At 52.5% G+C, this 115,343-nt stretch carries 91 protein-coding genes and 1 tRNA gene (1 of these 92 cut by a window edge); 49 read left to right on the top strand and 43 right to left on the bottom strand.

Features of this window, described 5'->3' with window-relative positions; all coding sequences use genetic code 11:
• Positions 1-698, top strand: the 3' portion of a protein-coding gene (locus Q399_RS0112065) for a glycine C-acetyltransferase (protein WP_031568785.1). It extends 499 nt beyond the left edge of the window; only the last 698 of its 1,197 coding nucleotides appear in the window; the start codon falls outside the window, past its left edge; the stop codon is at positions 696-698.
• 9 nt (positions 699-707) lie between these two features.
• On the top strand, positions 708-1,733 hold the full coding sequence (gene tdh, locus Q399_RS0112060; protein ID WP_031568784.1) for an L-threonine 3-dehydrogenase: 1,026 nt from the start codon (positions 708-710) through the stop codon (positions 1,731-1,733).
• Between the two features lie 79 nt (positions 1,734-1,812).
• Here tdh and Q399_RS0112055 read toward each other — a convergent pair whose 3' ends face one another.
• Entirely contained in the window at positions 1,813-2,550 is a 738-nt protein-coding gene (locus Q399_RS0112055; protein ID WP_031568782.1) for an outer membrane protein OmpK, read from the bottom strand.
• A 106-nt stretch (positions 2,551-2,656) separates the two neighbouring features.
• On the opposite strand from Q399_RS0112055, the gene Q399_RS0112050 reads away from it, so the two are divergent.
• Positions 2,657-3,424 carry a substrate-binding periplasmic protein gene (locus Q399_RS0112050; protein WP_051685937.1) on the top strand — a complete coding sequence of 256 codons (768 nt, stop codon included), beginning with the start codon at positions 2,657-2,659 and terminating at the stop codon, positions 3,422-3,424.
• A gap of 13 nt (positions 3,425-3,437) precedes the next feature.
• Here Q399_RS0112050 and Q399_RS21580 read toward each other — a convergent pair whose 3' ends face one another.
• Positions 3,438-5,480: a tetratricopeptide repeat-containing diguanylate cyclase gene (locus tag Q399_RS21580; protein ID WP_051685936.1), complete on the bottom strand. Its 2,043-nt coding sequence runs from the start codon at positions 5,478-5,480 to the stop codon at positions 3,438-3,440.
• Between the two features lie 221 nt (positions 5,481-5,701).
• Between Q399_RS21580 and Q399_RS21575 the strand changes: the two genes are divergently transcribed.
• Positions 5,702-7,012, top strand: coding sequence for a YfiM family lipoprotein (locus Q399_RS21575; protein WP_051685935.1), 1,311 nt, complete (start codon positions 5,702-5,704; stop codon positions 7,010-7,012).
• Positions 7,013-7,020: 8 nt separating this feature from the next.
• Here the strand turns inward: Q399_RS21575 and Q399_RS0112035 are convergent, their stop codons facing one another.
• The 5 genes from Q399_RS0112035 to Q399_RS0112010 form a co-directional block, all read right to left on the bottom strand.
• The gene (locus Q399_RS0112035) at positions 7,021-7,248 is read right to left on the bottom strand and encodes a DUF2789 family protein (protein WP_031568774.1); all 228 of its coding nucleotides are present in this window, start codon (positions 7,246-7,248) and stop codon (positions 7,021-7,023) included.
• Between the two features lie 85 nt (positions 7,249-7,333).
• Positions 7,334-8,062, bottom strand: coding sequence for a PepSY domain-containing protein (locus tag Q399_RS0112030; protein ID WP_031568773.1), 729 nt, complete (start codon positions 8,060-8,062; stop codon positions 7,334-7,336).
• Positions 8,063-8,168: 106 nt separating this feature from the next.
• The gene (locus Q399_RS0112025; RefSeq protein ID WP_031568770.1) at positions 8,169-9,668 is read right to left on the bottom strand and encodes a leucyl aminopeptidase; all 1,500 of its coding nucleotides are present in this window, start codon (positions 9,666-9,668) and stop codon (positions 8,169-8,171) included.
• A 150-nt stretch (positions 9,669-9,818) separates the two neighbouring features.
• The gene (locus Q399_RS0112020) at positions 9,819-13,133 is read right to left on the bottom strand and encodes an NPCBM/NEW2 domain-containing protein (protein WP_211253307.1); all 3,315 of its coding nucleotides are present in this window, start codon (positions 13,131-13,133) and stop codon (positions 9,819-9,821) included.
• A gap of 231 nt (positions 13,134-13,364) precedes the next feature.
• A complete protein-coding gene (locus Q399_RS0112010; RefSeq protein ID WP_031568767.1) occupies positions 13,365-16,181 on the bottom strand; it encodes a TonB-dependent receptor in 2,817 nt (938 codons plus the stop codon).
• Positions 16,182-16,636: 455 nt separating this feature from the next.
• On the opposite strand from Q399_RS0112010, the gene agaR reads away from it, so the two are divergent.
• Genes agaR through Q399_RS0111990 form a run of 4 tightly spaced genes read left to right on the top strand, consistent with a single transcriptional unit; the run spans position 16,637 to position 20,847 of the window.
• Complete coding sequence (gene agaR / locus Q399_RS0112005; protein ID WP_031568764.1) at positions 16,637-17,413, top strand: transcriptional repressor AgaR; 777 nt, start codon at positions 16,637-16,639, stop codon at positions 17,411-17,413.
• A gap of 8 nt (positions 17,414-17,421) precedes the next feature.
• A complete protein-coding gene (locus Q399_RS0112000) occupies positions 17,422-18,750 on the top strand; it encodes a D-tagatose-bisphosphate aldolase, class II, non-catalytic subunit (RefSeq protein ID WP_031568762.1) in 1,329 nt (442 codons plus the stop codon).
• Positions 18,695-19,936, top strand: a complete 1,242-nt coding sequence (locus tag Q399_RS0111995) for an AgaS family sugar isomerase (RefSeq protein ID WP_084164286.1) — start codon at positions 18,695-18,697, stop codon at positions 19,934-19,936. The genes Q399_RS0112000 and Q399_RS0111995 overlap by 56 nt, the downstream gene beginning before the upstream one ends.
• Complete coding sequence (locus Q399_RS0111990; RefSeq protein WP_031568759.1) at positions 19,936-20,847, top strand: ROK family protein; 912 nt, start codon at positions 19,936-19,938, stop codon at positions 20,845-20,847. Before Q399_RS0111995 ends, Q399_RS0111990 begins: the two co-directional genes overlap by 1 nt.
• Here the strand turns inward: Q399_RS0111990 and Q399_RS0111985 are convergent.
• Positions 20,833-21,870 (bottom strand): alpha/beta fold hydrolase, encoded by a 1,038-nt coding sequence (locus Q399_RS0111985; protein ID WP_031568758.1) that lies wholly within the window; start codon positions 21,868-21,870, stop codon positions 20,833-20,835. The two genes, Q399_RS0111990 and Q399_RS0111985, sit on opposite strands and share 15 nt — an antisense overlap.
• Before the next feature lie 88 nt (positions 21,871-21,958).
• Positions 21,959-22,708, bottom strand: a complete 750-nt coding sequence (locus Q399_RS0111980) for a hypothetical protein (RefSeq protein ID WP_031568756.1) — start codon at positions 22,706-22,708, stop codon at positions 21,959-21,961.
• Positions 22,709-22,902: 194 nt separating this feature from the next.
• Between Q399_RS0111980 and Q399_RS0111975 the strand changes: the two genes are divergently transcribed.
• The 5 genes from Q399_RS0111975 to Q399_RS0111955 all read left to right on the top strand — a co-directional run bounded on the left by Q399_RS0111975 (position 22,903) and on the right by Q399_RS0111955 (position 26,576).
• Positions 22,903-23,769 (top strand): substrate-binding periplasmic protein, encoded by an 867-nt coding sequence (locus Q399_RS0111975; protein ID WP_031568753.1) that lies wholly within the window; start codon positions 22,903-22,905, stop codon positions 23,767-23,769.
• Positions 23,770-23,839: 70 nt separating this feature from the next.
• A complete protein-coding gene (locus Q399_RS0111970) occupies positions 23,840-24,217 on the top strand; it encodes a DUF6694 family lipoprotein (protein WP_031568752.1) in 378 nt (125 codons plus the stop codon).
• 40 nt (positions 24,218-24,257) lie between these two features.
• On the top strand, positions 24,258-25,271 hold the full coding sequence (locus tag Q399_RS0111965) for an HDOD domain-containing protein (protein WP_031568750.1): 1,014 nt from the start codon (positions 24,258-24,260) through the stop codon (positions 25,269-25,271).
• 8 nt (positions 25,272-25,279) lie between these two features.
• Positions 25,280-25,948, top strand: coding sequence for a Crp/Fnr family transcriptional regulator (locus tag Q399_RS0111960; protein WP_031568749.1), 669 nt, complete (start codon positions 25,280-25,282; stop codon positions 25,946-25,948).
• A gap of 130 nt (positions 25,949-26,078) precedes the next feature.
• A complete protein-coding gene (locus Q399_RS0111955; protein ID WP_031568747.1) occupies positions 26,079-26,576 on the top strand; it encodes an Mpo1 family 2-hydroxy fatty acid dioxygenase in 498 nt (165 codons plus the stop codon).
• A gap of 57 nt (positions 26,577-26,633) precedes the next feature.
• Here Q399_RS0111955 and Q399_RS0111950 read toward each other — a convergent pair whose 3' ends face one another.
• The gene (locus Q399_RS0111950) at positions 26,634-28,106 is read right to left on the bottom strand and encodes a M20 family peptidase (RefSeq protein ID WP_031568746.1); all 1,473 of its coding nucleotides are present in this window, start codon (positions 28,104-28,106) and stop codon (positions 26,634-26,636) included.
• A gap of 273 nt (positions 28,107-28,379) precedes the next feature.
• Here Q399_RS0111950 and Q399_RS0111940 point away from each other — a divergent pair, with 273 nt between their 5' ends.
• From Q399_RS0111940 to Q399_RS0111920, 5 genes are all read left to right on the top strand, one after another.
• Positions 28,380-33,197 carry a PAS domain S-box protein gene (locus Q399_RS0111940; protein ID WP_031568744.1) on the top strand — a complete coding sequence of 1,606 codons (4,818 nt, stop codon included), beginning with the start codon at positions 28,380-28,382 and terminating at the stop codon, positions 33,195-33,197.
• Complete coding sequence (locus Q399_RS0111935; RefSeq protein ID WP_031568742.1) at positions 33,197-34,135, top strand: diguanylate cyclase domain-containing protein; 939 nt, start codon at positions 33,197-33,199, stop codon at positions 34,133-34,135. Before Q399_RS0111940 ends, Q399_RS0111935 begins: the two co-directional genes overlap by 1 nt.
• 58 nt (positions 34,136-34,193) lie before the next feature.
• Positions 34,194-36,629 (top strand): putative bifunctional diguanylate cyclase/phosphodiesterase, encoded by a 2,436-nt coding sequence (locus Q399_RS21570; protein WP_051685934.1) that lies wholly within the window; start codon positions 34,194-34,196, stop codon positions 36,627-36,629.
• 78 nt (positions 36,630-36,707) lie between these two features.
• Positions 36,708-36,935 (top strand): hypothetical protein, encoded by a 228-nt coding sequence (locus tag Q399_RS22125; RefSeq protein WP_157836286.1) that lies wholly within the window; start codon positions 36,708-36,710, stop codon positions 36,933-36,935.
• Between the two features lies 1 nt (position 36,936).
• Positions 36,937-38,634 (top strand): alkaline phosphatase D family protein, encoded by a 1,698-nt coding sequence (locus Q399_RS0111920; protein WP_031568738.1) that lies wholly within the window; start codon positions 36,937-36,939, stop codon positions 38,632-38,634.
• A 58-nt stretch (positions 38,635-38,692) separates the two neighbouring features.
• On the opposite strand, the gene Q399_RS0111915 is transcribed toward Q399_RS0111920, so the two are convergent.
• The 3 genes from Q399_RS0111915 to Q399_RS0111905 form a co-directional block, all read right to left on the bottom strand.
• Positions 38,693-39,061, bottom strand: coding sequence for a potassium channel family protein (locus tag Q399_RS0111915; protein ID WP_031568736.1), 369 nt, complete (start codon positions 39,059-39,061; stop codon positions 38,693-38,695).
• 18 nt (positions 39,062-39,079) lie between these two features.
• Positions 39,080-40,243, bottom strand: a complete 1,164-nt coding sequence (locus tag Q399_RS21565; RefSeq protein WP_051685933.1) for a GGDEF domain-containing protein — start codon at positions 40,241-40,243, stop codon at positions 39,080-39,082.
• Between the two features lie 89 nt (positions 40,244-40,332).
• On the bottom strand, positions 40,333-41,274 hold the full coding sequence (locus Q399_RS0111905; protein WP_051685932.1) for a PfkB family carbohydrate kinase: 942 nt from the start codon (positions 41,272-41,274) through the stop codon (positions 40,333-40,335).
• Positions 41,275-41,530: 256 nt separating this feature from the next.
• On the opposite strand from Q399_RS0111905, the gene Q399_RS0111900 reads away from it, so the two are divergent.
• Together Q399_RS0111900 and Q399_RS21560 are read left to right on the top strand one after the other, a co-directional pair.
• Positions 41,531-41,872 (top strand): hypothetical protein, encoded by a 342-nt coding sequence (locus Q399_RS0111900; RefSeq protein ID WP_051685931.1) that lies wholly within the window; start codon positions 41,531-41,533, stop codon positions 41,870-41,872.
• 58 nt (positions 41,873-41,930) lie between these two features.
• Positions 41,931-42,701: a substrate-binding periplasmic protein gene (locus Q399_RS21560; protein ID WP_157836285.1), complete on the top strand. Its 771-nt coding sequence runs from the start codon at positions 41,931-41,933 to the stop codon at positions 42,699-42,701.
• Here Q399_RS21560 and Q399_RS0111890 read toward each other — a convergent pair.
• From Q399_RS0111890 to Q399_RS0111880, 3 genes are read right to left on the bottom strand one after another with little or no spacing between them, the layout of a single operon-like run.
• Entirely contained in the window at positions 42,696-44,048 is a 1,353-nt protein-coding gene (locus Q399_RS0111890) for a TolC family protein (RefSeq protein WP_031568729.1), read from the bottom strand. The genes Q399_RS21560 and Q399_RS0111890 overlap by 6 nt on opposite strands.
• Positions 44,041-47,217 (bottom strand): efflux RND transporter permease subunit, encoded by a 3,177-nt coding sequence (locus Q399_RS0111885; RefSeq protein ID WP_031568727.1) that lies wholly within the window; start codon positions 47,215-47,217, stop codon positions 44,041-44,043. The genes Q399_RS0111890 and Q399_RS0111885 overlap by 8 nt, the downstream gene beginning before the upstream one ends.
• A 14-nt stretch (positions 47,218-47,231) precedes the next feature.
• A complete protein-coding gene (locus Q399_RS0111880; RefSeq protein ID WP_051685930.1) occupies positions 47,232-48,482 on the bottom strand; it encodes an efflux RND transporter periplasmic adaptor subunit in 1,251 nt (416 codons plus the stop codon).
• 359 nt (positions 48,483-48,841) lie between these two features.
• Between Q399_RS0111880 and Q399_RS0111875 the strand changes: the two genes are divergently transcribed.
• Entirely contained in the window at positions 48,842-49,480 is a 639-nt protein-coding gene (locus tag Q399_RS0111875; protein WP_031568723.1) for a TetR/AcrR family transcriptional regulator, read from the top strand.
• Between the two features lie 374 nt (positions 49,481-49,854).
• Entirely contained in the window at positions 49,855-51,654 is a 1,800-nt protein-coding gene (locus Q399_RS0111865; RefSeq protein ID WP_051685929.1) for a diguanylate cyclase, read from the top strand.
• Positions 51,655-51,711: 57 nt separating this feature from the next.
• Here Q399_RS0111865 and Q399_RS0111860 read toward each other — a convergent pair whose 3' ends face one another.
• Positions 51,712-52,419 (bottom strand): SapC family protein, encoded by a 708-nt coding sequence (locus tag Q399_RS0111860; protein ID WP_031568716.1) that lies wholly within the window; start codon positions 52,417-52,419, stop codon positions 51,712-51,714.
• 254 nt (positions 52,420-52,673) lie between these two features.
• On the opposite strand from Q399_RS0111860, the gene Q399_RS0111855 reads away from it, so the two are divergent.
• Positions 52,674-54,410, top strand: coding sequence for a phosphoethanolamine transferase (locus Q399_RS0111855; protein ID WP_051685928.1), 1,737 nt, complete (start codon positions 52,674-52,676; stop codon positions 54,408-54,410).
• A gap of 237 nt (positions 54,411-54,647) precedes the next feature.
• Entirely contained in the window at positions 54,648-55,553 is a 906-nt protein-coding gene (locus tag Q399_RS0111850) for a porin (RefSeq protein ID WP_031568714.1), read from the top strand.
• 47 nt (positions 55,554-55,600) lie between these two features.
• Here Q399_RS0111850 and corA read toward each other — a convergent pair whose 3' ends face one another.
• The 3 genes from corA to Q399_RS0111835 all read right to left on the bottom strand — a co-directional run bounded on the left by corA (position 55,601) and on the right by Q399_RS0111835 (position 62,431).
• Positions 55,601-56,545, bottom strand: coding sequence for a magnesium/cobalt transporter CorA (corA, locus tag Q399_RS0111845; RefSeq protein ID WP_031568712.1), 945 nt, complete (start codon positions 56,543-56,545; stop codon positions 55,601-55,603).
• Positions 56,546-56,887: 342 nt separating this feature from the next.
• The gene (locus Q399_RS0111840) at positions 56,888-59,599 is read right to left on the bottom strand and encodes a TonB-dependent receptor domain-containing protein (protein WP_031568711.1); all 2,712 of its coding nucleotides are present in this window, start codon (positions 59,597-59,599) and stop codon (positions 56,888-56,890) included.
• A 132-nt stretch (positions 59,600-59,731) separates the two neighbouring features.
• Positions 59,732-62,431, bottom strand: coding sequence for a hypothetical protein (locus Q399_RS0111835; RefSeq protein WP_031568710.1), 2,700 nt, complete (start codon positions 62,429-62,431; stop codon positions 59,732-59,734).
• A gap of 371 nt (positions 62,432-62,802) precedes the next feature.
• Here Q399_RS0111835 and phoB point away from each other — a divergent pair, with 371 nt between their 5' ends.
• The gene (gene phoB, locus Q399_RS0111825; protein ID WP_031568707.1) at positions 62,803-63,489 is read left to right on the top strand and encodes a phosphate regulon transcriptional regulator PhoB; all 687 of its coding nucleotides are present in this window, start codon (positions 62,803-62,805) and stop codon (positions 63,487-63,489) included.
• Between the two features lie 55 nt (positions 63,490-63,544).
• Positions 63,545-64,885 (top strand): phosphate regulon sensor histidine kinase PhoR, encoded by a 1,341-nt coding sequence (gene phoR, locus Q399_RS0111820; RefSeq protein WP_051685927.1) that lies wholly within the window; start codon positions 63,545-63,547, stop codon positions 64,883-64,885.
• Between the two features lie 46 nt (positions 64,886-64,931).
• Here the strand turns inward: phoR and Q399_RS0111815 are convergent, their stop codons facing one another.
• On the bottom strand, positions 64,932-66,230 hold the full coding sequence (locus tag Q399_RS0111815; RefSeq protein ID WP_031568703.1) for an amidohydrolase: 1,299 nt from the start codon (positions 66,228-66,230) through the stop codon (positions 64,932-64,934).
• 229 nt (positions 66,231-66,459) lie between these two features.
• Here Q399_RS0111815 and Q399_RS0111810 point away from each other — a divergent pair, with 229 nt between their 5' ends.
• Together Q399_RS0111810 and Q399_RS0111805 are read left to right on the top strand one after the other, a co-directional pair.
• Positions 66,460-67,656: a DUF547 domain-containing protein gene (locus Q399_RS0111810; RefSeq protein WP_031568702.1), complete on the top strand. Its 1,197-nt coding sequence runs from the start codon at positions 66,460-66,462 to the stop codon at positions 67,654-67,656.
• Positions 67,657-67,731: 75 nt separating this feature from the next.
• Positions 67,732-68,877, top strand: a complete 1,146-nt coding sequence (locus Q399_RS0111805) for a DUF547 domain-containing protein (RefSeq protein ID WP_031568700.1) — start codon at positions 67,732-67,734, stop codon at positions 68,875-68,877.
• 51 nt (positions 68,878-68,928) lie between these two features.
• Here the strand turns inward: Q399_RS0111805 and ppx are convergent, their stop codons facing one another.
• The 3 genes from ppx to Q399_RS0111790 form a co-directional block, all read right to left on the bottom strand.
• A complete protein-coding gene (gene ppx / locus Q399_RS0111800; RefSeq protein ID WP_031568698.1) occupies positions 68,929-70,464 on the bottom strand; it encodes an exopolyphosphatase in 1,536 nt (511 codons plus the stop codon).
• Positions 70,461-72,581 carry a polyphosphate kinase 1 gene (gene ppk1 / locus Q399_RS0111795; protein ID WP_031568696.1) on the bottom strand — a complete coding sequence of 707 codons (2,121 nt, stop codon included), beginning with the start codon at positions 72,579-72,581 and terminating at the stop codon, positions 70,461-70,463. The genes ppx and ppk1 overlap by 4 nt, the downstream gene beginning before the upstream one ends.
• Positions 72,582-72,702: 121 nt before the next feature.
• On the bottom strand, positions 72,703-73,209 hold the full coding sequence (locus Q399_RS0111790) for a glycine cleavage system transcriptional repressor (protein WP_031568694.1): 507 nt from the start codon (positions 73,207-73,209) through the stop codon (positions 72,703-72,705).
• A 298-nt stretch (positions 73,210-73,507) separates the two neighbouring features.
• Between Q399_RS0111790 and Q399_RS0111785 the strand changes: the two genes are divergently transcribed.
• The 8 genes from Q399_RS0111785 to Q399_RS0111750 all read left to right on the top strand — a co-directional run bounded on the left by Q399_RS0111785 (position 73,508) and on the right by Q399_RS0111750 (position 83,546).
• Positions 73,508-74,485: a PstS family phosphate ABC transporter substrate-binding protein gene (locus Q399_RS0111785; RefSeq protein WP_031568692.1), complete on the top strand. Its 978-nt coding sequence runs from the start codon at positions 73,508-73,510 to the stop codon at positions 74,483-74,485.
• A gap of 187 nt (positions 74,486-74,672) precedes the next feature.
• On the top strand, positions 74,673-76,952 hold the full coding sequence (locus Q399_RS0111780; protein ID WP_031568690.1) for an ABC transporter permease subunit: 2,280 nt from the start codon (positions 74,673-74,675) through the stop codon (positions 76,950-76,952).
• 14 nt (positions 76,953-76,966) lie between these two features.
• Positions 76,967-78,628 (top strand): phosphate ABC transporter permease PstA, encoded by a 1,662-nt coding sequence (gene pstA / locus Q399_RS0111775; protein WP_031568688.1) that lies wholly within the window; start codon positions 76,967-76,969, stop codon positions 78,626-78,628.
• Between the two features lie 96 nt (positions 78,629-78,724).
• Complete coding sequence (pstB, locus tag Q399_RS0111770) at positions 78,725-79,531, top strand: phosphate ABC transporter ATP-binding protein PstB (RefSeq protein ID WP_031568687.1); 807 nt, start codon at positions 78,725-78,727, stop codon at positions 79,529-79,531.
• 25 nt (positions 79,532-79,556) lie between these two features.
• On the top strand, positions 79,557-80,267 hold the full coding sequence (phoU, locus tag Q399_RS0111765; RefSeq protein ID WP_031568685.1) for a phosphate signaling complex protein PhoU: 711 nt from the start codon (positions 79,557-79,559) through the stop codon (positions 80,265-80,267).
• Between the two features lie 163 nt (positions 80,268-80,430).
• Entirely contained in the window at positions 80,431-81,105 is a 675-nt protein-coding gene (locus Q399_RS0111760) for a TIGR00153 family protein (protein ID WP_031568683.1), read from the top strand.
• Between the two features lie 19 nt (positions 81,106-81,124).
• Positions 81,125-82,396: an inorganic phosphate transporter gene (locus tag Q399_RS0111755; protein ID WP_031568681.1), complete on the top strand. Its 1,272-nt coding sequence runs from the start codon at positions 81,125-81,127 to the stop codon at positions 82,394-82,396.
• A gap of 226 nt (positions 82,397-82,622) precedes the next feature.
• Positions 82,623-83,546: a hydrogen peroxide-inducible genes activator gene (locus Q399_RS0111750; RefSeq protein WP_031568679.1), complete on the top strand. Its 924-nt coding sequence runs from the start codon at positions 82,623-82,625 to the stop codon at positions 83,544-83,546.
• 12 nt (positions 83,547-83,558) lie between these two features.
• Here the strand turns inward: Q399_RS0111750 and Q399_RS0111745 are convergent, their stop codons facing one another.
• Positions 83,559-83,783, bottom strand: coding sequence for a hypothetical protein (locus Q399_RS0111745; RefSeq protein ID WP_031568677.1), 225 nt, complete (start codon positions 83,781-83,783; stop codon positions 83,559-83,561).
• Between the two features lie 223 nt (positions 83,784-84,006).
• Here Q399_RS0111745 and queA point away from each other — a divergent pair, with 223 nt between their 5' ends.
• The 6 genes from queA (at position 84,007) to Q399_RS0111710 (ending at position 90,007) form a co-directional block, all read left to right on the top strand.
• Positions 84,007-85,041 (top strand): tRNA preQ1(34) S-adenosylmethionine ribosyltransferase-isomerase QueA, encoded by a 1,035-nt coding sequence (gene queA / locus Q399_RS0111735; RefSeq protein WP_031568675.1) that lies wholly within the window; start codon positions 84,007-84,009, stop codon positions 85,039-85,041.
• A 97-nt stretch (positions 85,042-85,138) separates the two neighbouring features.
• Positions 85,139-86,296: a tRNA guanosine(34) transglycosylase Tgt gene (gene tgt, locus Q399_RS0111730; RefSeq protein ID WP_051685926.1), complete on the top strand. Its 1,158-nt coding sequence runs from the start codon at positions 85,139-85,141 to the stop codon at positions 86,294-86,296.
• Between the two features lie 37 nt (positions 86,297-86,333).
• Positions 86,334-86,672: a preprotein translocase subunit YajC gene (yajC, locus tag Q399_RS0111725; RefSeq protein ID WP_031568672.1), complete on the top strand. Its 339-nt coding sequence runs from the start codon at positions 86,334-86,336 to the stop codon at positions 86,670-86,672.
• 21 nt (positions 86,673-86,693) lie between these two features.
• Positions 86,694-88,544 (top strand): protein translocase subunit SecD, encoded by a 1,851-nt coding sequence (gene secD, locus Q399_RS0111720; RefSeq protein WP_031568671.1) that lies wholly within the window; start codon positions 86,694-86,696, stop codon positions 88,542-88,544.
• Positions 88,545-88,555: 11 nt separating this feature from the next.
• Positions 88,556-89,497, top strand: a complete 942-nt coding sequence (secF, locus tag Q399_RS0111715) for a protein translocase subunit SecF (RefSeq protein WP_031568668.1) — start codon at positions 88,556-88,558, stop codon at positions 89,495-89,497.
• 141 nt (positions 89,498-89,638) lie between these two features.
• Positions 89,639-90,007, top strand: coding sequence for a rhodanese-like domain-containing protein (locus Q399_RS0111710; protein WP_031568665.1), 369 nt, complete (start codon positions 89,639-89,641; stop codon positions 90,005-90,007).
• A gap of 53 nt (positions 90,008-90,060) precedes the next feature.
• On the opposite strand, the gene suhB is transcribed toward Q399_RS0111710, so the two are convergent.
• The 12 genes from suhB to cutA form a co-directional block, all read right to left on the bottom strand.
• A complete protein-coding gene (suhB, locus tag Q399_RS0111705; RefSeq protein WP_031568663.1) occupies positions 90,061-90,864 on the bottom strand; it encodes an inositol-1-monophosphatase in 804 nt (267 codons plus the stop codon).
• Positions 90,865-90,976: 112 nt separating this feature from the next.
• Positions 90,977-92,701, bottom strand: coding sequence for a potassium/proton antiporter (locus Q399_RS0111700; protein ID WP_031568660.1), 1,725 nt, complete (start codon positions 92,699-92,701; stop codon positions 90,977-90,979).
• A gap of 255 nt (positions 92,702-92,956) precedes the next feature.
• Positions 92,957-93,292 (bottom strand): DUF4144 family protein, encoded by a 336-nt coding sequence (locus Q399_RS0111695; protein ID WP_157836284.1) that lies wholly within the window; start codon positions 93,290-93,292, stop codon positions 92,957-92,959.
• A 162-nt stretch (positions 93,293-93,454) separates the two neighbouring features.
• On the bottom strand, positions 93,455-95,041 hold the full coding sequence (gene purH / locus Q399_RS0111690; RefSeq protein ID WP_031568656.1) for a bifunctional phosphoribosylaminoimidazolecarboxamide formyltransferase/IMP cyclohydrolase: 1,587 nt from the start codon (positions 95,039-95,041) through the stop codon (positions 93,455-93,457).
• 172 nt (positions 95,042-95,213) lie between these two features.
• Positions 95,214-95,504: a DNA-binding transcriptional regulator Fis gene (fis, locus tag Q399_RS0111685; protein WP_031568655.1), complete on the bottom strand. Its 291-nt coding sequence runs from the start codon at positions 95,502-95,504 to the stop codon at positions 95,214-95,216.
• 18 nt (positions 95,505-95,522) lie between these two features.
• The gene (gene dusB / locus Q399_RS0111680) at positions 95,523-96,494 is read right to left on the bottom strand and encodes a tRNA dihydrouridine synthase DusB (RefSeq protein WP_031568654.1); all 972 of its coding nucleotides are present in this window, start codon (positions 96,492-96,494) and stop codon (positions 95,523-95,525) included.
• Positions 96,495-96,989: 495 nt separating this feature from the next.
• Positions 96,990-97,883 (bottom strand): 50S ribosomal protein L11 methyltransferase, encoded by an 894-nt coding sequence (gene prmA / locus Q399_RS0111675; protein ID WP_031568653.1) that lies wholly within the window; start codon positions 97,881-97,883, stop codon positions 96,990-96,992.
• A gap of 188 nt (positions 97,884-98,071) precedes the next feature.
• Positions 98,072-99,415, bottom strand: a complete 1,344-nt coding sequence (accC, locus tag Q399_RS0111670; protein WP_031568652.1) for an acetyl-CoA carboxylase biotin carboxylase subunit — start codon at positions 99,413-99,415, stop codon at positions 98,072-98,074.
• A 16-nt stretch (positions 99,416-99,431) separates the two neighbouring features.
• Positions 99,432-99,887 (bottom strand): acetyl-CoA carboxylase biotin carboxyl carrier protein, encoded by a 456-nt coding sequence (gene accB / locus Q399_RS0111665; protein WP_031568651.1) that lies wholly within the window; start codon positions 99,885-99,887, stop codon positions 99,432-99,434.
• 27 nt (positions 99,888-99,914) lie between these two features.
• On the bottom strand, positions 99,915-100,376 hold the full coding sequence (gene aroQ / locus Q399_RS0111660; protein ID WP_031568650.1) for a type II 3-dehydroquinate dehydratase: 462 nt from the start codon (positions 100,374-100,376) through the stop codon (positions 99,915-99,917).
• Positions 100,377-100,637: 261 nt separating this feature from the next.
• The gene (locus Q399_RS0111650) at positions 100,638-102,482 is read right to left on the bottom strand and encodes a protein-disulfide reductase DsbD (RefSeq protein ID WP_031568648.1); all 1,845 of its coding nucleotides are present in this window, start codon (positions 102,480-102,482) and stop codon (positions 100,638-100,640) included.
• Positions 102,475-102,804, bottom strand: a complete 330-nt coding sequence (gene cutA, locus Q399_RS0111645) for a divalent-cation tolerance protein CutA (RefSeq protein ID WP_031568646.1) — start codon at positions 102,802-102,804, stop codon at positions 102,475-102,477. Before cutA ends, Q399_RS0111650 begins: the two co-directional genes overlap by 8 nt.
• Before the next feature lie 287 nt (positions 102,805-103,091).
• Here cutA and Q399_RS0111635 point away from each other — a divergent pair, with 287 nt between their 5' ends.
• Both Q399_RS0111635 and groL read left to right on the top strand, forming a co-directional pair.
• Positions 103,092-103,382 (top strand): co-chaperone GroES, encoded by a 291-nt coding sequence (locus Q399_RS0111635; RefSeq protein WP_031568643.1) that lies wholly within the window; start codon positions 103,092-103,094, stop codon positions 103,380-103,382.
• Between the two features lie 53 nt (positions 103,383-103,435).
• On the top strand, positions 103,436-105,073 hold the full coding sequence (gene groL, locus Q399_RS0111630; RefSeq protein WP_031568641.1) for a chaperonin GroEL: 1,638 nt from the start codon (positions 103,436-103,438) through the stop codon (positions 105,071-105,073).
• Between the two features lie 191 nt (positions 105,074-105,264).
• Here the strand turns inward: groL and Q399_RS0111625 are convergent, their stop codons facing one another.
• Positions 105,265-109,269 carry a rhombosortase-dependent M36 family metallopeptidase gene (locus tag Q399_RS0111625; RefSeq protein ID WP_031568638.1) on the bottom strand — a complete coding sequence of 1,335 codons (4,005 nt, stop codon included), beginning with the start codon at positions 109,267-109,269 and terminating at the stop codon, positions 105,265-105,267.
• A gap of 157 nt (positions 109,270-109,426) precedes the next feature.
• Between Q399_RS0111625 and Q399_RS0111620 the strand changes: the two genes are divergently transcribed.
• Positions 109,427-109,876: a hypothetical protein gene (locus tag Q399_RS0111620; protein ID WP_031568636.1), complete on the top strand. Its 450-nt coding sequence runs from the start codon at positions 109,427-109,429 to the stop codon at positions 109,874-109,876.
• 166 nt (positions 109,877-110,042) lie between these two features.
• Positions 110,043-110,558: a DUF3016 domain-containing protein gene (locus Q399_RS0111615; protein ID WP_031568633.1), complete on the top strand. Its 516-nt coding sequence runs from the start codon at positions 110,043-110,045 to the stop codon at positions 110,556-110,558.
• Between the two features lie 92 nt (positions 110,559-110,650).
• Here the strand turns inward: Q399_RS0111615 and Q399_RS0111610 are convergent, their stop codons facing one another.
• Together Q399_RS0111610 and Q399_RS0111605 are read right to left on the bottom strand one after the other, a co-directional pair.
• Positions 110,651-110,944 (bottom strand): hypothetical protein, encoded by a 294-nt coding sequence (locus tag Q399_RS0111610; protein WP_031568631.1) that lies wholly within the window; start codon positions 110,942-110,944, stop codon positions 110,651-110,653.
• Between the two features lie 53 nt (positions 110,945-110,997).
• Positions 110,998-111,303 (bottom strand): primosomal replication protein PriC, encoded by a 306-nt coding sequence (locus Q399_RS0111605; RefSeq protein ID WP_031568628.1) that lies wholly within the window; start codon positions 111,301-111,303, stop codon positions 110,998-111,000.
• 137 nt (positions 111,304-111,440) lie between these two features.
• On the opposite strand from Q399_RS0111605, the gene Q399_RS0111600 reads away from it, so the two are divergent.
• On the top strand, positions 111,441-111,830 hold the full coding sequence (locus tag Q399_RS0111600) for a MerC domain-containing protein (protein ID WP_031568626.1): 390 nt from the start codon (positions 111,441-111,443) through the stop codon (positions 111,828-111,830).
• 25 nt (positions 111,831-111,855) lie between these two features.
• Here the strand turns inward: Q399_RS0111600 and Q399_RS0111595 are convergent, their stop codons facing one another.
• Genes Q399_RS0111595 through rsgA form a run of 3 tightly spaced genes read right to left on the bottom strand, consistent with a single transcriptional unit; the run spans position 111,856 to position 114,499 of the window.
• Positions 111,856-112,545, bottom strand: coding sequence for a glycerophosphodiester phosphodiesterase (locus Q399_RS0111595; protein ID WP_031568624.1), 690 nt, complete (start codon positions 112,543-112,545; stop codon positions 111,856-111,858).
• Positions 112,546-112,573: 28 nt separating this feature from the next.
• Positions 112,574-113,434: an archaetidylserine decarboxylase gene (gene asd / locus Q399_RS0111590; RefSeq protein ID WP_031568622.1), complete on the bottom strand. Its 861-nt coding sequence runs from the start codon at positions 113,432-113,434 to the stop codon at positions 112,574-112,576.
• Between the two features lie 21 nt (positions 113,435-113,455).
• Positions 113,456-114,499, bottom strand: a complete 1,044-nt coding sequence (gene rsgA / locus Q399_RS0111585) for a small ribosomal subunit biogenesis GTPase RsgA (protein WP_031568619.1) — start codon at positions 114,497-114,499, stop codon at positions 113,456-113,458.
• A gap of 123 nt (positions 114,500-114,622) precedes the next feature.
• Between rsgA and orn the strand changes: the two genes are divergently transcribed.
• Together orn and Q399_RS0111575 are read left to right on the top strand one after the other, a co-directional pair.
• Positions 114,623-115,174, top strand: a complete 552-nt coding sequence (gene orn / locus Q399_RS0111580; RefSeq protein ID WP_031568617.1) for an oligoribonuclease — start codon at positions 114,623-114,625, stop codon at positions 115,172-115,174.
• A 91-nt stretch (positions 115,175-115,265) separates the two neighbouring features.
• Positions 115,266-115,341: transfer RNA gene (locus Q399_RS0111575), tRNA-Gly, on the top strand.
• The last annotated feature ends 2 nt before the right edge of the window (positions 115,342-115,343 follow it).

Genomic DNA, 115,343 nt, shown 5'->3' with positions numbered 1-115,343 from the left:
AAGCCGATGCTGATGGCGCGCGCTTTAAGTTGATTGCCACCGACGGTGTGTTCTCGATGGACGGCGTCATTGCTGATCTCAAATCCATTTGTGATTTAGCCGACAAATACAATGCCTTAGTGATGGTCGATGACAGCCATGCCGTCGGTTTTGTTGGTAAAAACGGTCGCGGCACTCATGAATACTGCAACGTGTTAGACCGTGTAGATATCATCACAGGCACGCTCGGCAAAGCCTTAGGTGGCGCCTCCGGCGGTTACACTTCAGGCAAAAAAGAAATCATCGAGTGGCTACGACAGCGCTCACGGCCGTATCTGTTTTCGAACAGTCTGGCGCCATCTATTGTCACCGCGTCGATTAAAGTACTCGACATGCTAGCGCAAGGCGACGCGCTCAGAGCTAAACTCTGGGACAACGCGGCCTATTTCCGTGAACAGATGACCGCAGCAGGTTTCACGCTGGCTGGTAAAGACCATGCGATTATTCCGGTGATGCTGGGCGATGCCAAAGTTGCCGGTGAATTTGCCCGCCGTATGCTGGAGCAAGGCGTTTATGTAGTCGGCTTCTCGTTCCCGGTGGTGCCAAAAGGCCAGGCGCGTATTCGCACGCAAATTTCGGCGGCACACAGTAAAGCGCAGCTGGATAAAGCCATTGCCGCTTTTATCCGCACCGGTAAAGACATGGGCGTGATTTCTTAAGGTAACAACATGAAAGCATTAGCGAAATTAAAAGCAGAACCGGGCATTTGGCAAACCGAAGTGCCAATGCCGGAAGTCGGGCCAAACGACGTTTTAATCAAAATCAAAAAGACCGCCATTTGTGGCACTGACGTCCATATCTACAAGTGGGATGACTGGGCGCAAAAAACTATTCCACATGGCATGGTGGTTGGTCATGAATATGTTGGTGTGGTGGTGGGCATGGGCTCGGAAGTACGTGGTTTTGCCGTCGGCGATCGCGTGTCCGGCGAAGGACATTTAGTCTGTGGCCATTGCCGCAACTGTCGCGCAGGTCGGGTACATTTGTGCCGCAACACTATTGGTGTGGGCGTGAACCGTCAGGGTTCTTTTGCAGAATACCTGGTGATCCCGGCTTTTAACGCTTTTAAAATTCCGGACAGTATCCCGGATAACATCGCAGCGATTTTTGACCCGTTCGGTAATGCTGTGCACACCACGCTGTCGTTTGATTTGGTCGGTGAAGACGTGCTGATCACCGGCGCCGGCCCAATCGGCATCATGGCAGTGGCGGTGGCGCGCCATGTTGGCGCCCGCCATATTGTTATCACCGACGTCAATCCATTCCGGCTTGAGCTTGCCATGAAAATGGGCGCGACGCGCGCAGTGGACGTCAGCAAACAAAATTTGACGGATGTCATGGCCGAATTAGGCATGACGGAAGGGTTTGATGTTGGTTTAGAGATGTCCGGCGTGCCGTCGGCCTTCCGCTCTATGCTCGATACCATCAACCACGGAGGCAAGATTGCGATGCTGGGTATTCCGCCGTCTGATATGGCGGTTGACTGGAACAAAGTGATTTTTAAAGGCCTGGTGATTAAAGGCATTTACGGCCGCGAAATGTTCGAGACCTGGTACAAAATGGCCAGCCTGATTCAATCCGGTTTGGATTTAACGCCTATCGTCACCCACGAAATGCCGGTTGCTGAATTCCAACAAGGCTTTGACATTATGTGCTCTGGCCAGAGCGGCAAAGTGGTGCTGAACTGGGAATAATTCCCGTTCGAACCACATTTAAAACGCCGGGGCTCACCCGGCGTTTTTGTCTTGCTCACCAAACATCAGCAGCCCCTGGTTAAAAATGCCATTTCAGTAGCAGATTGACGTTGTTCTCGTGGCTTCGAAGCGTTGGGCTGTCACTGACCCCAAACTTATGCCGCCACCAGACATACTCCACACCGAGCCAGACCTGGCTCTTGCCCTGCCACAGTGAACTTGCCAGCCATTTGAACTGCGAGGTCCAGTTAAAATTGGCATGTTGATCGACGCTGCCACTGGCCCAGTCGATAAAACCGTCATACAAAAACGGTTGACCGCCAAGCTGAAAAGGCGCACCCCAGGCCAAAGTGGCTTGCCAGTTATCGGCGATGTGTTCGTTGTTACGCCGGTAAAAATTCAGCTGGGTAAACTTCATGCCGGGGACCGCCAAATCAAGCCCGACGCCGTAGAGCAAATTGGTGCGTTGGGACGACATTTCGATATGGCTTGCCAGTAAAACATCTTTAATCAAACCGCCGGGCTGAAGCTGCCAGCCGTTTTTCCAGAGGCTAAAGCGTGGCTGTAATTCTGCGTAGTTTGTGTGTTGGCCGTTGGCGGATTTCATATGGTCGAGGAAGAAAAAGCTGTCGCCCCAGCTGGTGGCGGCGGCATGTTCAATGGTCAGCACCTGACGGTTTGGGTCACCAAGCCGGTAATGACTGCCGTTTAAATAGGTGAGTCGAAAGTCTTGCCACAGCACGTCAGCGCGAAGAGGCAGCGCAAAAAAACTCAGCAGCAAGATCGCTGGGGCAGACAATAGCTGGTGTGTATTCATGAGGCGTTCCGTGACAACCTGATAGTTGCAGTATAGTCAGCACGGTTGTGCCTGCCATTTGCTCCGCTATGCTTCTGTTATCGCCGCTTTAAAAGTGAGGTCTGGCATGCGTCTGTGGCTGACAGGGCTTTGGTTATTGTCTGGCATCTGGGCTGGCGTGGCACGGGCAGATAAACCGCTGCAAGTATTGGTTGGCATGAACAAACCGCCTTATATTCAGGTGGATAGTTCGGATGGCTATGAAATTGAATTGCTGCGTGAAGTGGCCCGGGTGATGCAGTTGCCGGCAGAATTCACTTATGTACCGAACAAACGCATTTTCACATTGTTGCAGCAGGGTATTGGCGACATTGCCACGCTGCAAATAAAAGCCGAAGGCAATCCAAAAATTTTTTACAGTTGCCCTTATATCCGTTACCAGAATGTCGCCGTCACGCTGGCGGCGAATCAAATCAGCTTAAATGATGTGGCAGATCTGGCGCCTTTGTCTGTTCTGGCTTTTCAGAATGCGGTGCAGGTGTTGCCTGAAGCTTTTCAGCGCATTGCCCTGACATCTCCGAGCTACCGTGAAACTGTCGACCAGCGCACTCAGGTGGAGATGCTACAGAAACAGCGGGTGCAGGTGGTGGTGATGGATATGAACATCTTTTTTTATTACAACAGCAAAGCAGAGCAAAGCGCTCAGGTGCAAATCCATCCGTTGTTTGCGCCGACTTTTTATCGTGCCGCGTTTCGCAGTAAAGAGCTGGCCAGCGCCTTTAATCAGGCGTTGCAGCAGGTACAAAAGTCTTCGGCTTATACCTTGCTGCAGGAACGTTATTTTGGCAATGCAACAGCGGCTGCGCCGCCACCTTGTAACCCGAACGAGCTTTAGCTTTGTAACAGGTTTAACTTTGTGGCGGGCCCAGTACCAGGGTAATTTCCAGATGACCTTGTTCAATGGGTAAACTTAAGTCGGTTTCCAGCTGGGCTTTTAGTTCTTCATAAGGCCGGTGCAGCGCCACCAGACCATAACCGCGGTTACGGCCGTGCACTTTGCCCATATACAACGCCATATCAGCCAGTTTCAGCGCCTTTTCCCAGTTCAGCTGGGTTTCGTCAACACCGGCAAATGGCAAGGTCAGAAAACCGGCAGATGCCGTGACCGGAATGCTGCTGTTTTGATAAGGCACCGGGGTACTGCCGATGACCTGTAAGGCCCGGTTGGTGAAATTGGTCAGGGCGGTTTGATTCAGATTGCGCAGTACTATTAGAAACTCTTCGCCGCCCCAGCGCAGTACCATATCGCCCTGACGGGTGAGCTGTTTCAACCGCTGACCGATTTCGACTAACACAGCGTCACCGGCGGCGTGGCCATGATGGTCATTGATATGTTTGAAGTAATCGATATCGAGCAGGATAAAACCATCGGTAGCCGCGGTCGGTAACTGCCGGCGTTCGCCTTGTTCTGTACGTTTTTGCATAAATTCGTGCAAAGAGCGGCGATTCAACAAGCCGGTCAGCGGGTCGTGCAACGAGTTATAAGCCAGCTGGTCATTGGCCTGACGCAGTTGCAGGTTGGCATTGCGTACTTTGCGATACAGCAAATACAACAAAGCTGTGGCTAACAGCACCACCAGTCCGAACAATAGCATCACCCGTTGCTGCAGTTGTTTTTGCGCCAGTTCTGCCGTGTTGAGTTTGTTTTGTTGCTCCAGACTTTCAATTTGTTTGGCCTTTTCTTTGGCAGAAAAGGCTTCCTGTAGCGCGCTGATCTCCTGGTCGCGGTCAGTTTTAAAAATATTCTGGCTCAGCACATTGTATTCGCGCAGCAAACGGGCCTCGTCGGCATGGGCTTTGGCGATGCCATAGGCATCGGCCAGCTCGCCGACATAACTCAACAGCTCTGTGTCGGCCAGTTGCAGCTCGCGCGCTTTTGCCACCATAGCCGCCATTTGCGCCAGACCTTCCTGCTGTTTGCCCTGCAAGACCTGGATGTAACCCAAATTAAATTCTGCAGTCAGCACCATGGCGGAATAATTCAGCTGCTCAGCCAATTGTCTGGATTCGGTAAAGAGCTGCACTGCCTCGGCATACTGCCCCTGTTTTAATCTTAAATCGCCAAGATTATTCAATAATGTGGCAATCGACAGTTTGTTATTGAGCCTGCGCGCCCATTGCAACCCTTGCTGATTTGCCTGTTCTGCCGAGCTGTTTTGCTGCTGCGATGCATAGTTGACCCCCAGCTGCAGATACAAGTCAGGTAGCATAAAATTCAGCCCGGCGTCGCTTTGCGCTTGTTTGATCGCGGTTTGCAGCAATTCGTCGGCTTTTTGATATTGCGCAAGCACTGTATTCAGACCGGCAATGGCGCCCTGCAAGTAAATTCTGCGCACTGCTGTGCGCGGGTGGCTGGAATTTTCGATGGCATGAAAGGCCTGATAATACGCCTGCAGGGCATCTTCATAGCGGTCTTCTGATTGCAAGAAACTACCCAGCGTATTGGCGGCGTAGTAGCGCACCCGCTCCAGATTAGCGCCGGAGAGCGCTTCCTGCAGCTGAGAGACCAGTGCTCTGGCTTTGCCAGGTTGATTTTGTGCCAGATGTAACGCCAGTTGGTCGGTCAGCGCTTCAGTGCGAATATCCTCACTTTGGCTTTTTTCGGCAAGCTCCAGATTCAGATCGATATAGTGTTGCGCTTTGGCAAAATCGCGGTGTTCACGATAGTCACTGCCGAGATATGACCACAATCTGGCCCGGGCGATGGCAGGGGTGGAAGGAGTTAACTGTGCCTCTAAAGACCGGATAAAAGCGGATGCCTGCGCCGGTTGTTCGTTGGTCAGTTGCAGGTATTTGTCCAGTTCAGCGTCCAGTGGCTCAGCTATCGCAACAGAAAGCAGCTGGCTGCACAGAAATAAACAAATACCAAACAGTGATAACAATGGGTTCAAACGAACTCCTCAGCGATTTCTTTTAATAGTAGTAGTTCCGGGAACCGGCACTTCGCATCTGCGGCTTTGTTGGTATCTTAGCTAGAAAAAGCAGCAAAGCGGTAGTGCCAAGCTATTGTTTACGAAAAATTTAGTTACAAATTTTGCCCGGCCGGAAATCTTCGCCCAGTAGCAAATGCTTCTGGTAAGATGAAGCCCTTTACGCCTCAAGAGGTTTTTTGATGCAGGCCGTTCAGCATCTGTTTCGCCAGCTCCTGACTTTATTCGTGTTACTCAGCACAGTGGTGCTGTGTGTTGCCTGGCTATTGCTGGACAGTACGCCTGTATTAAACGAAACCGGTCAGTTAAATGCTGCGGCGGTGCGCAACAGTCAGCAGTTGCTGAATAATCTGAACCAGTCGATGCGGGACCCCGGTCAGCAGCTGGTGATCCAGACTAATGCTGATGAACTCAATGCGGCGTTTACCATCGCGAGCCGCAGTTTGCCCGGATTTCAGGGCAAAACTCAGATCAATGACAGTGGTTTAACTATCCTGATGACGATGCCTTTGCAGCTGTTTACCTGGCATTGGTATGTCAACGCACATTTACAGATTGAACCTTCCGTTGGTCCTTTGCAGTTGAAAAAAGTACAAATTGGCAGCCTGACGCTACCGGGCGGTATGGCGCTTGGTTTGTTAGGCTGGGTCGCCGATCAGGTGTGGGGGCCGGGACAAGGCGCTGAATTACTGGCAAAAGTTCGTTCTGTCACAGTGCAACAGGATGCGGTGAAGGTGGAGCTGAACAAATCTGCCGATTTCAGCTTCAGTGCTCTGAAGCATTCAGGGCTGAATTTATATAAACAATGGTTTCGCGATGAAAGCCAGAAAGAGCTGATTGAGCATTATTATGCGCTGGCGCTGCAACATAGCCAGCAGTCTGCGGCGTCACAAAGCCTGATTAGCTATTTGCAGCTATTGCTGCGTGAAGCAGATAAGCGCAGCGAGGCCAAACCTGAACTCGCCGTGCAGGAAAACCAGGCAGTGATCCTGGCGTTGGCGCAGTTGTTGGGGGGACGTAATCTGCAGCTGCTGGTCAATGAAGTTAAGGCCAATCCGCAGGGCAAAACCCCGCGGGTGACACTGGCACGCCGGCCTGATTTACAACAGCATTTTATCTATTCCGCAACTATCCATGTGCTGGGTAATCAACGGTTATCTTCAGCGGTCGGCGAGGCGAAAGAACTGCTCGATTCGTTAAAGGGCGGCAGTGGTTTCAGTTTTGTCGATTTGCTGGCGGACCGTGCCGGTATCCGCTTCGCCCGGCTGGCGGTGGCGACACCGGAGTCGGCGCGGGCATTGCAGCAGTTTTTTGCTGCGGCAGAGCGCACCGAACAAGAACTGTTCCCGAGTAAAAGCCGGCTGCCAGAAGGTTTACCGCAGGAAATGTTCGAGCAGCAATATCAGTCGATCGATTCGGCCGTTTATCAACAAATGGTGGCAGAAATCGACCGACGTTTAAACGCCTTACCGCTGTATCAGCTGGGGCGCTGACCTTCAAGTCAGCGCATCAGGCCGTTCAGCTGGTCCAGCGCGTCTGACCACTCTGCATCCTGCTGATAGGCATCTTTGAGAAAGCTGGCCTGCGCCGGCGTCCAGAACTCCGCCTGATACAGATACTGGCCCTCGTTGAGGCGATAATGCCGGGCAAAGCGTTCAATGCTGGCATCATCGCTGGGCAGCCCCAACTGGTCAAACAGGGTATACAGATTGTGTTTGCTGGTATCCATGTCGCACCCCACTGTCTTTGGTTGAAAAATGTACAGATAACTTCTGACAGTATAGAGGTCTATCGGTTCCTGCGCTGCGGACGGGTTAAGTGGTGGGCAAGCCGGGGCGACGAAGCCGTGCCAGCCGAAATCCAAGTAGCACAAAACCCCCCAGGGTAAACCCCAGCGCACTGCCGGCGCTGATGATCAGGAGCGGATGATTAAAGTCACTGCGATCCTGGTAATCCATGATGTGCAGCATCCAGAAGAAATCGTACAGACGCCAGGTATCTGTTCTCACCCGCAATAATTGTCCGGTGATCGGGTGGAAATAAAATGCGGTTTGTTCAGCGTCGGCAAATTGCACCTGCCACAATGGCGCTGTTAATCCACGCACTTCAGCAGGCGTTTGCGTTAACCATTCGGCGCTGCGTAATGCCCCAGTGCCTTTGTAGCGTTGCTGTGCCAAGATCTGCACTTCATTGGCAGCCAAAGGCTGCAAAATCTGACCAGACGAGGCGCTGATAAACAGCTGTTGGTCATCTTGTTGTAACTGATATACCGGCTCAGTGCCGCGTTGGCTGAGACTTAACTGCGCTTGTCGGAATTGCGCCGGCGCTTGCGCTACGGCAGCGGCCGGCGTGACCAGCGCTTCGCTCCAGCGCGCCGCCGGCGCCGGGGATTGCAAATGTTCGCCACGCACTTGCTCAATTTCAAACCAGCTCATCACTACACCACTGGCAAACCAGGCGACCAGTTGTAAAGACAGCACCAGACCCAGATAGAAATGCAGCTGACGCCAGAAACGCTCGCGGCGCAGATTTGGAAAGGCCATAGCTAAGTCTCAGATTTTAATTAGAAAACACTTTAGCAGTGGCGTCAGAATAAAAAAGCCCCCTGCGACAATAAGTCGCAGGGGGCTTTCAGGTAAACGCTTCGATTTATGGCTGTTGCAGCGACCACTGGGTTAACAGACGAACACCAAAACCGGTGGCACCAGTGGGATGCACGCCTTTGTCGCTGCTGGCGAGCGCATTGCCGGCGATATCCAGATGGGCCCAGGGCGTGTCACCGGCGAATTGTTTCAGGAACCAGGCAGCGGTCGAGGCGCCGGTGGTTTTGCCGGTGTTGCGTAAATCCGCAATGTCACTTTTCAGTTCGCCGGCAAATTCATCGCTGAGCGGTAAACGCCACAGCGGCTCGCCACTCTGTTTCGCGGCTTGTAACAAAGCGCCGGTCAAGGCTTCATCTTCACTGAAAAGCCCGGCGTAGTAACTGCCCAGCGCGCCGACTTTACTGCCGGTTAAAGTGGCAATGTCCACCATGGCGCGCGGTTGGTATTCTTTGCGGGCGTACCACATCGCATCGGCCATCACCAAACGGCCTTCGGCGTCTGTCGAGGTGATTTGCACTGTCAGGCCCTGCGCGGTTTTTAATACATCACCGGGTAAATACGCGTTGGAGGAAATCATGTTTTCCGCCATCGCCATCAGGCCGACCACATTCACTTTGGCTTTTTGCAGCGCCAGCGCTTTGATAGTACCAAGCACAGCTGCCGCACCCGCCATGTCGCTGGTCATCCGCACTATGGATTCGCCATCAGTTTTCAGGTTGTAACCGCCGGTATCAAAGGTGATGCCTTTACCGACGATCGCCAGCGGCGCTTTATTATCGCCCTGCCACTGTGCGATCACGAGGCGTGGCGGGCGCTCACTGCCGCGACCGACAGCCGCCAAAGCACCCATGCCGAGCTTGTCGATGGCTTTTTCATCCAGTACCGTGACTTTGACACCGAGCTTTTGTAGCGCCAAAGCAGCTTCAGCGAAGCTTTGTGGTGTTAAATCAGCGGCCGGTAGATTGGTCAGATCACGCGCCAGATAGACGCCCTCGGCCACGGCTTGTAGCTGCTGATGCTGTTGCTCAGCATTTTTGACATCTGCCACTACCACATTCACCGCAACTTTGCGTGGCGCTTCTGCTTTGGATTTCAGCTGGTCAAAGCGATAGGCCCGCAGCTCCAGGCCATGGATCAGCTGTGGCATCGCGGCCAGATAACGGCCATCAATGGTGACCTGCTGCGCACTGCTTTTATCCAGCGCTACCGCTAAATCGCCGCCATAAGCGGCCAGCTTGTCATCGGCGATCACCGGCTTATCACCCAGGCCCAATAGCAATACCCGTTGATAACCCGCGACCTGATAAAGCTGGCTGATGGTACCCGCTTTGCCGGTAAAACCGGCGGCAGCTATTTGCTGTTTTAGCTGTGGGTCGGTGAGCAGGCTGTGCTTGCCGTCTTTGACATCGTTGCTGCGCAGTGGCAGCACCAGCGTATCCTGTGGGGCCGGCAGGGCGTTCAGGTACTGATATTGTGGATCTATGGCGGCCTGAGTCAGGCCGCTGATGCTCAAAGCCAACAAGGCAAATGAATAACGTAAGCGCATAAATGCTCCCAGAGTGATAAAAGCTCATTGATACGTCAGAACCTTGCATTGGTGCAGCGGAATGCGGCTGATGGCCGGATCATGTCGATGAGTTGTGATACTGTTACAAAAAAGCCGGCGCTATGGCCGGCTTGCTTTCCTATTTGCTCATTACAACTTGCTATTTTTCGCCGGGTATCCCAGCACTGAGGCATTGGCCCAGTTGGCACAAACACCTGCCTTGCCGCCGGTAGTCCGCAGGCTTAACAGGCGGATGCCGCGGATATCAAGCTCCGGTTTCACCACCGCCGGCGCTTGGACCAGGCCTGAGTCGTACAGTAGCTTATCGTCGCCATAAATCTGGAACTGCACACCGCCTTTATCGCGGCAGCTGTCGTCAATACCGACATCGGCACGTAGCAACCGCCATTGGCCGGTCAGCTGATAATCAATCCGGCTTTGCGCCGCCACGCCAAGGCCTTTACGGAATTTCAGCCCATTCATCGACATCACAGCGCCATCATTAGCTTTGTTGCCGCCGTTGCTTTGATTCAGCTCGACCGGTCCGCTTGCGTTATCGCTTCGCAGCGGTTTTTGCTCTGCCAAAAACAGCTGGACCGGCTCCGTTTCAGGTTCCGGTTGTTGCAGCACACGGAACTCAGAAATCGCAATCGGGCTCACCACTTTTGGCAATAAAGCGTTATAGGCTTTGGCGCTGCCTTGGGCCGCAGCTGTTACCATTGGGTCTGCCTCTGCTTGATCTTGTGTGCTTAAGATCCGGAAGCGGAATAAACTGCCGGGGCGAGCTTCAAACTCGACCTTTTGTTTTTGCTGCAGTTTTTGCAAACGGCCGCGCGCGACCGGCTCACCCCATTCGCCATTGTTCTCGCCCAGATAAACCTCATAATCGGCGACCTGACCATATTGCCAATGCTGGTCGTTGCGCGGTGCGATTTCAAAGCCATTCACCATGCGTCGCTCGCCGAGTGCCAGCGTAAATTCATGGGCACCGGTTTTCAGCGACTGGTCGCGTTTGGTGCGAAACCAGGTACCGGGTTTGCCGTCAAAAGCGTTTTCCAGCACATGACCGGATTCTTCCGCCGGCCGGTTCAGCACCAGAATGCTATCGGCGGCGATTTCATTGCCAAGATCCGGTGCTTTGGCATAACCGGCGGTGGCGGCAAGGCTTTGCCCGCCATTGATTTGCACGGTGAAACTAAGCGCCTGACGGATATCGGTTTTGGCGGTTTTAACATGCACCACACCGTATTTTTCAATGCTGAAATACCAGCCGGCACTGGCCTTGGCAAAAGCGGTGGCGTCCGGCAGGGTCGGCAGCGGCTTGCCGTTCAGCTGCACCGCATCGGGTTTGACCCGACTGTGTAGTTGCAGCTGATACACCCGTGCTGGTTCCTGGCCCTGATACTGGCCGCTGACCGGCGCGATCTCGACCTGAATGTCACCGGCTTTGCCGCTGGCAAAAGATGGCGCTTTGACACTGAATTGCTGGGTACTGAACGCCCCTTGCTGATACTGTCGCGTGTTGCCGTCATCCTCGTACAGGCTTAATGCGCTGTCGCCATGAGGGTAGATATCCAGCGTCAGCACATCTTTGGGTTTTTCACCGTCATACAACATGGCGTCATACATCGGGATAATGGCGCCGGCGCGGACAAACAGCGGGATGGTTTTTAAATCGACCTGATAATCCAGCAGCTGGCCGGCTGCAGACGCATCAACGACGCGGCCATCCCAATAATCTATCCATTGGCCTTGCGGTAAAAACACGTTTTTGCGCCAGCCCTGACTGGCGGTTTGTGAGCGATACACCGGCGCCACCAGTAAATCGCGGCCGAGTAAAAACTGATATTTATGCGCTTCGGTTAAGGCTTTGGGCGTCTGCGGATAATCCCACATCAGGCCGCGCACTATCGGCGCGCCGGTTTGTTCCGTCTCATGTGCCAGTGTGTACATATAAGGTGTCAGGCGCATTTTCAGTTTCAGGTAATCGCGGTTAATGCTGCGGTAGGGCTCGTCATACCACCAGGGGTGCTTGCGCGCCGCTTTCGACCAGCCGGACATGCCCATTAACACGGGCGTAAAGGCCTTCCATTGTAAATCGCGGGTATAAGTCTCAGGGCTGCCACCAAAAATCGCATCGACATCGCCGGTGGCATAGGCCTGACCGGACAAGCCTGAGCCAATCAGTGTTGGAATATGCCAGCGGATATAGTCCCAGCTGGCCGACTGGTCGCCGGTCCAGGTCACGGCGTAGCGTTGCATGCCTGCCCAGCCCATCACTGTCCATAAAAATGGCCGGGAGTCGGAGTTATCTAAAATGCCATCTGCCGCGGCTTTATTGGCATCTAAAGCAAACTGATAACCCTGGCCGGTCCAGGCCACGTCAAGTTTTTGTGCTCGGCTGCCGGCAGTGCCGACTTCCCAGGCGATTTTATCGACGCCGTTTTCGGTCCAAAGCCCGGTTCTGAAACCGTATTTAGCGAGGCCTTTGACTACTTTGGGTAAATCGGTGTAACCACAGCCGTAGCCGTCGTTGGGGAGAATCCAGCCGCCCGGCATGTCGTGTTCGCGGTATTTTTTGGCAACGGTTTCAATCACATCCGGTGTAGTGCCGGTTGGGCCGTCAGTCCAGCCATCCGGTACTGTGCCGGGTTTTTTCCCGTTGTCGCCGTCGTTGTAACAATCGGCGTCGCCATATTCAAAGGCCCAGCGCGGGATCAGCCTGGCGCGGCCAGTCAGTTCGGTGTAGTCCGCTAAGACGTCCTGAATCGAACCGCCCGCAAAGAAATAAACATCAAAACGGCCTTCCTGATGCGATAAATTCAGGTATTCAGCCGAGCGGAAGTCGTAGCTGCCATTGGCCCAGGTATTTCTGAGCACGCCATAACCCTTACTCGATAAATAAAACGGTGCCGGGCTTGGTCGGTCGCCTTCTTCCCAGCCGCCGGAATAGGAAATCTCCATACTTTTGCCTTTAAATTCAAAGGCACCATTTTGCTGACCACCGCCGTAAAAGCGCTCGTCCGGCGTGGTACTTAAGGTCTGCACGCTTTGCGCACTGCCTTTGCTGTCATTCAGTTCAAGCGGCTGCAGCTCTTGCACTATCAGCGTCTGGTTGTCGGCTTTATACAGGGCAAAAGTCAGTGGTGTTTTGTAGATCCGAAGCGCCATTGCTTCGGTGCTGACCAGCTGATAATCGCCCATATCTTTAAGCTGATAAGGCACAGGCGCATAGTCGGTTTTGATCACAATAGGCGCAGCTTTGCTGCCTTCGTCGCTCAGCGTGCCGTTCAGGCCGGCTCGGATGCGCAGTAAATCGGGTTTTAACAGCTGGACTGTCACGGCGACTTTGGCGTCGGTGGAGATTTGGATCATCCCGGCTTGCTGTTGCAGCGCACTTAGATTGCCGACCGGCGCCGCGTGGACGGTGTGGCTGAGTGGTACCGACAGCAGCAAAACAGACACAGAAACAGCCAGCGGGCGTTTAGGGAACTTTCTATCCAACAGTAACTTAGCAGCCGACATCAGCATTTTCAGGATTCCTCAGATAAAGCAGTGCCGCCTGGGACGGCGGCATTGGAAGATGCTGCCCGAAAGCCGGGCAGCGTACAACTTGTTTACAACTGGCCAAGCCAGCTGGGTTGTTTACAACTGGCCATGCCAGCGCAGTCGTTTACAGCTCGTTTGGTCCGCAGCTTAGAAGTTACCGCGCACACCAACCGCAATCTGGGTACCAAAGCGTTCCAGATAATTGACCTGATCCGGTTGTTTGACATAACCCCAATAACGTTCATTGGTCAGGTTCGACGCTTCGACAAACACTGTCAGGTGTTCGTTAAAGTCGTAGCTGGCGCTGGCATCCAGCTGGCCATAAGCGGCAGTCCAGCTGTCACCACCCCAGTCACCCGGGTAGCTGAGGAACTTGCTGCGCCAGTTGTAGGCCAGTCGCGCCTGCACGCCATATTTTTCGTAATACACCACGGCGTTGTAGGAGTCTTTTGACATGCCGGTGTAGGACAAGTCTTTTAATGCCGGGTCGTCAAACTTGCTGTCAACATAGGTATAGTTCAGCTGAATACCCAAACCATCAAAAGGTGACGGTAACCATTGTTCCATCGATTGTTGCCAGGCTGCTTCCAGGCCATTAATTTTCGCGCCATATTCACCAACTGCCGGATAGGTGGCCCAATAATCAATAGTACCAAAGGTCACTTTGCCTTTTTTTGTATCAATGAAGGACTTGATGTCTTTGACAAAATAGCCCAACGCCAGCTGCGAACTGTCAGCCAGATACCATTCCAGTGTCACGTCATATTGATTGGCCAGCTCTGGAGGCAGATCCGGAAAACGGATATCCAGCTCCGGCAAGCCATTGACCTTGCTGGTGTAATTGGGCGATACCCAAGGTTTTAACTGATCGAGGCTTGGCCTTGCCATCACTTCTGCAGCCGAGACCCTCAGTTGTAAATCATCCTGCAAACTCAGTTTAAAGTTCATGCTTGGCAATAACTTACTGTAGCTGCCGTCATAGCTGACGCGGACAATCTTGCGCCAGTCACTGTTCGATGGTAACCCTGCGCTATCAAGGGTAATTTTGCTGAAATCATAGGAATAACCTTCACTGGTGACTTCAGTTTTGCTTTGACGTAGACCGAGGTTTAACGAATACGGCAGACCAAATACCGTATCTTCAATATTGGCCTGAATAAAAGCAGCGGTCACAGCTTCGCTGACTTCAAATGCACCGGCCTGATTTAAGCTCGCGACAATGCTTTTGTCCGCCGCTTCGGCATTAATGGAACGGTAAAACGCCAGCAGTTTGTCATAGTCAAAGCTTGGCCATGGATTGGGCTGGATACTGTTTTCGCCGTCGAGGAAATTGTCGAAATTCGGTGCAACGAACACGTCTTTGGGGATGCGGAACAGTTCAAATTCACCTTGTTTAAACACCGAACTGGCATCAAAGGTGTATTTATCCCGCGCCAGATAAAAACCGCCGCGACTGAACTGGCTGGGGTTTTTCGACGAATATTCACTGCGGCCTTTGCTTTGTTTGCCGTAGGTCAGACCAAAATCGACCTGCGTCAGCACTGAATCGTCAATTTTATACTGGCCAATCAGCTTGGCTTCGTCGACTTTATCAGTGACGCCGGTGCCGCTGTTGTAGCTGTAGTGCGCGCCGTAGGTTTGGTCGGCATTCAGCGCCGGAGCTATGGTCACGTCCGGCAGTTTATTGTCTTTGCTGTAGTCGATTTTGATTGAGTCGACAAAACCGCGCGCCACAATAAAGCGGTTATCACCGTTGTTTTGATCTTTGGCTTCTGAACTGGATGCATCGGCTGTCAGGCTGAACGACTCACTGATTTGGAATTTGGCATTGGCACCAACTTGCCAGGTGTCAGTTTTGCGCGGTGTCGTTAAGTTTAAAAGCTCCACCATCGGATTGGCGGTTTGTGTTACCGCAGTCACCCGGCCATCCGGGCCAAAACTGGCGTTGTTAAACAGCGGTGTGCCCGGCGTCCAACTCTCGTCATAGTTGACGAAACCAATCTGGTAGCGGTTACCTTTGGTGGTATAACGTGAATAAATAGTATCGAGGCTCAGGTCAATCCAGTCGTTCGGCTGATATTGCAGTGACAGCGTGCCGCCCATCCGTTCCCGCACGTCCTGCGCGTTGGCGTAATACATGTAAGCCGGGATTTTGGATGGAAATAATTCGCTGGCTTCGTCGATTTTGCCATCGTTGTTTTTGTCGATCGGTAAGGTCGCTTCGGTCACGCCTTCCTGCTCGTCATAAAAACCTGAGGCTGAATAAGTGTCATTACGGATGGTGCGTTCTGAATATGCACCGGTGAAAATCACGCCGAGTTTGCCATCTTCGAATAAATCGCCAACTAGAAAAGACGCATGCGGCTGGGTGTCGCCGGTACGGTTTTCATAGACGCCTTTGGCCGAACCTGTCAGGGTAAAACCTTTTAAATCTAGCGGTTTGCGGGTCTGAATGTCGACCACAGCGCCAATGCCGCCTTCCTGCAAGCGCGCTTCCGGCGATTTGTATACAGCGATAGAGTTGACCAGTTCTGAGGCGATAGTATCGTAGTTAAAATCACGGCCGCTGTTTTCGGAAGCAACGCGCCGGCCGTTGACAGTCGTCACGTTGTAGCCATCACCCATACCACGGACTATGACTTTCTGGCCTTCACCGCCGTTACGGGTGATAGTGATGCCAGGCACCCGTTGCAGCGCCTCTGCCAGATTTTCGTCGGGAAATTTGCCGATATCCTCAGCCACGACCACATCGATCACCGACACCGCATTTTGTTTTAAAAATAGCGATTCTTTAATACTGCTGCGAATACCAGTAACCTGAATTTTTTCGACTTGTTCGGTTTTGGCTTTCTTCTGCTTTTGTTTGTCGCTGTCGGCATCTGCTGCGAAAGCTTGCTGCGGTGCCAGTATGGCCAGCATCACCAGCTGCGCCAGCTTGTGATATCGAAATGTACCCTGTGACATAGTCCCTCCACGCTGTGGTTATTTTTTGTTTTGAATATTTCGAAAGCTGATATCGTCAGAACGTCAGTTGGCGTAAACTGCAGTGAAAGCACAGCTTGACGACAGTTAGACGATTACGACAGCGATCAAAACCTTTCGAGATTCTTTATAAATCTGAGCCGAAAGTGATCGCAATGTTTATTTTGTTTTCGATTAGAAGATTTGGCGCTAAAATTGGCTTCGAATAGATCTGAAAGTTATGCTGAGGTGTTGATTAAAATGCCTCTTGATTGGCTAAAGTATTGATGTGTATATGATATTAGTGTTTATTTTATTTCACTTTAATAAAGTAGACTTTTGAATATCAGCAGTCATTAATGGAAATGCAGCAAAAGAAATAAAACGAAAGATATTGAAAGTTTTATTTTAGCTGGTAAGGTACAACGCAACAGCCCGGTAACGGGCAGGGAGACAAGGTGGAAACCTTAAATACCATTGAACGGCAGCAGGAAATAGTCCGGTTGACCAATGCCCGGGGCAAAGTGTCGGTGGCGGAATTGTCGCAGCGCTTTGGCGTATCTGAAGTGACGATCCGCAGTGATTTGGCTGTGCTTGATAGCAAACGACTGCTGGTGCGCTCGCGTGGTGGCGCCATGGTTAACGATGATCTAAGTCGCGAGTTGTCGTTAAAAGAAAAACGGCAGAAGCATTCGGAACTCAAGCAGCGGCTGGGTCGCGCAGTGGCTGCGCTGATTAAAGATGATGAACGCATCATCCTCGATTCCGGCACCACCACTGAAGAAGTGGCAGCGAATTTACGTGAACATAAAAACCTGATTGTGATGACCAACGGTCTGAACATCGCGCTGGAATTGTCGCAGGTCGACAAAGTCGAAGTGATGATGACCGGCGGCACGCTCAGGAAAAAATCGATGTCGTTTTATGGTGCTCAGGCCGAGCAGGCGCTGAAAAACTATCAGTTCGACAAAGTTGTGTTAGGGGTGGATGGCTTTGATTTAAAAACCGGCCTGTCGACCCACTTTGAAGCCGAGGCGACGTTGAACCGGCTGATGTGTGAAGTGGCGCGCGAAGTGATAGTGGTCACTGATTCATCCAAGTTTGACCGTCGTGGTTTTCATCTGATTTGTAATGTGATGCAAGTGCATACGCTGGTGACAGATGCCGGAATTCCGCCGGCTTATGTTGAAGAGCTGACCCGGATGGGGGTGCAAGTGCATGTGATCAGTCCATAAGGAGGGGTATGAACGCTTTGCTTGAACTGCTTTGCGCCAACAAAAAGGGCCAAAGCAAGGGAATCTACGCAGTCTGCTCGGCGCACCCGATGGTGCTGAGGGCAGCCATCCAACAGGCCAAAGCGGATCAATCGCTGCTTTTGATTGAAGCTACTGCCAATCAGGTCAATCAGGACGGTGGTTACACCGGCATGCAACCGGCTGATTTTATTGCCTTCGTCAAAGAGCTGGCGGCGGAGCAGGGCCTGTGCATGAACCAACTGTGTTTTGGTGGTGATCACTTAGGCCCGGTGTGCTGGACGGCAGAGCCTGCGGCAGTGGCGATGGCCAAAGCTGAAACCTTAATCGTGGCTTTCGTCCGCGCCGGTTTTCATAAAATCCATTTGGACACCAGCATGCCTTGTGCTGATGACCCAAAACCACTGCCGGATGCGGTGATCGCAGCGCGTGCGGCGCGGTTGTGCCAGGTTGCCGAGCAAACGCTGGCTGAACAAATCGCAGCGGGCCAGCAGTCCCTGGTTCAGCTTTGTTACGTGATTGGCACTGAAGTGCCGGCGCCCGGCGGCGTCAGCAGCCTTGAGCAACATCTTGAGCCTACTCCGGTTGCTAATGTCGCGGCCACTATCGCGGTGCATCAGCAGGCCTTTGCCAGTTTGGGTTTAGGCGATGATGTCTGGCAAAAAGTCATTGCCGTAGTGGTACAGCCTGGCGTTGAGTTTGATAATACCCAGGTGCATGCATTTGATGCGGTGGCGAGCGTACAACTTGCTGATTTTATTAGTAAAGACCCAGCGCTAGTCTTTGAGGCCCATTCCACAGATTACCAGCCACAAAGCCGCTATCAGCAGCTGGTGCAACAGCATTTTGCCATTCTTAAAGTCGGGCCTCAGCTGACTTTTGCGCTGCGCGAAGCGTTGTTTGCGCTCTGTTACATCGAACAACAACTGGTGCCGGTGGAGCAGCAGTCGCACCTTATCGCCGTGTGCGAGCGGGTGATGCAGTTGCAGCCTGGCTATTGGCAGAAATTTTATCCCGGCAATATGTTGGAGCAGCAGTTGCTGCGCCAATACAGTTACAGCGACCGCATTCGTTACTACTGGCAACAGCCGGCCTTACAGCAGGCGGTGAGCCGGCTTGTCGGCAACCTGAGCCAAAACCAAATTCCGCTGCCGTTATTAAGCCAGTTTATGCCACAGCAGTATCAGGCCGTGCTGAATGGTCTGCTGGTAGCTGAGCCTGTGGCGTTGGTGGAACATCATATCCGCCTGGTGCTACAAATGTATGCCAGTGCCTGCGGTCTGGCGGCTGTACCGTCTTTACCTGCGCAAGCAGCCTGAAACCGGGTCCGGGAGTTTTATTGTGGTCGCTTACTCTTTATCAAATTCAACAACACTGGGCCTGACTGCAGCTTGCTTATCTGAAGCCGCCGCAGAATGGACGGCGCGCGAAATTGCTCAGCAGCCAAGCATCTGGCAGCAAATTGTCAGCCAAATCAATGCTGACACTGAACTCAGCCAGTGGTTCAGGGTACAACTGGCTGAACCCGGCCTGCGCATTATTCTGACCGGCGCCGGCACTTCGGCTTACATTGGCCAGGCGTTATTGCCGGCGCTCTCGGTAGGACTACCACACCCGACGCAGCGACTGGAGGCTATCAGTACTACAGATTTGGTCAGTAATCCGGCGCAATATCTGCAGGCGCAATATCCGACATTGCTGATCAGTTACGGCCGCTCCGGCAACAGCCCGGAAAGCCTGAAAACCACCGAGCTGGCTGATCAGTTAGTACCGGATTGCCGGCATCTGATCATCACCTGCAATGCCGCCGGGCGACTGGCGCAATATGGCCAGAACCATCGCCAGAGTAAGGTGCTGCAATTGCCGGACGCTTGCCACGACCGCAGTTTTGCCATGACCAGCAGTTTTACCGGTATGTATCTGGCGACTTTATGGCTGTTTCAGCCAGAGCAGTCACAGCTCAGCAAGACTATTGACGTGACAAAACAGCTACTGTCGCAAAGTGCGGCGGTCCGCGCCGAGGCCGAATTACCAGCTGAGCGTGTGGTTTTTGTCGGCAGTGGCGGCCTGGCCGGCATCGCCCGCGAAGCGGCACTGAAATATCTGGAACTGACCGCAGGCCAAATCAGCAGTTTTTATGAAAGCAGCCTTGGTTTTCGCCATGGCCCGAAGTCGGTAGTGAATGCGCAGACTCAAGTGTTTATTTTGCGTTCGAACGACCCCTATACCGCAAAGTACGATGTTGATTTATATGAAGAAGTGCACCGTGACCGCCGGGCTGCCTATACCCGGCTGGTAAAGTTCGACAGCTGTTGTGGTGCTGATTCGCTGGCAGATGCCTGGTTGGCTTTGCCACTGATTGTGTATTGCCAGACGCTGGCATTTTTTAAAGCGCTGCAGCTTCAGATCTCACCAGATAATCCGTGTCCGACCGGCGAAGTCAACCGGGTGGTGCAGGGCGTAACTTTATATCCGTTCGCCCCGACACTTACGGAGAGAGCCTGATGATTTATGGTCTGGATATTGGCGGCACCAAAATTGAAATGGCGGTATTTCGGCCCGATTTTAGCCTGGTCGAGCGCTGGCGCGTACCGACGCCAACTGATGATTATGCCGTGTTTTTGCAAACTGTCAGTGCGCAGGTGGCGCTGGCGGACCAGAAATTTGGCCACAAAGCAGCGGTGGGTATTGCTTTGCCTGGCGTGGTGGCGCCACAGGGGCTGGTGACCTCATCCAATGTGGCTTGCCTGAATCAGCAGTTGGTCGGCACTGATTTAACCGCACGTTTGCAGCGTCCGGTGGCGATTGGTAATGACTGCAGGCTGTTTGTGTTGTCAGAAGCTTTGCTTGGCGCTGGCCGCGGTTATCGCCGGGTATTTGGCGTGATCCTGGGCACCGGTGCCGGCGGTGGTCTTTGTGTTGATGGTGAACTCTATCAGGGCCGGCATCAGCTGGCCGGCGAGCTGGGCCATCAGTCGATTGCGGCCCGGGTGCTGGCCAAATATCAGTTGCCGCTGTATCGCTGTGGTTGTGGCCTGGATGGTTGTGCGGAGACTTATATTTCCGGTACTGGATTGGCCCGGCTTTACACGCATTTCAGTCAGCGACAAGTGACCACTTACGACTGGTTGCAGGCGCTGCGTGCCGGTGATGCAGTGGCGCAACATTGTTTTGCCTGTTATCTGGACGCCTTGGGGGCGGCCTTAGCGGCGCAGGTGCTGGCTTATGATCCGGACGTGCTGGTGCTTGGCGGCGGTTTGTCTGACATTGATGAAATCTTCGCGGCGTTACCGGCCGCAATCAGCCGCCATCTGTTTGCCGGTGTCGAAGTGCCACCGCTGCGCCGCGCTGAGTTTGGCGCCGCCAGTGGCGAGCGCGGTGCGGCGATTCTGGGCGCACGTTTAGCGGCGGGCTGAGTTGCCAGATGCTGCACCGGCGGGTGCAGCGATTAGTTCGTCAATTAGCTGTGTCAGCTCAGCGCTATGGCTGAACATCAGCAAATGGTTCTGTGCCGGCAAGGCGACAAAACGGCCGCCACTGTTTTTCGCCAAAGTAGCAGCGAATTCGAGCCCATCCTGCCGCCAGCGTGCAAGGCGGGCTTTGTCTTCTTTGGCTTCTGCGATCAAAGGCGCTTCAAAATCACCGTCCACCACTGACACTGGTACCGCACTCTGTTGCCAGGGGGTTTGGCTATAAGCGGCTAAATCGGCCTGATACTGGGCAATTTCTATCGCTCTGGCCTGTTGACGGTTCACTGGCAAACGGCTCGCCTGCAGTTGCTGCAGGTAATCCCAGTCAGTCAATTGCTGCTGTGCCGTCGGCACTAACTGGCGGATTTGCGTCAGTTCTGCACTGATTTTTTTGGCAGTTCTGTCATTCCACACGCCTTTGGCCAGTTCCGGCAGGAGTTCAAGCAGATGCGCCCGATACCAGTCGGCCGGTGCACCATTATAAAGCTCGAGTGCGGCTGGCGTGGGAACGTCCGGGTCCAGCAGCAACAAACCGTGCAGACGGGGCGCTATAGCCGGATCATCGGCCAGCAGACGGGCTGTGATACTGCCACTGGCGAAGCTGACCAGCAGAAATTTTTTCGCCTGTAACTGCGGTAACACCTGCGCTAAATCTTTGGCGAACCTGCGATAAGACGGTGTGGCGGTGTCTGAACTGAAGCCACTGCTTTGCCGGTCTACTGCATAAGTGCGGTGATGCTTTGCTAACACCGGCTGCAATAAGGCAAAAAAACCGCTATCGGCAAAAAAGTATTCATTAGGGCCGGCGATCAGCACTATTGCCGTATCAACCTGCTGTGTTTTTTGGCTGTCAGGCTGCATCAGCCTGACATGCAACGCACCATCGGGCAGCGGGTATAAGGTCGAGCCCTTGGGCAATGCCTGCAGTGCTGCACTGAACAGCAAGGCAAAAAACAGCAGTGATTTCATGGTGATGTCCTGGTTACTCTTTACTACAGCATGCCGGTTATCAGACGCGGAAGTGTCGTAAAAGGGATAAGCAGGGGCAGAATTCATCTCAGCGGTGCTGACCTACTTTGGACATCACCTGCTCAAAGTGGGCATCAATCCGGTCCTGTTCACTGCGCCCGCCGGCACCACAGCCGACCACTTTCATACTGTGAATATCTTTTCGAAGGTCTGCGCCCGGTGTCGCCAGTACACAACCTTTGCCAACCCGTACCAGCTGCGATCCATCGGGCAAGGTTTCCAGCACGTCTGCGGCCGGGCCTGTGCCGGGTTTGACGGCTGGCCGGCGGATGGTTGTTTCAGGTTTGGCTGTAGTTTCAGTTTTGGGCGTGGTCAAGGCTACGAGTTCTTCTGCTGACAGTTCACGTTGCGCCGTTCGCGACGCAACTGAATCCAGCAAAGTTGAGAATTCGACGGGTGCCGTAGCTGACTCCGGCGGTGGTGCTTTTTGGCGAGGCGCTGCTACTACCGCTGCCGCTGGTCTGTTGTCGGGTTTGCGTTGACGGGCCGTTTTTGTGGTTTTGACCGCCACCGCGACAGTGGGTTTAGGTTGCCTTGGCGCTAATGGCTGCAGCTTTTCTGGTTTCATCGTTTCAGCGGTCACCGCCCCGGCTTTAACAGGCTCAGTCGGGGCGGTCGGTTTCGGCTTGCTGATAGCAAACACAGTGATTGGGACGGCTCTTGGCTGCGTTACTGCAGCTTTCGGTTGTTGCAGCAATACCAATGCAGCGATGGCCAGATGGACCAGCAACGACAGCAACAACCAGCGATAAAACGAGAAAACCTTGTGCTCTGACAATACCTTGCCTGCCAATCATCGAATCAGTCAGCTGCTATGACCCGGATGAAACGCCGAGGTTCCGGGCGGCGAACAGCCAATTTCCAGTTGTTTGTCTCCGAAACCGGAGCAACACTACTGGTACAGCCGTTAGGGCTGTTGTAAGGTAATGGGAGCCACAGAATGCGAACACACATAACCAGGGAGCCGGTGAATTGCGTGCAGTTTTGTTGATAGCTGTGTTGCTGCCTTTTATTGTCAGCGCCGATGCCGAGCCCGCTATGCGGGTGATTTATGGCAGTCCGGAGCGCCAACCCGTCTCGGTTGAACAGAGTTATCCGTTGCGGCTACTCACAGAGGCGTTGCAGGCGTCCGGTGAAACTTATTTGTTGCAACCCTCAGGGCAGGACATGGTGCAAAGCCGGGTGCTGAAAGAAATCGCTGCCGGTCAGGTCGATGTGTACTGGAGTATGACTTCAGCAGCACGCGAACAACAATTGCTACCGGTGCGGATCCCACTGGATCGAGGCCTGAACGGCTGGCGATTATTGCTGATCCGTCAGGGCGAACAGGCAAAATTTCAGCAGCTTCAGAGATTATCTCAGTTAAAAAAACTCACGTTTATTCAGGGGCATGACTGGCCGGATACAGAAATTTTGCAGCATAACGGCTTATCAGTGTTGACTAGTACTCATCCGCCGCAGCTGTTTGACATGCTGCAAAAAGGACGGGGAGACGCATTTCCCAGAGCCGTATTTGAAGCTTATGACGATGTACTGCTTCAGCCAGGGCAGTTCATGGTAGAACCTCAGCTGGTGCTGGTATATCCGTCTGCGGTGTATTTTTTTGTCAATCGCAATAATCAACGGCTGGCCAATGCTATCGAACGTGGTTTACACCGGCTGATCGCCAGCGGCAGGTTTGAAAGGTTATTTCAGCAACGATATGGCGTGGCGATTGCCCGGGCTGGTCTGGCGAAGCGCCGGCAGATCCGAATGGAAAATCCATTGGCGCCAGTTAATTTCCCTTTACCAGACAGTTCGTTATGGTTTCAGCCTGTCGCAGCAGCACCGGCAGATTAATCTGGTCAGTTCCGATATTTTTTGTTAAAACTATACATGCTGTTAACACTTACCGACAGGAGTCGACACCATGCTTACCGAATTGTTTCACAACCGGGTTATTTGTGCGTCCAGCCGCAGTGGCAAAAGCCTCATTTGCGCATTACTGTTACTGGCGGTACAAGGCTGCGCGGCACCGCAGTCATACCGCACATTGACTATCGATGGCAGTAACTCAGAAACTACGCAGCAAAGTGTGCAGCGGGTGGTACGCAGTATGCCGGAATCACAACAAGCTGAATTTTTGCTGGCCTTAGTGAAAATTCAGGTGCACGCCGGACAAATGCAGGCGGCCGCATTGCTGCAGAGTGACACCGCAATACAGCATGTGAATTATCAGTTTTTGGGACAACAAACACATGGTTTGACCGCACAGCAAGTCATTGCAAAAGCTGCAGCATTACCATAACTGCGGCATTGCCGCGGTTTAACTCTTACTGGTGGAGGTCATGATGGCCGGGCATTTACTCTGGATCTCAGACCCTGCAACTGCTATTCAGGCAGTATTACCGCAAGGCTGGCAACTGAGCGGAACAGATCCCGCCGGCGCACTGCAATTAACAGATTCGCCCGCACTGGTCATCACGGATTTGACGCAATCGCCACTGGTTGACGACATAGCACGACATTTTGCTCATAGTATCCGGGTATTGGCGGTGCCGGATTGTCAGGACGAGCAGCTGCTGCCTTATCTGCAGCATTATCATTTATTTTGTTTACAGCCTGTGCCGGCAGAGAGCCTGCCCGGGCTTATCGATGTCGCAACTGCTTTAGACGCGCTGGGACTGAGCGAACGCTGTCGCAATCAGTTACTAGCCTGCTCCCATCTGCCTCTGATCCCGCCCTTAGTGAGCCAGTTGCAACAACTGTTGCTGGACCCCGATGTGCGTATTGACAAACTGGCAGAACTAATTGAGCAGGATGCTGTGCTGAGTGCGCGCCTGCTGCAACTGGCCAATTCGGCCTATATGGGTTTTAACCAGGAAACCTATTCGATTCAGATGGCGATCAGCCGGCTGGGGCTCAGTTTGTTATATGGCGTGGTGCTGGCGCTGAGCGTGTCACAGGACCGCGACTCGGGCGATGGCTTAGCCGGAGTCCGTTTAGCCGGACATTGCCGGCAGGTTGGCCAGTGGTTGGGGCTGGATCAGGCCGCAATGGAACAGATGATGCTGGCTGCGCTGTTTTATCAGCTGGGTCAGGCGTTGCTGCAAAGCGCCGACGGCGAAGTCAGTGCGCTTACAGCGGCGCAGGCCGGCGCTTTTATGCTGACGTTGTGGGGTTTTGCCGCTCCGGTGGCGAAGCTGTTGCTGGCGCAGCAATCGTTGCAACAAGCCGCTAAGCAACCAGCGGCGCTTGGACTTTATCTGGCGCGTTCGCGACAGCCGCTGCGGGTACCGGAGCCAGCGCTGGAAAAAGTGTTGCAAAAACTGGGACTGCTCCAGCACTGGCCGGCGACATGAGCACTGCTATGGCATTGACCAGGCAGGAGCTGGCGGTGCTTGATGCCGATCCCTGGTTTGCTGCGCTGAGCAGCCAACAACAGCAACAACTGCTGAGCTTTGGGCGTAAACGTCTGCTGCAAGGCGGGCAACCGCTGTTTAGCCGCGGCGACGCTTTTTGTGGCATCTACGTGCTGCTAGACGGCCAGTTGCTGATCTCGGGTTTGCATCAGTCGGGGCGACAGGCACTGCTGACGCTGCTGACGCCGGGCCAATGGCTGGGTGAGATAGCCTTGTTTGACCATAAGCCGCGTACTCATGATGCCGCTGCGCTGCAAGATACCGTGCTGTGGCAGATACCTAAGACGGCGCTGCAGCAACTGGTCAATACAGATCCGCTGTGGTGGCAGGCTTTTGGTCAGCTGCTGACCAGTAAACTGCGTCAGGTGTTTATCGAATTAGAAGACCGGGCAGTGCTGAGTGCAGAGCAGCGGCTGGTCCGCCGGCTTTGCCAGCTTAGTCTGCAACAGGCTGCAGTACCGCTGCAACAAGAGCAACTGGGCCAGCTATTGTCGTTATCCCGCCAGACCACCAATCAGCTACTACGCCAGCTTGTTGCGCAAGGCCTGATCCAGACGCAATACGGTGGAATTACAGTATTGAACCGGCCGGCTTTATTAAAGCTGGCGCAGGGGTAGCGCCGGTTCAAGTTGCTCTGCTGTTCGCTGATTCAACAAGATGGCACTCTTAAATGTCAGGTATCTGACAGAGTTTAACTGCAACCAGATTTAGATTGAATCGCAAAGCCTCTGACAATAAGGAAAAACAATGCGGACTTTACGTGAACAATTAAGCCAATATGCACTGTATCACCGCGATCAGCGGAATATTCTGACCCATTTTGCCGGCATTCCGCTGATTGTGATCAGCGTGTTTGGCATGTTGTCGTTCCCGCTGTTTGGTAGCCCCATCAGTGCAGCGTTGGTGCTGCTGGTGCTGAGCTGCCTGTATTATTTGCTGCTTGATGTGAAATTCGGTGTGCTGATGCTGTTATTCAGCGGCGGCTGTTTTGCCTTGTCGCAACAGCTGGTGCAGCTGTTTGCTGAACAGTGGTTGTGGGGCTCGGTCGGGGTGTTCGTCGTTGGCTGGGTGCTGCAGTTTATTGGTCATTATTTTGAGGGCAAAAAGCCGGCTTTTGTCGACGACCTGATGGGGCTCCTAATCGGGCCTTTGTTTATCGTCGCCGAGTGGGTGTTTATCGCCGGCTTTGCCAGCGAACTAAAACAACAAATTGAAGCAGACGCCGGCCCGGTGCGTCAGGGCTAAAACGCACTTGCAGTGCGTTTTAGCGGGCGCAAAAAAGCCAGCGTGAACTCCGGGTTGTCAAAGCGCACTGAGCAGGCTGTAGTAAAACTGTACGGCTTTGACCAGATTGTCCTGGCTGATCCGCTCATTATTACCATGAAAGCCACCGAGTTCGGCCGAAGTCAGCACCATTGGATTAAACCGGTAACTGGCACCGGCCACTTCTTCATAAAAGCGGCTGTCGGTGCCGCCGATGGTCAGTCCGGAAACGACCACCAGCGGAGCATGTTGCGCGCCAGGCACCGCGTAGGTACTTTGTGCCGCGTTGCTGATACGCCGGAAACCATCGGCGTCTTTTGATGCGACTTTAGAAGCAGCCATACCCTGCAACACGTTGAGTTCAACCCTTGGGTCATTGATCACGGTTGTGGCATGCGCCAGGATCGCATCGACACTGTCGCGCGGATGCAGGCGAAAGTTCACGATAGCCGTCGCCTGTTGCGGCAATACATTGGCTTTGATACTGCCGGTGAGCATAGTCGGCGCCGTGGTGGTCCTGAGCATGGCATTGGCGGTCGGCATTTTGCTCAGTTCATGTTCCAGCAAAGCGCCGAACAACCAGCGGTTAGCCAATAACATCCGTTGCAGCAGGGCCATATGCGGGCCAAGCTGGTCATAAAAATCGGCAGTCAGGCCGTCGATGCCGCCGGGTACCTGCTGGTCGGTCAGGCGGGTCAAAGCACGGGCCAGAATACTGACGGCTGTTTCGGCCGGCGGCATCGAGCTGTGGCCACCCGGGCTTTGCACTGTCAGCTGCAGATTCAGAAAACCTTTTTCTGCGACATTGATACTGGCGATATCAGCCGTCACGCCCGGCACCATCTCCCGCAGCACAAAAGAGCCTTCGTCCAGCGACCAGGCCAATTTTACTTCCCGTTGTTGCAGCAGCGCTGTGACTGCCGCGGCGCCTTCTTTGCTGCCGATCTCTTCGTCGTGCGTCAACGCCAGATACACATCATGCGGCGGCTGATAACCTTGCTGCAGTAGCAGGCTGATGGCTTCGAGCATGGCAACTGCCGCGCCTTTATCGTCCATCGCACCACGTCCCCAGACATAACCGTCGGCAATGGCGCCGGAAAACGGGCTGTGTTGCCACAATTTTTCGGTGCCCGGCGTGACTGGTACCACGTCGTAGTGGGCTGATAGCAGCATCGCTGCACGCTGGCTGTCTTTGCCTTTCCAGCGATAGAGTAAAGTCAGCTCATTGACCGGCGTCAGCTCCAGCTGCTGCAGCTGCGGATAGGTCTGACCGACCCACTGCGTGAATTCAACAAACCGGCTTTTATTGCGTCTGGCGCTGTTGTCATAAGAAATGGTCTGGAATTGGATCGCGGCTGAAAGATGCTGGCTGACCTTCTCGACATCGACTGTCAAAGCGACGGGTTCAACCGCTGCAACTGGCTGCGGGCTAAAGCTGAGAGTCCGGACGACAATGATGCTAATGAGCAACAGTAACACGCCGGCGCTGTATTTAATGATGGTTTTAGCCACTAATGGTCCTCACTGTAACTGAGTTATTGTTATTTTTCTGCTTTTCGCCGCCAATGCCTGGTAATTGCCGGCAATTGTTGCCTGATTGACTCTAAAGTTTTGCCACAGATCTGACCAGAAGTTTTTGTTAAATTACCGCCGGTTGTTGCGAAAAAGTGGACGTCGGGCCGCGCTGTGCTAATTTCAAAAGTCAGGAGCTGCATGAGCAGCGGTCAGTGATCAAGCCACAGTGCTGTTCACTTCTTTTACTGATCGCGTCAGGGATTATTGAGCATGACACAGCAACCTCATTGGACTGATCAGCAGAATGCAACCCCAACCCGGTGGCCGCTATGGCTGGCTGTGGTGATTTTATTGTCAGGGATTGCCGCGGTACTGCTGTATGCCCGGTCGCTGGAGCAGCGCAACCATCAGCGCACACTGCAGGCTTTAACCGATGTGGCCGGGCAGATAGTGCGGCAAAGCAAAGATCGTCTGCAGCGTTATCAATACGGCCTGCGCGGTGTGCGTGGCCATGTGCTGACTGCGGGAAGCGCACTGAACGCAGCGACTTTCCATGCTTACAACCAAAGCCGGGATATTGCGCTGGAGTTTCCCGGTGCCCATGGTTTTGGTTACATCCATCGGGTCGCTCCGGCACAGTTGTCGCAGTTTTTACAGCAGGCGCAGCAGACTGGTCCGGCCGATTTTAAGCTGACCGTGCTGGCGCCTCATCCGCATGAGCATTTCATCATTCAATATATCGAACCGCTGGCGCGTAATCAGGCGGCCATCGGTCTGGATATCAGCTCGGAACCCAATCGCTATGCGGCAGCGGTCGCCGCGATGCAAAGTGGTGAAGCCAGACTGACCGGGCCGATCACGCTGGTGCAAGCTGGCGGTAAACCCTTGCAGGCGTTTCTGATGTTATTGCCGGTCTATCAGGGCTGGGTCACGCCGGCGACTGTGGCGCAGCGGCAACAGCTGTTACAGGGCTGGAGCTATGCGCCGCTGATCGCCGGTGAAGTGTTGCATGATTTATTACCGCAAGCCGGTGGCATCGGTTTGGAAATGCGCGATGTCACCGGCGAACCCAGCGTGTTTTATCAGTCTGGTTTGGCCCCTTTGCCGTCCGGGTTACAGGGCGATGTTGTGCTGGACAGTGAAGTGTTCGGCCGGCACTGGCAATGGCATTTTCATGCAGATCAGCAGTTCAGTCAGCAGCTCGGCCTGCCATCCGTGCAGCAGCAGTCGGCATTGGGGCTGCTGCTGACGTTGTTATTGGCGCTGACCGCCAGTATGAGCATGCGGATTTATCTGTCGCGTCAGCAGTTTCATGAGCATAAAAGCCGACTGGCGGCCATAGTGCGCAGCTCCTCTGATGCCATTATCAGCCAGGATTTGCAGGGGGCGGTCACCAGCTGGAACCAGGGTGCAGAGCTGATGTTTGGTTACAGTACGTGCGAGGCGATTGACCGGCCGCTGACTGACCTGATCATTCCGCCTGAGCTGAAATCGCAGGAAGAACAAATCCTGCAGCAAATCCGTCGTGGTGACAGCGTGAAGCAATTTGTCACGCAGCGCCGGCATCAATCCGGTACTTTGCTGGATGTGCTGGTGAATGTCTCGCCGGTTTATGATGAAAAAGGCCGCATTATCGCGGCAGCAAAAACGCTGCGGGATATCGGCGAGCTGGTCGCCAGCCGGCGTCAGCTCGATCAGGCGCTGCGCCAGCATCAAACCTTACTGGCGACTATTAATGCGCAGTTTCTATATGTCGAAACCGACCCGTCGGGCCGGATCCTTGATGTCAATCCGGTGTTTTGTCAAAGCCTCGGCTACAGCCGGGTCGAGTTGGTTGGGCAGACGCATCAGCACGTCAACTCCGGCGTACACCCGGTGCTGTTCTGGCAGCAGCTCTGGGGGCAGATTAGCCAGCAAAAGGCCTGGCGCGGTGAGATTTGTAACAGGCATCAAAATGGCAGTTTGCGCTGGTACGACACTGTGATTATGCCGCTGCTCAATGCCACCGGACTGACCGAACGTTACATTGCATTGTCCAGCGACATCACTGACCGTAAACAGGCCGAATCACATCGTGCCGAACTGCATCAACTGATTGATACCGTGCTGCGGGCCGCTTCGGAAGTCGCCATTATCAGTCTCGACAAACACGGCGTGGTGCAACTGTTTAACCGCGGCGCCGAGCTGATGCTGGGCTATCAGGCGACGGAGATGGCCGGGCAGGCTCAGCTGACGGCGTTACTCAATAGCAGCGAGCTTATCAGCCGTAGCCGGGAAATGGGTTTATCTGGTGAAACTCAGACCGATTTACTGGCGCATCTGGCACAAACCGGAGCACCGGAAACCTGGCGTAGTCAGCTGACGTGTCAGGACGGCAGTAGTTTACCGGCGCTACTGACCTTAACCGCAATCCGCGATACCAGCTGCGAACTGCTGGGTTATCTGCTGATTGCGCTGGATTTCAGCGAACAGCTGCAATCCGAGCTGGATTTAACTATGTTGCGCGACCAGCTCAGTATTGCTGCTGAAGTTGCGCACATGGGCGTTTGGACCTGGCAGCCGGAAAATAACGAATTATGGTGGAATGGCCGGATGTTTGATATTTACCGGCAAGATCCGGCTCTGGCGCAGTCCGGCCTGCGTTATCAGCACTGGCAGGAGCGGGTGCATCCGGAGGATTTGGCGGTAACCGAAGCTGCGCTGCAGCATGCGCTCGCCGGTACCGGCCAGTATGAGCCGATTTTCCGCATCGTTACGCCGGACCGCGGTGTGCGTTACATTCAGGGCGCGGCCACGGTCGAACGCAAAGCCGACGGCACGCCCTGGCGCATGACCGGGATTAACCTCGATATCACCGCCCAGCGTGAACTGGAGATGCAATTACGGCAGGCCAAAGAACAGGCCGACAGCGCCAATCAGGCCAAGTCGCAATTTCTGGCGAACATGAGCCACGAGATCCGCACGCCGCTGAATGCAGTGCTCGGTATGTTACAGCTGCTGCAACAAACAGCTCTCAGTGATTTGCAGACCGACTATGTCGGCAAAACCCAGATAGCCGCGACTGCGCTGTTAGGGCTGCTGAACAATATTCTCGATTTCTCCAAAATTGACGCTGGCCGGCTGGAGCTGGACCCGGCACCACTGGATCTGGCCAGCTTCTTTCAGGACGTCGCTGTATTGCTTGGTGCGACCCACCAGAACCCACACGTGGAATTACTGTTTGATTTGGCAGCAGATTTACCGGCCAGCATTTTGGCTGACCGGCTGCGTTTGCAGCAGGTACTGGTCAATTTGGCCGGCAATGCACTGAAATTTACCCAGCAAGGTTATGTCCGGCTTTGTGTCAGCCGGCAAACGGCAGCACCGGGTAAAGTGCGACTGTTGTTTCAGGTGGAAGACAGCGGCATTGGCATTTCAGCCGAACAGCAGCAACGCTTGTTTAATGCCTTCAGTCAGGCGGAAACGTCGATCAGCCGCCGCTTTGGCGGCACTGGCCTTGGCCTCGTCATTTGTCAGCGTCTGCTGGCTTTAATGGCGGCGAAACTGCAGTTGGACAGCACACCGGGGCAAGGCAGCTGTTTTAGCTTCAGCGTGGAATTTCCGCTGGTTGCAGAGCAGGCACCGGCATTGTTGCCGCAGTCGCTGAAAGTGTTGGTAGCGGATGACCAGGTGCTGGTGCGCCAGAGTCTGAGCGCCAGTTTGCAACAGTTCGGCTGTGACGTCACCGCCGTATCTGATGGGGAAGCTGCGGTACAGGCTGTACGCCTGGCGGCAGAGGCTGACTGTCCGTTCCAGCTGGTGTTGCTGGACTGGCGGATGCCCGGGCTTGATGGCCTTGCGGCTGCACAGCAAATGCTGCAGCAAAACCAGGGCCGCATTGCGGCGCATACCACGCCAAATCCGATGCCGATGTTGATGATGGTCACCGCTTTTGAAAGCGAGGTGTTGCAGCAACTGGCGCGCCAGCAAGATCAGCCGATCTGTGACGTGCTGATTAAACCCGTCACGCCGCAGCAACTGGCTAGCCGCATTCAGCAAGCCCTGCGACCAGCCACGCCCAGAGTGCAGGCTCCAGTCAGGTTGGCGGATAAACCACTGGCTGGCTTGTCTTTGCTGGTGGTGGAGGATAATGCGCTGAACCGTGAAGTCGCTGAGCAGTTGCTGTTGTCGGCGGGCGCCCGCGTCACGCTGGCGGTCGATGGTTTTATTGCGGTGGCATTGGTGCAGCAGCAATATTTTGATTTGGTGCTGATGGATTTGCAGATGCCTGGGATGGATGGACTGACCGCCACCAGACAAATCCGCCAGCTTTATACGCCGGCACAGTTACCTGTTGTGGCGATGACCGCCAACGCCACCGCCGATGACCAGATCGCCTGTCAGGCAGCCGGCATGAACGCGCATATTGCCAAACCGATTGATTTAAAAACTTTGTGCCCGCAATTGCTGGCGCTGTGTGGCCGCGAAATTCCGGCGCAGCAAGCTGACAGCCAGATCCACTGCCAGGAGTCGGCCAGCGGCGGTCTTTTACAGCCGTTGCCGCAGTTGTTGTCGCGCTTTGGTGGTAACAGCCAGTTGTTATACCAGGCCTGGCAGCGCCTGCCGCAGGAATGGCAGCAGCAAAGTGAGATGTACACAGCAGCTGTTGACAATAACGCCCGCCGTGCCGTGTTACATACCTTGCAGGGTGTCGTTGCGACACTTGGCGCCGCGCAACTGGCGCAGGCATTGCGGGTGGCCGGTAAACAGCTACAGCAGGGGGGGCCGGCGGATATTCAGGCATTAGAACCGCTGCTGGAGCAAAGCCTGCAGCAATTCAGGCTATGCTGGACCGAGTTTGCCGCGCAGCAACCGGCGCTGCCCACACTGAACCCACAGGCGCTATCGGAGTCTGAACCTCCGGGAGAAACTGAACTGTTGCGGCAGTTGGAGCTGGCGTTGCAACAACAACATTTATCGGCGTTGGATTTGACTGCCAGATTACTGGCAGCGGATCCACGTTATCAACAACTTAGCGCGCAGGTCGAGCAACTGGATTTTTGCGCTGCGCTGAATACGCTCAGACAATTGGCAAGGAAGGTAATTTGATGTCGCATGATACCCAGTGGTATGCCACACCCGGTGCGCAACCGCGTTTGTTACTGGTGGACGATCACCAGCTGAATATCCGGGTGATGTATGAGATTTTCCGCCATGAGTTTGATGTGTTTATTGCATTGAATGGCGAACAGGCTCTGGAGAAATGCGCTGAACTGCATCCGGATCTGATCTTGCTCGACGTCGTGATGCCGCGGCTGGACGGCTTTGAAGTCTGCCGCCGGTTAAAAGCCGATCCGGAACTGGCGGCTATTCCGGTGATTTTTATCACTTCCCATTTTGATGAAGCCGATGAGGTACGCGGCTTCGAACTGGGCGCAGTAGATTTTATTCATAAGCCGGTCAATCCGATTATCACCAAAGCCCGGGTTAAAACCCAGCTACAGCTCAAACAACAAGCTGATTTATTAAGAGCTATTTCGCAGATAGATGGCCTGACCGGTATTGCCAACCGCCGGCGCTTTGACCAGCAACTGGAACTGGAATGGCGCAGCTGCTGCAGGGCAAATGAGCCGTTGTCGCTGCTGATGCTGGATATTGATTATTTTAAACAATATAACGATGAGTTTGGGCATCTGGCCGGCGATGAATGTCTGCGCCGGGTCGCCATGGCGATGCAACAGGCGATTGGCCGGCCTTATGACTTGTTGGCGCGCTTTGGCGGTGAGGAATTTGCCGTATTGTTGCCTCGTACTAATAGTCATGGCGCGCAGTTTCTGGCGCAGAATATCCTGCTGAAAATCCAGCACCTGGCCTTGCCGCACCCATATTCGCCCGGCGGCATCGTCACGCTCAGCGCCGGCCTCGCGACTGTGGTGCCGCAGGAACACACCCAGGCCCGCCAACTGCTGCAACGCGCTGATGAAATGCTCTACAAAGCCAAACAACAGGGCCGCAACCGGCTGTTAGTGGACGAGAGCCTGATCTGAAATGTCTTAATACTGTCATATTGCCTGCATAGACTGCGAAGATTGTTTGGAGAAGTCTATGCAGCGTCGTCCCGCTTTAGTCGCCAGTCTGGCCAGTTTGTTTATTTTTTCCATCATTCTGCTGATCGCATTCTATCTTGGGCTTAGCAACCAAAAAACCAGCGAAATCAAAGCCAGAACTGTGGCGCAGCAAGTCAGCAATGCGCTGGAAATTATGGCGGCGGACCGGGTACGGGCGCTGGATGATTTAGTCGGACACTGGCCGGTTGCGGCCGCCAATGAAATAGACTGGTTTAATGTCCGGGCCGTGACCTTAGCGAAGATGCTGCCGGGATTGCGCGATTTGGCGCTGCTCGATCAGCAGGGGCGGGTGGCCTGGTCGATTGACCCGCTGCGGCGCAAACAGCTGTTGCAGCTGCATTTACCAACCTTACTCGGCACGCCACTACTCGAAAATAGCGCCGTGCTGCACCCGCCACAACAGCCACAGAGCCTGGTGGTCAGCCGCGCTATCAGTATGCAGGGTAAACCCCATGGTTATGTATCCGCATTCTTTGATATCACCACCATTATCGGGGTTTATACCAGTGAGCTGGAAGCGGGCGGGTTGAGTTTTCGCATGCAGGATGGCGCCCGGGTGTTGCTGCAAAGCGGTAGTTTTACTACTTCGGCACCGGAAGTCACTCAACCTCTGGTTTTTGCCGGCCGGCAATGGCATTTTACCGTGCAGAGCCAGACCGATATCTGGCAAAGCGCCTGCTGGATGGCCGGGCTTGGTTTTGTTATCTCTTGCGGCATCGGCCTGTTGTTGTATCGCCAGTTTGCCAAAGACGCACAAGTGCGGCGTTTCCAGCAACTATATCAGTCAGCAGCCGATGCGTCTTTGGATGCGATGTTATTGTGGTCGCGCCAGACCGATGCTGCGACCGGTGATTTTTTACTGCAACAAAGTAACAAAGTTGCCGCCCAGCTGTGTGATGCAGCTTTGTTATTGCCCGGCCAATCGCTGGCGCTGCTTTGCCAGCAGTTGGATGCAGCATGGTTATTGCGCCGCTGTTTGAAAGTGGACCAGACTGGCCAGCCGTATGAAGCGGTATTGGCGCAGCCGTCCACGCTGATTCACGCGCGCTGGCTGCGCTTGCAGGTGGTGAAATCGGCACAGGGGCTGGCCATGACTTTTCGCGACGTCAGTCAGGAGCAGGCGCTGCAACAGCAAATCCGCTACCAGGCTGAACATGACCAGCTGACCGGTTTATTAAACCGCTACGCCTTTGAGCAACGCCTCGCGGGCCTGCTGCAATCACCGCAGGCCGGGGCTTTGTGTTACATCGACATGGACCAGTTTAAACAAATCAATGACAGTTGCGGTCATCTGGCCGGCGATGAGCTGTTGCGCCGGGTCGCCAGTTTACTCAGCACCGATTTAACTGCAGCTGACGTGCTGGCCCGGGTCGGCGGTGACGAGTTTTGTCTGGTGTTAACTGGCCGAGATCTGGCCGAAGTCAGCCAGCATTTACAGCAGTTATTGCGGCAAATCGCCGCTTTTCGCTTTGACTGGCAACAACAGATTTTTACCATTGGCGCCAGTGTCGGTGTCGTGGCGCTGGATGGTTATCAGGGCAGCCTGACAGACTTAATCAAAGCTGCCGACAGTGGCTGTTATCTGGCGAAACATCAGGGTCGCAACCGCTATTTTATTGTTGATACCAACGGGCCAGAACTGAATCATCTGGCTCAGCAGCGCCAGCTTTTATCCTTGTTGCACAAAGCGTTGGATGAAGATTTGTTTGAACTCTATGCCCAGCCGATAGTGCCGCTGTCGGTAGCAGGGCAGGGCACACACCTGGAAGTGCTGCTGCGGCTGCGCGACAGCGACGGGCAGATGGTGAGTCCTGCGTTGTTTATTCCGCTGGCAGAACAGCAGGGCTTGATGGGTTTGATTGACCGCCGGGTGATCCGCAGTGTGCTGCAACTGCTGGCTCAAAGCCCGCAGCAGCTGCAGCTGCTGGATAAAATCGCTATCAATCTTTCCGGGCCGTCGCTCAGTGACCCGGATCTGTTGCCTTATATTCAGCAGCAGCTTGCGCTGTACCGTGTTCCGGCTGGCAAAATCTGCTTTGAGATCACCGAAACTGCGGCTATCACGAACATGGCGGCCGCCCGGCGTTTTATTGATAGTCTGCGCCAAATCGGCTGCAAATTTGCGTTGGATGATTTTGGTGTTGGCATGTCATCTTTTGCTTATCTGAAACATCTGCCGGTGGATTACCTGAAAATTGACGGCTCTTTTGTTAAAGCCATGACGCAAAACGCCACTGATGCGGTGATGGTAAGGGCGATGGCCGATATCGCCCGCAGTCTGCAAATTCAGACCATTGCCGAATTTGTGCCGGATGAAGCCACTTGTGTGCTGCTGCGCAGTATCGGTGTGCATTATGGTCAGGGGTATGGTTTGGGTCATCCGGCACCCTGGTCAGATTTTTTCCCGCATTAGCCGTGCATGAATTCACCACCGTGATGAAGCGCCGGTGACGCCGGCGTTGTGATTCGCCAATAAAAAAGGTGACGTCAGATGACGTCACCATTCAGGCCCCAAAAAATCGGCAAGGACCAAGGACAAGGATACACAACAACCCAAAACGGGGTGGCCACAGGAAGAAGCCGCGAGCATCTTGCCTGCGCGATGCGGCAAATTTCTGACAATTCCGTGAAAGATTTATGGCGCAGCATTGTGTGGTGTCAACGTCATCAACCGGTCATTTTCTTCACGCAGACTGGCGCAAATACAGCCGGAGTCTGATATGAAGCAGTGGAGTCGTCGTGAGTTTTTGAGGTTGTCCGCCATAGTGGCTGCAGCCGGTGGTTTTAGTACTGTCAGTGGTTGTGTCAGCGCGCCAGGTGCAACGTTGGGGGGCGCAGAGCCTGAGTTTCCGGTTAATTTTCTGCATGGTGTCGCCAGCGGCGACCCGCTGCATGACCGGGTGGTGTTATGGACGCGGGTGACGCCCGCCGGCCCGCTGGCTCAGGTGCAGATGCTACTGGAAGTCGCCACAGATGCGGCGTTTCGCAACTTAGTGGTCGCCGCCAATTGTGTGGCGCATGCTGACCAGGATTATTGCGCTAAAGTCGATGCCGCCGGTTTAAGCGCCGGCCAGTCCTATTTTTATCGTTTTCGGGCCGGTTCGGTGTCCTCACCGGTGGGGCAGACCCGCACGCTGCCGCAAGGCGCTTTAACTGCCGCCCGTTTTGCTGTGGTCAGCTGCAGTAATTATCCAGCCGGTTATTTTCATGTTTATCAGCAACTGGCAGAACGCAGCGATTTAGACGCGGTGATCCACCTTGGTGATTATCTGTATGAATATGCCGCCGATGGTTATGCCACAGAGCGCGCCGCCGAGTTTGGCCGTTTGTATGCGCCGGATAACCGCTGTGAATTGTTAACTTTGCAAGACTATCGCCGGCGCTACGCTTGCTATCGCGCCGATGCTGCGCTGGCGCAACTGCATGGTCGTCATCCGTTTTTACTGGTCTGGGACGACCATGAAATCGCCAACGATACCTGGACTGGCGGTGCCGAAAACCACAGCCCGGGCGAGGGCGATTTTCAGGCGCGTAAACTGGCGGCGCTGCAGGCGTATTACGAGTGGCTGCCGATCCGGCCACAGGTGCAGCAAGGTGAACCTTTGTACCGCAGTCTGGCTTATGGCGACTTAGTCCAGCTGTATCTGCTGGATACCCGGGTTTGTGCCCGCAGCCAATGGCTGGATTTCCCGCAGTTTCAGCGCGATGGCAAACTCGATGTCGCGGCAATGATCAAAGCGGTGCAGGACCCGGCGCGGACTTTGTTGGGGCCGGCGCAGTTGGACTGGCTGAGCCAGGGCCTGAGTCAATCCGCTTGCCACTGGCAGGTGCTGGCGCAGCAGGTGCTGATGGCGCGGATGGAACTACCGGGGGAAGCTTTGGCCGCGCTAGGTAAACCCGGCGCGGAGTTATTACCACAATTACAACAACTGGCTGATTTAAAAGCGCAACCGCTGGCGAAACTGACTGCTGCTGAACAACAGCGGCTGCAAGGCGTGTTGCCTTATAATCTCGACGCCTGGGACGGGTTCCCGGCCGAACGTGAACACTTGTATCAGCGCTTGCAACAGAGTGGTCGCCAAGTGCTGGTACTGGCGGGCGATACTCACAATGCCTGGCACAGCGAACTGAAAAACGCGGCAGGTGAGCCTGTGGCGACTGAGCTGGCCACGGCTTCAGTGTCATCGCCTGGTATTGAAGAGTATCTGAAACTGGATGGTGCGCAGGCGGCGCAGTTAGCGCATTTGTTACCACAGCTGATTGACGAATTAGCCTGGTGTGAATTGTCGCGGCGCGGGTATTTATTGGTGGAGTTCAGTCATCAAGAATGTCGTGCTCAATGGCATCAAATCGCCTCAGTTCATAGCGCTACCGCGCAGTGGCTGGCGCCGCATCAACTAGTGATCCCCAAGCGTTGATATGCTCTGACAAGCGCAGCCGACGTGAATCCAAAGCGGCTGCGCTTGGTGATATGACTTAGTCTTTGCTTTGTTCCAAACGTGCTTCTATGCGTTTGAGGCGCTGCATCAGTTCACGTTGTTCTTCGTCACTGAACAGATGTTTATCTTCGACCAGATGCATAATGATGTTGGCGACAATCATCGGGATCACGACAAAAATCCAGAAATGGCCAAACAGAATGCCGACAAAACGCCCGATGGGAGTCACGGGGGTTAAATCACCGTAGCCAATGGTCAGCGACGTGACTGTGGCCCACCATATGCCGTCAGCCAGCGATTTTTGTTCAATCACGGCAAAGCTAATCGCGCCGAAAATCAAACTGCCGGCATAAATTGCCAGAATGAGCCAAAGACGATTTGCTATGTAAATCAATAATTTTTTCATTAAAAACGGACCGAAAACCTAACAGTTGGTTTCAGCATAACAAAGCGTCTGATTCCGGCCAAGATGCTTGGCCTGGTATAAAGCGCTATCGGCTTGTTTGAGTAATTCAGTCCAGGGCCTGGTGTTGGTAAACCCGGCACTGACGCCCAGGCTGATACTGATCCGGCAATCTGGCTGCTGCGATAGTTTCAGCGCCAGCGCCCGCTGTCGCAGACGTTCGGCGATCTGGCTGGCGACGTGCAGCTGAGTATTTGGCAGTGCCACGGCAAATTCTTCGCCGCCTAAACGAAACAGTAAATCAGTGCTGCGCAGCTCCTGCTGGATGCTCAGGCAAAGCTCAGCCAGCACCTGATCGCCGCAGGCATGGCCAAAATTGTCATTGATGTGTTTAAAGTGATCGACGTCAAAAATAATCAGGCTCAGAGGCTGTGGTTGGGGGGGCCGGCGCTGTTCTATCTGGTCCAGCAGCCGCTGCAGGGCACGGCGATTGTAACAACCCGTCAGCGGGTCTTTGTCAGAATGTTCGCGCAGGACCAGTTCCTGTCGTCGGATCACCAGTAAAGCGCAGGCAAAAGTAGCCATCAGGACAAAGACAAACATCGCCAGCCGGCCCAGCGTCTGTACCAGCTGGCTGCCGAGGAAGGTCAGACCCGGTGTATCGTCGACCAGCAAATAACACCAGCGCGCTGCCATCTGCGCTGCATTCAGGATGAAAACCAGCGCGAGTGCGGTATAGGCCTTTTTTAGTTGTGGCTGGCGATGGCGGAATAATAACAGCACTATTATCGTCTGCAGACCAAACAAAATCGGGAAGTTTAACAAGATGCGATGGCTGACATCGATTTGAGTCCAGGGTAGCAGATTGACAGCATAAGTCAGCGTTGCCAGCAGGGGCAGCCAGTACAACTGAATGGCCAGCCTGAGATATAGCCGCAGCCCCAGTAACAAAAACAGATAACCAAGTACAGTGCAGGTGTTGGCAAAGCCGGGAGCCAGCAGATAGGGTAACTGCACATGAAATGCGATACAGGCCAACACACTGTTACACAAAAACATCAGGCCGGCACAGCCCCACATGATCAGGTAAGTTTCACGCCGGCTGGCAGCGGCCAGACCAAAAAATGTCAATGCCATGGTCGCTGCCGTCAGGCAGGTGGTGATCATCAGGGTATAACTGTCCATGTCCTGCAATCCGTTAATAGATATCCATATAAAAACTACGGATATCTATAACTGATATTAGGTAAAATGGGAACAGGTTAAATTAGTTTTTATGCAAGTTTCAGTAAGGCTGCATCGAGCGTGGCTTTATCCGGCGGCTGACAGCCAGCTTTGGCAATATTCAGACTGGCGGCGAGGCAGGCGCGCTGCAGTGCGCTTTGGCACAAGGCTAAATCTAAATCGGTAAGTGATTGATTCGCTTGATGTAACTGCAGCAACTGCACCAGCAAATTAGCAAAAAAGGTATCGCCGGCACCGACGGTGTCAACAAAAACCGTCGGTTGAATCACCGGCTGTGAAATGACTTGGCTGCCCAGATACAGGCTCGCACCTTCGGCCCCACACGTCAGCGCCAACAGCGCCTCTGGTGCCAGAGCGCGGATTTTTCCGACCGCGCTTTGCAAGCTGAGCGCCGGATAAAGTGCCGCTAAATCTTCATCACTGGCTTTGATATAGTCGGCCATTGTCAGCACCTGCTCAATCACAGCACGGTACGCTGCAACATCGCTGACAAACTGCAACCGCACATTGATATCGATGCTGAGCCTGATCCCGCGCTGTTTGGCGGCCTGTAACACCGGGATTAATTTCCCGGCATCTTGCGGTTCCAGCGCCAGCGACCCGGTGTGCAGGACACGGCAGTCCGCCGGCAACGCTGCAATCAGCTGCTCGGCGCTGTAATCCCGATCGGCAATACCTTGACGATACAAGCTGTAGCTGGGTTGACCATTCGCATCAATGCGGACAAAAGCCAAAGAACTGGGTGCCGTGGATGGCTGCGGAAAGCCGGCGCTGACTCCACGGCTTTGCAACAGCTGACGAAAAGCATCACCAAAAGCATCTGACGACAACGGTGACATATAGCTGACCGGCACCTGCTGCAAAGCACAGGCGATGGCCAGATTTAATGGCGAACCGCCGGTTTTCGCCACAAAACGGCCGTCTGCTTCGCTGAAAATATCGATAACGTTCTCGCCAATCACTGCAATCATGTTGTTCTCCACTGGCTTGTTGAACTCGAAGCTTAATTAATCACATGATGTTATTAAAGGGGCTGGCGCAAATATTTTTACTGTCTGGCTGCGCTGATCGTTACTGCTGTGTATTCCCCGGTTTTTTATAAACGCTAACTAACTGAATAATAGTAACTTCGACAAGTTCTCGCCTGAGAGGGCCGCGTTTTGCATTCAAGTTTAGCGGTCTCACTCCGATACAGCAGTATCAGCAGTATCAGTAAGGACCGACATCATGACCGAGCATCTTCGTTTACAACGCATCCGCGACATCGGTTTCCGCTTACAGGAGCTGCAATTAATCCGGGTGCAGGCTGGTGCTTCTTATGCTGTGTCCACACTGAATTTTCTGTTTCAACTCTATCGTTTACCCAAACCAACCGGACTGACACTGGAGCAGGCGCTGAGCCAGCTCGGCAGCGCCGTGATCGCCAGACATCAATTACCTTATGCCCGCCTCAGTGTCGATGGCGTGCTGCAATTTTTCAGTCAACGCTTTCAGGTCAGCCACAGCGCAAGGCAGCATCCCAGCTATCGCCGCCGCGAGCGCTCGTCCGCTATGTTGGCACAAATCTGACTGGTCAGCAGACGCCTGAAGGCGTAGACTGCTGAAAAAAACAACAGGGAAGTATGCAGTGAGCAGTTTCAGGATGCAGCGGAGCCTGACCTTGATTGGGCTGTTTATCGTCACAACAACCGCAAGTGCCACAGAGCAGGTCCTGACCGCCGTCGATGGCGCTTTTATTACGCCTCCGGCTATTATCCGCGCCAAAGATCCGCAACAGCATTCCGGTTACCTCATTGATATTTATCGCGAACTGAGCCAGCAACTGGGTATGCAGCTGCAGCTAAAATCTTTTGAACGCGCCGCCATCGCCGGCGCGCTGCTGAAAAGCGAAGCCGATATCTATTGCCGTGCCAATCCGGCCTGGTATCCGGAACCCTTATTACGTTGGAGTCCGCCACTATTTGCTTATGCCGATGTGGTGCTCAGTGAAAAGCCCTTGCCGGACTTAACGGCGCTGAGCGATCAAGTTCGTGTTATCGCGACAGTTACCGGTTATAAGTACCCGCAATTAGAATCGTTGTTTCGTAATAACAGCCTGAAACGAGACGATTATTTGTCACCGGAAGAAGCAGCAGCAGCTTTTTTGGCTGGCAAAGTGGATGCGGTGGTGATGTCAGAAGTGGAAGCTCATTATCTATTGCCGGTGAACCGGTTGCAGCAACTGGAGCTGGCGCATTATCAGGTGCATTGTGTGTATTCACCACGCTTAAGACCGCTGCAGCGCCAGCTGCTGGATAACTATATCAATGCCCGTGCCAGCCAGGGCCAGTTTAAGGCATTGCTGCAAAAATACAGCTGGCAGCTCAGTGTGAAACAGCCGGCGAAAACCGGCTTATAACACGATACCCGCAGCAAACTGCTGATATAAACCAACCATCTGTTGATAGTTCGCCAGACTGAGGCGAGCCGCCTGATCCCGCGCACTCAGTAGTTCACGCTCGGCATCCAGCAACTGCAGGAAATCCGCCATACCACTCTGGTAGCGTAATTGCGTCAACCGCACCGCCTCGCTGCTCGCCGCGAGCTGTTGCTGCTGCAGTAACTGGGCGCGCCGACCCTGGTTGTAAGCATCCAGACTGCCTTTGAGGTCGCGTACGACATCAAACACCTGAGCGCGGTATTGCTGCAACGCCACTTCGGCGCCGGCAGTGCTGGCGTCTATGCGGTCGGCCACAGACCAGGGATCTGTCGCCGGCAAGCTTAAACTCGGTGCCAGGCTCCAGCTTTGCTGCTCAGTGCCGGTTTTGACGCTACCCAGTGAGACAAACCCAAGAAAGCCCTGCAGCGACAACTGCGGATACCAGGCGGCTTTATCAATCGCGAGCTGGGTATGCACTTTGGCCAGCTGCCGCTCGGCAATCGCCAAATCGGGCCGTTTTGCCAATACATCCTGCCACTGCGCCAGCGCCAGTGGCTGACTGAATTGCGGCAGGCTGCGTTTGGTCAGCCTCACTTCCGTTTGCGCGGTCAACGCAGCCAAAGCCAGCTGCGCCTGTGATTGCTGCAGATAGAGCGCCGGCAATCCGGCCTCCACTTGATAAATCTGCGCCTGCAAGCGGGTCAGTTCCAGTGCCGACGCACTACCGGCATCGAGCTGCGCCTGCACTATGCTGCGGGTTTTCGCCAGATTGGCGAGGTTGGCCTGCGCCACTTCAATTTGCAGCTGCGCACCCAGCCAGTCGCCATAATGCCGCGCGACCTGGGTCAGCACCGCCAGTTGCAGTTCCTGCAGACGCAACACGGCGATGTCGCGGTCTTGCTCTGCTGCCTGTGCTGCCAGCGCGACTGCGCCGGATAAGTCCAGTTGCCAGCTGACGCTGACACCTTGTTGATAGCGACTGGATACCACAGCGTCTTTACCTTGCTGCGAACGTTCCATGCCTGCCGTTGCGGTAGGCTTTGGCAAATCATTGTCAGCGGCATCACTTTGCAGCGCGGCATAACGTTTTACATTGGCACTGGCTGCCAGCAAGCTGGCGTTTTGTGCGCCGGCCTTCTGTAACAGCGTCATCAGTTGCGGGTCGTGCAGTTGTTGCCACCAGTCAGCTGGCTTTGCTACCAGCTGATATTGCGCTGGCAACGGCTGCTCAGCAGTCAGCTGCACCGGGGCCTGATACTGGCTGCTGACACAGCCACCGAGGCTCAGCAGCAAGGCAAGGGCCGATGGACGAAACAGCTTAGTCATGAGTCACTCCAACATGGTTTGGCAGGTTGATCTGCTCAGAAGTTTGTTGCGGCTTCTTGCCGGCCAGCATGGTGTAGAACAGTGGCGTCAGCAGCAGACCAAACAAGGTCACACCAATCATGCCGGCGAATACCGCCACGCCCATGGCCTGGCGCATTTCCGCGCCGGCACCGCTACTAAACACCAGCGGCACCACGCCCATCACAAAGGCAATCGACGTCATTAAAATTGGCCGTAAACGTAACCGGGCTGCTTCCTGCACCGCTTGCAGCGCGGTCATACCGTGCTGTTGTTTTTCGCGGGCGAATTCGACAATCAGGATGGCGTTTTTGGTCGCCAAACCAACCAGCACAATCAAGCCGATTTGGGTGAAGATGTTGTTGTCACCACCGAAAATCCACACGCCAATCATTGCGGAGAGCAGCGTCATCGGCACAATCAGCAGGATTGCGAGCGGCAAACGAAGGCTTTCATACAAGGCGGCCAGCACCATAAACACCAGCAGCAACACCAGAGGGAACACCAGATATTCCGCATGACCGGCCAGAATTTGCTGATAGGTCAGTTCAGTCCATTCATAGCTGATGCCCGGTGGCAAAGTTTCAGCCAGAATTTTTTCAATCGCCGCACGTGCTTCACCGCTGCTGTAGCCTGGTGCCGGGCCACCATTGATTTCAGCGGTGGTAAAGCCGTTGTAATGCATCACGCGGTCCGGGCCTGCGCTGTAATTCACATTCACAAAGCTGCCAATCGGCACCAACGCGCCTTGTTGATTGTTCACTTTCAGGTTGGCTATTTGCGCCGGGTCCTGCCGGAAGGCTTCATCCGCCTGCACATTGACCTGATAAGTGCGGCCAAACTGGTTAAAGTCGTTGGCATAAGTGCCGCCCAAATAACCCTGCAAGGTTGCAAACAAATCATCTAAGGACACGCCCTGCGCTTTGGCTTTGACGCGGTCGACGTCTAAATCCAGCTGCGGTACATTGACCTGATAACCCGAGAACACGCCGGCAAGCTCTGGCGTTTGCCAGGCTTTCATCTGCACCGCCATCGTCACTTTGTACAGCTCTTCGTAGCCGAGGTTGGCTTTGTCTTCCAGCTGCAGGCGGAAACCGCCGATAGTGCCCAACCCCTGTACCGGGGGCGGCGGGAAGATAGCGATAAAGGCGTCCTGAATCCCGGCAAACTGAGCGTTTAAGTCAGCAGCGATAGCACCGGCAGACAACGACGGATCTTGGCGTTCACTGAAGTCTTTCAGCGGCGTAAACACAATGCCGGCGTTCGGGCTATTGGTAAAACCGTTGATTGACAGGCCAGGGAAGGCGACTGAGTGCGCCACACCAGGATGTTTCAGCGCAATTTCGGACATCTGCTTAATTACAGCTTCTGTCCGTTCCAGTGACGCGGCGTCCGGCAACTGAGCAAAAGCCACCAGATATTGTTTGTCTTGCTGTGGTACATACCCTGTCGGTGTATTGGCAAAAATACCGCCGGTAAGACCCAGCAAACCTAAATACAACACGCCGGTCAGGCCACCAAAACGGATGATTTTAGTCACCGCTTTGCCATAACGTTCGCTGCCTCGGGCAAACAGCCGGTTAAAAGGCTGAAACACCAGACGGCCGAATAATTTATCCAGCAGGACTGTCAGTTTATCCGGTGCGGCGCCATGAGGTTTTAATAGCAGTGCTGCCAACGCCGGGCTTAACGTCAGCGAGTTCAGCGCGGAAATGACCGTTGAAATAGTGATAGTCAGGGCAAACTGTTTATAGAACTGGCCGGTAAGGCCGGTCATAAACGCGGTCGGCACAAACACAGCCGCCAGCACCAGTGTAGTGGCGATGATAGGGCCTGTGACTTCTTTCATCGCCTGTTGCGTTGCTGCAAGTGGTGACAAGCCGGCTTCGATATTGCGTTCAACGTTTTCCACCACGACGATGGCGTCGTCGACGACAATACCAATCGCCAGCACCAGACCAAATAAGCTCAGCGCGTTCAGTGAAAAACCAAACAGGTGCATAAAGGCAAAAGTACCAATCAGCGACACCGGCACTGCCACCAACGGAATAATGGACGCGCGCCAGGTTTGCAGGAACAGCACAACAACTAGCACCACCAGCAAAATGGCTTCAAACAGCGTTTTCACCACAGCTTCAATCGAACCGCGCACAAAGACTGTCGGGTCGTAGACGATGTCGTAGCTCAGCCCTTGCGGGAAATTCTGCGAAAGTTCTGCCATGCGCGCACGCACATCGTCCGAGATTTGAATCGCATTCGAACCCGAGGCTTGAAACACCGGAATAGCGATGGCGTCTTTGTTATCCAGCAAGGATCGCAGCGCATAAGAGCTGGCACCAAGCTCGAGCCTTGCCACGTCTTTGAGGTAACTCAGCTCGCCGTTTACGCCGGTTTTGATAATGATATTGCCGAATTCTTCGGTGGAGGTCAGCCGGCCTTTGACGTTAATCAACAGCTGAAATTCACTGCTGCCAGACGGTTGCGCGCCTAAGCTACCTGCCGCGGCTTGTTGGTTTTGCTCACGAATCGCGTTGACAATTTGCGGTGGCGTCAAGCCCAGCGCCGCGACTTTATTTGGATCTAACCAGACGCGCATGCTGTATTCGCTGGCACCAAATAACCGTACAGCACCGACACCTTCAATCCGCGCCAGTTCATCTTTGATGTTTTGCGCGGCATAGTTCGACAGATACAGCATGTCATAGCGGTTATCCGGCGAGGTTAAGTGCACCACCATGGTTAAATCCGGCGAGGACTTTTCGGTGACAATACCAAGGCGCTGCACTTCCTGCGGCAGGCGTGGTTTGGCACGGTCAACGCGGGCCTGCACCTGCGACTGCGCTTTGTCGACATCGCTGCCGATGGCAAAAGTGATGGTCAGTGTCATGCGGCCATCACTGGTTGCCTGCGAGGACATATACAGCATGTTCTCGACGCCGTTGATTTCCTGCTCGAGCGGGCTTGCGACGGTGTCAGCGATGACTTTCGGGTTAGCGCCCGGATAGCTGGCGGTGACCACCACAGTTGGCGGCACTACTTCCGGATATTCCGTGATCGGCAATTGCCAGACTGCAATGGCGCCGCTGATGACAAACAGCAACGACAACACAGCGGCAAATATGGGCCGGCGTAAAAAGTAATTCGATAACATAGATGATGCCTCTGCTATTGGCCGGCGCCACTCACGCTACCACTGCCTGAGCTGGCGGCAGGTTGCTGTGCGATGCGAAAGGGTTGTTGTTCACTGGCAAGCGCGGCCAGCTGCTGAGGTGTTGCCATCTCTACGCGGTTCGGTTCGATCACGACACCAGGGCGTACTCGTTGCAGACCATTCACCACTACTTGTTCGGCCGGTTTCAGACCGGTTTTGATGATGCGCAGGCCACCGGTTTTTTCACCCAGCGTGACCGGGCGATATTGCAAAGTCCCTTTCGGGTCGACTACCAGCACAAAACGACTGGCTAGATCGGTGCCAATGGCTTTATCGTCGACCAGTACCGCCTGATAGGGGGCTCTGCCGGTCAGTTTCAGCCGGGCGAACAAGCCGGGTAACAGGCTGTTGTCGGCGTTATCAAAACTGGCGCGGATGCGGATGGTGCCGGTCGCGGCATTTAACTGGTTGTCGATAAAGTCGATAGTGCCCTGGTGGCGGAACTCGGTGCTACCGCTTAATGCCAACAGCACTGGTCGCTGTTGTTGCTGCAGCTGGCTGGCGGTGCCAGTGGCACTGTCGAGGCCCAAGTAACGCAGAAGGCTTTGCTCGTCGGCATCAAACCAGGCGTAAATGCGACCACTGGAGACCAGACTGGTCAGCACCGATTGACCGGCATGCACATAGTTACCGGCGGTGATAAAGGCGTTCGACACCACGCCGGCGATTGGCGCGCGAATTTCGGTGTAGGACAAATCTAGCTCAGCTTTTTTCAGCGCAGCTGTGGTCGCAGCGAGTTGCGCTTTGGCTTGTTCAAACCGGCTGAAGCGGCTGTCGAGCAATTCGGTGGCAATTGCATTTTGCTTTTTCAGGCTCAGTGCACGCTGATACTCGCGCTCGGCTAAGGCTAAAGCACTTTTGGCTTCGCTCTGGCTGGCACTGAGGCGCGCCACTTCGGCGGCAAAAGGTGCGTTGTCGAGGCTGAATAACAAATCACCGGCAGCAACCTTTGCACCTTCGCTGAAATGCACCTTGGCGAGGTAACCGGACACCCGCGGCATCAGGCTGACTGATTCCGGCGCCTGGAGCCGGCCGGTGTATTCGTCGGTTTCGCTGATTTGCTGACTGAGTACGGTCGCCACATCCACTTTGACCGCAGCAGGGCCGCTGGCAGCAGGTGCTGCGGGTTGGCAGGCAGCGAGTACAAGGGTCGCCAGGCTGGTCAGCAGCAGGCGACGGGGCAGTTTTAACTGGGGTCTGGCCATGGTCAAAAATTCCTCTTACTTAGGGTCGGTGGCTGGAAGGTTTTGGCATTACACCGGGTTAAGGTCGGTATTTGTTGACTTCTGTACTGATTGGTATAATGTACTGACCGGTAAATATATAGGAAAGCACTGCAGAGTCAATTTAATTTTGTACTGACTGGTAAAATACTTTGGAACTTTTTCGCAGGGCAGCGATGCTGTTGGTTATAAGCAGAAATTAAGCTGTCAGTGCATGCGCAGTGTTGCGAGATGACGCCGGGTGCTTCGGTGTTTACCGCAGCGGGCTGCTGCGTTATTCTCTGGCCCATGCAGATAAAGGGCGCTCTTGTTCACGCTAACGGACCGCCACTGAGGTAGAAATGAGTGCAAACACCCTAAACAGCACAACATGCAATAACAGCGCGCCGGTTGGCCGGCCACGCGCTTTTGATTTGGAAACTGCGCTGCAAAAAGCGCTCGAAGTGTTCTGGCAGAAAGGTTATGAAGGCGCATCTCTGCCTGACTTAACTGAAGCCATGGGCATCAACAAACCCAGCCTCTATGCCGCTTTTGGCAATAAAGAACAGTTATTTCTCAAAGCGATAGAGCGCTATGAAAACCGGCCCAGCGCGTTTTTTTATCCGTCGATGGCCGAGCCCACGGCTTATCGGGTCGCAGAGCGGATCCTGCTTGGCGCAGCGGCCGAACACAGTAATCCGCAGCATCCGCCGGGATGTCTGATGGTGCAGGGCGCTTTGGCCTGCAGTGACAGCGGTCAGTCGGTGAAAGATGCTTTGATTGCACGGCGTAAAGCTGGTTTTGAACAGTTGGTGCAGCGGTTTGAACAGGCCAAAGCGGCTGGCGATTTGCCTGCGGATGCTGACCCGCAGGGGCTGGCTGGTTTTATTATCACGGTGTTACAGGGACTATCAGTACAGGCGACTAATGGTGCTTGTGCTGAGCAGTTGCACAATATCGCCCGTACGGCATTGAAAGCATTTCCGCAGCCGCAAGCGTAAACGCGGACTGCGCCGCAGATTGCGCTTTTTCCGGTGGTGGTTGCTTTAACACACGACAACCGCCGTCCAGATAAGGCCCGCTGTGTTTGACCCAGCCTGGCCCCGGCCCGGTTTGTTTGCAGATATATTTGCCGGTTTTGACACTTTGCCAGCGATACCAGAACGCGGGCTCTGCACTAAGCCCGAACGGCTGCAGCATCAGCAGCGCCAGCCAACCCGACCAGAGACTCAATTTTTTCGGCTTCATATCTTTCCGGCAGCTTTGCGTTCGATTGTAGGCCCTGGCGCTCAGTGTGCCGGATTGACCGGTCAGTTGTCGACGGGTACAGTCATCAGGTTGATGTCTAATCATCAGACCCTCGGAGATCTTATTGATGCGCGCTGTCTGGCTGAGCCTGATTGTTTTCCTCTGGTCATGGACCGCTCAGGCTGAGCCTTTGCTGCTGCAAGGCGAGGGTTGTTGTGATCCACATCAGGATATCCGCGTGCTGTCTGACCCCACCGGTGAACTGAGCTTCAGTCAGGTACGCAATTTACAGGCTGATTTTCAGATGCCGCTGCGGGAAGATCTCAGTTACGGCTATCGTAGCGGCGCTATCTGGCTGTATTTACAGGTAAAATCAACTGAGCGCGCCCGCTGGTGGTGGTTGTTTACCTATCCGTCGCTGGACCATCTGACCTTATATATTGAGAACAGCCAGGGCATCCGCCAGTTTGAAAGCGGCGATATGGCCCCGTTGGCATCCCGGGCTTTGGTACACCGGCAAGCGGTGTTTCCGCTCGATTTAGCCGCTGATGATGTCACAACGATGTGGCTGCGGGTGGAAAGTCAGGGCAGCATGACGCTGCAGAATCAACTGCTCAGCAACGACGAATTTATCGGTCTGACGGCGGATGCTTATCTGGCGCCAGCCTTGTACTTTGGTGCTTTGCTGGCACTAGCTGGTTATAACTTACTGTTATTTCTGGTGCTTCGGGAAAGAGTCTTTTTGTGGTATGTCATGTTTGTGCTCTGGTTCGGCGTCGGCAGTGCTTCGCTAAACGGCCTTGGTGCCATTTATTTGTGGCCGGGTGCGCTTGAGTTGTCGAACCGGTTGTTACCGATTGGCTTTACCGTTGCAGCTCTGATGGCGGTGTTATTTACCCGGGCATTTCTTGATACAGCGCAGTTTAGTCCGGCATGGGACAAATTATTGCGCCCACTCAGTTGGCTAATGGCGGTTGCTGTTGGTTTTGCCGCTTGGATGCCGGTGCAGCAAGCGCTTATTGTGATGTCGCTGATTGGCATTGTTGCGGTGTTAGCGCTGACTTTGTGCGCTATTCAGAGTGTACTGAACCGGGCTCCGGGTGCGCGCTTGTTTGCGCTGGCCTGGGCTATGTTGTTGCTTGGCACTATTGTGATGTCGTTGCGTAATCTTGGCCTGCTGCCATCAAACTTCTTTACAATCAATGCGATGCAACTTGGCTCTGCGCTGGAAATGCTGCTGGTGTCCTTTGGTTTGGCCGCCCGCTTTAACCAGCTGAAATTGCAGCACAGTCAGGCCCAGCAGCAGGCGCTCGATGCCCAGCAGCAGCTGGTCCAACAATTGCGTGAACATGAAAACCAACTGGCGCAAAAGGTGGCTGAGCGCACCGCTGAGCTGGAACAGATGAATGATAAACTGCAGCGGCTGGCCACTACAGATCCGCTGACCGGTCTTGCCAACCGCAATGCCATGTACCAGCAACTCAGTCAGGCGATGGCGCGGGCGAAGCGGCAAGGCTCCAGTATGGCTTTGTTGTATCTGGACCTTGATGGTTTTAAAACAGTCAACGACCAGTTTGGGCATCTGGCTGGCGACAAAGTGCTGTTTGAGGTCAGTGAACGACTACGAGATGCAGTACGGGAAACGGATCTGATTTGCCGGATTGGCGGTGACGAATTTTTGCTGATCTGTGAAGGCCTGACCCAGGGCGCTGTGTTGGTACAGCTGACAGAGCGCATCTTACATCATGTGCAGCAACCGTTTTATCATGGCAGTACACAAATCCAGCTTGGGGTCAGTATCGGCGTGGCAATCAGCCGAGCCGGCGAAACTGCCGCTGAAGCGCTGATAGATGCCGCAGATCGGGCTATGTACGACGCCAAGACTGCCGGTAAAAATTGTGTGCAGCTTGCCAGTGATTTTGCCTGAACCTTTGGATAATAAAAAAGCGGCAAAAGCCGCTTTTTTTATTGCAAAAACATTAGCTTATGCAGTCGCGGCTGGTAAGCGCGCGATCAGTGCACCAATACGTTCCAGTGAAGTGAAATGCGCATAAATTGCCGGTAAAACACCAAATTTGCGTAATTGCAGGAATTGTTCGTCGCTTAATGCGTCGAATTTTTCCCGGTCAATCACATGGAAGCCGTTCAGGCGGCGCTCGTTACCGGCCAGGTCGCGATACTGCAGACCATCGGCTTTAAACAGACCCATCTCAGTGATTTGGTTCAGGATGTTGCGGCTTACTGTATTGGCATCGATGTAATCTTTGAAGAAAGAATTGATGCCGTCGAAGAATTCAGTGGCTTTGCCTTCCGCATCAAACAGCGCCTGACCTTCAGTGCGGCTGACGTTGTCAGCTTGTTCGTTGACACACAGCACTAACTGCTCGTCATTGGCCTGAGCCAGCGTGAACGGGTAAGCACGGATGCCGGCTGGCACATATTCACCTTTCCACTCGCCATCTTGCAGGAACAGGTTTTGTGCTTCCTGCAGACCAAACACGGCCACCGGGTTGTAGACTTCGGCGTCGCCGGCTTTTAAGAAGAAAATCGGATAAAACGGCGCAGCAGCAGTGAATTCCTGCAGCATTAATGGCGCGACGTGACGGTTTTCAAGGATTTCAACGGAGAATTTTGGCAGGATACGCAGATCTTTGTGTTGGTCCTGGGTCAGGGCGACTGGTTGAGCGAGCATGTTACTACTTCCTTTGGATCTTGTCTGAGGCCTGCATTGACGGGCATCCGCCGGCGGCCGGTTTTTTAAAGTCGCAAGCACCATACTATAAAAATATGACAGAATGCCAGCGCCGTTCTGCAGAAAAATGTTAGCAATTTAGCAACGCCAGACCCGCCTGGTAGCGACTGGTTGAGTAACAGCCTGAATTTATGAATAATGCCGCCGTTTTCTGCGAATTTCGCTGCTGAGCTGTGACGAGGACTTCATCCCGCATGATAAAAAAACTGCCGCAGAGCCAGTTACTGGCCGTTGTTTTGCTGCTGAGTGTGCTGCTGCTGGTGTTATCACCTCAGTGGTTAGTGCTGCAGCGCGGGCAGGACCTGAGCCAGTGGCTGCGCCTGGGCCTGCTGCCGGCCGCCCTACTGCTGCTGCTGCTGCTGTCACTGCAGCGCTCGCCCGGCCGTTCGGTGTGGTTATGGTTGCCACTGGCGCTGCTGGTACCGCAGGAGTGGTTTTATCAGCTGACCTATGGCAAAGCCACAGACGCGCATGCAATGGCGATTATTTTTGAAACCGATTTGGCTGAAGCGGCGGGTTATCTGTCCGGCATTGGCTGGTTGTTGTTCGCGGCGATTCTCGGGATTTTGTTGCTATTTAGCCTGACCAGCAGTTTGTTACTGGCGGCGCAGCTGCACTGGCCACGTTTCTGCCGGCCACTGATTTGGAGCTGCACGCTGGCAGGGCTGGGCTGGGTGGCGCTACAAGAACGCCAATACGCCATCGACTATCCGGTCGATGCACAGGCCGACGCCACGCAGACTGCGTTAAGCCGGCGGCCATTGCCGCAAAGTCACAATCTGTTTTATCAAAGTTTTCCGCTCAATCTGCTGCTGGCCGGCAATGAATACCGCGTGCAGCAACAGGCGCTGAGCGCAGTCGCGGCGAAAAGCCGGGATTTTCAGTTTGGCGCGGCGCAGCCGGAAGTGCTGGGCGAGCGGCAAATTTATGTGCTGGTAATTGGCGAAACCTTGCGGCCGGACCGGCTGCAGCTCAACGGTTATGCGCGCGCGACGACGCCGGAACTAGCCAGTATTCCCGGCGTTATCAGCTTTCAGGATATGGTCAGTCCCTGGGCCTGGACGCGGATGTCGGTGCCGGTGATTATTTCGCGTAAAACCGCCGCCAATCACAGTTATTTCTTTGACGAAAAATCGGTTGTTGCCGCTTTTGCCGAAGCCGGCTTTCGCACTTATTGGTTGTCGACGCAAAGCCCGCTCGGCGTACATGACTCTTCGGTCGCCTTACATGCCAGCGAAGCAGACGAAGTGCAGTACTTAAATCCGATCGGCTACAAAAAAGAAGGTTTTTATGACGAAGTGTTGCTGGACGCCTTTAAACGGGTGCTGGCAAAACAAGAGCAAAAGCAGTTGATCGTGCTGCATACGCTTGGCAGTCATTTCAGCTATACCGACCGTTATCCGCCAGCCTTTGACCGCTTTTTGCCTTCAGGCAAAGGCCAGAAGATTGGCATGCACGACAAAGCTAACCGCGAGCTGTTGAGTAACGCTTACGACAACACAGTGCTGTACACCGATTTTATTGTTGCCGGTCTTATCCGGCAGCTGCAGCAACAGCAGGCTGTCGCCAGTTTGTTATTGGTGTCTGATCATGGCGAAAACATCTTTGATGGTGATTGTGATAAAAGCGGTCATGGCCACAATACTGAATTTGATTATCGGGTCGGTGCTTTGTGGTGGGGATCTGAACTGTTCAGCCAGCAATTTCCAGAAAAAATTCAACAGCTGAATCTTTCCGCCCGCCAACCGTTACTGACCAGCCAGACGTTTCATACCATGCTGCAGCTGGCAGATATTCATTATCCGACACAGCAAAGTGCACTGAGTTTTGCCAGTCCGGCATTTAAGCCGCAGCCGCGCTTACTCTGGACCGGTGTTGATTTTGATCAGGCTGAAAAAACCGGCCAGTGCCGGCAATTGCCGCAAGGATAGCCTGCTTCCGCCGTCAATCGCTGACTGTCATAATCCTGTCATAAATAAGCCATAAAATAGCCATCCAACCGACATGACAATGCCATGGAAATTACTGAAAAAGTTCATGAAACTGTCATTGCGCCATAAAAATACCTGTTTTTACCTCTTCAATCCTTGCAATTGGCTGGTACTGTTTATACTGAAGCCACAGTGTTGCAAAGAAAGATGTTCTTCATAAAAAAGAAGGATTTAACCATGTTCGCAAAAAAAGCTGTGGTCGTTGCCATGTTGTTGGGTCTGGTGGGTGCAGTTCAGGCTGACCCACTGACGGTGTACGGTAAAATCAACGTATCGGCGCAAAGCTCAGATGATGGCGCCGGCCGTTTCTCCGAATTAAAAAGCAATGCATCCCGGTTTGGCGTCAAAGGGGACTATAAACTGGAAGATGACCTGACGCTGATTTATCAGCTGGAATGGGAAGTCGACCTGACCGACGAAGCCAACGAAAAAAATATCAAAGGACGCGACCAGTTTATTGGTCTGACTGGGAGCTGGGGTACTATCAAAGCAGGGCGCAATGACACCGCGCTGAAATTATCGCAAGGTAAAATGGACTTGTTCAACGACTACGAGGCCGATATCAAGACCTTGTGGAAAGGCGAAAACCGGATGAACAACTCGCTGGTTTATATCACGCCGAAGTTTGCCGGTTTCTCCTTGCTGGTGACCCATATTATGGAAGACTCAGAAAAAGGTCTGGATGGTCAGTCTGTAGCGCTGATGTATGGCGATGACAGCCTGAAAGACAGCCCGTTGTATGCGTCAGTGTCGATGGACAACGACGTCAATGGTTACGATAGTAGCCGCTTATTTGTGCAGGGCAAAGTCGCTAAAATCAAATTAGGTGCCGGTTTACACCAACAGGAAGTGATGACTGGCGGCACCAAAGAAGACGGTTATCTGTTAAACGCGGCTTATCCGCTGAATAAGTTTGAACTGAAAGCACAGTACCAGACGCTGGAAGATCACGACGGTTACACCCTTGGCGCTGATTACAAAATCGGCAAAGAGACCAAGTTATTCGCCTGGTACAGCAGTTTTGATTTCTACAACAAAGCCGATACCGATTATCTGGCAGTGGGCATCGAACATAAGTTCTGATCTGCATCCACACACAAAAAAACCGGCGTTTGCCGGTTTTTTTGTGCTCAGAGCCAGCCTTTTCGTTTAAAAAACAGATAAGGCGTAATGCCGGCGAGCAGCATCAGCCCCAGCGCCAGCGGGTAGCCGTAGGTTAGATTCAGCTCCGGCATATGCGCGAAGTTCATGCCGTAGCTACTGGCAACCAGGGTCGGCGGCAGGAAAATCACTGACACCACCGAGAAGATTTTGATGATGCGGTTTTGTTCAATATTGATAAAACCCATCGCCGATTGCAGCAGAAAGTTGACGCGCTGCGAAAAGGATTCATTATGCGGCAGCAGCGATTCCACGTCGCGTAACACGTCGCGCGCCTGCTCCAGCTGGTCAGCCGGTAATCGCGCTTTACGCAATAAAAAGCTGATCGCGCGCTGGGTATCCATCAGACAAAGCCGTACTTTCCAACTCATATCCTCAAGTTCTGTCAGTTTCGACAGCGATTCCTGAAAAGCTTCGTTTTGTTTGCCCTGTAAAATCACCTGGCTGATGGCTTCCAGTGCCAGCGAAATTTCTTCGATGCTGTCTGCCAGCTGTTCGATTTTGACTTCAAACAAATCCAGCAATAGTTCAAAGGCGTTGCTGCTTTGCAGGTGTGCGTTGCGTGCGCGCATCCGGTACAGCCGGAACACCGGCAATTCGCGCTCGCGCAGCGTAAACAACCGGCCGTCGCGAATGGTGAAGGCCACAGTGGTAGTGGCGGCGCGCTCTTCCTGATAAAAAAACAATGAGTGCACGTGCAAACCGTCTTCGTCTTCGAAGAATCGCGCTGACGCCTCGATATCGTCCAGTTCTGCCCGTAGTGCCAGCTGCTGGCCAAACTGGTCGCTGATAAAACTTCGTTCGGCGTCGTCCGGTTCCTGCAAATCCAGCCAGATGGCCTGCTGTACTTGCTCGGCGCTTTGCAGCTCAAGCCGTTCCAGTTTTTGTTGTTTGACGGTGAAAATCCGCAGCATCAGGTGACTCCGTTAATCTAGCCGGAAGATCCCCGAACGACACAGCGCGAGAAAATACTTTGTGGTGGCGATACGCCGGTCAGACTGCAACTGACCCGGCAAAACGATTGGGGGAGAGGCGGCAGACTGAATTACAACAAAGAAGGTCGACTGGGTATGTCCAAGGAAATGCAGCCTCTGGCAATAAGTTAGCTTGATCTTAAAGAACCCGTAGCGGTCTGGTCAAGGTAAAGCTGGTCAGAACAGCTATCTTGCCCGCTACAAAAAACAGAACCGCGGTGTGGCTATCCATGCCAGCGCCCGCGGTTCTCCAACCGTTGTGATGGAACCCGATTAAGCGGATCAGAACTTCTGGCTGTAGCTTAAGCCTACGCTGACGCCTTCTTCGCGTTTTTGCAGAATTTCGCCTTGCTGCAGAATTTCGGTTTCTTCATTCAACAGGTTTTTCACTGAGAACTTCAGGTTGCCTTCCGGCAGCACTGTGTAGCTGTAAGTGAAATCCAGCGAGTGGAACGGCTGCTCGTAGGCGTCGTCTTTGCCGTCAATGCCGGCGAAGGCGATGCGTTTGCCAAACACGTTGTAAGTCAGCGTCGCGGTGTGGTCTTCGTTGTCGGAATCATAGCCGAGCTGGAAGTTCACCACGTATTTGCTGTGGCCGGTCAGCGGGCGCACTAGATTGGTCAGGTTCGATTCGCCCAGCGCCTGCATTTCGATTTCTGATTTACTGAAAGTGACGTTGCTGTTGATAAAGAAGTTATCAACAAACTGGCCAAAGTCGCCTTCAAACATATCCAGTTTTTGCAGTGCTTCGGCTTCAATGCCGTAGATTTCGCCGGCTAAGGCGTTACGGAATGACATCAGCAGGTTACCGTCTGAGCCTTTGAGTTCAATGGCTTCAATCGGGTTGATCATGTCTTTGTAAAACACGCCGATGCTGTAGTTGCTGCCAGAATCTAAGTAAGATTCAAAGCGCATGTCGTAGCCTTTGATGTCGGTGCTTTTCAGGTCAGCAAAACCCATCACTTTAAAGTCGGTGATAGGGTCGATAAACAGTACCGGCGTCACTTCACGTAAATCTGGCCGCACCACAGTTTCACTGAAACCAAAGCGCAGTTGGGTTTCTTCGGTACGCATCCAGGTCACTGACAGCGCTGGATATAGATCATCCTGCTGAATAGGCATCTTGGTGATGTCACCCTGAACCTCACCGGTAGACGGGTTCAGCGGGATAGACACCTGACGGAAATCTTCGTAACGCACACCCAGATTGACCCGCCAGGTGTAGTCATAAGTAGCTTCCATCGCGACATACGCCGCGTCAATCATCTGTGCCGCTTTGTAATCATCGGCATCACCGGTGACATCAGAGATTTGGAAACGCTTAGCGGCATTTTGGATATTAGCGTCGGCGAAAATCTGGCTATAAGCCTGGCTTAAATCGGCGTTGCTAAAACCACGGGTATCAAACTTATAACGCGCCGTTGAAGCGTCGCGCTGGCGTTCGAAGTAGCTGTAACCCGTGCTGAAGGTCCATTCAGTTTTTTCAGTCGACAGTGGATATTTGGCATTCCAGCTGGCGTTTTCGGTGTTGTCTTCCATGTTGCCGAACTGGTAAATCACCGCGTTGTCGCTGCGGCGCATCGTTTTGCTTTGCAGCGCACCCGCATCATCCAGCGAACGGACATACAGATATTCGACTTCACCCGGCGCGCGGCGCTCAGCTTTGGCGTCGGTGTATTGCCAGTCGATGTTTAAGTCACCAGCCCAGTCCAGCGTGTGTTTACCGCGGATCTGGTTGCTGAGCATCGAACGCTCTTCGTACAGGATGTTATAAAATTCGTTTTCGCGGTTCGCTTCGTTGATGGTTTCAATCGAATCACCGATTTTGCGTTTGATGCGATCTTTAGTGTCCTGCAGGTAGATGCTGGAGGTTTCGAAGCGGTGGTTGTTGTCCCACTCAAAACCAAAGTTCAGCATGCCAGATAGTTTGACCTGGTGCTCGGTGCGCAGAATGTCGTCATAGCGGTTCAGCGGCGTCAGTTCGCTGCCGGTGGTGATGGAATAATAACGTTCCTGGTCTTTGCTGTTTTCGCTGGACTGGTCGTAGCTGACGCCAGCCATTACGCCAAACACGCGCTCACCGATATCAAAACGGTTGCCCCAGGACATGCTGGCATCATAAGCCGGGCCTAGGCTTTTTTCGCGTACGTCCAGGTCACGGTTCATCTCCAGACCGAGATTGCGGTTAATCAGCTCGGCTTTGGCCAGATTGTCGGCGTTGACGCCGCCGAGGCCCTGCGCAATCTTCACCAGATCCAATGAGCCGTATTGCGCCACTGCGGCACGGAATGGCTCTGACAAACTGCGGGTGCCATCGTCGCGGCCACGCCAGTCATCTCCGCCACCGCTATATTCGAGGCCTTTGTCGCTGCTGAGGCTATTGTATTCAGTACCGACTGAGAAGCTGAATACTTGGTCGAGTGGAATACTGCTGGTGCGGATATTGATATTACCGCCACCAAAAGCGGCAGGTAATTCCGGTGAATACGACTTCTGCACCACCATGCTTTCGATGATGCCGGCCGGGAACATATCCATCGGCACCACATTACGCGTCGGGTCCGGGCTTGGCACCTGGGCGCCGTTTAACAGCGTAGATGAGTAACGCTCACCAAGGCCACGCACATAAATAAACTTGTCTTTCACCAGCGTCAAACCGGTCACGCGGCGCAGCGCTGCGGCAGCGTTACCGTCGCCGGCGCGGGAGATTTGGTCCATGCCCAACAGTTCTGCCACAAAAGGCTGCTGGCGGCGCTCTTCTGCCGTAGCGGCGGCAGAACTCAATAAGCGGCCTGACACGTTAATCCGTTCAACCGCCTGCGTTTCGCTTGATGTTGCCGCGTTTGTGGCAGGAGCTGTCACTGTCTGGGCTGTTTCCTGAGCAACAGCCGCAGACAACGGCAGGGCTGCGCTGGCAGTTAAGGCCAATAAAACTGCGCGGGTGACGCGGTTCGGGTTTAATTGCAATGGGCCAAATGGGTGCAAGCTACTCATTTTTCTGGATCCTGTCGGCTGTTCATTTCAGCCAGAGTTTTTATCTGCCCGGCCATAGCCGGGTTCTACGCAAAAGTTGTTGTCAGCACAAAGCCGGCTTTTGATCACTCAAAAGCCGGCGCTTCATAGTGCTTAGTTGCCTAAACCAGTGGTCCAGCCTTTAGTCCAGTCGTTGGCCGCGTCCATGGCGCCGACAAAGGTGGTCTTGGTGAAGAAGCTATCTACAGCGGCCATATCTTTGGCTGCTGTGGTGTCGATGGTGTAAAGACCATTCAGCACTGCAGCCTGGTCGGCCGCCGTTTTGTTGCCTTGCTGGCCTTCAAACCATTGTTTGACGGTCACGGTTGGCGACACTGTGCCTTTGAACGGTTCCGGGCAACCCAATACTGAGTGCGTCATTACCAGACGTGCGCTCGCCGCTAATGCCTGAGATTGCGTCGATTCAATTTCCAGACATTCGCCCATAGCGCCAGAGTCCGTTTTTGGCCCGGCGATCAGGATGTTGTGCAGTTTGGCTGAAGTACCGGCACGCAGCAGGATGCCTTCTGAATCCATGTCGGCAGACTTAAAGGTGTTGCCGATAATGGTCATGTTGGCGATAGTCGGCTCTGACAGTGGCGTGGCAGAGAAATTGGTCGACTGGTTATCCGCTTCGATACCGCGGTTAGTGACTGTGTTCGTTACATCGTGTTTGACCAGCAGGAACTGGGCTTTACCGTTCCAGCCGTCAGTCCAGTCCAGCGAGTCGTCTTCGTTACCTGTCAGTACGACATATTTGACGTTGACAGTACCGCCGAACAGTTCCAGACCGTCGTCGAGGTTTTTGTGGATTTGGATGTGGTCAACCACAGTGCCTTTACCCACACCAGCCAGCGTCAGACCGTTTAATTCGTTGTCTTTGATGACTTCGTAACCGGCGTTACGGATCTGCACGTATTTGATCACGCCAGAGTTGTCGTCGGCTTTGTAACCGCCGTATGGGCCGGCGTTGCCTTCCGCCTCGATAGAACAGGTTGTTGCAGCCTGATCACACTTGTTGCTTGGCGCATTACCCAGCACCACAATACCGCCCCATTGGCCGGCGCGGGTGGCTGAGCCAATCACGTCCTGCAGTGAGGTGAATACGATAGGCGCTGTTGGCGAACCTTCTGCCATCAGTTTGCTGCCGCGGGCAATGACCAGGTAATCCTGACCTGATTTGCCATAAACGCGCACACCCGGGTCAATGCTTAATGTTGCTGAATTGGTGTTATCGCCACCGACTGTGACTTTGCCGTTTAACACATAATCAGCACCGGCCTTTAATGCCACGTTGCTGGTTAATGTGCCTTTGACTTCACAGTTCAGTTTGCCGGTTAGAGACGCCACTTCTGTGGTGCCGGCCGGGCAGGCGGTCAGTGCTGCGTTGCTGGCGTGTAAACCGTGGGTCCAGCCTTTGGTCCAGTCGGTGATGCCGTCAAAAGCGCCGATATAGGTCACGTTGTCGAACCATGGGTCAACAAAGTTTTGCATGTTGTAGCCTTTGCCAAGCGCAGGTGAAGTGGCCGCTGGCATGTAACCGCCTAATAACGGGTCGGCAATGCTGTTGTCTGGCTGGGCAGCAAACCATTTCGCCACGTCTAACAGCGTGTTGCCGGCAGCGTCTTTTGGCGATTTGAAGTTTTCCGGGCAGTTCACAATCGAGTTGCGGAAGATAATTTTGCCGCTGTTCGCGTTAGCAACAGATTCCGGCGTTTCGATTTCAAAACACTCACCCATGCCTTTTGGCCCGGTGATAATAGTGTTGTAAATCTCACCGGCGGTACCGGCGCGCAGCAGGATACCTTCAGAATCGGCCGCAGCTGATGTGAACGCGTTGCCGATAATGGTCATGTTGGCAATGCGTGGTTTGGACACTGGGGTCGCGTCAAACTTCGATGACTGGTTGTCTGCCTCGATGGCACGGTTGGCTTCGAGGTTATTCGGGTTGTGACGAATAAGCACGTGTTGTACACGGCCGGTCCAGCCATCAGCCCAGTCTAATGAGTCGTCGCGGTTACCGGTCAGCACTAAGTGTTTGACGTCAACGTTACCGCCGAAGAACTCGACGCCGTCGTCTGAGTTGTTATGCACTTGCAGGTAGTCCACCACAGTGCCTGAACCGACACCGGCGAAAGTCACACCGTTTAATTCGTTGTCTTTGATGACTTCATAACCAGCGTATTTGACCTGAACAAATTTCAGGATACCGCTGCTGTCAGTCGGGCGGTCGCCGCCGTATGGGCCGGCGTTGCCTTCGGCTTCGATTTTGCAGTTGGCGAGGGCTGCCGCGTCACACTTGTTGGTTGGCGCTTTACCGAGTAACACGATACCGCCCCATTGGCCGGCTGACGCGTCATTGGCGGTGCCAATCATGTCGTTGACTGAGGTAAACACGATAGGCGCGTTGGCAGAACCAACTGCGCTGATTTTCGAACCGCGGGCAACCACTAGGAAATCGGCGCCGGATTTACCGAACACTGTAGTACCAGGTTCAATAGTCAGGGTGGCGCTGTTGGCGTTGTCGTTACCAACCTGTACTTTACCGCTTAACGCCCAGACGATGCCTGAAGTGAAAGTGGCGTCGGCAGTTAAAGTGCCGCTGACTTCACAAATCGTTTTGCTGATGCCACCGACTGCTGCACCTTCTTTGGCGAAGCTTGGACATTTGCTGGTTGGCGTCGTAGGTGTAGTTGGGGTTGTTGGTGTTGTCGCGCCAGCACCTGTGCTAATCACAATGTCACCGCCGCCACAACCGGCCAGGAATAAAGCAGTCGAAATTGCGCTTAACTTTAAAATCTTACCAAAAGCCATCTTAATCTCCGTCGATGCAGTGGGTCATAAAAAACTGCAGTGACGGTAAAGCGCGGGCGTGACTGTTTTATGACAGAATGTTGGCAGGCAGATGACAGTATTGTCAGCTGCAAGCGTGGCGCAGGCTGGCGGCGATGTTGTCAAAAAAGCTTCAGAAAACTGTCACGGAACTGTCTTGTCCGTTCGTAATATTTTGACGCCGGCGTGCGGCAGCCGGCTGAGCTGTCGCCGGTGAAAAGTGCTGATAGCGCTGGCTATATGCAAATGAATTGTGACAAAGTCAGCACCGGACTGCTGTCTTTCATAAAATTGTCATAATAAGGCGGGATACTCTGATCAGTACCCAAAACCTCGGATGATGGTAACAGGCTATGTCGAGACGAATTCTGATAGTGGAAGATGAAGCACCAATTCGCGATATGTTGTGTTTTGTGCTGGAACAAAATGGATATCAGGCCAGCACTGCTGCTGATTTTGACAGTGCAATCAATCAACTGGTAGAACCGTACCCGGATTTAGTGCTGCTGGACTGGATGTTGCCCGGTGGCAGTGGCATTCAAATTGCCAAAAAGATGAAGCAACATGAACTGACCCGCAGCATTCCGATCATCATGATCACGGCGCGCGGTGAAGAAGAAGACAAAGTGCGGGGACTGGAAGTCGGCGCCGACGACTATGTGACTAAACCATTCTCACCGAAAGAGCTGATGGCGCGCATCAAAGCGGTGATCCGCCGCGTGGCACCGACTAGCCTGGATGAAGTGATTGAAGTGCAGGGGTTAAAACTGGACCCGGTGTCGCATCGCGTCACTGCCGTGGACCAGCCACTGGATATGGGCCCGACAGAATTCCGCCTGCTGCACTTTTTTATGACACACCCGGAGCGGGTCTACAGCCGTGAACAGCTGCTTGACCACGTCTGGGGCACTAATGTCTATGTAGAAGATCGCACGGTCGATGTGCATATCCGCCGGCTGCGCAAAGCAATTTCGCATGGCGGCCATGACCGGTTAGTGCAAACCGTGCGTGGCTCCGGCTATCGTTTTTCGGTAAAATAACCTCAGTCCGCCGGACGGCCTGTCTCTGACAGGTCGTCGCAACCAAGTAGGTACTATGCGTTTATTACTGTCCAAACGGGCTATTGTCACTCGTCTGGCCGGCTTGTTTTTGCTGGCTGCAGCGCTTGGCTGGCTGTTTGATCTGACCAGTGAGTTCCTGTTGTTGTTTGCGGTCGGCATTATTGCCTGGCATTACAAACATCTGTTTTTACTGGATAAATGGCTTTGGCGCGACCGTAAATTATCGCCACCGGCCGGTGACGGCAGCTGGCAGCAGGTATTTGACGGTATTTATTATCGCCAGCGCAAAGCCCGCAAGAAAAACAAAGACTTACGCGCTTTGGTGCGGCGGTTTCGCGACGGCGCTGAAGCCTTGCCTGATGCCATTGTAGTGCTGAGCCTGGACTGGACTATCGTCTGGTGCAACAAACTGGCGCAGCAGCTGGCGGGTCTACGCTGGCCAATGGACGAACGTCAGCGCATTGATAATCTGATTCGGAACCCTGAATTTCAGCAATATCTGCAGCAACAAAACTTTGAACAGGCGATTGAGCTGCCGTCACCACTGACCGAAGATCTGACGCTGGAATACCGCGTGCTGCAATATGGCGAAAAACAATATCTGCTGATCATCCGCGATATCACCCAGCTCAAACAGCTGGAGCAAATCCGCAAAGACTTTGTCGCCAACGTGTCACACGAGCTGCGTACGCCGCTGACTGTGCTGCAGGGTTATCTGGAGATGATGGAACCTGAGCATTTACCGCAGCAGGCTATTTGGCAAAAAGCTCATGCGGTGATGCTGGATCAGACCAAACGGATGGACAATCTGGTGCAGCAACTGTTGACGTTGTCACGCATTGAAGCTGCTGCCAAAGTGCATTACGACGACAATGTCGATGCGCCGTCGATGCTGCTGTTGCTTGAGCAGGAAGCGCATAGCCTGAACCGGGAAAAACAGCATCACATTCAGTTTGAGATTGACCCGGACTTGCGCGTCAATGCTATCACCGAAGAGCTGCGTAGTGCTTTCTCTAATTTGGTAACGAATGCGATTAAATACACGCCGGATGGTGGTGAGATCAAAGTCAGCTGGCGGCGGGAACATCACAAAGCAGTATTTACCGTCACCGACAACGGTGAAGGTATAGCGCCACAGCACGTCAAACGATTAACTGAGCGGTTCTACCGTGTCGACCAGGCACGGGCGCGCAACACCGGTGGTACTGGCCTTGGCCTGGCGATTGTTAAACACGTATTGTCGCGCCATCAAAGTAGATTGATGATTTTCAGTGAACCGAAACGTGGCAGTTCATTTTCTTTTGCACTGCCGCCGGAGCTGGTCGTCGGAGAGCTCACGGCAACCCAGCCGAAGTTACCGAAAAAGCTGAAATAATCCGAGCGCATGGCCACAGCATTCTGTGGCCATGCGCTTTTCTGCGCTACTTCAAATCCGGTGCCTGAGCCAGAAAATCTACTGCTAACCCCGCCAAAGCCCGTACACCGTTTTCCATTGCTGGTTCATAGACGCGGAAAAACGGCGAATGATTTGGTGCGGCTTTATCCAGCGGCTGACCGGGTTCAGCAATCCCCAGGAACAAAAATACGCCCGGTACTTCCTGTTGGAAAAAGGAAAAATCTTCCGATGCAGTGATAGGTTTAATCGGGCTGACACCAGCTTTCGCACCTGCCCAGTTCAGCGACGGCATCGCCCATTCAGTGAGGCCTGCGTGGTTCCAGGTCACGGCCGCGAAACTTTGTGAATGGAAATGCGCCGTGGCGCCACTGGCGGCTGCGATATGTTCGCTGGTGTGCTGCATTTTACTGATAAGCTGCTCCCGCATCTGCGGGTCAAAGGTACGGATGGTGCCACCAAGTTTGACTTCATCCGGAATGATGTTCCAGCGCACGCCACCCTGCACCTGACCAATCGACATCACCGCCGGCGCTTGTGTCACATCGAGCTGCCGGGCCGGTATTTGATGCAAAGCGGTAATGAGCTGGCCTGTGACTGCGACAGGGTCGATGCCGCGCCACGGGCTGGAGCCATGCACCTGCACACCTTTGACGGTAATTTCAAAACTATCTGCTGCCGCCATAATACCTTCAGGTTTGACCTGCAATTGCCCGGATGGCCCCGGCCAGACATGCACGCCAAATATCGCATCTGGTTTACGTTTAGCAAAAATCCCTTCTTTGAGCATCAGCTTGGCACCGCCTTCTTCGCCCGGTGGCGGGCCTTCTTCAGCTGGCTGAAATATAAACATCACATCACCGGCAAGCTCTGCTTTGTGTTTGCTCAGCACTGTCGCAGCGCCAAGCAACATCGCCACGTGCGCATCGTGGCCACAGGCGTGCATCACACCAACTTGCTGACTATTAAATTCGGCGACTGCTTTGGAGGCAAAAGGCAGGTCCACTTGCTCTTTAACCGGCAGCGCATCCATATCCGCGCGCAGCGCCACCAGTTTGCCCGGTTTGCCGCCCTTTAAAATCGCCACCACCCCGGTATGGGCAATACCGGTTTGCACTTCAAGGCCGAGTTTTTTCAGCTCTGCCGCCACCAGCGCGCTGGTGCGTTTTTCCCGGTTTGACAGTTCAGGGTGTTGGTGTAAATCACGACGCCAGTTGATCACTTGCGGCATCACCGCGCTGATCGCCGGAGTGAGGGCAGTTTTCACATCGGCAGCATGGGCCTGTGCAGCCAGCGCGATGGTCAGGGCGGAAAGCACAAAACGCATATCAATTCCTGATAGAAGAAAAAAGGGACAGCGTTAACTTAGCGGGAAATCAGCCGCTTGCCAATCGCCAGCGTGTCGCTGCGGCGGATAAATCTGACGCTCAGTGCATGGCCGACTAAGCGGTCGGTTTTTTAGATAATAAAATGTGAATATAAAGAGGTTTTAAAGTTGAAATCGCCGAATTATTCACCTATGGTGATGCCAGCACTGGCAAAAGGAGAATAAAAAAATGTGGAAAGTTTTTTTTGTATTTGCGTCGCTGATGTTGTTGTCCTGTAGGGTTGCCGCCAGCGATTTTGTGTTACCGGAGGCCTGGCAGGGCGAAACTCAGGATTCAACTATCACTATCAGTTACAGCGACCTGGACTATGTGCTGGACTCTGCAGTCCTGATGTCCGGGCCACCAAGCCGGAAGAAATCCAAAGCGTCGTCATCAACTGTCAGCACCCGGCTGAAAAACAATTACAACATACTGACGACCAATGCCGGCAACCGAATCATGTTCGAAGAGTTCAAAAAGAAACCGGAAATGGCCGCGGTAGTCAGTAAAATCCGTGCCAGTCTGGAATCAGTTCCCAGTGAAATCCCGCTCAACAGCTTAAGCAAAAAAGAACAAATCGCCTTTTGGCTGAATTTATACAACGTGGTAGTGATCGATGAGATCAACAAAATCTATCCGAAAAAAGATTTAGAAGACTTTGTCACCGGTAAAGACGGGTTATTAGCCCGCAAACTGGTTAATGCCGGCGGCATACAATTAAGCCTCAATGACATTCAGTATGGCGTGTTACAGCAGAAATACCCGGATGAAGTCCTGGTGATCTATGGCTTGTACCAGGGATATATCGGTAGTCCCAGTATCCGCAAATATGCTTATACCGGCACGAATCTGAATCGCTCACTGCAATTTAATGCCAATGACTTTATCAACACGAACCGTGGCACTTATCCCAATGGCAAAAACTTTCGGGTCGCTGGTTTTTATCAGCGCAACGCCAGTTATTTTCCGGATTTTGCCGCTGACTTACGCAGTCATTTAAAAGAATATCTGCGGGAAGATGAGATCCCGTTGCTTGATGAAGCGCAAACACTGGTTGCCGACATCAATGACTGGACTGTAACAGACATCTATGGTACCAGCCGCAATTATGGCGGAGGCGCGGCCACCAACGATGCGGCTTTATTGGGCGCTTTTGCGCAGATCCCTGAGCGCGGCGAAGTTGCCCCTCTTGAAGGTATGTCGTTAGCGTTACAGGCCAAATCTGTCACTTATGGTCGCTTCTCAGCTGATCAGGTACAAAAACTTAAAGAGATGAAATTTAATCACGAGAACCGCGGTGGCGTGGTGACAGTAACGGATTTAGCTGAAGCAGAAGCGGCAAAGAAATCTGAGACTGGGCAAAACGACGATAAATCCGGGCAATAAACACAGCTGAAATGCCGGCGCAGGCCGGCATGTTTTGTTCCCTATTGGCGATGAAGCATTGAACAAGGAATATCAATGAAAAGAATGTTGTTATTGATAGCCACTATTGCGGGCACGTTGGCCAGCACTGTGCTGACTGCTGCAGAGTTGCCCGAGCATTGGTTTGGCTCGGACGAGCAATCGCAAATCCAAATCCGCTACGATGATGTTGATCACCTGCTGCAACAAGCGGTGTTGATGTCGGGCCCACCGAGCCGGAAAAAATCGTCCGCTTCAAGCGCCACAGTGAATACCCGGCTGAAAAACAATTTTAATGTGCTGACCATCAACGCCGGCAATAAATTGTATTTTGAAGAGTTTCGTAAAAAACCTGAGCTGAAGGCTGCTGTGACCGAGATCCGCAAAAGCCTGGAAACCATTCCGGCCAGTATCCGGCTCAACCAGCTGAATAAAAAAGAACAGCTGGCTTATTGGCTGAATCTTTACAATCTGGTGGTGATTGACGAGATCAATCAGATATATCCGCGCAAAAACCTGAAAGACTATGTGTTGGCACCAGATGGGCTGTTAGCGCGTAAAACCATGCAGATTGAGGGCGTAGCGCTGAGTCTGGACGATGTCCAGCATGCTGTACTCAAGGTTAATTTTCCGGACCAGCCGCTGGTGCTATATGGGCTGTATCAGGGGTACATTGGTAGTCCCAGTATTCGCAAACACGCTTATACCGGCGAAAATGTGATGCGGGCACTGAAGCTTAATGCCTTTGATTTTATCAACTCGAACCGTGGCACTTATCCAGATCGCAACAATTTCCGGGTTGCCGGATTTTATCAGCGCAATGCCGAATACTTTCCAGATTTTCAAACCGACTTACGTGACCATATCAAAGGCTTTCTGCAAGATAGCGAGCAGTTACAACTGGAGCAAGCAGTAGCGTTAGTGACGGATATTGAAGATTGGACTGTGACTGATATTTACGGCAGTAGTCGCAGTTATGGCACTGCAGCGCATATCAACAGTGCGGCAATTCTGGACATTCGTAATATGCCAGCGACCGCGTCCAGCTGGCTTGGAAAGGTTGAAGATGTTGGGCTGCATTCGTCAGACCAGCTGCAGCGCATGCGCGAGCTGCGGATCAATCACATCAACAGGGGCGGTGTAGTAACAGTCAGTGACTTGCCGGCAGACGCGGCAAAAACGCCTGTCACAACAAAACCATAGCAGCAAAGGCGGGCTGCTATGCTGCCCGCCCCCTATCAACATATTCCACCATCAATTCTCATCGCTCAGTTCCGGCAAGCCCGGGCAATGCAGCGTCAGGCCGGCGCGTTTTAAGAATTGTTGTTCAGTGCGAAGATCTGCCGCAAGCACGGTATGCTGTTGATACCAGCTTTCGGGCAGCAGCAAGGTCAGCTCGGCCGATTGGGCGATACAATTGAATGTCGGCACTATGTCGTCACGGCGCTTTTGATTCAAAAGCACGGCCAGGCGGAAAATCGTCAGGGCGTGATAAAAATCGACCTGCCGGTACAAATAAAAAGCCGAGACGTCGTCTGGTTTAATTTTGCGCCGGTGATAACGCACCAAAGACGCCAGTACCCGCTGCTGCTCCTGATTAAAGCCAGGTAAATTGGCGTTATTCAGAATATAAGCACTGTGGCGCTGTACGCTGGACGAATTAATCTGCAGGCCAATTTCATAGACATAACAGGCAAATTGCAGCAATTGACGCCATTCTTCGCCAAGCTGCCAGGCTTCATGACTCTGCTGCCACAAAACCTCCACGGTCTGGCTGACCCGGCCGGCCTGCTCAGTGTCAATGGCATATCTTTTTATAAGGCTCTGAATGGTATGCTGACGGATATCCTGATGTTGCAGGCGGTCGCTCATTTCATACAACACACCTTCACGCAGTGCGGCATCGACATAGACCATTTCGTCAATTCCGAGCATGCGAAATGATGCCAGTAAAATGGCCAGCCCCGGCGCCAGTAACTGTTTGCGATCTTCAGTGAGGCCGGGCAGATTTAAATCTTCACATTGGTCGACTTGCAGCAGTAGTTGTTGCAGTTTTTCCAGATGCTCCAGCCGGATCACGTGTGGATGCCAGCCGAGGCCACTGACGATATCTTTAATGGTTTTGATGGTGCCGGATGTGCCAACTGCTTGCTGCCAGCCGGTTGCTTTGTAGCCGGTGTAGATATTTTCCAGTTCTTGTTCGGCCAGTAACAACGCGCGCTCAAAACGCTTCGGACTGATTTTGCCTTTCTGAAAGAAAAACTTGGCAAAGCTGACGCACCCCATATTGCGGCTTGCCAGCTTCAACGGCTGAAAATCCACGCCGATGGCAAACTCAGTACTGCCACCGCCAATATCGATGACCAGTCGCTGGCCGGTATAAGTTTCGAAATGGGCCACGCCCTGATAAATCAATCGGGCCTCTTCCTGGCCGGCTATCACTTCAATTGGAAACGGGAAAATAGCCTGGGCCTGCTGTAAAAAACGCGCGCTGTTTTTAGCGCGACGCAGCGTATAGGTCGCAATCACCCGCACTGCTTGTGGCGGCATGTCTTTTAACGTCTCAGCGAACTGGCGCAAGACGCTGAGGCCTCGTTGCATCGCTTCGTCGCTCAGCATTTGTTGCTCATCCAGCCCATCGGCCAGCTGCACTTTTTGTTTTTCCCGGTGCAGCAGTTGTAAGGCGCCGTCGACGATACGTGCTATCACCAAATGGAAACTGTTCGAGCCAAGGTCAACAGCCGCGATGAGTTCCGCGGCTGACAATGCATTGGGCGTCAAATGGGTCATAAATCTGCCTGAATAGTCGGCCCCAGCTGCTGACTGGCGAGATAGTCATAAATCGCCTGCTGAGACCTGATACTTTTTTTGTTGCCCCTTTTGACATAGGAGTTGCTCTGATCGCTGTCGATAAGCCGGGCTTTGACATTGTCATTCCACTGCAAATCGAGGATCGTCATAATTTGTTGTTTAATCCGCGCATTATAAATTGGCACGCCCACTTCGACCCGCTGTTCAATATTGCGCGTCATCCAGTCGGCCGACGACAGATACAAATCAATATCGCCGCCATTAAAGAACTGATAGACGCGGGCATGTTCCAGATAACGGTCTAACACGCTGATGACTTTGATGTTGTGGCTTTTCCCTGGGATGCCCGGGATTAGCGAGCACATGCCGCGCACAATAATTCGTACCTTTACCCCAGCCTGACTGGCTTTATACAACATCTCAACAATAGGGTCATCGACCAGATTATTTAGTTTTAACAGGACCTCTGCTTTGCGCCCGCTCAAAGCAAAGTCGATTTCCCGTTGGATCAGACTGTTGAGTTTAGGGCGGCTCCAGGTGGGTGATACAATTAAATGCTTGAATACAAAAGGCTTATAGCTGTATTCAACAAATTCAAATACCTGGTCGACTTCATCACAAATCTCAGTGTGGCAGGTGAACAGACTCATATCGGTATAAATGCGGGCAGTTTTTTCGTTGAAATTGCCGGTGCCGATATGGGCATATTTAACCAAACCGCCTTTTTCTTCGCGACTGATGATGCAAAGTTTGGAATGAATTTTCAAGGTAGTCAGGCCAAACACCACCTGGACGCCGGCTTGTGTCATGCGCCGTGCCCACTGAATGTTGTTCTCTTCATCAAAGCGCGCCTTGAGTTCGACCACCACAGTGACTTTTTTGCCGTTACGCACCGCATCCAGCAAGGAATGGATCACGCGGGAGTTTTTCGCCACCCGGTACATGGTCATTTTAATTGACTTTACTTTAGGGTCAAATGACGCCTGCCGGACCCATTCAGTAAAATAAGTAAAGTTGTGATAAGGGTAGTGCAGCAAGACATCGTGATTGCGAATGGCATCAAAAGTGGTGTTGTATTGCTCAAAATCCGGGCTTGGCAACGGCGGCAACGGCGGGAACTCAAGGCTGGCGTGGCCGGTATAAGGGAAACTGATGAAATCTTTGAAGTTCCGGTAGCGCCCGCCGGGGATCAACGCATCTAACGTGTTAGCACCCAGCAGTTTGCGCAAAATTTTCAGCATATGCTCAGGCATCGAGAGGTCATATACCAGCCGCACCGGTTCAGATTCCAACCGTTGCCGGATGCCGTGCGACATTTTGTCGAGCAGACTTTGATCCAGCGATTCGCTGAGGTCATATTCGGCGTCTTTAGTCAGTTTCATCGAATAGGCCTGGATCTCGCAAAAATCAAAAAAACCGGCGAACAAATCATGCAAACAATGAATGATCACATCATCCAGCATCATAAACTGGTGGCGATAACGGCCTTTGCGCTTGGTGCGGTTCAGTGCAATCGGCAGTTCGAGGAACCGCGATACATCGTCGGTGGGCACCTGTACTATGGCGTATTCGGGTTTGCCTTTGCCAGTCATTTCGACCATCAGATAAGTGGCATTATCTTCCAGCCGTTTTGACAACTGTAAGCGCTCGTTCGACAGCAAAATAGGCGAAATATGTCGCAGCACCTTTTCTTTAAAATAGGATTTTATCCAGGCGCTTTGTGATTCATTAAGTTTGTGCTGGTCGATAAATTCGATATTGTGCTTACGCAAACCCAGCTGCAGGTCCATATGAATGGCATTAAACTTCGCGCCTAAACGTAAGACAAACTGCTGAATTTGTTTTAATAAATGTTCGGTCTGGCTGGCATCTTCATCATGGTATTTCTGCAGCATAATGCGGCGTTTCACATCCGCCACCCGCACCCGGTAAAACTCATCCATATTGTTGGAATAGATCCCAAGAAAACGCAGCCGTTCAATCAGCGGATTGCGCTCATCAGCGGCTTCCTGTAGTACACGTTCGTTAAAGGCGAGCCAGCTCAGTTCCTTTGGGAAAAAATGAGTCGGGTGTTCTGCATTGCTTTGTAATTCCATACCAATTCCATCACAGCGGGGGAGGGCCTGCGCTTAATCTATGGCAGTTTGATGAAAGATTTATGAATAAGATAGCCCGTCGCGTTTGAAGATGCACGGGCTATCGTGGGCACACAGCAGATCAGTTCAGATTTTCTACGTCGACCATAACGTCGGATGCTATATCTTCCAGCGCCCGTACCACTTCATCTTTATTTAATCCTTCCGGTAATTCGACAGTGGCAATGGCATTAAACAGAGGGACGCCCCAATTCGGCGCGCTTTGTTTTGAACTTTCAAAATGAATGATGTTAGTGCCTTTGTGTTTAATCACCGATGACAGTTCACGGACTATGCCCGGTCTGTCGTTGCCCGTTATGACAAAACGCAGCAGTTTTTGCTGATTAACGCGGGAGTCCACCCCATGCTGTACGCGGATATCCAGATCCTGCATTTGTTGCAAAGCTGCGGTCAGGGCCGCAACATGTTGTTCTGCTACTTCAACCTGTAAAATCCCGGCGAAGTAACCAGCCAGATGGCTGAGGTTACTCGCCGTCCAATTGCCGTGATAATCGGCAATTAACGTCGCAAGCTGTTCGACCAGGCCGGCTTTATCCTGACCAATCAGCGTTAAAACCAACTGCTTCATAGCGCATTTCCTTGTTTTAGTACTTCGCTGTAAAAGAGATTCAGCGTGAAATATATATCATTAAAAAATATAATTTTTGTTATGGAGCGGGCTTGACCCTGCTACGAAGTTTAATCCGTCCGGGCGCCCAGCCTGCCAAAACTATAGCCAGCCGGCTTGAAAACACAATACCACTGACCGATTTTCCAGGAATTTGCGCTGCACATTTATCCGTCATAATAGTGTCATATTTACGCCATATGATGCGAAGCGTGAACTTCAGGCACAGGCCTGCGAAAGCCAACAAGAGGACTTTAAGGTGAAAACTTTTAAAATTTTATCGACTGCCGCATTGGTAGCTGCAACATTCAGTTTTCAAGCCGCCGCGGTGACCAAAGTCGACCCGGCATTACCTGAGTACCAGAAATCCTCTGGCGTTTCAGGCAACATCTCCAGCATCGGTTCTGACACACTGAACAATCTGATGACGCTGTGGGCTGAAGATTACCGCAAACTGTACCCAAATGTGAACATTCAAATCCAGGGTGCAGGTTCTTCCACAGCGCCAACAGCGCTGACAGAAGGGACCGCCAACTTCGGTCCGATGAGCCGTGCCATGAAGCCAAGCGAAATTCAGGCATTTGAAGCCAAATTTGGCTACAAGCCAACTGCAGTGCCGGTTGCTGTCGATTTACTGGCCGTCTATGTCAACAAAGACAACCCAATCAAAGGCCTGACTATGGCGCAGGTTGATGCAGTGTTCTCCGCGACCCGTAAATGTGGTTATAAAGAAGACGTGACCCGTTGGGGCCAGTTAGGTCTGGATGGCGCCTGGGCAAACCGTGACTTCACGATGTACAGCCGTAACGCAGTGTCAGGTACTTACGGTTACTTCAAAGAACACGCGCTGTGTAAAGGCGATTTTAAATCCAGCATCAATGAACAGCCGGGTTCAGCATCAGTAGTACAAGGTGTCAGTGAATCCATCAACGGTATCGGTTACTCAGGTATCGGATATGTCACTTCTGGTGTGCGTGCATTGCCTCTGGCGAAAAAAGATGGCCAGCCATTTGTGGAGCCAACTGCTGATCATGCCTTAGATGGCAAATATCCACTGTCCCGTTTCCTGTTTGTTTACGTGAACAAACATCCAAATAAAGAACTGACGCCAATGGAACGCGAGTTTATCAAGCTGGTGTTGTCAAAACGTGGTCAGGAAATTGTGGTACGTGACGGTTATGTACCGGTGCCAAACAAAGTGGCGGCCAAAGTACTGGCTGAACTTGGTATCAAATAAATATCAGTTTTTTGCTAAGGCGCCTGCGGGCGCCTTTTGTCTTTGAGCCGGGCCTGCGTCTGCAGTTTCTCCGCAGCAAAAAACTGAATATTGCCAAATTATGACATAATTTCGCGCTGTAATATTTCTGACATAAAACTCATCTAAGCTTTGCAGCATCCGAAAAGTCAGTCCTGGATGTGTAAACATGCAACAGACCTCCACGTCAGCCCCGGTCACCGCAAGGCAGTCTTTATTGCCAAGTGGCGAGAAACGGGCCCGTCTGCGCCGTTGGCGCAGTTTTAAAGACAAAATGTCCAAATACGGCATCGCCTTTGCCGGTATCAGCGTCGTCGCAGCTTTTGCGACTATTTTCATTTATCTGTTCTCCGAAGTTGGACCGATTTTCTCGTCGGCCAGCATCGAGCCGGAGCAGAGTTACCAGATCAACAGCGATAAACCGCTATATACCAATCTGGAACGTTACAGCGAAGTTGGCCTGAACGTATCAGCCAGCGGCGAGCTGCAGTTTTTTGACGCGATGACAGGCGCAGCCGGTGAAAAAGTTCAGCTGGCATTGCCTGCCGACACGACGATTTCGGCTTTTGCCCGCGGGGAGCCACGCTCCGGCTTATTAGCACTGGGCTTGTCGAATGGTCAGGCGCTGGTGATTAAACACGAGTACAACCTGAGTTACCCGAACGACAAACGCAAAGTCGTGCCGGTAGTGACGTATCCGCTCGGCGAATCGCCGCTGGATTTAAATCCTGGCCAGGCGCTACAAAGTCTGGCGGTGCAGGAAGGCAGTGCCGGCACTGCGTTGGTGGCATTTAGCGCCGACGGCAAGCTGAGTTACCACGTGTTTGAAGCGCAGACTGAGTTTATGACCGGTGAAACGACGTTGGTGCGCACCGATTATCCGCTGCCGGATGCACCGAAAAACGTCAGCCGGATTTTGCTGGATACGACCTTGCACAATCTGTTCATCGCCGAAGGCAACGAGAAAATTCACTACTACGACGTCACAGATCCGGCGCAGGCCCGTTATGTCGAAGCCGTCAATGCGGTGGCTGCAGGCCAGCAGGTCACTGCAGTGGAGTTTCTGGTCGGCGCTGTATCGCTGATTGTCGGCGGTTCAGATGGTAGCCTCAGCCAGTGGTTTTTGGTGCGGGATGAGCACAATAATTTCCACTTAAAACATATCCGCGATTTTGAAAAGCACCCGGCGGCCATTCGCCAGATTGAACCTGAATATTCGCGCAAAGGCTTTCTGGCGCTGGATACCTCGGGTCATTTAGGCATTCACTACGGTACTTCAGCGCGTACCTTGTCACTGGAGCCACTGGCTGAAGGCATGAACTTTGAGCGCATTGCCATTAGTCCTATCAACACGGCGCTACTGGCGTTTGCGGCAGACGGTAAAGTTCAGCGCTTTGCTCTGGAAAATGCCCACCCGGATGTCAGCTGGAAAGCGATGTGGAATGAAGTCTGGTATGAAGGTCGTGGCGAAAAAGATTATATCTGGCAGGCATCTTCAGGCTCTGACGAGTTCGAAGCCAAAATGAGCCTGGTACCGCTGGCGCTCGGCACATTAAAAGCTGCGGTGTTTGCGATGTTGTTCGCCACACCGCTGGCCATCATGAGTGCGCTTTATACCGCTTACTTCATGACGCCGAAGCTGCGCGGCAAAGTCAAACCGACCATTGAAATCATGGCGGCGCTGCCGACGGTGATCCTGGGTTTCCTCGCTGGTTTATGGCTGGCACCTTTTGTCGAAAAATACTTAAGTGCAGTCTTTGCCATTCTGTTGCTGTTGCCACTGATGATGTTACTGACCGCTTACCTGTGGCGCTTTTTCCCGCGCAGCTGGCGTGAGCGGTTTGGCCTCGGTTGGGAAGTGGTCATTCTGATCCCGATGATCATCGGCTTTATCTGGTTATGTGTCAGCTTAAGCCCGGCCGTTGATCAGCTGTTTTTTAACGGCAGCCTGCGTCAGTGGTTTACCGACAACGGTATTACTTATGACCAGCGCAACGCTTTGGTGGTTGGTATTGCCATGGGTTTTGCTGTCATCCCGAATATCTTCTCCATTGCTGAAGACGCGGTATTTAACGTGCCACGCCATTTAACCCAGGGCTCGTTAGCTTTAGGTGCAACCCCCTGGCAAACCATGATCGGTGTGGTGTTACCGACTGCAAGCCCGGGTATTTTCGCGGCAGTGATGGTGGGTTTTGGCCGTGCCGTTGGTGAAACCATGATTGTGCTGATGGCAACAGGGAACAGCCCGGTGGTCAATTTCAACCTGTTTGAAGGCATGCGTACCTTATCTGCCAATATCGCGGTTGAGTTACCGGAAACAGCAGTGGGCAGTACTCACTTCCGTGTGTTGTTCCTGGCGGCGCTGGTACTGTTTGTCTTTACCTTTATTTTCAACACGTTGGCTGAAGTGATTCGTCAGCGGTTACGTCAACGCTTCAGTAATCTGTGATCGGAGTGAACGGCATGAGAGCTTGGTTTAAAACGGGAACTCCGTGGATTTGGTTAAACGCTGGTGCAATCGCTTTGTGTCTGGTGATGGTGATTGGCGTGTTGGGGCTGATTGCGGTGCAAGGCGGCAGCCATTTCTGGCCGGCGGACTTGCAGCGCGTGGAAGCGGTGCAGGCAGATGGCAGCAAAAAAACACTGCTGGCAGAGCATGTCCGTACCGAACAGGTCAGTGCAATCACGCTGAAAGATTCAGGCGTCGCACTGCCGGACAATGCTGAAAGTTATGCCCGGCACTTGCTGAAACTGGGTAACCGCGATGTGTACGGTCGCGACTTCGCCTGGTTTTTAGACCACGACCTGAGCGGCTGGGAAAAACCTGCCAACGCTATCGTGATTGAACGACGCGAGTGGGGCAATTTCTACGGCTTCCCACAGCAATTGTTGCAGCAGGATAAAGTTATTGCCGAGGGCGAAGCCTTATGGCCGGCGTTACAAGAAGCGATGGCGCGCGCTAATGCACTGCATGATGACATCACCGACATTGAAAAAGGCGATATCGGTAAAATTAACAAAGCGCTGGAAGCCTTGCGCCTTGGTAAACGCACCATGGAATTACAGGGCGCGAGCGCAGCCGAAATCAGCCAGTACGCCCAGCAGGCAGCAGAAGAGCAGGCCGCTTTGGATGCGCAATATGCGCAGCTGCAGCAAAAGCTGGAAGAGTTGTACACAGAGGCCAAACGCGACAGCCTGAAGGTGGTGACTGCCGAAGGTAAAGAGCTGACCATCAGTCTGTCCAATATTGTGCATGCCCATATGCCGAACCAAATGTCGTTGCTGGACAAATCGGTGCATTACGTGGTGTCTATCTGGAATTTCCTCAGTGATGACCCACGTGAAGCCAACACTGAAGGCGGTATCTTCCCGGCCATTTTCGGCACTATCACGATGGTGATTTTGATGTCGATTATCGTCACGCCTTTTGGGGTGCTGGCGGCGATTTACCTGCGCGAGTATGCCAAACAAGGCACTATGCTGAAGATCATCCGTATTTCGGTGTACAACCTGGCCGGCGTGCCGTCGATTGTTTACGGCGTGTTTGGTTTAGGTTTCTTCGTCTACATCATGGGCGGCAACATCGATGCGCTGTTTTACCCGGAAAAATTACCGGCGCCGACTTTTGGTACGCCGGGTTTGTTCTGGGCATCGCTGACGCTGGCGCTGTTGACGCTGCCTGTGGTGATTGTATCGACTGAAGAAGGCTTGTCGCGCATTCCAAGTACCATCCGGATGGGCAGTCTGGCGCTTGGCGCCACCAAATCTGAGACCTTGTGGAAAGTGGTCGTGCCGCTTGCGACGCCGGCGATGATGACAGGTCTGATTTTATCGATTGCCCGCGCCGCCGGTGAAGTTGCGCCGCTGATGCTGGTCGGTGTGGTGAAACTGGCGCCGACTTTACCGGTCGACGGCACTTTCCCTTTCGTACATTTAGACCAAAAAATCATGCACTTAGGTTTCCATGTATACGATGTCGGTTTCCAGAGCCCGAACGTTGAAGCGTCGCGTCCGCTGCTGTACGCCACGGCGCTGGTGCTAGTTTTGTTAATTGTGGTGCTGAATATGGCGGCCATTCATTTGCGCAATAAGCTGCGCGAAAAGTATCGCAGCGAATCTGACTAGAACCCAAAGATCCGAAGGGGGCCGCACGGCCTCCGCCGGCGGGGCGCAAGGCGTCCCGCTCAGAACCTGAAACGAATATTAAGAGTGAACTGACGTATGACCACACAACAAATTCACAGCGGCTACGGCGAGCTGAATCTGGCAGATGAGAAAATCAAGCTGGAAGTCAATGACTTGCGTTTGTATTACGGCGAATCCCAGGCGCTGAAAACCATCAATATGCAGATCCCGGAAAAACGCGTGACAGCATTTATCGGCCCTTCTGGTTGTGGTAAATCGACGTTGTTGCGCTGTTTTAACCGGATGAATGACCTGGTTGATATCTGTCGCATCGAAGGCCAGATTTTATTGGATGGCCAGAATATTTATGACAAAGCCGTCGATGTCGCCGAGCTGCGCCGTCAGGTCGGCATGGTGTTCCAGAAACCAAACCCATTCCCGAAAACCATTTATGAAAACGTCGCTTATGGCCTGCGTCTGCAGGGCGTCAATGACCGCCGGGTGCTGGACGAAGTGGTTGAAACCTCGTTAAAAGGTGCGGCACTGTGGAACGAAGTCAAAGACCGTCTGCATGACAATGCCTTTGGTTTGTCCGGTGGTCAGCAGCAGCGTCTGGTGATCGCGCGTGCTATCGCCATTGAGCCTGAAGTGTTGTTGCTGGACGAACCGGCTTCTGCGCTGGACCCGATTTCTACGTTAAAAATTGAAGAGTTAATCAACGAGCTGAAAGAGCGTTTCACCATCGTTATCGTCACCCACAACATGCAGCAGGCTGCGCGGGTGTCCGACTATACTGCCTTTATGTATATGGGCAATCTGGTGGAGTATGATGCGACCAACAAGATGTTCACTAATCCGTCGCAACAGCAGACTGAAGACTACATCACTGGCCGTTTTGGTTAATCACCCGACTTAAGCAGAGGTTTTTATGGATAAACTGAATTTAACCAAACATATTTCCAGCCAGTTCAATGACGAAATTGAGCAGATCCGCAACCACATTATGGCGATGGGTGGCCTGATTGAGCAGCAGCTGTCTGATGCGTTAAACGCTATCGCCGGTAGTAATGCTGAACTGGCACAGCAGGTGATCGCCAATGATTTACTGGTTAACGACTGGGAAATCAAAATTGACGCCGAGTGCACGCGCATTATCGCTAAGCGTCAGCCGGCGGCCAGTGACCTGCGGTTGATCCTGACCATCATCAAAGCAATTTCTGATTTAGAACGCATTGGTGATGAAGCCGAGCGGATCGCCAAAGTAGCGTTAGAATCTTTCAGCAGCGCACAGCAGGATTTGCTGGTCAATCTGGAAAACATGGGCCGCCATGTCGCACAGATGCTGCACGATGTGCTGGACGCGTTTGCCCGGATGGATGTTGAAGCGGCGCTGGCTGTTTATAAAGAAGACAAAAAAGTCGACAGAGAGTACGAAGCCATTACGCGCCAGCTGATGACTTACATGATGGAAGACCCGCGATCTATCCCAAAAATCATGAACGTCCTGTGGTCGGCCCGTGCACTCGAACGCATTGGCGATCGTTGCAAAAACATCTCTGAATATGTGATTTCGTTCGTCAAAGGCCGGGATGTGCGCCACAGTGATGAAGACAGTCTGGAGCAAAATGCCCGGAGCTGAATATTCGCTGAATACGTGCTGATATTCGCAGAAGTCAAGCCGGCAGGGTGTAAAATAACTGCCGGCTTTGGCGTTTTATCTGCATGATCGCGTTTTTATTACCGTTGTGTTGCAGTAAAATACGCGCCGACTTTCGTCCACTACAAAACCAAGAGGCAAAGCTATGCCAAGTGCATTTTTGGCTGTTTTCGCAAAATCTCCAATCAAGCCGATTGAAGAACATATTCGTAAGGTCCTGGCGGCCAGCGAGCAGTTACTGCCGTTTTTCGCGGCGGTATATATCAAGGATTGGACTACTGCAGCGGAAGTAAGAAAAGTTATCGTCAGCCTGGAAAAAGAAGCTGACAATTTAAAACGCGACATTCGCGTGCACCTGCCAAGAGGTTTATTCCTGCCGGTTGATCGCACCGACATTCTGGAACTGGTGTCTCAGCAAGATAAAATCGCTAACAAAACCAAAGATATTACTGGCCGGGTGCTCGGCCGTGAGCTGGAAATTCCGGCACCTATCCAACAAGAATTTAATGCCTACCTGCAGCGTTGTATTGATGCAGTTGCTCTGGCATGCGAAGCCATTAATGAACTTGATGAGCTGCTGGAAACCGGTTTCCGCGGTCGTGAAGTTGATTTGGTCATCAAAATGGTGGCAAAAATTGACGAAATTGAGCACGACACTGATGAAATGCAAATCAGTTTGCGCAAATTCGTACGCAAATCTGAAAGTGTGATGAACCCTGTTGATGTGATGTTTCTGTACCGCACCTTAGAGTGGGTTGGCGATTTAGCTGATACTGCGTTAAAAGTCGGTTCACGTCTCGAAATCATGTTGGCTCGTTAAGCGCTAAAGGTAAAAATTCATGGAAATTTTGGCTCAATATGGCCAGGTGCTGGTGTTCGTCGCTGCACTGTTTGGCTTTTTTATGGCTTATGGGGTTGGTGCCAATGACGTCGCCAATGCGATGGGAACCTCTGTAGGTTCTAAGGCGTTAACTCTAAAACAAGCATTGATTATTGCTGCGGTGTTTGAGGCATCAGGTGCCTGGCTCGCGGGTGGTGAAGTAACTTCGACTATCCGTAGCGGTATCGTTGATGCTGCGGCATTCAAAGACGTGCCTGAACTGTTGGTTTACGGGATGATCGGGTCATTGCTAGCTGCAGGTACCTGGTTATTGGTTGCTACGCATTACGGCTGGCCGGTATCAACAACGCACTCTATTGTTGGGGCAATTATCGGCTTTGCTTCAGTGGGTGTCGGCATGGATTATGTTCACTGGGATTCAGTAGGTGGCATCGTTGGCAGTTGGGTCATCACACCGCTGTTGTCTGGTGTACTGGCCTTCTTAATCTTTATGAGCGCACAGCGTTTTATTTTTGACACGGACAACCCGTTAAAAGCGGCGAAGAAGTATGTGCCTTACTACATGTTCTTTGCGGCTTACATTATGTCGTATGTAACGGTGACCAAAGGCCTCAAGCACGTTGGATTAGACTTGTCGACCAATGAGGGGATTTTACTTTGCGTAGCCATCGCCTTTGTGGTTGCACTGATTGGTGCTATCGCGATCAGCCGTTTAAAAATCGACCCGGACGCTGACAAAGAGATGCACTTCAACAACGTAGAGAAAATTTTCGGTATCCTGATGATTTTCACTGCCTGTTGTATGGCCTTTGCTCACGGTTCAAACGATGTTGCGAACGCTATCGGGCCTTTGGCTGCAGTGGTCGGAATCATTCAATCTGGCGGTCAGATTCTTGACAAGGTGTCGTTAGATTGGTGGATTTTACCACTCGGGGCTGTCGGTATCGTAGTTGGTTTGGCAACCTTAGGTGCAAAAGTTATTCAGACCATTGGCGAGAATATTACCCACTTGACACCAAGCCGCGGTTTCGCGGCTGAAATTGCGGCTGCCACAACAGTCGTAGTCGCTTCTGGTATGGGTTTGCCTATTTCCACTACACAAACTTTGGTCGGTGCCGTGCTCGGTGTCGGTATGGCTCGCGGTATTGCGGCACTGAACCTCGGCGTGATTCGGAATATTTTCGTGTCCTGGGTTGTGACCTTACCTGTCGGTGCATTTTTGTCTATCGTGTTCTTCTACGTGATTAAGAACACTATGGAAATGCTGTAAGCACTCTGTAATCTATTGATAAAACCGCCTCCGGGCGGTTTTTTATTTTAGAGATATCTGAGCGCTGATCTCTCAGGCCTATATGAGGTTGTTAAAATGACCTTATTGGAACCAGACCAAAGTATCAGCGGCATCCGGCGCATTTAGGTTGCAGCATACTTTACGCTGGACTAGCATCGTCATCGCTATCTTCGCAGATAATTCAATCGATATAACGGAATTTATGATGAAACGACTGCCCAGCGTGAAACAACTACAGTACCTGTTAGCTCTGCATGAGCATCAACATTTTGGCCGGGCGGCAGACGCCTGTTATATCGGCCAGTCCACTCTAAGCGCGGCAATCGCCAATCTGGAAGAGACTATCGACGCCCAGTTGCTGGAACGTGATCATAAGACTTTTATCTTTACTTCATTAGGTGAGGATGTCGTGCGTCAGGCGCGTTATATCATTGAGCAATGTGAAGAATTAGCCGATTTTGCCCGCAATCAGGGCAAACCGATGACCGGGCAGTTCCGCCTCGGTTGTATTCCGACCATTGCGCCTTTTGTCCTCAGTGAAGTGATGGCGCTAAGCCGTCAGCGTTATCCGGAGCTGCAATTATTGTTGCGTGAAGATACCTCCGAGAACTCGCTGCGGGCCTTAACCGAAGGCCGGCTGGATATGGTGCTACTGGCATTGCCTTATGAAACCGGTGCTTTGCACACCGAAGTACTGGCGCAGGATGCGTTTAAACTGGTCTTGCACAAAGACTGGCAGGATAGGGGGTTTAGCCAGGACATTTCGCAGTGGCCGGATGAAAGTATATTTTTACTGGAGCGCGAACATTGCCTGACCGGTCATGCGGTGAAAGCCTGTGAACTGGAAGATTCGCGTAAAGTGAACCCGTTTTTTGCCACCAGCCTGCACACCTTAACCCAGATGGTGAACAACAAACTTGGTGTGACTTTTATGCCGCAGATGGCGATCAACAGCGGTTTATTGCAGGGCACTGAACTCATTACACAAGCACCGTCGAATAACGGCGCTGCCCGCGATATTGGTGTGGCCTGGCGGCCGACTTCCAGCAAATCGCGGAATTACCGGTTGATGGCGACGCTGATTGCCGAAGTGTTGCAGCAAAAATGCGCGGATAACGCGGCGCTCTGAAGCTAACCGATGTTAAGGCCGCTGGCGGAACTTACTGAAATACAACGGATGTTCCGCCAACCTCCGGTCTGGCAATAACAACAGTAACATCAGCGCAAACAGGTTGAACACCGGCAGCAAGCCGGTCAGCGCAAACAGACGGGGTGAATAACCTTTCTCTGTCGCGAGCTGATAACTGTACCAACTCAGGATGAGTTGGCTAGTGGTGAATAAAACCAGGCTAAACCAGATGTCCATAATGACTCCCTGTGATCTCAGATGTTCTGCACCTGCGCATCCTGCGCTAAAGCCGATTATAGAACAGTGTCAGCCAGGCGCGCCGCGACATTTGCTTTTCTTTCTGTAAGACAAACGCCTGACAGCTGCTTTTGGTCATTGAGAAACTGTGGCCGGATCAGTAGACTGTGCGGCCGGGTGCGAGCCCATTAATTCCAGTGTTTGTCAGTAAAGCGGACCTGCTATGCAAAAATCAGATTTTTCTTTTGAGCTGCCTGAGCAGCTGATCGCCCGTTTCCCCCAACCAGAACGTTCTGCCAGCCGGCTGCTCAAGTTGCAGCGCCAGACCGGCGATATCGAGCACACCCAGTTTAAAGCGGTGCTGGATGCCATCAATCCGGGTGATCTTTTAGTGTTTAACAATACCCGGGTGATCCCGGCGCGGTTATTTGGCCAGAAGGCTTCTGGTGGCAAAGTGGAAGTGTTAGTAGAGCGGCTGCTCGACGATAAACGATTTCTGGCACATATCCGCGCCAGTAAAGCACCAAAACCCGGTAACCGTTTAATCCTGGAGCAGGAAGCTGAAGTTGAAATGACCTGCCGCCATGGCGAGTTATTCGAACTAACGCTGTTATCCGACGAGCCGGTACTGGCGATGCTGGAACGGCTTGGCCATATGCCACTGCCGCCTTATATCGACAGACCTGATGCCGAGAGCGACCGTGAGCGTTACCAGACGGTCTACAACGCCAAACCAGGCGCTGTGGCGGCGCCAACCGCCGGGTTACATTTTGATGAGCCACTGTTGGCCGCCCTCAAAGCCAAAGGCGTAGAGTTTGCTTTTGTCACCCTGCACGTCGGCGCCGGTACTTTCCAGCCGGTGCGGGTCGATAATATTCTCGAGCACCAGATGCACGCCGAATATATCGAAGTGCCGCCGGAAGTAGTGGCAGCGGTTGAAGCCTGTAAAGCTCGCGGCAACCGCGTCATTGCCGTCGGTACAACTTCGGTACGTTCGCTGGAATCGGCGGCCCAGTTTGCCAAAAAGGCCGGCCAGCCGTTGCAGCCTTATTACGGCGATACGCAGATTTTTATCTATCCGGGTTATCAGTTTGCCGTGGTGGATGGCCTTATCACCAATTTCCATTTGCCGGAATCGACGTTGATCATGCTGGTCTCGGCACTGTGCAGCCGCGATATCATTATGCGGGCTTATCAGGAAGCTATCACACAGCAGTACCGGTTTTATTCGTACGGCGATGCGATGTTAATCCTCTGATTTGCACAGGGCAGGCCTGTCAACATCAGGCCGGCTTTCTGTTACAATCGGACGTTTTTTACAAGGCTGGACTGTTTTTCCGGCCAATGAGGTCACCATGAAATTTGAATTAATCACCACCGACGGCAAAGCCCGGCGCGGTCGTATGACATTTGCCCGTGGCGTGGTCGACACACCAGCATTTATGCCGGTCGGTACTTACGGCACGGTCAAAGGCATGACGCCGGAAGAACTGGCCGCCACCGGCGCACAGATTTGCCTCGGCAATACCTTTCACCTGATGCTGCGCCCCGGCACCGAAATCATCCGCAAACACGGCGACCTGCATGATTTTATGCACTGGGACAAGCCAATCCTGACCGATTCCGGTGGTTTTCAGGTGTTTAGCCTTGGTGAACTACGCAAAATCAAAGAAGAAGGTGTGACGTTCCGCTCACCGCTCAACGGTGAAAAAATTCAGCTGACGCCGGAGCGCTCGATGCAGGTACAGCGGGATTTAGGCTCAGATATCGTGATGATTTTCGACGAATGTACGCCGTATCCTGCTACAGAACAGCAAGCGAAAAAGTCGATGGAAATGTCACTGCGCTGGGCCAAACGCAGTAAAGAAGCCCACGGTGATAATCCGGCTGCACTGTTTGGCATTATCCAGGGCGGCATGTATCCGAACTTGCGCGACGTATCGCTAAACGGCCTGGAAGACATTGGTTTTGACGGCTATGCCATCGGTGGTTTGTCGGTCGGCGAACCTAAACACGAAATGATCAAAATCCTCAATCACACCACAGATAAAATGCCGGCGCATAAACCGCGTTATCTGATGGGCGTCGGTAAACCGGAAGATCTGGTTGAAGGCGTACGCCGCGGCATTGATATGTTTGATTGCGTAATGCCAACCCGTAACGCCCGTAACGGTCATTTATTCGTCAGTAACGGTGTGATTAAGATCCGTAATGCCAAATACAAAGACGATATCGCGCCACTGGACGAAAATTGCGACTGTTACACTTGTAAAAATTATTCGCGGGCATATCTCCATCATCTCGACCGTTGTAACGAGATTTTAGGCGCCCGGCTCAACACTATTCATAACCTCCACCATTATCAGAAATTAATGCAAGGGTTACGCAATGCGATAGAACAGGGCACACTGGATGCCTTTGTCAGTGATTTTTATGCGCGTCGTGGTCTGACGGTGCCGGCACTGGATGCACCGGTGCCTGTCGCTGAGATCACGCCGGCGGTTAATGAATAAATTTAAAAATTAAGCTTTAAAAACTAAGGGGATAACAATGAGTTTTTTTATTTCTGATGCACATGCTCAAACTGCACCAACAGGTCAGCCAGGTGGTGGTTTAGATCTGGTGATTATGCTGGCCGCTTTTGGTCTGATTTTTTACTTTATGATCTTCCGTCCGCAAAGTAAGCGGATGAAAGAGCACAAAAACCTGATGGCGTCGCTGGCCAAAGGTGATGAAGTGCTGACGCAGGGTGGCCTGGTTGGGCGTATTGCCAAAATCGCTGAAGACAAAGACTTTGTCGTGATTGCGCTGAACGACACCACAGAAGTGACTGTACAAAAAGGCTCTATCAGTGCCGTACTGCCGAAAGGCACGATGAAATCGCTGTAAGCAGAGCGAAAGGAATTTACTGTGTTAAATCAAAACTCAATCTGGCGTTATTTGCTGGTGGTAGTGGTGATGGTGGTCAGTTTTATCTACGCCTTGCCCAACATTTACCCCAGCGACCCGTCGCTTCAAATTAATGCGACCCGCGGTGCTGAAGTCACTGCGGAAGTCGTGGAAAAAATCAACACTGAGTTGACGGCCAAACAAATCAGCAGCAAAAGTGTCGTGCTCGAAGACGGCCAGGTGCTGGCGCGTTTTCTGACTACTGAAGATCAGTTAAAAGCCCGTGAAGTCATTGAGCAGCTGCTTGGCGACAAATACGTCACAGCGCTGAATCTGGCGCCGGCCACACCAGCCTGGATGGACAGCATTGGCGCTGCCCCGATGAAACTGGGTCTGGACTTACGCGGTGGTGTGCATTTCCTGATGGAAATCGACATGAAAACCGCGATGGACAAAAACATCAATGATTTAGTCCAGACGTACCGGACTGACCTGCGCGAAGCCAAAGTGCGCTACCGTTCAGTCAGTGCTGACCTGCCGAAGCAAGCGGTGGTGTTGACCTTCCGTACGCCGGAAGACGTCAAAGCGGCGCAAAAAGTGCTGTCGGAAAAAGACCGCGATATGGTGTATACCGAAGGGGCTGACAATAGCCTCGTCGTGACTTTCAGCGAAGCCAAAGTGAAAGCGCTGCGTGAAGACGCTGTAGCACAAAACATCACCATCATCCGTAACCGCGTCAATGCCATTGGTGTCGCCGAGCCACTGGTGCAACGTCAGGGTGCTGAGCGCATCGTGGTGCAGTTGCCAGGCGTGCAGGATACAGCGCGTGCTAAAGAAATTCTCGGCGCAACCGCGACACTCGAATTTCGTTTAGTTGATGAAACTGCCGATGTCGCCAGTGCCGTTGCAGGCCGTCTGCCACCCTCTGCCCAGCTGTTTTATGACCGCAGCGGTGCGCCTGTGGTGCTGCAAAAACGCATCATGCTGACCGGCAACCATATCGTCGGTGCCAATGCTGGTTTTGACGAATACAGCCGGCCGCAGGTGAATATTGACCTCGATGCCAAAGGCGGTAACAGCTTCTCCCTGGCAACGAAAGATGCCATTGGTAAAGCGATGGCTACTGTGTTTATCGAGTACAAACCAACAGGCAAAAAAGACGCGGACGGCAAATCGTTGCTGGAGAAAAAAGAAGAAGTGGTATCGGTTGCCACTATTCAGGCACGTTTAGGCCGTAGCTTCCGCATCACTGGTCTGGATGCACCGGGTGAAGCACAGAATCTGGCGGTGTTACTGCGTGCCGGTGCCTTGATTGCGCCGATTCAAATCGTCGAAGAACGTACCATTGGTCCAAGCCTGGGTCAGGAAAATATTGACCTTGGCATGAACGCCATTATGTGGGGCATGATCGCCGTCGTGGCATTTATGGTGTTCTACTACAAGTGGTTTGGTGTGGTTGCTAACGTGGCATTGGCCTGTAACCTGGTGTTGCTGGTCGGCTTACTGGCGATGATCCCTGGCGCTACTCTGACTTTACCGGGGATGGCAGGTATTCTGCTGACAGTGGGTATGGCGGTGGATGCGAACGTGCTGATTAACGAACGTATTCGCGAAGAGCTGGCCAATGGGCGTTCCGCGATGCAGGCTATTCACGAAGGCTATGACCGGGCTTTTGCCACTATCGCAGACTCCAACATTACCACGCTGCTGGTTGCGCTCATTCTGTTTGGTGTCGGGACTGGTCCGGTGAAAGGCTTCGCCGTCACCCTGGCACTTGGCATTCTGACTTCTATTTTTACCGCCGTTGTGGTGACCCGTCTGATCGTGAACGTGATCTGGGGCCAGAAACGCGGTAACGAACTGCCGGTGTAAGGAGCAGAAGCATGCGGTTATTTATTTTTAAAGACGCCATTAACTTTATGAAGTACAAATGGATTTGTCTGATTGTATCCACTGTATTGGTGCTGGCGTCCCTTGGCAGCCTGTTTACCAAAGGCCTGAATCTGGGGCTGGATTTCACTGGCGGTACTGTGATTGAACTGCAGTTTCCACAGCAGGCTAATCTGGACAAAGTTCGTCAGTCATTGACGGCAGCCGGCTTCGCTGATGCACAAGTGCAATATTTTGGCAGCAGCCAGGATGTGATGATCCGGATAGCGCCGCGTACCGGTGTCGAGCAGAAGACCATTGGCGAGCAAATTGTCGCGGCGGCAAATCAGGCTTCGCCGGAGCAGGTCACTGTGCGCAAAGTCGATGTCGTTGGTTCTTCAGTCGGTGATGATCTGAAAGAAGACGGCTTTTTGGCGATATTGTGTGCGCTGGTCGGGATCCTGATTTATGTCGCTGCGCGCTTTGAATGGCGTTTTTCTGTCGGAGCCGTGGCGTCGCTGTTACACGACGTGATCATTACACTCGGCATGTTTTCTATCACCGGTATGGAATTTGACCTGACTGTATTGGCAGGTATTCTGGCGCTGATTGGTTATTCCATCAACGACACCATAGTGGTATTCGACCGGATCAGGGAAACCTTTCGCAAGTTACGCGATGCCACAGTGGATGAAACTGTCAACGAAGCTATTACTTCGACGTTAAGCCGGACGACAATGACGTCGTTTACCACAGCATTGACGCTGATAGTGCTGTTTTTTATCGGCGGCGCAATGATCCATGGTTTTGCCGCGTCACTGCTGTTTGGTATCGCTATCGGGACTTACTCGTCGGTTTTTGTCGCCAGTGGCCTGGCGGTGATCCTCGGTGCCAGCCGCGAGGATTTGATGCCAACTGTCATTGAAAAAGAAGGGGCGGATACGCCATCTTTGTAACACGGAAAGCCAGTCACCGACTGGCTTTTTTTATATCCAGGGATGGATGGTACGCCGCAAGCGCAGGGAGCAGCTTGTGGCGATGCCCTGTGTTCATTGGCGGACAACATTTTGCAAGCGAAGTATTTGAAGGAGTCATTCATGACTAAACAACATAATGCCGGTTTCCTTGCCATGGTGGATGCAGCGAAAAGTCGGGTGCGGGAAATCACCATTGAGCAATACAATGCGCATCAGGCGCCTTGTGTACTGATTGATGTGCGCGAAGACCTGGAATGGCAAAAAGGCCATTTACCGCAGGCGATGCATATAGGCAAAGGCGTTATTGAACGCGATATTGAAAGCAAAGTGCAGGATAAACAACAAACTTTAATCCTGTATTGCGGCGGCGGTTTTCGTTCAGCTTTAGCAGCGGATGCATTACAGCAGATGGGCTACAGCGATGTGCTGAGTCTGGCCGGGGGTTACACGGCTTGGGTCAATGCCGGTTTGCCGGTGGTGCAGGATTAAGCTGCTTTAAAAACAACAACGCCGGCAAATGCCGGCGTTTTTTATGGTGCTGCTTAGCGCATCAGCGATTCAGGTAAATGCGGGCGCATACCTTTTAACATGGCAGCCAGCACTTTCGGGTTACCGGCAACGACATTGCCGCTTTTCAGCTGGTTATTGCCGCCAACGAAATCGCTGACCAGGCCACCGGCTTCGCGCACAATCAGTTCGCCTGCAGCGATATCCCAAGGCTTTAAGCCGATTTCCCAGAAACCGTCTAAACGGCCTGCAGCGACATAAGCTAAATCCAGCGCAGCTGAACCAGTACGGCGGATGTCCGCAGCAGTGGTGAAGAAGGTTTTAAAGGTTTCGGTGTAAGCGTCCAGCTGATGTTTTTGTTTAAACGGGAACCCGGTCGCCAGGATAGTGCCGCTTAAGTCAGTGGCGTTGGTGACGCGGATACGGCGGCCGTTTAACTGGGCACCACCACCACGGCTGGCAGTGAAGACTTCGCCACGCAGCGGATCATAAATCACGGCCTGATCGAGCTTGCCATTGTGGCGCAGCGCGATTGAGACGGCGAAGTGGGGGATACCTTTGATGAAGTTGGCGGTACCATCGAGCGGGTCGATGATCCATTGGTATTCACTATTGAAGCTGCCGTAATCGCCGCCTTCTTCACCGATGATGTCATGAGTGGGGTAGGATTTACGCAGGATTTGCACTATGGCCTGTTCTGCTTCTTTGTCGACGTTGGTGACAAAGTCGTTTGTGCCTTTCTGGCTGGTCTGAACCATGTCAAGCTGACCACAAGCCCGGGCGATGATATTGCCTGCGCCACGCGCAGCACGAACAGCGATGTTTAACATCGGATGCATAGGGTGAATACCTTATTGTATAAAGAACAGTCAAAAGAGCGGCGCGTATTGTAGCCGCTGGGCGGTAAAAGTAAAGCAATTTTGCGCAGCGGACGGCCTGCTGCGCAGAGGGCTATTCTGCCTGCTCAGGCACTTTCACGCCTACTTTGCGGATTTGCTGACCGTCAAGCTCTGCCACTATCCAGCTCATGCCTGACCATTGCAAAGTATCGCCGACTACAGGTTTGCCGCCGAGCTTTTTGCCGAGGTGATCAGATAAGGTGACCGCATCGCCGCAGGTGGATAAATCCAGCGCGTAGAACATAGCTAGATCTTCCAGCCGCGCAGCACCATCCAGCATAAAATCGCCGAAAAACTCGAAGTCAAAGTTACGCTGTGGCGTTTCGCTGAACATCCGGCCTAACACCGGTAAATCGGCGTCGTGACCAATGATACAAAGCACATCACCTGCCATCAGCTTACTACTGCCGGACGGGTGCAACAGCTGATTGTCGCGGAACAAAGCGACGATGCGGGTATTCTCCGGCATGTTCAGTTGCTTTAATTCGCTGCCAATACACCATTTGTCCGGGTTCAGTTTATAGACAAACATTTCCCATTGGCTGGTCAGTTCAACCTCAATGCCGGCACGGGAAATGGGGGATGGCATTGGCGGCACCACGACATGCGCTTTTTTCGCGAAGAACCCCAGCGTGGTGCCTTGTAACAGCAGCGACACCAACACGATAAAAAACGCCACATTAAAAAACAGCTGAGCATTGGGCAAACCAGCCATCAACGGAAACACCGCTAAAATGACCGGCACCGCGCCACGCAAACCAACCCAGGAAATAAAAGTGCGCTCGCGCAGCGTAAAACTTTTAAACGGCAATAGGCCAATAAACACTGACAGCGGCCGGGCAAACAGGATCATCCACAGCGATAACAACAGCGCCGGCACTGCGATGGGCAGCAATTCGCTTGGCGTCAGCAGCAGGCCGAGTACCAGGAACATACCGATTTGACTGAGCCAGGCCAGGCCATCAAACATATGCAAAATGCCATGGCGGTTGCGGATTGGCTGATTACCCAGCACCAGACCACAAACATAAACACTTAAAATACCGCTGCCGCCAACCGAGCCGGACACCGCGTACAGAAACAGGCCGCCACTGACTGCCAGTAACGGATAAAGGCCGTCAGCGATATGAATGGTGTTGATGAGTTTCAACAGCACCCAACCGCCGGCGAGGCCCAGCAGGATGCCGGCGCCAAATTGCTGGAACAGACTGACAATCACTTTCCATTCGAACTGGGTCTGGCCGGCGGCCAGCATCGAAATTAGCGTGACAGTTAAAAACATCGCCATCGGGTCGTTACTGCCGGACTCTATTTCCAGCGTGGCGCCAACCCGCTCGTTCAGGCCTTTGCCATTCAATAAATTAAATACCACGGCGGCATCGGTCGAACCGACGATTGCGCCAATCAGCAAGCCTTCGAGCGTGGTTAAATCAAATAACCAGGCCGCGGCAAGGCCGGTAAGACCCGCCGTGATCACCACGCCAACCGTTGCCAGCGACAGACTGGGTCCTAATGCGACACGGAAGCTTTTGACATTGGTGCGCATGCCGCCATCAAGCAGGATCACGGCCAGCGCCAGGTTGCCGACCAGATAAGCCATCGAGTAGTCGTTAAACACGATGCCGCCGGGGCCATCGACACCGGCAAACATACCGACAGCCAGGAAAATGACCAGAATAGGCACGCCGATTTTACTGGCCACTGAGCTCATCATGATGGCGGCGGCGACAAGGACTGCACCCAACAGGAATAAATGGTTGATGGTGGTAGCGTCCATGAAGGGCTCCTGTACTGGCTCTGAACTTGGCAGAAAATGATCATTACATTAAAAATGCAGGCGTTAGGCTAAGATTTCAATCAATAATTCATTATTTATCGTGATAAATTTTTATTTATCAATAAAAACATATAGATAGAATTTACAGTTTTTTAATTTAAGCTGGATTTAAAGGCTGATTTTACTGTCATTTCTATTGCGGCAGAGTAGTTTGTTGCTACTTACGCCTGGATTTAAGATTTGCCCCGCTTTTCTCTATGCGTTGGCTTCTGCATCCAGCTGCACTAAGGCTATCAGCGCCGCTATATCAGCAGCAGCGATTTTACTGACGCAGCATTGGTTCTGCGCAAAAAAGTGCCGTTGCACCAGAAGCGTCAGTTCGGGCAGTAACCAGATACGCCCGGTCTCGCTCAGTCTGTGTTCAGCGTCAAAAAACCACTGCTTGCCTGCGCTGTCGATCAATGTATCTGCGCCGTAGACCAACAGCTGTGGCTGCGCTAAAAATTGCTGTAATGTCTGCAGATCTCGCAGCGCCAGCAATTCGTCGCTGCCGGCGTAGACCAATAACAGCGGAAAACGGATATCGTGCATGCGTTGTTTTTCCTCCGGTACTGCGAAGCCATGGCTTAAGTTAGCGAAAAGTCCGGCGCCTGTCGCTACCAACTTCTGCGACCACCTTTTGCAAGGCAGCGAGTAAAAAAAACGGCAGCCGAAGCTGCCGTTATTCTGCATCAATCCAGGACTAATCCGAGTTTAATGACGGAAATGCCGCACACCAGTAAAGACCATGGTCATGCCGTGCTCGTCTGCCGCAGCAATCACTTCAGCATCGCGCATAGAGCCACCTGGCTGGATCACGGCTTTGATGCCGGCTGCAGCAGCGGCGTCAATACCATCGCGGAACGGGAAGAAGGCATCAGACGCCATCACTGAGCCTTTGACTTCCAGATTTTCGTCGGCGGCTTTAATGCCGGCGATTTTGGCACTGTAGACGCGGCTCATCTGACCGGCGCCGACCCCAATAGTCATTGAATCTTTCGCGTACACGATAGCGTTAGATTTGACGTACTTGGCTACTTTCCAGCAGAACAGCAGGTCGCGCAGTTCTTCTGCGGATGGCTGACGTTTGGTTACGACTTTTAAATCGTCCAAACTAACCATTTTCTGGTCACGGTCCTGCACTAACACACCGCCGTTGACGCGTTTGATGTCAAAACCCGTGGTTTTGTCTGACCACTGGCCACAAACCAGCAGGCGCACGTTTGGCTTTTTCGCCACGACTGCCGCAGCTTCTGCAGTGGCAGTTGGCGCGATAATGACTTCAACAAACTGACGGCTGACAATCGCTTCGGCAGTCGTTGCATCCAGTTCGCGGTTAAAAGCGATGATGCCGCCAAAGGCAGAAGTCGGGTCGGTCTGATAAGCGCGGTTGTATGCGGCCAGAATATCGTCGCCAATCGCCACACCACAGGGGTTAGCGTGTTTGACGATAACACAGGCTGGTTCGGCGAATTCTTTCACACATTCCAGTGCTGCATCCGTATCGGCGATATTGTTGTAAGACAGCTCTTTGCCCTGCAGCTGCGTCGCGCTTGCGACAGATGCTTCCTGAATGCTGTTTTCGACATAAAATGCCGCCGCCTGATGGCTGTTTTCGCCATAACGCAGGTCTTGTTTTTTGGTGAACTGGGCGTTAAAGGTTCGTGGGAACTTGCTTGGTGCAGCTTCTGGCGTGTCGTAAGCGCTTAGCATAGTGCCAAAATAGTTCGCGATCATGCCGTCGTACTGGGCTGTGTGCTCATAAGCACTGATCGCCAGACTGAAACGGGTGGCATGGGTGGTGGCGCCATTGTTGGCAGCCATTTCCGCCAGTACTTTGTTGTAGTCAGCAGCGTTCACCACAATAGTCACGTCTTTGTGGTTTTTCGCTGCAGCGCGCACCATAGTCGGGCCACCGATGTCGATGTTCTCAACCGCATCTTCCAGTGTGCAACCGGCTTTGGCCACAGTTTGCGCAAACGGATACAGGTTCACCACAACTAAATCGATAGGCTTGATGTTGTGAGTCGTCATCACGCCTTCGTCAGTGCCGCGACGGCCTAAAATGCCGCCGTGTACTTTGGGGTGCAGGGTCTTCACACGGCCGTCCATGATTTCCGGGTGACCAGTGTAGTCAGACACTTCAGTGACCGGAATACCGGCATCAGCCAGTAATTTTGCGGTGCCACCAGTCGACAGCAGTTCAACGCCCTGTGCATGTAAAGCTTTGGCAAATTCCAGGATGCCGGTTTTGTCAGACACACTTAACAAGGCGCGGCGGATGGGTAAATTTGAGCTCATCGTCAGTCTCTTCTGTTAAATAAAAATCCGGGTCGGGACAGCCAGGGGTTGCAGAAGAATAGTCGGGGAAACCTGGCTTGTCCTCTGAAAGCAGGTTGCAGCAAGAACCTGGCTTTCAGAAACAAAAAAGCACCCGAAGGTGCTTTCTGGCGGGACTCCTCCCGCGGGGGCATTAACTCATGCCGTATTGTTTCAGCTTCTTGCGCAGCGTGCCGCGGTTGATGCCCATCAGGTTGGCGGCCCGGGTCTGGTTGCCGCGGGTGTATTTCATCACTTCTTCCAGCAGAGGGCGTTCCAGCTCTGACAGGACCAGCTCGTACAGGTCGTTAACGTCCTGACCGTTCAGCTGTTGCAGGTAATTCGCCACCGCTTTTTGTACCGCGTTACTTAAAGGCTGCGGTTTTTCCTGAGTCTGTACATGGGCGTTGGTGATAAATGGCGAAGTCACGTTTTGATTAAACATTGCCTAGTCTCTTTTACGTTAGGTTGCTGCTAGTTGTTCGAAATACTGATTTAAAGCATCGATTTGCTGTAACGCGTCCTCAATGCCATTAAATTCACTGCGAAACAGTCCTGCGCTGTCTTGTTCGGCCAGATACCATCCCACATGTTTGCGGGCGATTCTTGGACCTAACACATCACCATAAAGCTGATGCAGACCGCGGACATGTTCCAGCAAAATCTGCCGCACTTCCTGCAATGCAGGCGGCGGAAGTTCTTGTCCTGTGGTCAGATAGTGCACCACTTCCCGGAAAATCCAGGGCCGGCCCTGTGCCGCACGGCCAATCATAATGGCGTCGGCACCGGTATAATCGAGCACAAACCGGGCTTTTTGTGCACTGGTGATATCACCGTTGGCTACCACCGGAATGGACACCGCCTGCTTAATCGCGCGGATAGTGTCGTATTCGGCTTCACCTTTATACATACAGGCTTTGGTGCGGCCATGCACCGCTAAGGCCTGAATGCCGTTGTCTTCGGCAAGCCGCGCAATCTGGACGCCGTTTTTGTGTTCCGGGTCCCAGCCTGTGCGGATTTTCAGTGTTACCGGCACATCCACTGCGCCGACCACTGCCTGAATAATCTGCTCTACCAATTCCGGGTACTGTAACAGTGCCGAACCAGCCAGCTTCTTATTCACTTTCTTCGCCGGACAACCCATATTGATGTCGATAATCTGGGCGCCATGTTCGACGTTAAACTGGGCAGCTTCTGCCATCTGCTGCGGATCTGCACCTGCAATCTGCACCGACCGTAAGCCGGTTTCATCTGCATGTGACATCCGTTTCAATGACTTTTCGCTTTGCCAGACCAAAGGGTTGCTGGACATCATTTCTGATACAGCTAAACCGGCACCAAACCGGCGGCACAGCTCACGAAAAGTGAAATCCGTTACACCGGCCATCGGGGCACAAATCACATTGTTGTCAAGTTGATAAGGACCGATGCGCACCGCTCTGTCTCTGGGCTCTACCCTCAAGGGGCGCTAAGTTTACGGATTTTTGCTCACAATGCAAAGGCTAATATTTAAACAAAAATATAAATTTATCGGGGGTTGGCGGGTTGACAATCGCTAAACGGCTGAAAACTAGACTTATCGGAAATAAGAATGCGGTCTGGCGCGAAGATTTACGCTGGATAATTGTGAAGCTGTGCAAAATGCCACCACATGCTTATGGATGAAATCAACAATGTTCTGCGCAAAAAGTTTCGTAATCGGAACCTGTCCTGTGTTTCGGAAATAAAAAAGGCACCCGAATATTCGAGTGCCACAGGCGAAAATCCCAGGAACATGGTTTTTGGATTTCAGAGCTGTATGTGCCTGCTGTAACAACTCACAAATGTTATACTATAACATTTCATGATGACTGCAAATGCTATTTGTTACCTGGTGCGACCAAACGGGAAAAATGGCTGTTCAGTGCCACTCAAAGATCAAATATGGTTTCTAATCGGCCTGCAAGATTCGTTTCTTGGCACTTAAACGCACCCATTCGTCTTTGACAGCGACAGGGTCAAAGTCAAATTCTGCGCTGTAGGCATCTATCACCGATTGCGCCTGGCTTTCCAGAATACCGGATAACGCCAGTAAACCACCTGGGCGGACATAGGCGCTGATGATTTGACTGAGTTCCGCCAACGGGCCGGCGAGGATATTCGCCACCACCACATCTGCGGCCAACTTGGGTTGATCTTTCGGTAAATACAATTCAATCTGGCCGGCGACATCATTACGCGCCGCATTGGCGGTGCTGGCTTCAATCGCCTGCGGGTCAATGTCGATCCCGACCACGCGTTTGGCGCCAAGTTTCAGCGCCGCGATACCTAAAATGCCGGAACCACAGCCAAAATCGACCACCAGACTGTCGCTGAGGTTCTGTGCATCCAGCCATTCCATACAAAGCGCTGTGGTGGGGTGAGTGCCGGTGCCAAAAGCGAGGCCCGGGTCCAGCATCACATTGACGGCACTTGGATCCGGAATGTCCCGCCAGCTTGGGCAGACCCACAAACGGTTGCCGAAGCGAATGGGGTGGAAGTTATCCATCCATTCGCGCTCCCAGTCTTTGTCTTCCAGCTGCTCTAGTTTGTACTGCACACCCTGTTTAAACAGACTGACCTGTTCGAGCTTGCGGATCACTTTATCCATCGGATGCTCGGCATCAAACAGGCCAACCACCACAGTATTGGCCCAGTAAATCACTTCGCCGGGCATCGGCTCGTAAATCGGTGTGTCCTGCGCGTCAACAAAGCTGACGGCTTGGGCGCCCCAGCTCATCAGCATGTCGCTGACAGTCTCAGCATGTTTTTCAGTGGTGTTTACGCGCAGTTGGATCCAGGGCATAGCGATTTCCGGCAGCTGTCAAAGCGGCGGATTATAACAGGACAGTCAAGGTTTTGTCTTAACGCCATTGGGCTCCTATGGCAACCGGCACAAACTGCTCCCAGCCTTTGCGGAGTGCCGCCCTGCCGTGGACAAAGTAAAGGCGCCGTCTGGCGCCTTTGTTTGCAAAAAGTCAGAGCAAATCCGACTTATTTCATGCCAAGTTTGTGCTCAAGATAATGAATGTTAGTGCCGCCCTGATTAAAGTTGGCATCCGTCATAATCTCTTTGTGCAGATCAATATTGGTTTTGATACCACCGACCAGCAGCTCGCCCAGCGCATTACGCATCCGCGCAATAGCAATAGCGCGGTTTTCACCGTAAGTGATGAGCTTACCGACCATCGAATCGTAGTTTGGCGGCACTGTGTAATCGGCATAGATATGCGAATCCCAGCGCACACCATTGCCACCTGGCGGGTGGAAACGGGTAATAGTGCCTGGCGACGGAATAAAGGTTTTTGGATCTTCCGCGTTGATGCGGCATTCCACGGCATGGCCGCGAATGACGATGTCGGACTGTTTAATCGACAGCGGCATGCCAGAGGCAATACGTAACTGCTCTTTAATCAAATCCACGCCGGTGATCATCTCAGTGACCGGGTGTTCCACCTGGATACGGGTGTTCATCTCGATAAAGAAGAATTCACCGTTTTCATAAAGGAATTCAAAAGTACCGGCACCGCGATAGTTCAGGTCGATACAAGCCTGCACACAACGGCCACCGATAAAGTCACGCTGTTCCTGCGTAATACCAGGTGCCGGCGCTTCTTCAACCACTTTCTGGTGGCGGCGCTGCATCGAACAGTCACGCTCACCTAAGTGAATGGCTTTGCCCTGACCATCGGCTAAGACCTGAATTTCGATATGACGTGGGTTTTCGAGGAATTTCTCCATGTAGACCATGTCATTACCAAAAGCGGCTTTGGCTTCGGCTTTGGTCATCTCAATCGATGACACCAGCTCGTCTTCACTACGCACCACCCGCATACCGCGACCACCACCGCCACCGGCAGCTTTAACGATGATTGGGTAGCCGATGCGTTTGGCGATGGCTTTGTTAGTGTCTGCGTCGTCACCGACTGCGCCGTCAGAACCCGGCACACAAGGTACACCGGCTTTTTTCATCGCTTCGATGGCTGAGACTTTGTCACCCATCAGGCTGATGGATTCCGGGCGCGGGCCAATAAAGACCAGACCGCTTTCTTCGACTTGCTGGGCAAAATCCGCACGCTCAGCGAGGAAACCATAACCAGGGTGAATGGCCTGGGCGTTGGTAACTTCGGCAGCGGCGATTAATGCCGGAATATTCAGGTAGCTTTGTGGTGATGGGGCAGGGCCAATACAGATGGTCTCGTCCGCCAGCAGCACATGCTTGAGGTTACGGTCGACGGTGGAATGCACCGCGACAGTTTTAATCCCGAGTTCTTTGCAGGCGCGCAAAATACGCAGCGCAATTTCACCCCGGTTGGCTATCAGCACTTTTTCTAACATGTGTCGGCCTTTTCGGTTATTCGATCACAAATAAAGGCTGGTCAAATTCAACCGGCTCGCCGTTTTCTACCAGAATGGCCGTGATAGTACCGGCTTTGTCTGCCTGGATCTGGTTCATCATTTTCATCGCTTCAACGATACACAGGGTATCGCCGACTTTAACGCTTTGACCGACTTCGGCGAAGTTCTTCGACGTTGGTGAAGCGGCACGGTAGAAAGTACCGACCATCGGTGAACGCAGTTGATGACCGGTCACAGCCGGAGCTGCTGCCGCGGCTGGTGCAGCTGCTGGCACTGCGGCGGCTGGTGCAGGTGCTGCAGCTGGTGCTGCAGTGTAGTGTACCGGCGCATATTGCTGGACCGGGCCACCACGGCTGATGCGCACAGATTCTTCACCTTCGGTGATTTCCAGCTCGTTAATGCCGGATTCTTCCAGAAGTTCGATCAGTTTTTTAATTTTTCTAATATCCATGACGTTTGCGCCTGACTTGGTTGGAATTTACGGGTTAGCGGGCGAGCTGGTCAACGTTTTGACCGCTGCGTCGAGGGCATAACGGTAACCGTTTGCACCCAGACCACAGATCACACCCTTTGCGATATCGGATAAATATGAATGCCGGCGAAATGCTTCGCGGGCGTGAACATTCGACAAATGCACTTCAATAAATGGCACGGCCACCGCCAGTAAGGCGTCGCGGATGGCGACACTGGTGTGGGTGAAAGCGCCCGGATTGATAATGATAAAATCCTGCTGGCCCAGGCACTGTTGGATAGCTCCCACCAGTTCGTGCTCAGCGTTCGACTGCAGATGAGACAATTCCACCTGCATCGACGCGGCAGTTTGCTGCAGATCGCTGACAATCTGTGTCAGCGTTTGCGCGCCATAAATATGTGGCTCGCGTTGCCCCAGCATATTCAGGTTCGGACCGTTTAACAGCAAAATCCGTAATTTGGCAGTCATTTGTCGATTATTCCGTTGATAATTCTGGATCTGCTTCCATCCTGCCAAAGGTCGGCGAAAAAACAATCTTTTTCAGCTGAAATCTGGCCGGCATTTGCAGATTTGCGCCTCATTATAGTGAAATCGCAGCAAATGGCAGCAAAATACTGGTCTTATCAGCAGATGGGAACTTTTCGCCGCTGTTGTTGTAAAGGGCGGTTCAGCCTTGGTGTTGCGTGGTCTGAGCAGTTTCACAAACCACGCCAGTCGGGTGCTGCAGCCTTATTGCTGCAGCTGGATAAGATGCGCTTTGAACTCAGCTGGCCCCATAAAACCAGTGATGCGGGATGTCGTTAATTCGCTGCCGTTCGGTGCAAAAAACAATAAAGTTGGTAAACCCAGCACCTGAAACTTGTCCAAAACCTGCTGATCTTGTTCAGTGGCTTTGGTCACATCGATACGTAATAAGCGGATTTTCGCCATTTCGGTTTTGACGCCGGCGTCAGCAAATGTGATGTGCTCAAACTCTTTGCAGGCGACACACCACTCGGCGAACAAATCCAGCATCACATATTGGTTTTGCGCTTTGGCTTCTGCCAATTGTGCGTTCAAATCAGCCAGCGTTTTAATGTCGATAAACTGGCCCGCCTGACTTTCAGCGGTACTGATTGCAGCAGATTGAGTTTGCACAGCCGGGGCCAGCCATTGTTGATAATTCGCCAGCATCACAGCACAAACCAGCATCGTGGCAATCAACCAGCATAAGCTTTTCGCCATGGCAGTTTTCAGTAGTTGCTGTACTTGCTGCAAGTAAAGTGCAAAGCCCAGCGCTAACAAAGACCCCAACACTAACAGCACTTCTGCGGCAACAATGCGCGATAACAGCATCAACGGCACTGATAACAGCAGGAAACCAAAAATCGCTTTAATGACATCCATCCAGGCGCCGGGTTTTGGCAGCCATTTGCCCCCGCTGCTGCCAAGGATTAATAACGGCAGGCCCATGCCGAGGCTCAGGATATACAGCACCAGTGCGCCATAAGCCAAGTCACCGCTTTGTGCGATATACAACAGCACGCCGGTCAAAGGCGCTGTGGTGCAAGGCGAAGCAACCAGGCCAGATAAAGCGCCCATTACCAGTGCGCCTTTAACGGAACCGCCCTGCTGGCGGTTGCTGGTGGCGGTGAGTTTTTCCGTCCAGCGGGACGGTAATTGCAGGTTAATCCAACCAAACATCGCGCCGGCCAGCAGCACAAACAGCAGACTCATGCCGATTAACACCGCCGGATGCTGAAAGGCAGCCTGAAACTTCACACCAGCGCTGGCGACTACTAAGCCTAAAGCCGAGTAGGTCAGTGCCATGCCCTGCACATAGGCAAAAGATAAACGAAACGCCCGGCCGTTGCTCAACTGCTGGCCCTGACCCACAATAATACTGGTCAAAATCGGGTACATCGGAAACACGCACGGCGTGAAGGCCAGGCCTAAGCCCAGCAGGAAAAACAGGCCTAAAGTCAGCAGGCTTTTATCACTGCTTAAGCGCTCAGCCAAACCAATCTGGCTGGAGACCGGCGCGGCTGTTGTGACCGAAGCTGCAGATTTTGCTGTGGTTTCAGCCGATGCTGCGGCGCTGCTGTCCGGCTTGGCTGTGCTAATCAGTGGGATCTCGCGGGTTTCCACCGGGTAACACAGGCCAGCATCGGCGCAGCCCTGGTAACGAACTTTTAATTTGGCATCCGCATCGATATTGGCCAGTTTGACGTCAAATACCAGCTGATGGCGGTAAATTTCGGTTTTGCCAAAATACTCATCTTCATGCGGTAAACCGGCCGGTAATGTTGGATTGCTGAAATTCACCGCCACACCGGCGATTTTCAGCTTATGTTTGTACAGGTAATAGCCATCGGCAATTTGAAAGCTGATGCGCACTGATTCGCCGCTTTGCGCGAAATCCAGCGCAAAGGCCTGATCGACCGGTAAAAACTGCGGTTTTTGCAAAGCAGCCAGAATATTCTGCGCCGGTAACGGGTTTTGGCTGGCTGCTACTGGCTCTGCGGCTTGCAGTGGCAAACAGACCGACAGTAATAAGGCGTAGAGCGCTGTGAAGAAAGAAGGGCGGTTATTCATTCGGTGAGCATTCCTCATTGACCCAATCCAGGTAAGGCAAAAAGCCCTGGCTGACCGGGATAGCAATAATTTCCGGCACGCTATACGGATGTAAGCGGCAAATGGTCTGGCAGATGGCCTCAAACAACAGAGGCGGCGCTTTGATCAGCAGCATCGTCTCTGTTGCGGTTTCGAGCTGCCCTTGCCAGTGATACATCGACGTGATTGCCGGTAGCAGATTAACGCAAGCGGCCTGGCGCAAATGCAGCAACTCTGCTGCGATGCGGTGAGCACTGGCGTTGTCCGGACAGTTACATAACACTAATTGTAGTGACGCGGACATTCGGTGACTCCGGTAAAGTTCTGGTCGCCAACAGTTGGCGCTACTGTAGCGCAATCACACCAGCCGACACCAGACCGGAGCAGCCGGCACTTTCTTTCAGTGCGCTGATTTTATGCACTTATTTTTCTGTGTTTGGCTTCTTCCCAAAAAGTCTCAAAGCGACCATGAAAAAAATCTTCGGTCGATACCCTTGGTTTTTTTCCGGGTTTACCCCATATCCCGGTTACAAAATTTTTTAACCCCGCTCGCGGGATTAAATCCACAAAACATGTTCAGGAGCTTTACACATGAATATTCGTCCATTACATGATCGCGTCATCATCAAGCGTCTGGAAGCCGAGAGCAAATCAGCCGGTGGTATCGTGCTGACAGGCGCATCTGCTGAGAAGTCGACCCGCGGTGAAGTGGTTGCAGTCGGCAATGGCCGTATTCTGGAAAACGGCAGCGTGCGTCCACTGGAAGTGAAAGTGGGTGACAAAGTCATTTTCGGTGCTTATGTCGAACGCACTGAGAAAATCGACGGTCAGGAATACGTGATCACCAAAGAAGACAACATCCTTGGCATCATCACCGAATAATTGTTCGGTGATAACTTTTCCCACGCATTGAATTGATTTGAGGTAATTAGAAAATGGCTGCAAAAGACGTACGTTTTGGCGATGAAGCCCGCAATAAGATGTTAAAAGGCGTGAATATTCTGGCTAATGCCGTTCGCGTTACTTTAGGCCCGAAAGGCCGCAATGTGATTCTGGATAAATCATTTGGCGCGCCGTTGATCACTAAAGACGGTGTATCTGTTGCCAAGGAAATCGAGCTGGAAGACAAGTTCGAAAACATGGGCGCGCAGATGGTGAAAGAAGTTGCTTCTAAAGCCAATGATGAAGCCGGTGACGGTACTACCACTGCGACAGTACTGGCGCAAAACATCATCAACGAAGGCGTCAAAGCTGTTGCTGCCGGTATGAATCCAATGGATTTAAAACGCGGTATCGATAAAGCCGTGATTGCTGCCGTAGCTGAATTAAAAGCGCTGTCTCAGCCTTGCACTGATTCAAAAGCTATCGCCCAGGTTGGTACTATTTCTGCAAACTCTGATGACGAAATCGGCCAAATCATTGCGGATGCAATGGACAAAGTTGGTAAAGAAGGCGTCATCACCGTTGAAGAAGGCCAGGGCCTGGCGAACGAACTGGCTGTGGTTGAAGGCATGCAGTTTGACCGTGGTTACCTGTCACCATATTTCATCAACAACGCCGAAGCCGGTCAGGTTGAACTCGATAACCCATTCATCCTGACTGTTGATAAGAAAATCAGCAACATCCGTGAACTGTTACCAGTACTGGAAGGCGTGGCCAAGTCTGGCAAGCCGCTGCTGATCATCGCCGAAGATTTAGAAGGCGAAGCCTTAGCGACTCTGGTTGTGAACAACATGCGCGGTATCGTCAAAGTATCTGCGGTGAAAGCACCAGGTTTTGGTGACCGTCGTAAAGCCATGCTGCAGGACATCGCCGTATTAACCGGCGGTGTAGTGATTTCTGAAGAAATCGGCCTGGAGCTGGAAAAAGCCACGCTGGAAGATTTAGGTACTGCTAAACGCGTTGTTATCACTAAAGATAACACCACCATCATCGACGGTGCTGGTAGCCAGGAAGCGATTGACGCCCGCGTCAAACAAATCCGTCAGCAAGTGGAAGATGCCACTTCTGATTACGACAAAGAGAAACTGCAGGAACGTCTGGCAAAACTGGCCGGTGGTGTTGCGGTTATCAAAGTTGGTGCTTCCACTGAAATCGAAATGAAAGAGAAGAAAGCCCGCGTTGAAGACGCGCTGCACGCCACCCGTGCTGCCGTTGAAGAAGGCGTGGTCCCAGGCGGTGGTGTAGCGCTGGTGCGCGTTGCTGCCAAACTGTCTGAGCTGCGTGGTATCAACGAAGACCAGAACCACGGTATCAAAATTGCGCTGCGCGCGATGGAAGCACCGCTGCGTCAAATCGTCGACAACGCCGGTGAAGAGCCGTCAGTAGTCGTCAACAACGTGAAAAACGGTGCCGGTAACTACGGTTACAACGCGGCGACCGGTGTGTACGGCGACATGCTGGAAATGGGTATCCTGGACCCAACCAAAGTAACCCGTTCTGCGCTGCAGTTCGCGGCATCTGTTGGTTCGCTGATGATCACCACTGAAGCCATGGTGACTGAGCTGCCGAAGAAAGATGCGCCAGCCATGCCAGACATGGGCGGCATGGGCGGAATGGGCGGCATGATGTGATGCCTGCTGCTGCTTAATCTGCAGCACCATTTCTTGCAAAAGACAAACCCGGCAACCGCCGGGTTTGTTGTTTTTGCAATGCCGACAGCATTATTTCGGGCGCACTGCGGTTACCAGGTTATTTGCAGGTTCGCAAAAAAAGCACCACAGTTTAGTGTGGTGCTTTTACTACTGATACTTCTAAAACCGTATTATTTGCTACGGCGACGTAACAGCGCTAAAGGTGCTAACAGCAGGGCAAACCAGTTCATGCTACCACCACCGCTTTTCTTGGTCGGAGTGATAACTTCCGGCGCCGGCACGTCGTTCACTTTCACTGTCACTGTCGATTTAGTGGTTGCGGTGCCGTCGGTAACTGCTACTTCAAACACCAGATTTTCAGAGCCTGATGCAATCGACGGTGCTGTCACTGAAGCCGTTGCAGTGGTTGCGTTCGTCAGCGTCGCTGCAGTACCGCTTAATTGTTTCCAGCTGAAGGACAGTTTGTCAGCTGCATCACGGTCTGTTGCAGCTGCAGTCAGCGTGAAACTGCCACCTTCGTTCAGCTCAGCAACACTGGCTTTCACACCAGACAACAACGGTGCACGGTTATCACAAGCCACTGAATCGCCGGCTACGACCGAATGGAACACCGGTGTCGTGATATTGTTGAACTGTACGTTGTCAATGTACCAGCCTGATTCATTTGTATTTGAATCAGAAACGGCGCGGAAGCGGAATTTCACTTCATTGCCGTTCAGTGCAGCACCAAAATTGATCGTTTCGGTACGGCCAAAAGTAGTTGAACCCTCGACCGGGTCAGCATCCATGATGCCGGTGAAGGCTTTCCGGCCTGGCAGTAACTCTGCCAGCGCTGAGGTATAACCCTGACTGCTGAAACCCGCATACTGTACCGGTTGGTTTGCTGCACTTCTGATAACTTTAGTGACATCAGTCCAGGCCGAACCGTTGATGCTGATTTCGACTACACCACCGTCATAGGCTTCTTCGAATTCATAGTAATGCCAGAAACTCATTGTAAAATCACCGGCATAACCGACGGTGAATGCTTTGGTTTCATATACCACGTCAGAGGTAAAACCATTGTTGGCAATATGCATATACTGCTTACCAACCGGGTGGCCCTGGCTTGCAAAAAACGCAGCATAGGTTGGGTCCAGTTGACGGCTGTCTTTTGCCAGATCGCCGCCCACCAGCACTTTTTCACTGAAATTATTCAGCGTAGCCAGCGTTTCCATGTTATCCGTGCTTTGCATGTTTGACGGTGCGACTGTGGCAAATGCCAGATTCACCCGCTCAGACAGACTGTATTCGCTGGTAACAATAGCTTCGTCAACTTCCGGGAACGAAAGTTTCAGTTGCAGCACATCACCTGGTTTGGCACCTTCGAGCTTAAATGACAGCGGTGTTGTAGTAGCCGATGACATTACTTTCAGTTCTGGCAGCGTGATAGCACCGCCGTTGGCGAAGGTCACCTGATGACCACTGGTTACCTCAATTTTACCTTTCAGGTCTTTCAGAACGGCCGAGCCTTTGTTGGTCACATTAAACTGCACTGTGGCCGTCTCACCGTTGTCCAGCGTGCTGTTATTAGTACAGAAACCAGTAGTGGCATCAGTGAAGGTTTTGTCCAGCTTGTGTGCTGTGACGTCAAAAGTGCTCAGTTCCGTTTTGAATGATTCCACAACGCCGGTATGTTGCGGGTCATCACGGTGTGGTGCGACTGCACCCAGGCCCATACCGCGGTCGGCAAAGGCTTTGAGGATCACTTTGTAATCTTCCGGATCTTTGGCATAAGCGGCAGCCAGAATTGCATCACGCGCTTCAGTGTAAGTTGGACCTACAGGCGTGAGTTTGTAGCCGTTCACCAGGTAACTCATCATCCGGTCTTTGGCTTTGTCGTAATCTTTATGGTGGTTCACCAGATTCACAAAGCTCTGCCACAGCATCTGTGCCCAGACAGAACCGGCAGAGTGGACCTGCGCCGCGCCTGTGTCAGGGTCTTGTACTGTGAAGTATTTCGCCGGATCACCCAGGCCAATATGCTTAAAGGTCCGTGGGTTGATTTCTAAGCTATTGCCGTTCGGGAATGAACGGATACCGTAATAGAAAGAATCGACGTAGCTGATCGCAGCGTAAGCACGCTGCAATTTATCATTACCAGCCAGTTTCAGATCCGAAGCATCTGATACCATCAGCAGTGCGTGGAAATCGCCCCAACCTTCGCCCATTGAGCGGCCCTGATTGTTATAAAGACCATTACCGTTACCGACCAGGCGGTTACTGATGTAGTGACCCCATTCGTGGGAGACAATGGCGTTATCCCAGGAGCTGTCCTTAAACGGTCTGTTGTTGAACATCTTGATGTTTACAACTTTACCGGCAGCGATGGCATCGTAAATGGCTTTGCCTTCAGCCTGAGAAATACCGACACTCGGGATTGTGACGGACGCGTCAGCACCGCCCATACCCGGCAAGCCGGCAGCGGCATTGTTGACAATGACGACACCGATGGCGCCTGCTAATTGCGCATTTTTCACTTTTACGGTGAAATTACAGGTGCCACGGTCAATAATGGCAATTTTGCCGGCAACATCCGCCGGTGTGGCTGCGGCTGTACAGCCATCACGGGTTGGTGTTGCGGTATCGACAAAAGTGACCGCCTGGCCTTCAGCGTTAAATTGACCGGGACCAAAACTGGCGCCCTGCATTGCTGTCAGCGTCAGTGCCGTGCCGTCCTCAGTTTTTGCCGTGATACCCAAATCTTTGCCAAACACAGCATCTTTACTGGCCCACAGATACATTTGCATCCGTGGTGAGCGACCATCTGCCGGGGTAGACATATTGGCGTTGTCGAAGCCAGAGTTATCCTGCACTTCAGCCATGATTGGGTCACCTTCGACACCACCACGGCCATAGTTTACCAGCTGCGCATTACCTGCTTTTTCGTCAAAACCATAGTCATAGAACTGATCATGCAGATAGTTGTTCATATAGAACAGATTGACGATCGCCGCTTTGCGGTTGTTCACCGAAGATTCTGCTTCACTGGTGCGGTATTTATAATCAAATACCAGCGGACCCGTGGTTTCGGCAGCAAAGTCACCTGTGGTAAAACCGTTTGGTGCTATCGCATCAACATAAGCAAATACGTTGTTACCTGAAGTGATGGTGGCATCGCTTTTCAGCCACAGATCTTTAGATTTGATAGGTCCATGGGCCACTTTAACCAATGGCGCAGCCAGATAAGCAGTGGCGTCAACCTGATCTGCCGATTCAGCCGGGACTACGTTACCATGCGGGCCATCCCAAGGGCGACCATCAGCGTTTGCATAGACGCGATATTCGAACTCACCGGCATGGGCTTTGAGATTGTTTTTGAATAAAACTTCACCGGTATCACCGGCGATGACATAAGCAAAATAATCAGAGTCAGTATCGTTGTGGTTGCTGGTTTCAATCTCAACGTACTGCGCGGCGATCAGCTTGCCTTTTTTCTCAAAATACACCGGTTTTACCCGTGGCGTACCCAATACTTTTTTGCTGTTTTCAGCATTATTCACGCTAAATACGGCAAAACCATTTTCTTCTGTGGTTTCTGTCAGTGACAGCTGAGAGCCGTCACCACCAGAGGCGGCAAATGCGGCTTTGACGGCGTCGTCGGCATAAGCAAACTGAGCATTTGCTGCCAGTGCAGTTTTTGCTGCTGCGACATTTGCCAGGCGGCCAGAGCCTGCCACCAGATTAAATTCGGCATCCATCAGAATGTTATATTCTTTGTTGAAAACGTCGATGCCCATGAATTGCTGACGGAACTTGGCTGTTTTTACACCGTCTTCCGACTGATATGAATGTGCGAGAACCGGTTTTAATTGCACTAACGCACCTTTTTCAGCTGCACCGGTCAATGCGTTCAGATAATGAGTGGCAGCAAATTCGATTTGATATTCGGGGGCTACAGCAGCGATATTGGGTTTTGCGAGCCCTGTCGGCGCCCAGCTGAAAGTTGTTTCACCAGTCTGGACATCAACATGATTGGTCATGCCGGAAACTGTTGGTTGTTGCTGAACCGCGGACATTGATTGTGTTTCTGCTGCAGCCATTTGTTGCAGCGAATCAGCAAATGCGGATTGAGCTGGCAGCGCGAGCGCAGAGCTTACAACCACCGCAATTGCAGAGAGTTTGAAGTTATTCATTCATGTTCCTTGAAATTATTATGTTAAAAATTATAGGTCGAGCAGTGGCTGTTATAACTCCATGGTTAATCTTTTGGCAATGGAAGTTTTATGCGATCCGGATATAAAGTTGAATTTTCGGGACGACTGACCCAGAGGTCAGCGTAAGAGGGTATAGATGAAAATCTTCAGTAACCGTTTTAAGGGCATGATTTGGTGTTTATTATTGCTGCCAATGGCTGGGTGTCAGGCGCACGAGCAGAAGCCCATTGTTGCGGTAAAAGGCCTAGTACAACAGCAGGCAGCCTATGTTTACATCAACGGTGGCAAATACCGCTTATTACAACGTCATCCTCATTATTGGTTGTTAACGGACCTGCAAAATTTTCAGCAGGTGCATCTGACCAACCAATTGGTAGTGTCTGGTGTCAGATCGGCAGACGAACTGCACAAACGATTGAAAATGAAGTCTGACTTTACAGTGAAACCAATAACTGACGGGGTTTTGTCGGTCAGTGGCACTATCGCTGAACTGATGCAGCTGGAATCGCAGTTACAGCAGCTCTCGGGTGTGCAAACTGAATGGCAGCTGTTCTATTTACCGTTAAAGACGAAACCTGACCGATAAAGTAAATGTCAAAATCAGGTAAAGCTGAATTACAGAACGCCACAGCTTCTGACATTTCAGTACTGTAACATTGTGTTAATCGCGATATAGTGAGTGCATCTGAAGTACTGCCAGATAAAAGCTGGCAGGCAACTCAGGTCAAAAACGTTTTTACAGGAGCAGAGCTATGAAAACCATGTTACCGATACTGTTAGGTGTCCTGTTGACGACAAATGCATGGGCCTCTCAGCAAACCACCACGGTGAAAGTGAATTGGCAGAATCCGGAGAAATACAGTGATATCCGGCCGTCTTCAGGCACAAAAAAAGCTTATCAAAAACGGGTGATTAGCGCTTTTGATAAAATCTGGACGGACCTCGCAGCGAAACTGCCGGCCGGTCACAGTTTGCTGGTGACTGTGAAAGACCTTGATTTAGCCGGTGACGTCAACCCTATGTATCGGATTGACCACAGTGATATCCGTGTCGTGAAAGAAATTTATTTTCCCAGAATGACCTTTGATTATCAGCTGCTCGACAGCACTGGTAGATTGGTTCTGGCTGAACAGGATGTCAAAATCAAAGATATGGGCTTTATGAACTCATCGCCAATAGGACTTGGCAGCACCGAGTTTGTTTATGAAAAGCAGATGCTGAAGAATTGGTTTCAGAAAACCTTAACGCCAAAACTGGCAAAACCCTGAGCTGTATAGCCTGTATATAAACGATAAAAGACGCCTGTGTGCGTCTTTTATCGTTTATGCGGCGCCAGTCAGTCATCGCCCAGACCAGAAGTTCATAACATATTGGCGATTTTCTGATAGATGGCGAGGGCTTCATCCCGGGTTAATAAGCCACTGCTGGCTGCCTTACCAAGAGTGCTGCTGACCCTGACACTGTCGCTTTGTTGTTCTGTTGCAGTTTTCTCCGGCAGGGCATTGAGCGTGTTTTGCTGCTGACTGAGTTCAGCCTGTTGCACCACCTGCTGGCGCTGTTGAGAGGTGTCAATACGAGGGCGTTCAATACCGGCTTTGGACAATGCAACTGAGCGCAGCGCCTCCTGCGATATCACATTGCTGGTTGTCACCATCACTACCTCCCCCCCTGATCGGGTTCAGAGCCACTCTCCGATAAACAGTATAGTTATTTTGTCAGTGCTGTGCGAAATTCAGCCAGCGTCAGATGCAGTTGTTGTAATTGTTTGACGATATTTTCCAGGGTTGCAGTATTAAATTGCTGGGTCTGACGAATAGCAGAAATTTGCTCAGCGGTTTCAGCCAAATAAGGCAGAAATCTGTTGCTTTGTACCTGAAATAAACCGGCCGGGAAAATGTGTTGATATTTGCCATGTCCTTGTTGTTGCAAATCATCGAGTACTGCATCTGCATCAACGGCTTTGCGATACAGCTCTTTTAGGTTTTGGTCCAGTTGGGTCAGTAGTTGTTCCATAGCAATTCTCGTGCTGAAAAATAGCAATTATGCCACAGCAGGCCACACAGCAGTACAACAAGACTTTTTCTTCACAGGCATTCATAAATGAGCGGATTTGTTATATCATCTCACTTCAGTTTCGCTTGGGGGCACTTATGTTCGACAACATCCGTAACATGCTGGATAAAGTAGGGATCGCAGTCACATCTTTATGTGCCATCCACTGCATTATGCTGCCGGTATTGTTACCTGTACTGCCGCTGCTCGGGCTGACGTCGGTGCACAACCATGCGTTCGAACGCATTATTCTGCTGATCACCATGGTGCTGGGGTTTATTACTCTGTTTGCTGGCTTCCACCGCTATCACCGCAAGTTGTATCCGTTTTATTCGTTATTTTTGGGTGGTTTTATCTACTGGCAAAAAGATTTGCTTGGGCACGAATATGAACATTACGTATTAATTGTTGGTGCTGCTTTTGTGGTGCTGGCCCATGTGCTTAATATCAGGCTTTGTAATCAGTGCCATAGCTGCGAAAGTCACTGAGCCGGCGTTCAGGTTGTTGCAGTTTTTATTTTAACCATTCCTGCGCTTCTGCAGGATAATTACAAAAGACACCATCCACACCCATATCCCGCAATGTCAGCAGCTCGCGCTGATGGTTGACCGTATACACATACAATTCAATCCCGGCCTGATGCGCCTGTTCGACCAGCTTAGTGTCAACAAAACCACGATCACAATTGAGTGATACCGCTTTGAGTTGCAGCGCCAGCTGCACGCCATCGAGCGGGTAGTGGGCGATCAACACCCCAATGCGGATCTCCGGCAACAATGCCTTCAGTTGTTGTAACAGCGGATGATGGAAAGATGAGACCAGTACTGAATCCAGACGCAGCGTGAGTTCTGCCTGTGCCCGGCGTAGTAACACGACTAAAGCAGGGACAGTGTCATGCCCTTTCAGTTCTATATTGATTTCCAGCCGGTTAGCACACAACTGTAACACTTGCCATAAAGTCGGGATAGGCTGGCTGTTGCCGGCATCAAGCGCAAAGAGCTTGGCCGGCGTAAAATCGTCCAGCAGGCCTTTGCCGTTGGTGGTGCGGTCGACTTGCCGGTCATGGATCACCACTAACTCCTCACAATGCAGAAACACATCAAGTTCAATGCCGTGACAGCCGGTTTGGAGCGCTGCCGCAAAGGCTGGCAGCGTATTTTCCGGAAAGTGACCACTGACACCACGATGTGCAAAGATTTTCATCCGTGTTCCTGCAAAACAGCTGTGCTGATTAGTTCAGTTTAGTGGCAAAGGCAGTGCCCATTCGGGTCACTGCACCAGGGAAATTGGTTGGCAACAATTCCACAGCATCTTTGGCAAAAGTTAACACTACAGTGGAGCCGAGCTTAAAGCGGCCCATTTCGGCACCTTTTTCCAGATGAACCGCATTTGGCCCTTCTGCCGGATATTGCCAGCGGAACACTTCGCTGCCGGTTGGTGGTGTAACAGTACCGGCCCAGACTGTTTCGATACTGGCAACAATGGTCGCGCCAACCAGCACTAAGGCCATCGGGCCTGCGGCCGTATCAAAAATCGTTACAACGCGCTCGTTCCGGGCAAATAAACCTGGCACATTCGCTGCCGTCAGCGGATTGACCGAAAATAATTCGCCGGGTACATAAATCATTTCTCGTAAGGTACCGGCGATAGGCATATGAATGCGGTGATAATCTTTTGGCGCCAGATAAATACAGGCAAAAGTACCGTCCTGAAAAGCGGCTGCGGTATTGTCGTCGCCACCCAGTAGCGCTTTAACGGTATAAAAATGACCTTTGGCCTGCAGCAGCTGGTCGCCGGCAATAGCGCCGGCCTGGCTGATGGCGCCGTCAACCGGATGTGCCAGTGTTTGCTCATCAGTCACGACAGGGCGGGCACCATCTTTTAATGGCCGGGTGAAGAAATCATTGAAGCTGGCGTAATCACTGGGATTCTCATACCGGGCCTCGGCCATGTTAATGCCATAAGCGCGGATAAACAGTTTCATCAGCGCATGGCTGACAAAACCAAGGCGTGCGGCCGCCAGATAACCGACCAGCCGGGAAATCAGGTGCTTGGGCAGAATATATTGCAGAGTAATTTTAAGCTGGTCCATCGGGGATTTTACCTCGTGAGATTAAAGATAAGCAGGCTTATCCTGCGCCATACTGAGCAGGATTTTATGATAGTTGTCAAAACGTTCCGCGGCGATGTCACCGGTGTCGACAGCGTGATGCAGCGCGCAGCCCGGGTCATTGCCGTGTTTGCAGTCGCGGAATTTACAGCGGCCGAGCCATGGGCGGAATTCGCGGTAACCCCAGCTGACTTCATCGTCAGATAAATGCCAGAGCGCAAATTCGCGGATGCCGGGCGAGTCAATCAACTGACCACCCTGCGGTAAATGATAGAGCCGGGCCACGGTCGTGGTGTGTTGGCCAAGACCTGACACATCAGAAACCTCTTGTGTCACAGCAGCGATTTCTGGCATCAGATTATTCAATAAAGATGATTTACCGACGCCGGACTGGCCGACAAAAATGCTGGTGCCCTGGCTTAGATACTGGTCCAGCTGCGCCATGCCTTCGCCACTTTTGGCGCTCAGCAGCAACGTTTCATAGCCAATTTTGCGGTAAATATCGAGTTGTTGTTCGACGTCAGCCCGTTGCGAGTCACTGAGCAAATCAATTTTATTGAGTAATAACAACGGCTTGATTTGCATGGTTTCAGCAGCAACCAGGTAACGGTCGATGATGTTCAGTGACAGCGCCGGCAGCACGGCCGAGACGATAATTAATAAGTCTATATTGGCGGCCACTGGTTTTAAGCCATCGTAAAAATCCGGCCGGCTTAATACCGATTTGCGTTCGTGCACGGCTTCAACCACACCATCGATAGTGCCTTGCGATTGCAGGGTGCGGCGAAATACCACAGCGTCGCCACAGACTAAAGAACTGATAGTCCGGCGTAAATTACAACGGGTGATAGTGCCGTCGGAGGCTTCAATATCGGCATGCTGGCCAAAACGGCTGATGACAACGCCGGGTTCAGCATCGGCAAAAGCGGCCTGTTCCAGCTGTTGGTCGGCTTTGGCGGCCTTTTGTGCCAGCCGGTCCAGGCGTTTTTGCTGGTTACCGGCGATGCGGTCGTTCTGGCGCTGCGTCAGGTGTTTCTTTTTAGTCACGCTTAATCTGTCTGTTGCTGTGGAAGCGGCGGCGACAGGCGCGGCGTTTTCCAGATGGCACGGGGCGTAGTATCATACTAGCATTCAGCAAACTAACAAAGTATCAAGCTCAAGGGGCGGCAAATGGCAGTGAATGACAACAATCTGGTGTGGATCGATCTGGAAATGACCGGATTGGAACCAGACACCGATGTGATCCTGGAGATGGCGACAATCGTCACCGACAGCAACCTGAATATTCTGGCGGAAGGGCCGACTTTTGCCATCAAAACATCGGACGACATTCTGGATAATATGAGCGCCTGGTGTGTCGAACAACATGGCAAAAGTGGGTTAACCCAGCGGTGTCGCGACAGCCAGACTGATTTAGACAGTGCCGTGGAGCAAACCATTGCCTTCTTATCGCAATATGTATCATCAGGTAAATCGCCGATGTGCGGCAACAGCATCGGTCAGGACCGGCGTTTTCTGGTGAAATACGCACCAAAACTTGAGTCATTTTTTCACTACCGTAACCTGGACGTCAGTACGGTGAAAGAGTTGGCCAAACGCTGGAATCCGGCGGTCACCAAACTGGTGAATAAATCATCAAGTCACCTGGCTCTGGACGACATTCGGGATTCTATTGCTGAATTAGTCACCTATCAGAAGCACTTTTTCCGTTTGCCGGAATAAAAGGCTTGCAAACAGCGAGTGATTTTGTAAAATGCGCCGCGCTTGCTTCACAAAGTTTGTCTTTGCGATAGCGGCGCAGCTGAAGGTTTTTGCGGGCATAGCTCAGTTGGTAGAGCGCTACCTTGCCAAGGTCGAGGTCACGAGTTCGAGTCTCGTTGCCCGCTCCAAA

Origin of the sequence: Rheinheimera texasensis DSM 17496 (genome assembly GCF_000711985.1) — a bacterium.
Taxonomy (GTDB): Bacteria; Pseudomonadota; Gammaproteobacteria; order Enterobacterales; family Alteromonadaceae; genus Pararheinheimera; species Pararheinheimera texasensis.
Note: the sequence above shows the minus strand (reverse complement) of the source record. Positions and strands in the feature narration are given on the sequence as shown.

What these genes read in the sequence shown, in the direction of transcription:
- Q399_RS0111835 (WP_031568710.1), bottom strand. Translation starts at nt 62,431, where the DNA reads ATGGCTTTTGGTAAGATTTTAAAGTTAAGCGCAATTTCGACTGCTTTA.
- Q399_RS0111965 (WP_031568750.1), top strand. Translation starts at nt 24,258, where the DNA reads ATGATGGCCGGGCATTTACTCTGGATCTCAGACCCTGCAACTGCTATT.
- Q399_RS0111790 (WP_031568694.1), bottom strand. Translation starts at nt 73,209, where the DNA reads ATGAAGCAGTTGGTTTTAACGCTGATTGGTCAGGATAAAGCCGGCCTG.
- tgt (WP_051685926.1), top strand. Translation starts at nt 85,139, where the DNA reads ATGAAATTTGAATTAATCACCACCGACGGCAAAGCCCGGCGCGGTCGT.
- tdh (WP_031568784.1), top strand. Translation starts at nt 708, where the DNA reads ATGAAAGCATTAGCGAAATTAAAAGCAGAACCGGGCATTTGGCAAACC.
- Q399_RS0111875 (WP_031568723.1), top strand. Translation starts at nt 48,842, where the DNA reads ATGAGTGCAAACACCCTAAACAGCACAACATGCAATAACAGCGCGCCG.
- Q399_RS0111915 (WP_031568736.1), bottom strand. Translation starts at nt 39,061, where the DNA reads ATGAAAAAATTATTGATTTACATAGCAAATCGTCTTTGGCTCATTCTG.
- ppk1 (WP_031568696.1), bottom strand. Translation starts at nt 72,581, where the DNA reads ATGGAATTACAAAGCAATGCAGAACACCCGACTCATTTTTTCCCAAAG.
- Q399_RS0111860 (WP_031568716.1), bottom strand. Translation starts at nt 52,419, where the DNA reads ATGCTCGCTCAACCAGTCGCCCTGACCCAGGACCAACACAAAGATCTG.
- Q399_RS0111960 (WP_031568749.1), top strand. Translation starts at nt 25,280, where the DNA reads ATGGCATTGACCAGGCAGGAGCTGGCGGTGCTTGATGCCGATCCCTGG.
- Q399_RS0111760 (WP_031568683.1), top strand. Translation starts at nt 80,431, where the DNA reads ATGCCAAGTGCATTTTTGGCTGTTTTCGCAAAATCTCCAATCAAGCCG.
- Q399_RS0111890 (WP_031568729.1), bottom strand. Translation starts at nt 44,048, where the DNA reads ATGACTAAGCTGTTTCGTCCATCGGCCCTTGCCTTGCTGCTGAGCCTC.
- phoR (WP_051685927.1), top strand. Translation starts at nt 63,545, where the DNA reads ATGCGTTTATTACTGTCCAAACGGGCTATTGTCACTCGTCTGGCCGGC.
- pstA (WP_031568688.1), top strand. Translation starts at nt 76,967, where the DNA reads ATGAGAGCTTGGTTTAAAACGGGAACTCCGTGGATTTGGTTAAACGCT.
- Q399_RS0111755 (WP_031568681.1), top strand. Translation starts at nt 81,125, where the DNA reads ATGGAAATTTTGGCTCAATATGGCCAGGTGCTGGTGTTCGTCGCTGCA.
- Q399_RS0111905 (WP_051685932.1), bottom strand. Translation starts at nt 41,274, where the DNA reads ATGATTGCAGTGATTGGCGAGAACGTTATCGATATTTTCAGCGAAGCA.
- Q399_RS0112050 (WP_051685937.1), top strand. Translation starts at nt 2,657, where the DNA reads ATGCGTCTGTGGCTGACAGGGCTTTGGTTATTGTCTGGCATCTGGGCT.
- purH (WP_031568656.1), bottom strand. Translation starts at nt 95,041, where the DNA reads ATGAGCTCAAATTTACCCATCCGCCGCGCCTTGTTAAGTGTGTCTGAC.
- Q399_RS0111920 (WP_031568738.1), top strand. Translation starts at nt 36,937, where the DNA reads ATGAAGCAGTGGAGTCGTCGTGAGTTTTTGAGGTTGTCCGCCATAGTG.
- asd (WP_031568622.1), bottom strand. Translation starts at nt 113,434, where the DNA reads ATGGACCAGCTTAAAATTACTCTGCAATATATTCTGCCCAAGCACCTG.
- Q399_RS0112035 (WP_031568774.1), bottom strand. Translation starts at nt 7,248, where the DNA reads ATGGATACCAGCAAACACAATCTGTATACCCTGTTTGACCAGTTGGGG.
- Q399_RS0111880 (WP_051685930.1), bottom strand. Translation starts at nt 48,482, where the DNA reads ATGGCCAGACCCCAGTTAAAACTGCCCCGTCGCCTGCTGCTGACCAGC.
- secF (WP_031568668.1), top strand. Translation starts at nt 88,556, where the DNA reads ATGCGGTTATTTATTTTTAAAGACGCCATTAACTTTATGAAGTACAAA.
- phoU (WP_031568685.1), top strand. Translation starts at nt 79,557, where the DNA reads ATGGATAAACTGAATTTAACCAAACATATTTCCAGCCAGTTCAATGAC.
- Q399_RS0111805 (WP_031568700.1), top strand. Translation starts at nt 67,732, where the DNA reads ATGAAAAGAATGTTGTTATTGATAGCCACTATTGCGGGCACGTTGGCC.
- Q399_RS0111615 (WP_031568633.1), top strand. Translation starts at nt 110,043, where the DNA reads ATGAAAACCATGTTACCGATACTGTTAGGTGTCCTGTTGACGACAAAT.
- Q399_RS0111710 (WP_031568665.1), top strand. Translation starts at nt 89,639, where the DNA reads ATGACTAAACAACATAATGCCGGTTTCCTTGCCATGGTGGATGCAGCG.
- Q399_RS0111745 (WP_031568677.1), bottom strand. Translation starts at nt 83,783, where the DNA reads ATGGACATCTGGTTTAGCCTGGTTTTATTCACCACTAGCCAACTCATC.
- phoB (WP_031568707.1), top strand. Translation starts at nt 62,803, where the DNA reads ATGTCGAGACGAATTCTGATAGTGGAAGATGAAGCACCAATTCGCGAT.
- Q399_RS0111780 (WP_031568690.1), top strand. Translation starts at nt 74,673, where the DNA reads ATGCAACAGACCTCCACGTCAGCCCCGGTCACCGCAAGGCAGTCTTTA.
- Q399_RS0111610 (WP_031568631.1), bottom strand. Translation starts at nt 110,944, where the DNA reads ATGGTGACAACCAGCAATGTGATATCGCAGGAGGCGCTGCGCTCAGTT.
- Q399_RS21575 (WP_051685935.1), top strand. Translation starts at nt 5,702, where the DNA reads ATGCAGGCCGTTCAGCATCTGTTTCGCCAGCTCCTGACTTTATTCGTG.
- Q399_RS0111850 (WP_031568714.1), top strand. Translation starts at nt 54,648, where the DNA reads ATGTTCGCAAAAAAAGCTGTGGTCGTTGCCATGTTGTTGGGTCTGGTG.
- Q399_RS0111990 (WP_031568759.1), top strand. Translation starts at nt 19,936, where the DNA reads ATGATTTATGGTCTGGATATTGGCGGCACCAAAATTGAAATGGCGGTA.
- Q399_RS0111695 (WP_157836284.1), bottom strand. Translation starts at nt 93,292, where the DNA reads ATGCACGATATCCGTTTTCCGCTGTTATTGGTCTACGCCGGCAGCGAC.
- cutA (WP_031568646.1), bottom strand. Translation starts at nt 102,804, where the DNA reads ATGTCCGCGTCACTACAATTAGTGTTATGTAACTGTCCGGACAACGCC.
- Q399_RS0111840 (WP_031568711.1), bottom strand. Translation starts at nt 59,599, where the DNA reads ATGAGTAGCTTGCACCCATTTGGCCCATTGCAATTAAACCCGAACCGC.
- Q399_RS0112000 (WP_031568762.1), top strand. Translation starts at nt 17,422, where the DNA reads ATGAACGCTTTGCTTGAACTGCTTTGCGCCAACAAAAAGGGCCAAAGC.
- prmA (WP_031568653.1), bottom strand. Translation starts at nt 97,883, where the DNA reads ATGCCCTGGATCCAACTGCGCGTAAACACCACTGAAAAACATGCTGAG.
- suhB (WP_031568663.1), bottom strand. Translation starts at nt 90,864, where the DNA reads ATGCATCCGATGTTAAACATCGCTGTTCGTGCTGCGCGTGGCGCAGGC.
- Q399_RS0112010 (WP_031568767.1), bottom strand. Translation starts at nt 16,181, where the DNA reads ATGTCACAGGGTACATTTCGATATCACAAGCTGGCGCAGCTGGTGATG.
- Q399_RS0111600 (WP_031568626.1), top strand. Translation starts at nt 111,441, where the DNA reads ATGTTCGACAACATCCGTAACATGCTGGATAAAGTAGGGATCGCAGTC.
- queA (WP_031568675.1), top strand. Translation starts at nt 84,007, where the DNA reads ATGCAAAAATCAGATTTTTCTTTTGAGCTGCCTGAGCAGCTGATCGCC.
- pstB (WP_031568687.1), top strand. Translation starts at nt 78,725, where the DNA reads ATGACCACACAACAAATTCACAGCGGCTACGGCGAGCTGAATCTGGCA.
- aroQ (WP_031568650.1), bottom strand. Translation starts at nt 100,376, where the DNA reads ATGACTGCCAAATTACGGATTTTGCTGTTAAACGGTCCGAACCTGAAT.
- Q399_RS0111995 (WP_084164286.1), top strand. Translation starts at nt 18,695, where the DNA reads ATGCCAGTGCCTGCGGTCTGGCGGCTGTACCGTCTTTACCTGCGCAAG.
- orn (WP_031568617.1), top strand. Translation starts at nt 114,623, where the DNA reads ATGGCAGTGAATGACAACAATCTGGTGTGGATCGATCTGGAAATGACC.
- Q399_RS0111650 (WP_031568648.1), bottom strand. Translation starts at nt 102,482, where the DNA reads ATGAATAACCGCCCTTCTTTCTTCACAGCGCTCTACGCCTTATTACTG.
- Q399_RS0111605 (WP_031568628.1), bottom strand. Translation starts at nt 111,303, where the DNA reads ATGGAACAACTACTGACCCAACTGGACCAAAACCTAAAAGAGCTGTAT.
- Q399_RS0111985 (WP_031568758.1), bottom strand. Translation starts at nt 21,870, where the DNA reads ATGAAATCACTGCTGTTTTTTGCCTTGCTGTTCAGTGCAGCACTGCAG.
- Q399_RS21570 (WP_051685934.1), top strand. Translation starts at nt 34,194, where the DNA reads ATGCAGCGTCGTCCCGCTTTAGTCGCCAGTCTGGCCAGTTTGTTTATT.
- Q399_RS0111815 (WP_031568703.1), bottom strand. Translation starts at nt 66,230, where the DNA reads ATGCGTTTTGTGCTTTCCGCCCTGACCATCGCGCTGGCTGCACAGGCC.
- Q399_RS0112055 (WP_031568782.1), bottom strand. Translation starts at nt 2,550, where the DNA reads ATGAATACACACCAGCTATTGTCTGCCCCAGCGATCTTGCTGCTGAGT.
- Q399_RS0111635 (WP_031568643.1), top strand. Translation starts at nt 103,092, where the DNA reads ATGAATATTCGTCCATTACATGATCGCGTCATCATCAAGCGTCTGGAA.
- Q399_RS0111625 (WP_031568638.1), bottom strand. Translation starts at nt 109,269, where the DNA reads ATGAATAACTTCAAACTCTCTGCAATTGCGGTGGTTGTAAGCTCTGCG.
- Q399_RS0111935 (WP_031568742.1), top strand. Translation starts at nt 33,197, where the DNA reads ATGTCGCATGATACCCAGTGGTATGCCACACCCGGTGCGCAACCGCGT.
- ppx (WP_031568698.1), bottom strand. Translation starts at nt 70,464, where the DNA reads ATGACCCATTTGACGCCCAATGCATTGTCAGCCGCGGAACTCATCGCG.
- Q399_RS0111970 (WP_031568752.1), top strand. Translation starts at nt 23,840, where the DNA reads ATGCTTACCGAATTGTTTCACAACCGGGTTATTTGTGCGTCCAGCCGC.
- Q399_RS0111700 (WP_031568660.1), bottom strand. Translation starts at nt 92,701, where the DNA reads ATGGACGCTACCACCATCAACCATTTATTCCTGTTGGGTGCAGTCCTT.
- Q399_RS0111750 (WP_031568679.1), top strand. Translation starts at nt 82,623, where the DNA reads ATGAAACGACTGCCCAGCGTGAAACAACTACAGTACCTGTTAGCTCTG.
- Q399_RS0112025 (WP_031568770.1), bottom strand. Translation starts at nt 9,668, where the DNA reads ATGCGCTTACGTTATTCATTTGCCTTGTTGGCTTTGAGCATCAGCGGC.
- Q399_RS0112030 (WP_031568773.1), bottom strand. Translation starts at nt 8,062, where the DNA reads ATGGCCTTTCCAAATCTGCGCCGCGAGCGTTTCTGGCGTCAGCTGCAT.
- Q399_RS21565 (WP_051685933.1), bottom strand. Translation starts at nt 40,243, where the DNA reads ATGGACAGTTATACCCTGATGATCACCACCTGCCTGACGGCAGCGACC.
- corA (WP_031568712.1), bottom strand. Translation starts at nt 56,545, where the DNA reads ATGCTGCGGATTTTCACCGTCAAACAACAAAAACTGGAACGGCTTGAG.
- groL (WP_031568641.1), top strand. Translation starts at nt 103,436, where the DNA reads ATGGCTGCAAAAGACGTACGTTTTGGCGATGAAGCCCGCAATAAGATG.
- Q399_RS0111865 (WP_051685929.1), top strand. Translation starts at nt 49,855, where the DNA reads ATGCGCGCTGTCTGGCTGAGCCTGATTGTTTTCCTCTGGTCATGGACC.
- Q399_RS0111595 (WP_031568624.1), bottom strand. Translation starts at nt 112,545, where the DNA reads ATGAAAATCTTTGCACATCGTGGTGTCAGTGGTCACTTTCCGGAAAAT.
- Q399_RS0111855 (WP_051685928.1), top strand. Translation starts at nt 52,674, where the DNA reads ATGATAAAAAAACTGCCGCAGAGCCAGTTACTGGCCGTTGTTTTGCTG.
- Q399_RS0111955 (WP_031568747.1), top strand. Translation starts at nt 26,079, where the DNA reads ATGCGGACTTTACGTGAACAATTAAGCCAATATGCACTGTATCACCGC.
- Q399_RS0111940 (WP_031568744.1), top strand. Translation starts at nt 28,380, where the DNA reads ATGACACAGCAACCTCATTGGACTGATCAGCAGAATGCAACCCCAACC.
- Q399_RS0111620 (WP_031568636.1), top strand. Translation starts at nt 109,427, where the DNA reads ATGAAAATCTTCAGTAACCGTTTTAAGGGCATGATTTGGTGTTTATTA.
- Q399_RS0111810 (WP_031568702.1), top strand. Translation starts at nt 66,460, where the DNA reads ATGTGGAAAGTTTTTTTTGTATTTGCGTCGCTGATGTTGTTGTCCTGT.
- accB (WP_031568651.1), bottom strand. Translation starts at nt 99,887, where the DNA reads ATGGATATTAGAAAAATTAAAAAACTGATCGAACTTCTGGAAGAATCC.
- accC (WP_031568652.1), bottom strand. Translation starts at nt 99,415, where the DNA reads ATGTTAGAAAAAGTGCTGATAGCCAACCGGGGTGAAATTGCGCTGCGT.
- Q399_RS0111885 (WP_031568727.1), bottom strand. Translation starts at nt 47,217, where the DNA reads ATGTTATCGAATTACTTTTTACGCCGGCCCATATTTGCCGCTGTGTTG.
- yajC (WP_031568672.1), top strand. Translation starts at nt 86,334, where the DNA reads ATGAGTTTTTTTATTTCTGATGCACATGCTCAAACTGCACCAACAGGT.
- fis (WP_031568655.1), bottom strand. Translation starts at nt 95,504, where the DNA reads ATGTTTAATCAAAACGTGACTTCGCCATTTATCACCAACGCCCATGTA.
- Q399_RS22125 (WP_157836286.1), top strand. Translation starts at nt 36,708, where the DNA reads ATGACGTCACCATTCAGGCCCCAAAAAATCGGCAAGGACCAAGGACAA.
- Q399_RS0111900 (WP_051685931.1), top strand. Translation starts at nt 41,531, where the DNA reads ATGACCGAGCATCTTCGTTTACAACGCATCCGCGACATCGGTTTCCGC.